At 72.0% G+C, this 113,669-nt stretch carries 100 protein-coding genes and 1 pseudogene (1 of these 101 running past the window's edge); 49 read left to right on the plus strand and 52 right to left on the minus strand.

Translation table 11 applies throughout. The features are described 5' to 3' along the window. Positions 1–59: 59 nt before the first annotated feature. Positions 60–1,097 carry an LLM class F420-dependent oxidoreductase gene (locus ACFVW6_RS33095; protein ID WP_378830328.1) on the minus strand — a complete coding sequence of 346 codons (1,038 nt, stop codon included), beginning with the start codon at positions 1,095–1,097 and terminating at the stop codon, positions 60–62. Between the two features lie 150 nt (positions 1,098–1,247). Here ACFVW6_RS33095 and ACFVW6_RS33100 point away from each other — a divergent pair, with 150 nt between their 5' ends. Then, positions 1,248–1,907, plus strand: coding sequence for a cyclodeaminase/cyclohydrolase family protein (locus tag ACFVW6_RS33100; RefSeq protein WP_355275687.1), 660 nt, complete (start codon positions 1,248–1,250; stop codon positions 1,905–1,907). A gap of 1 nt (position 1,908) precedes the next feature. Here the strand turns inward: ACFVW6_RS33100 and ACFVW6_RS33105 are convergent, their stop codons facing one another. Beyond that, positions 1,909–2,799 carry an NADP-dependent oxidoreductase gene (locus tag ACFVW6_RS33105; protein WP_378830326.1) on the minus strand — a complete coding sequence of 297 codons (891 nt, stop codon included), beginning with the start codon at positions 2,797–2,799 and terminating at the stop codon, positions 1,909–1,911. A gap of 66 nt (positions 2,800–2,865) precedes the next feature. Here ACFVW6_RS33105 and ACFVW6_RS33110 point away from each other — a divergent pair, with 66 nt between their 5' ends. The 3 genes from ACFVW6_RS33110 (at position 2,866) to ACFVW6_RS33120 (ending at position 5,410) form a co-directional block, all read left to right on the plus strand. Next, complete coding sequence (locus ACFVW6_RS33110) at positions 2,866–3,303, plus strand: winged helix-turn-helix transcriptional regulator (RefSeq protein ID WP_378830325.1); 438 nt, start codon at positions 2,866–2,868, stop codon at positions 3,301–3,303. Positions 3,304–3,463: 160 nt separating this feature from the next. Continuing rightward, complete coding sequence (locus ACFVW6_RS33115) at positions 3,464–4,216, plus strand: L,D-transpeptidase family protein (protein WP_378830323.1); 753 nt, start codon at positions 3,464–3,466, stop codon at positions 4,214–4,216. 459 nt (positions 4,217–4,675) lie between these two features. Next, on the plus strand, positions 4,676–5,410 hold the full coding sequence (locus tag ACFVW6_RS33120) for a hypothetical protein (protein ID WP_378830322.1): 735 nt from the start codon (positions 4,676–4,678) through the stop codon (positions 5,408–5,410). 25 nt (positions 5,411–5,435) lie between these two features. On the opposite strand, the gene ACFVW6_RS33125 is transcribed toward ACFVW6_RS33120, so the two are convergent. Continuing rightward, positions 5,436–6,287: a bifunctional 5,10-methylenetetrahydrofolate dehydrogenase/5,10-methenyltetrahydrofolate cyclohydrolase gene (locus ACFVW6_RS33125; protein ID WP_355275697.1), complete on the minus strand. Its 852-nt coding sequence runs from the start codon at positions 6,285–6,287 to the stop codon at positions 5,436–5,438. A 169-nt stretch (positions 6,288–6,456) separates the two neighbouring features. Here ACFVW6_RS33125 and ACFVW6_RS33130 point away from each other — a divergent pair, with 169 nt between their 5' ends. Continuing rightward, positions 6,457–7,329, plus strand: coding sequence for a YdcF family protein (locus ACFVW6_RS33130; protein ID WP_378830320.1), 873 nt, complete (start codon positions 6,457–6,459; stop codon positions 7,327–7,329). Between the two features lie 46 nt (positions 7,330–7,375). Next, positions 7,376–8,179 carry a putative protein N(5)-glutamine methyltransferase gene (locus ACFVW6_RS33135; RefSeq protein WP_378830319.1) on the plus strand — a complete coding sequence of 268 codons (804 nt, stop codon included), beginning with the start codon at positions 7,376–7,378 and terminating at the stop codon, positions 8,177–8,179. Positions 8,180–8,296: 117 nt separating this feature from the next. On the opposite strand, the gene ACFVW6_RS33140 is transcribed toward ACFVW6_RS33135, so the two are convergent. Continuing rightward, positions 8,297–9,124 (minus strand): SDR family oxidoreductase, encoded by an 828-nt coding sequence (locus ACFVW6_RS33140; protein WP_355275702.1) that lies wholly within the window; start codon positions 9,122–9,124, stop codon positions 8,297–8,299. A 34-nt stretch (positions 9,125–9,158) separates the two neighbouring features. Next, positions 9,159–10,733 carry a succinic semialdehyde dehydrogenase gene (locus tag ACFVW6_RS33145; RefSeq protein ID WP_378830317.1) on the minus strand — a complete coding sequence of 525 codons (1,575 nt, stop codon included), beginning with the start codon at positions 10,731–10,733 and terminating at the stop codon, positions 9,159–9,161. Positions 10,734–10,877: 144 nt separating this feature from the next. Between ACFVW6_RS33145 and ACFVW6_RS33150 the strand changes: the two genes are divergently transcribed. Further along, complete coding sequence (locus tag ACFVW6_RS33150; protein ID WP_355275705.1) at positions 10,878–11,558, plus strand: TetR/AcrR family transcriptional regulator; 681 nt, start codon at positions 10,878–10,880, stop codon at positions 11,556–11,558. Positions 11,559–11,608: 50 nt separating this feature from the next. On the opposite strand, the gene ACFVW6_RS33155 is transcribed toward ACFVW6_RS33150, so the two are convergent. Further along, entirely contained in the window at positions 11,609–12,526 is a 918-nt protein-coding gene (locus tag ACFVW6_RS33155; RefSeq protein WP_378830316.1) for a DMT family transporter, read from the minus strand. A 271-nt stretch (positions 12,527–12,797) separates the two neighbouring features. Here ACFVW6_RS33155 and ACFVW6_RS33160 point away from each other — a divergent pair, with 271 nt between their 5' ends. From ACFVW6_RS33160 to ACFVW6_RS33170, 3 genes are all read left to right on the plus strand, one after another. Continuing rightward, complete coding sequence (locus tag ACFVW6_RS33160; RefSeq protein WP_378830315.1) at positions 12,798–13,499, plus strand: response regulator; 702 nt, start codon at positions 12,798–12,800, stop codon at positions 13,497–13,499. Then, the gene (locus ACFVW6_RS33165; RefSeq protein ID WP_378830313.1) at positions 13,496–14,539 is read left to right on the plus strand and encodes an ATP-binding protein; all 1,044 of its coding nucleotides are present in this window, start codon (positions 13,496–13,498) and stop codon (positions 14,537–14,539) included. The genes ACFVW6_RS33160 and ACFVW6_RS33165 overlap by 4 nt, the downstream gene beginning before the upstream one ends. 72 nt (positions 14,540–14,611) lie before the next feature. Continuing rightward, positions 14,612–16,846 carry a DUF4153 domain-containing protein gene (locus ACFVW6_RS33170; RefSeq protein WP_378830312.1) on the plus strand — a complete coding sequence of 745 codons (2,235 nt, stop codon included), beginning with the start codon at positions 14,612–14,614 and terminating at the stop codon, positions 16,844–16,846. A gap of 2 nt (positions 16,847–16,848) precedes the next feature. Here the strand turns inward: ACFVW6_RS33170 and recD are convergent, their stop codons facing one another. From recD to recC, 3 genes are all read right to left on the minus strand, one after another. Further along, on the minus strand, positions 16,849–18,780 hold the full coding sequence (gene recD, locus ACFVW6_RS33175; RefSeq protein WP_378830310.1) for an exodeoxyribonuclease V subunit alpha: 1,932 nt from the start codon (positions 18,778–18,780) through the stop codon (positions 16,849–16,851). A gap of 100 nt (positions 18,781–18,880) precedes the next feature. Continuing rightward, complete coding sequence (locus tag ACFVW6_RS33180; protein WP_378830524.1) at positions 18,881–22,234, minus strand: UvrD-helicase domain-containing protein; 3,354 nt, start codon at positions 22,232–22,234, stop codon at positions 18,881–18,883. 8 nt (positions 22,235–22,242) lie between these two features. After that, positions 22,243–25,572 (minus strand): exodeoxyribonuclease V subunit gamma, encoded by a 3,330-nt coding sequence (gene recC, locus ACFVW6_RS33185; protein ID WP_378830309.1) that lies wholly within the window; start codon positions 25,570–25,572, stop codon positions 22,243–22,245. Between the two features lie 129 nt (positions 25,573–25,701). Between recC and ACFVW6_RS33190 the strand changes: the two genes are divergently transcribed. The 4 genes from ACFVW6_RS33190 to ACFVW6_RS33205 all read left to right on the plus strand — a co-directional run bounded on the left by ACFVW6_RS33190 (position 25,702) and on the right by ACFVW6_RS33205 (position 29,545). After that, on the plus strand, positions 25,702–25,968 hold the full coding sequence (locus ACFVW6_RS33190; RefSeq protein WP_355275717.1) for a hypothetical protein: 267 nt from the start codon (positions 25,702–25,704) through the stop codon (positions 25,966–25,968). A gap of 263 nt (positions 25,969–26,231) precedes the next feature. Further along, positions 26,232–26,948 (plus strand): tat pathway signal sequence, encoded by a 717-nt coding sequence (locus tag ACFVW6_RS33195; protein ID WP_378830522.1) that lies wholly within the window; start codon positions 26,232–26,234, stop codon positions 26,946–26,948. Between the two features lie 205 nt (positions 26,949–27,153). After that, positions 27,154–28,584, plus strand: coding sequence for an NAD(P)/FAD-dependent oxidoreductase (locus ACFVW6_RS33200; protein ID WP_378830307.1), 1,431 nt, complete (start codon positions 27,154–27,156; stop codon positions 28,582–28,584). A 151-nt stretch (positions 28,585–28,735) separates the two neighbouring features. Next, a complete protein-coding gene (locus ACFVW6_RS33205) occupies positions 28,736–29,545 on the plus strand; it encodes a hypothetical protein (RefSeq protein WP_355275721.1) in 810 nt (269 codons plus the stop codon). A gap of 53 nt (positions 29,546–29,598) precedes the next feature. Here ACFVW6_RS33205 and ACFVW6_RS33210 read toward each other — a convergent pair whose 3' ends face one another. The 4 genes from ACFVW6_RS33210 to ACFVW6_RS33225 all read right to left on the minus strand — a co-directional run bounded on the left by ACFVW6_RS33210 (position 29,599) and on the right by ACFVW6_RS33225 (position 33,222). Beyond that, entirely contained in the window at positions 29,599–30,285 is a 687-nt protein-coding gene (locus ACFVW6_RS33210) for an urease accessory protein UreD (protein WP_378830305.1), read from the minus strand. Further along, the gene (gene ureG / locus ACFVW6_RS33215) at positions 30,275–30,982 is read right to left on the minus strand and encodes an urease accessory protein UreG (protein ID WP_355275724.1); all 708 of its coding nucleotides are present in this window, start codon (positions 30,980–30,982) and stop codon (positions 30,275–30,277) included. Before ureG ends, ACFVW6_RS33210 begins: the two co-directional genes overlap by 11 nt. Positions 30,983–31,018: 36 nt before the next feature. After that, positions 31,019–31,669 carry an urease accessory protein UreF gene (locus ACFVW6_RS33220; RefSeq protein WP_378830304.1) on the minus strand — a complete coding sequence of 217 codons (651 nt, stop codon included), beginning with the start codon at positions 31,667–31,669 and terminating at the stop codon, positions 31,019–31,021. An 83-nt stretch (positions 31,670–31,752) separates the two neighbouring features. After that, a complete protein-coding gene (locus ACFVW6_RS33225) occupies positions 31,753–33,222 on the minus strand; it encodes an MFS transporter (RefSeq protein WP_357345388.1) in 1,470 nt (489 codons plus the stop codon). A 91-nt stretch (positions 33,223–33,313) separates the two neighbouring features. Here ACFVW6_RS33225 and ACFVW6_RS33230 point away from each other — a divergent pair, with 91 nt between their 5' ends. Beyond that, positions 33,314–33,997, plus strand: a complete 684-nt coding sequence (locus tag ACFVW6_RS33230; RefSeq protein ID WP_355275730.1) for a TetR family transcriptional regulator — start codon at positions 33,314–33,316, stop codon at positions 33,995–33,997. On the opposite strand, the gene ACFVW6_RS33235 is transcribed toward ACFVW6_RS33230, so the two are convergent. Then, positions 33,998–34,570 carry a dihydrofolate reductase family protein gene (locus ACFVW6_RS33235; RefSeq protein ID WP_378830302.1) on the minus strand — a complete coding sequence of 191 codons (573 nt, stop codon included), beginning with the start codon at positions 34,568–34,570 and terminating at the stop codon, positions 33,998–34,000. A 97-nt stretch (positions 34,571–34,667) separates the two neighbouring features. On the opposite strand from ACFVW6_RS33235, the gene ACFVW6_RS33240 reads away from it, so the two are divergent. From ACFVW6_RS33240 to ACFVW6_RS33250, 3 genes are all read left to right on the plus strand, one after another. After that, a complete protein-coding gene (locus ACFVW6_RS33240; RefSeq protein WP_378830301.1) occupies positions 34,668–35,675 on the plus strand; it encodes a sigma-70 family RNA polymerase sigma factor in 1,008 nt (335 codons plus the stop codon). Positions 35,676–35,713: 38 nt separating this feature from the next. Beyond that, a complete protein-coding gene (locus tag ACFVW6_RS33245; RefSeq protein ID WP_378830299.1) occupies positions 35,714–36,694 on the plus strand; it encodes a zinc-binding dehydrogenase in 981 nt (326 codons plus the stop codon). A gap of 73 nt (positions 36,695–36,767) precedes the next feature. Then, positions 36,768–37,439, plus strand: coding sequence for a class I SAM-dependent methyltransferase (locus ACFVW6_RS33250; RefSeq protein WP_378830298.1), 672 nt, complete (start codon positions 36,768–36,770; stop codon positions 37,437–37,439). Here the strand turns inward: ACFVW6_RS33250 and ACFVW6_RS33255 are convergent, their stop codons facing one another. Then, a complete protein-coding gene (locus tag ACFVW6_RS33255; protein WP_378830296.1) occupies positions 37,440–38,660 on the minus strand; it encodes a DUF418 domain-containing protein in 1,221 nt (406 codons plus the stop codon). It abuts the gene before it with no gap. Positions 38,661–38,804: 144 nt separating this feature from the next. Between ACFVW6_RS33255 and ACFVW6_RS33260 the strand changes: the two genes are divergently transcribed. From ACFVW6_RS33260 to ACFVW6_RS33300, 9 genes are all read left to right on the plus strand, one after another. Next, entirely contained in the window at positions 38,805–39,212 is a 408-nt protein-coding gene (locus ACFVW6_RS33260; RefSeq protein ID WP_378830295.1) for a hypothetical protein, read from the plus strand. Positions 39,213–39,291: 79 nt separating this feature from the next. Next, positions 39,292–40,278, plus strand: a complete 987-nt coding sequence (locus ACFVW6_RS33265) for an alcohol dehydrogenase catalytic domain-containing protein (protein ID WP_378830294.1) — start codon at positions 39,292–39,294, stop codon at positions 40,276–40,278. Positions 40,279–40,362: 84 nt separating this feature from the next. Further along, on the plus strand, positions 40,363–41,289 hold the full coding sequence (locus ACFVW6_RS33270) for an acyl-CoA desaturase (RefSeq protein WP_378830293.1): 927 nt from the start codon (positions 40,363–40,365) through the stop codon (positions 41,287–41,289). Positions 41,290–41,298: 9 nt separating this feature from the next. Further along, positions 41,299–41,562 (plus strand): acyl carrier protein, encoded by a 264-nt coding sequence (locus tag ACFVW6_RS33275; protein WP_355275747.1) that lies wholly within the window; start codon positions 41,299–41,301, stop codon positions 41,560–41,562. Next, the gene (locus tag ACFVW6_RS33280; RefSeq protein WP_378830292.1) at positions 41,559–42,455 is read left to right on the plus strand and encodes a class I SAM-dependent methyltransferase; all 897 of its coding nucleotides are present in this window, start codon (positions 41,559–41,561) and stop codon (positions 42,453–42,455) included. The genes ACFVW6_RS33275 and ACFVW6_RS33280 overlap by 4 nt, the downstream gene beginning before the upstream one ends. Continuing rightward, positions 42,452–43,693 (plus strand): cytochrome P450, encoded by a 1,242-nt coding sequence (locus ACFVW6_RS33285; RefSeq protein WP_378830291.1) that lies wholly within the window; start codon positions 42,452–42,454, stop codon positions 43,691–43,693. The genes ACFVW6_RS33280 and ACFVW6_RS33285 overlap by 4 nt, the downstream gene beginning before the upstream one ends. Continuing rightward, positions 43,690–45,402: a fatty acyl-AMP ligase gene (locus ACFVW6_RS33290; protein ID WP_378830290.1), complete on the plus strand. Its 1,713-nt coding sequence runs from the start codon at positions 43,690–43,692 to the stop codon at positions 45,400–45,402. The genes ACFVW6_RS33285 and ACFVW6_RS33290 overlap by 4 nt, the downstream gene beginning before the upstream one ends. Further along, positions 45,399–45,842 (plus strand): PaaI family thioesterase, encoded by a 444-nt coding sequence (locus ACFVW6_RS33295; RefSeq protein ID WP_355275754.1) that lies wholly within the window; start codon positions 45,399–45,401, stop codon positions 45,840–45,842. Before ACFVW6_RS33290 ends, ACFVW6_RS33295 begins: the two co-directional genes overlap by 4 nt. Before the next feature lie 19 nt (positions 45,843–45,861). Then, complete coding sequence (locus ACFVW6_RS33300) at positions 45,862–46,695, plus strand: alpha/beta fold hydrolase (protein ID WP_378830520.1); 834 nt, start codon at positions 45,862–45,864, stop codon at positions 46,693–46,695. Between the two features lie 79 nt (positions 46,696–46,774). Here ACFVW6_RS33300 and ACFVW6_RS33305 read toward each other — a convergent pair whose 3' ends face one another. Further along, entirely contained in the window at positions 46,775–47,740 is a 966-nt protein-coding gene (locus ACFVW6_RS33305) for an EamA family transporter (RefSeq protein WP_378830288.1), read from the minus strand. Positions 47,741–47,819: 79 nt separating this feature from the next. Here ACFVW6_RS33305 and ACFVW6_RS33310 point away from each other — a divergent pair, with 79 nt between their 5' ends. After that, on the plus strand, positions 47,820–48,701 hold the full coding sequence (locus ACFVW6_RS33310) for a LysR family transcriptional regulator (protein WP_378830287.1): 882 nt from the start codon (positions 47,820–47,822) through the stop codon (positions 48,699–48,701). A 51-nt stretch (positions 48,702–48,752) separates the two neighbouring features. On the opposite strand, the gene ACFVW6_RS33315 is transcribed toward ACFVW6_RS33310, so the two are convergent. Genes ACFVW6_RS33315 through ACFVW6_RS33330 form a run of 4 tightly spaced genes read right to left on the minus strand, consistent with a single transcriptional unit; the run spans position 48,753 to position 53,793 of the window. Further along, positions 48,753–50,009, minus strand: coding sequence for a cytochrome P450 (locus tag ACFVW6_RS33315; RefSeq protein ID WP_378830286.1), 1,257 nt, complete (start codon positions 50,007–50,009; stop codon positions 48,753–48,755). A gap of 30 nt (positions 50,010–50,039) precedes the next feature. Further along, positions 50,040–51,338: an FAD-dependent oxidoreductase gene (locus ACFVW6_RS33320; RefSeq protein WP_378830284.1), complete on the minus strand. Its 1,299-nt coding sequence runs from the start codon at positions 51,336–51,338 to the stop codon at positions 50,040–50,042. Then, on the minus strand, positions 51,335–52,558 hold the full coding sequence (locus ACFVW6_RS33325) for a cytochrome P450 (protein ID WP_378830283.1): 1,224 nt from the start codon (positions 52,556–52,558) through the stop codon (positions 51,335–51,337). The genes ACFVW6_RS33320 and ACFVW6_RS33325 overlap by 4 nt, the downstream gene beginning before the upstream one ends. Beyond that, positions 52,555–53,793, minus strand: coding sequence for a cytochrome P450 (locus ACFVW6_RS33330; RefSeq protein WP_378830281.1), 1,239 nt, complete (start codon positions 53,791–53,793; stop codon positions 52,555–52,557). The genes ACFVW6_RS33325 and ACFVW6_RS33330 overlap by 4 nt, the downstream gene beginning before the upstream one ends. A gap of 213 nt (positions 53,794–54,006) precedes the next feature. Between ACFVW6_RS33330 and ACFVW6_RS33335 the strand changes: the two genes are divergently transcribed. The 6 genes from ACFVW6_RS33335 (at position 54,007) to ACFVW6_RS33360 (ending at position 59,046) form a co-directional block, all read left to right on the plus strand. After that, positions 54,007–55,659: an AMP-binding protein gene (locus ACFVW6_RS33335; RefSeq protein WP_378830280.1), complete on the plus strand. Its 1,653-nt coding sequence runs from the start codon at positions 54,007–54,009 to the stop codon at positions 55,657–55,659. Positions 55,660–55,699: 40 nt separating this feature from the next. Next, on the plus strand, positions 55,700–56,488 hold the full coding sequence (locus ACFVW6_RS33340) for a ferritin-like domain-containing protein (RefSeq protein WP_355275769.1): 789 nt from the start codon (positions 55,700–55,702) through the stop codon (positions 56,486–56,488). After that, positions 56,488–57,033, plus strand: a complete 546-nt coding sequence (locus tag ACFVW6_RS33345) for a PaaI family thioesterase (protein ID WP_355275770.1) — start codon at positions 56,488–56,490, stop codon at positions 57,031–57,033. Before ACFVW6_RS33340 ends, ACFVW6_RS33345 begins: the two co-directional genes overlap by 1 nt. Continuing rightward, positions 57,030–57,293, plus strand: coding sequence for an acyl carrier protein (locus ACFVW6_RS33350; protein WP_378830279.1), 264 nt, complete (start codon positions 57,030–57,032; stop codon positions 57,291–57,293). Before ACFVW6_RS33345 ends, ACFVW6_RS33350 begins: the two co-directional genes overlap by 4 nt. 73 nt (positions 57,294–57,366) lie before the next feature. Next, entirely contained in the window at positions 57,367–58,200 is an 834-nt protein-coding gene (locus ACFVW6_RS33355) for an SAM-dependent methyltransferase (RefSeq protein ID WP_378830277.1), read from the plus strand. A 3-nt stretch (positions 58,201–58,203) separates the two neighbouring features. Further along, the gene (locus ACFVW6_RS33360; RefSeq protein ID WP_378830276.1) at positions 58,204–59,046 is read left to right on the plus strand and encodes an acyl-ACP desaturase; all 843 of its coding nucleotides are present in this window, start codon (positions 58,204–58,206) and stop codon (positions 59,044–59,046) included. 60 nt (positions 59,047–59,106) lie between these two features. Here the strand turns inward: ACFVW6_RS33360 and ACFVW6_RS33365 are convergent, their stop codons facing one another. Continuing rightward, positions 59,107–59,568 (minus strand): PaaI family thioesterase, encoded by a 462-nt coding sequence (locus tag ACFVW6_RS33365; protein ID WP_355275778.1) that lies wholly within the window; start codon positions 59,566–59,568, stop codon positions 59,107–59,109. 153 nt (positions 59,569–59,721) lie between these two features. Between ACFVW6_RS33365 and ACFVW6_RS33370 the strand changes: the two genes are divergently transcribed. Then, positions 59,722–60,948 (plus strand): cytochrome P450, encoded by a 1,227-nt coding sequence (locus tag ACFVW6_RS33370; RefSeq protein WP_378830275.1) that lies wholly within the window; start codon positions 59,722–59,724, stop codon positions 60,946–60,948. A gap of 13 nt (positions 60,949–60,961) precedes the next feature. On the opposite strand, the gene ACFVW6_RS33375 is transcribed toward ACFVW6_RS33370, so the two are convergent. After that, positions 60,962–61,879 carry a hypothetical protein gene (locus ACFVW6_RS33375; protein ID WP_378830273.1) on the minus strand — a complete coding sequence of 306 codons (918 nt, stop codon included), beginning with the start codon at positions 61,877–61,879 and terminating at the stop codon, positions 60,962–60,964. Positions 61,880–61,953: 74 nt separating this feature from the next. Further along, positions 61,954–62,895, minus strand: a complete 942-nt coding sequence (locus ACFVW6_RS33380; RefSeq protein ID WP_378830518.1) for a PDR/VanB family oxidoreductase — start codon at positions 62,893–62,895, stop codon at positions 61,954–61,956. A 140-nt stretch (positions 62,896–63,035) separates the two neighbouring features. Here ACFVW6_RS33380 and ACFVW6_RS33385 point away from each other — a divergent pair, with 140 nt between their 5' ends. The 8 genes from ACFVW6_RS33385 to ACFVW6_RS33420 all read left to right on the plus strand — a co-directional run bounded on the left by ACFVW6_RS33385 (position 63,036) and on the right by ACFVW6_RS33420 (position 70,826). After that, positions 63,036–64,196 (plus strand): acyl-CoA dehydrogenase family protein, encoded by a 1,161-nt coding sequence (locus ACFVW6_RS33385; RefSeq protein ID WP_378830272.1) that lies wholly within the window; start codon positions 63,036–63,038, stop codon positions 64,194–64,196. 12 nt (positions 64,197–64,208) lie between these two features. After that, positions 64,209–64,736: a YiiD C-terminal domain-containing protein gene (locus ACFVW6_RS33390; protein ID WP_355275787.1), complete on the plus strand. Its 528-nt coding sequence runs from the start codon at positions 64,209–64,211 to the stop codon at positions 64,734–64,736. After that, a complete protein-coding gene (locus tag ACFVW6_RS33395) occupies positions 64,733–65,599 on the plus strand; it encodes an alpha/beta fold hydrolase (protein ID WP_378830271.1) in 867 nt (288 codons plus the stop codon). The genes ACFVW6_RS33390 and ACFVW6_RS33395 overlap by 4 nt, the downstream gene beginning before the upstream one ends. A gap of 9 nt (positions 65,600–65,608) precedes the next feature. Next, a complete protein-coding gene (locus tag ACFVW6_RS33400; RefSeq protein WP_378830270.1) occupies positions 65,609–66,739 on the plus strand; it encodes an ABC transporter ATP-binding protein in 1,131 nt (376 codons plus the stop codon). Positions 66,740–66,773: 34 nt separating this feature from the next. Further along, the gene (locus ACFVW6_RS33405) at positions 66,774–68,141 is read left to right on the plus strand and encodes an ABC transporter substrate-binding protein (RefSeq protein WP_378830268.1); all 1,368 of its coding nucleotides are present in this window, start codon (positions 66,774–66,776) and stop codon (positions 68,139–68,141) included. Between the two features lie 70 nt (positions 68,142–68,211). Next, a complete protein-coding gene (locus ACFVW6_RS33410) occupies positions 68,212–69,069 on the plus strand; it encodes a metallophosphoesterase (protein WP_378830266.1) in 858 nt (285 codons plus the stop codon). Between the two features lies 1 nt (position 69,070). Beyond that, complete coding sequence (locus tag ACFVW6_RS33415) at positions 69,071–70,024, plus strand: sugar ABC transporter permease (protein ID WP_355275796.1); 954 nt, start codon at positions 69,071–69,073, stop codon at positions 70,022–70,024. Then, on the plus strand, positions 70,014–70,826 hold the full coding sequence (locus ACFVW6_RS33420; RefSeq protein WP_355275798.1) for a carbohydrate ABC transporter permease: 813 nt from the start codon (positions 70,014–70,016) through the stop codon (positions 70,824–70,826). The genes ACFVW6_RS33415 and ACFVW6_RS33420 overlap by 11 nt, the downstream gene beginning before the upstream one ends. On the opposite strand, the gene ACFVW6_RS33425 is transcribed toward ACFVW6_RS33420, so the two are convergent. From ACFVW6_RS33425 to ACFVW6_RS33435, 3 genes are read right to left on the minus strand one after another with little or no spacing between them, the layout of a single operon-like run. Continuing rightward, complete coding sequence (locus ACFVW6_RS33425; protein WP_378830265.1) at positions 70,819–71,676, minus strand: sterol desaturase family protein; 858 nt, start codon at positions 71,674–71,676, stop codon at positions 70,819–70,821. The two genes, ACFVW6_RS33420 and ACFVW6_RS33425, sit on opposite strands and share 8 nt — an antisense overlap. A gap of 4 nt (positions 71,677–71,680) precedes the next feature. Beyond that, positions 71,681–72,460, minus strand: coding sequence for a helix-turn-helix transcriptional regulator (locus tag ACFVW6_RS33430; RefSeq protein WP_378830263.1), 780 nt, complete (start codon positions 72,458–72,460; stop codon positions 71,681–71,683). Positions 72,461–72,489: 29 nt separating this feature from the next. Continuing rightward, positions 72,490–73,701 carry a pyridoxal phosphate-dependent aminotransferase gene (locus tag ACFVW6_RS33435; protein ID WP_355275804.1) on the minus strand — a complete coding sequence of 404 codons (1,212 nt, stop codon included), beginning with the start codon at positions 73,699–73,701 and terminating at the stop codon, positions 72,490–72,492. A gap of 93 nt (positions 73,702–73,794) precedes the next feature. Here ACFVW6_RS33435 and ACFVW6_RS33440 point away from each other — a divergent pair, with 93 nt between their 5' ends. Continuing rightward, positions 73,795–74,346: a winged helix-turn-helix transcriptional regulator gene (locus ACFVW6_RS33440; RefSeq protein WP_378830262.1), complete on the plus strand. Its 552-nt coding sequence runs from the start codon at positions 73,795–73,797 to the stop codon at positions 74,344–74,346. A gap of 12 nt (positions 74,347–74,358) precedes the next feature. On the opposite strand, the gene ACFVW6_RS33445 is transcribed toward ACFVW6_RS33440, so the two are convergent. The 19 genes from ACFVW6_RS33445 to ACFVW6_RS33535 form a co-directional block, all read right to left on the minus strand. Beyond that, a complete protein-coding gene (locus tag ACFVW6_RS33445; protein WP_355275808.1) occupies positions 74,359–75,102 on the minus strand; it encodes a hypothetical protein in 744 nt (247 codons plus the stop codon). Positions 75,103–75,122: 20 nt separating this feature from the next. Further along, on the minus strand, positions 75,123–76,844 hold the full coding sequence (locus tag ACFVW6_RS33450; protein WP_378830260.1) for an asparagine synthetase B family protein: 1,722 nt from the start codon (positions 76,842–76,844) through the stop codon (positions 75,123–75,125). Between the two features lie 10 nt (positions 76,845–76,854). Beyond that, entirely contained in the window at positions 76,855–77,343 is a 489-nt protein-coding gene (locus ACFVW6_RS33455) for a hypothetical protein (protein WP_365013461.1), read from the minus strand. Between the two features lie 12 nt (positions 77,344–77,355). Next, positions 77,356–78,174 carry a hypothetical protein gene (locus ACFVW6_RS33460; RefSeq protein ID WP_378830258.1) on the minus strand — a complete coding sequence of 273 codons (819 nt, stop codon included), beginning with the start codon at positions 78,172–78,174 and terminating at the stop codon, positions 77,356–77,358. Next, positions 78,159–79,175, minus strand: coding sequence for a hypothetical protein (locus tag ACFVW6_RS33465; protein ID WP_378830257.1), 1,017 nt, complete (start codon positions 79,173–79,175; stop codon positions 78,159–78,161). The genes ACFVW6_RS33460 and ACFVW6_RS33465 overlap by 16 nt, the downstream gene beginning before the upstream one ends. Positions 79,176–79,361: 186 nt before the next feature. Then, positions 79,362–80,639 carry an MFS transporter gene (locus tag ACFVW6_RS33470; RefSeq protein WP_378830256.1) on the minus strand — a complete coding sequence of 426 codons (1,278 nt, stop codon included), beginning with the start codon at positions 80,637–80,639 and terminating at the stop codon, positions 79,362–79,364. Further along, positions 80,636–81,775: a cytochrome P450 gene (locus tag ACFVW6_RS33475; protein ID WP_378830254.1), complete on the minus strand. Its 1,140-nt coding sequence runs from the start codon at positions 81,773–81,775 to the stop codon at positions 80,636–80,638. Before ACFVW6_RS33475 ends, ACFVW6_RS33470 begins: the two co-directional genes overlap by 4 nt. Positions 81,776–81,845: 70 nt before the next feature. Next, positions 81,846–81,971 carry a hypothetical protein gene (locus ACFVW6_RS33480; protein ID WP_355275822.1) on the minus strand — a complete coding sequence of 42 codons (126 nt, stop codon included), beginning with the start codon at positions 81,969–81,971 and terminating at the stop codon, positions 81,846–81,848. A 496-nt stretch (positions 81,972–82,467) separates the two neighbouring features. Then, on the minus strand, positions 82,468–83,841 hold the full coding sequence (locus tag ACFVW6_RS33485; RefSeq protein ID WP_378830253.1) for an acetyl/propionyl/methylcrotonyl-CoA carboxylase subunit alpha: 1,374 nt from the start codon (positions 83,839–83,841) through the stop codon (positions 82,468–82,470). Then, entirely contained in the window at positions 83,838–84,506 is a 669-nt protein-coding gene (locus ACFVW6_RS33490; protein WP_378830252.1) for an acetyl-CoA carboxylase biotin carboxyl carrier protein, read from the minus strand. Before ACFVW6_RS33490 ends, ACFVW6_RS33485 begins: the two co-directional genes overlap by 4 nt. Continuing rightward, the gene (accD, locus tag ACFVW6_RS33495; RefSeq protein WP_378830251.1) at positions 84,491–86,191 is read right to left on the minus strand and encodes an acetyl-CoA carboxylase, carboxyltransferase subunit beta; all 1,701 of its coding nucleotides are present in this window, start codon (positions 86,189–86,191) and stop codon (positions 84,491–84,493) included. Before accD ends, ACFVW6_RS33490 begins: the two co-directional genes overlap by 16 nt. Next, positions 86,188–87,756, minus strand: coding sequence for a PfaD family polyunsaturated fatty acid/polyketide biosynthesis protein (locus tag ACFVW6_RS33500; protein ID WP_378830249.1), 1,569 nt, complete (start codon positions 87,754–87,756; stop codon positions 86,188–86,190). Before ACFVW6_RS33500 ends, accD begins: the two co-directional genes overlap by 4 nt. Further along, on the minus strand, positions 87,756–89,885 hold the full coding sequence (locus ACFVW6_RS33505; RefSeq protein ID WP_378830248.1) for a beta-hydroxydecanoyl-ACP dehydratase: 2,130 nt from the start codon (positions 89,883–89,885) through the stop codon (positions 87,756–87,758). Before ACFVW6_RS33505 ends, ACFVW6_RS33500 begins: the two co-directional genes overlap by 1 nt. Beyond that, positions 89,882–96,190 (minus strand): beta-ketoacyl synthase N-terminal-like domain-containing protein, encoded by a 6,309-nt coding sequence (locus ACFVW6_RS33510; protein ID WP_378830246.1) that lies wholly within the window; start codon positions 96,188–96,190, stop codon positions 89,882–89,884. Before ACFVW6_RS33510 ends, ACFVW6_RS33505 begins: the two co-directional genes overlap by 4 nt. A 34-nt stretch (positions 96,191–96,224) precedes the next feature. Then, complete coding sequence (locus ACFVW6_RS33515) at positions 96,225–96,830, minus strand: SGNH/GDSL hydrolase family protein (RefSeq protein WP_355275837.1); 606 nt, start codon at positions 96,828–96,830, stop codon at positions 96,225–96,227. Then, positions 96,827–98,077, minus strand: a complete 1,251-nt coding sequence (locus ACFVW6_RS33520; protein ID WP_378830245.1) for an NAD(P)/FAD-dependent oxidoreductase — start codon at positions 98,075–98,077, stop codon at positions 96,827–96,829. Before ACFVW6_RS33520 ends, ACFVW6_RS33515 begins: the two co-directional genes overlap by 4 nt. Before the next feature lie 142 nt (positions 98,078–98,219). Then, positions 98,220–99,887 (minus strand): AMP-dependent synthetase/ligase, encoded by a 1,668-nt coding sequence (locus ACFVW6_RS33525; protein WP_378830244.1) that lies wholly within the window; start codon positions 99,885–99,887, stop codon positions 98,220–98,222. An 87-nt stretch (positions 99,888–99,974) separates the two neighbouring features. Beyond that, positions 99,975–100,898, minus strand: coding sequence for a LysR substrate-binding domain-containing protein (locus ACFVW6_RS33530; RefSeq protein WP_355275843.1), 924 nt, complete (start codon positions 100,896–100,898; stop codon positions 99,975–99,977). A 242-nt stretch (positions 100,899–101,140) separates the two neighbouring features. Beyond that, positions 101,141–101,812 carry an O-methyltransferase gene (locus ACFVW6_RS33535; protein WP_378830242.1) on the minus strand — a complete coding sequence of 224 codons (672 nt, stop codon included), beginning with the start codon at positions 101,810–101,812 and terminating at the stop codon, positions 101,141–101,143. Positions 101,813–102,087: 275 nt separating this feature from the next. On the opposite strand from ACFVW6_RS33535, the gene ACFVW6_RS33540 reads away from it, so the two are divergent. Continuing rightward, on the plus strand, positions 102,088–103,395 hold the full coding sequence (locus tag ACFVW6_RS33540) for a lipase family protein (RefSeq protein WP_355275846.1): 1,308 nt from the start codon (positions 102,088–102,090) through the stop codon (positions 103,393–103,395). A gap of 57 nt (positions 103,396–103,452) precedes the next feature. Here ACFVW6_RS33540 and ACFVW6_RS33545 read toward each other — a convergent pair whose 3' ends face one another. The 5 genes from ACFVW6_RS33545 to ACFVW6_RS33565 all read right to left on the minus strand — a co-directional run bounded on the left by ACFVW6_RS33545 (position 103,453) and on the right by ACFVW6_RS33565 (position 107,339). Next, a complete protein-coding gene (locus ACFVW6_RS33545) occupies positions 103,453–105,174 on the minus strand; it encodes an urease subunit alpha (protein ID WP_355275848.1) in 1,722 nt (573 codons plus the stop codon). Between the two features lie 27 nt (positions 105,175–105,201). Continuing rightward, the gene (locus tag ACFVW6_RS33550; RefSeq protein ID WP_355275850.1) at positions 105,202–105,513 is read right to left on the minus strand and encodes an urease subunit beta; all 312 of its coding nucleotides are present in this window, start codon (positions 105,511–105,513) and stop codon (positions 105,202–105,204) included. A 9-nt stretch (positions 105,514–105,522) separates the two neighbouring features. Continuing rightward, positions 105,523–105,825 carry an urease subunit gamma gene (locus ACFVW6_RS33555; RefSeq protein ID WP_110035401.1) on the minus strand — a complete coding sequence of 101 codons (303 nt, stop codon included), beginning with the start codon at positions 105,823–105,825 and terminating at the stop codon, positions 105,523–105,525. A 156-nt stretch (positions 105,826–105,981) separates the two neighbouring features. Then, positions 105,982–106,410 (minus strand): PaaI family thioesterase, encoded by a 429-nt coding sequence (locus ACFVW6_RS33560; RefSeq protein ID WP_378830240.1) that lies wholly within the window; start codon positions 106,408–106,410, stop codon positions 105,982–105,984. Positions 106,411–106,637: 227 nt separating this feature from the next. Further along, positions 106,638–107,339, minus strand: a complete 702-nt coding sequence (locus ACFVW6_RS33565; protein ID WP_378830238.1) for a TetR family transcriptional regulator — start codon at positions 107,337–107,339, stop codon at positions 106,638–106,640. A gap of 87 nt (positions 107,340–107,426) precedes the next feature. Here ACFVW6_RS33565 and ACFVW6_RS33570 point away from each other — a divergent pair, with 87 nt between their 5' ends. Together ACFVW6_RS33570 and ACFVW6_RS33575 are read left to right on the plus strand one after the other, a co-directional pair. Then, positions 107,427–108,587: an FAD-dependent monooxygenase gene (locus ACFVW6_RS33570; RefSeq protein WP_378830237.1), complete on the plus strand. Its 1,161-nt coding sequence runs from the start codon at positions 107,427–107,429 to the stop codon at positions 108,585–108,587. A gap of 158 nt (positions 108,588–108,745) precedes the next feature. Continuing rightward, positions 108,746–109,258 (plus strand): L,D-transpeptidase, encoded by a 513-nt coding sequence (locus ACFVW6_RS33575; RefSeq protein WP_355275859.1) that lies wholly within the window; start codon positions 108,746–108,748, stop codon positions 109,256–109,258. Positions 109,259–109,304: 46 nt separating this feature from the next. Here ACFVW6_RS33575 and ACFVW6_RS33580 read toward each other — a convergent pair whose 3' ends face one another. Next, positions 109,305–110,195 carry a MerR family transcriptional regulator gene (locus ACFVW6_RS33580; RefSeq protein ID WP_378830236.1) on the minus strand — a complete coding sequence of 297 codons (891 nt, stop codon included), beginning with the start codon at positions 110,193–110,195 and terminating at the stop codon, positions 109,305–109,307. Positions 110,196–110,262: 67 nt separating this feature from the next. Between ACFVW6_RS33580 and ACFVW6_RS33585 the strand changes: the two genes are divergently transcribed. After that, positions 110,263–110,871, plus strand: coding sequence for a maleylpyruvate isomerase family mycothiol-dependent enzyme (locus ACFVW6_RS33585; RefSeq protein WP_378830235.1), 609 nt, complete (start codon positions 110,263–110,265; stop codon positions 110,869–110,871). Positions 110,872–111,037: 166 nt separating this feature from the next. Here ACFVW6_RS33585 and ACFVW6_RS33590 read toward each other — a convergent pair. Next, positions 111,038–112,537: pseudogene (locus ACFVW6_RS33590) on the minus strand (MFS transporter); the annotation flags it as partial. 129 nt (positions 112,538–112,666) lie between these two features. Here ACFVW6_RS33590 and ACFVW6_RS33595 point away from each other — a divergent pair. Then, positions 112,667–113,669, plus strand: the 5' portion of a protein-coding gene (locus tag ACFVW6_RS33595; RefSeq protein WP_378830234.1) for a BTAD domain-containing putative transcriptional regulator. It continues 2,231 nt past the right edge of the window; the window shows 1,003 of its 3,234 coding nt (coding positions 1–1,003); the start codon lies at positions 112,667–112,669; the stop codon falls past the right edge of the window.

Here is a 113,669-nt window from a genome sequence, read left to right on the forward strand (position 1 = left end):
CTCGGAGATGTGTATAAGAGACAGCCTCCGGGCGGCGGCGCGTTTCGTCGTCTCCGCGGTCAGCAGAGGCCGCGCAGCTGCTCGATCAGCTTGATCCGGCCCGCCGCGTCCTCGGCCAGCGGCGTGACATTGAGCGTGGTGACACCCGCCGCCGCCATGGCCGCGATGCGCTCCTTGACGAAGCTCTCCGGGCCGATCAGCGACACGTCGCGGACGAGGTCGTCCGGCACGGCCTGCGCGGCGGCCTGCTTGTCGCCGGCCAGGTACAGCTCCTGGATGCGGTCGGCGGCGGCGCCGTAGCCGTACTTGGTGGCCAGCGTGTGATAGAAGTTCTTGCCCTTGGCGCCCATGCCGCCGATGTAGAGCGCCAGGTGCGGCTTGATGAATTCCAGCAGCGGGGTGACGTTCTCCCCGATCGCCAGCGGCGGACCCGCGAAGATCTCCAGGTCGCCCAGCGCCGGGTCGCGCTTGGCCTTGCCCGCGGCCAGCGCGTCGCCCCAGACGTCCTGCGCCTTCTCCGGCAGGAAGAAGATCGGCTGCCAGCCCTCGGCGACCTCGGCGGCCAGCTCCACGTTCTTCGGGCCCAGCGCGGCCAGCAGCACCGGAATGCGCTCGCGCACCGGACGATTGATCAGCTTGAGCTCTTTGCCCAGGCCGGTGCCGCGGTCGGCGGACAGCGGGATCTGGTAGTACTTGCCCTGGTAGTTGAGCTTCTCGCGGCGCCAGACCTGACGGCAGATCTCGACGAGTTCGCGGGTGCGGCCGATGGGGGCGTCGTAGGGCACACCGTGGAAGCCCTCGATGACCTGCGGGCCGGACGCGCCGATGCCCAGGATGAAGCGGCCGTCGGAGACGAAGTCCAGGCCGGCCGCGGTCATCGCGGTGAGGCTGGGGGTCCGGGTGTAGAGCTGCAGGATGCCCGAGGCCAGCTGCACGCGCTCGGTGCGGGCCGCCAGGAAACCCAGGGCGCTGACCGCGTCGAACGAGTACGCCTCCGGCACGAAGACGATGTCGAGTCCGGCGCGCTCCAGGTCGGCGACCTCGGCCGCGACCTCCTTGAACCCGCCCGAGTAGTTGATGCTCAATCCGATCCGCATGCCACCCAACATAGCCCCGCCGTCCCCGGCCACCCCGACCGGTCGGTCTGTCGTCGCAGGTGCTGGTCGGGCGGGGTAGGCGGGCGGGCACCCGGTAGCGTTGACAACGATTCCCACGCAGTTCTCGCCGCATCGAAAGGCCACCTCGTCGTGTCGCAGCCCACCGCCTCGCCGCAGCAGCTCGCCCCCTCCTTCGGTGCGGTGACCCTGGAGCACTATCTGTCGGAGCTGGGCGCGAAGGTCCCCGCGCCGGGTGGCGGCGCCGTCGCCGCGCTGCACGCCGCCCAGGCCGCGGCGCTGGTCGCGATGGTCGCGCGCTACACCACCCGGGCCAAGGACGCCGTGCACCAGCCGATCGTCGAGCGGATCATCGAGGCCGCCGACGCCGCGCGCGCCAGGTCGCTGGCGCTGGCCGACGCCGACGCCGCCGCCTTCACCGCGGTCGGCGCCGCCTACAAGCTGCCCAAGGACACCGACGCCGAGGTCGCCGCCCGCACCGAGGCGATCAATGCCGCGTTGGTGGAGGCGGCCCGGGTGCCCGCCGCCGTGGTCGACGAGGCCGACGAGATCCTCTCGCTGGCCGCCGAACTGCTGCCGATCGGCAACCCCAATGTGGTCACCGACATCGGCGCCGCCGCCGACGCGGCCCGCGCCGCGGCGATGAGCTCGCAGCTCAACATCGAGATCAATGTCGGCTCGCTGCCCGCCGCCCTTGGCGACGGCTTCGCCGCGGCGCTGCTGCGCGTCGACACGATCGCCGCGCGCGCCGACGCCCTGCACGCCGACGTGCTGCACGCCGTGCGCGGCTGACTCAGGCCGCGGTGAGCACGATCTTGCCGCGGACTCCACCGGCCTCGCCGAGCCGATGCGCGGCGGCGAGTTCGGTGAGCGGCAGGATCGTCGCGATGCGCACGTCGAGCTCGGCCCGGTCGACGGCGGCGGCCAGCTCGGTCAGCGCGGCCGTCGTCGGGTCGACATGGAACCGGCTGACCCGCGAATCCCGGTGCGTCCGCGGACCTTCCGCCGCGATCACCCGGCCGCCGGCGCCGAGCACGCGCAGTGACCGGTCGGTGGTGTCGCCCCCGACCAGATCGAGCACCAGATCGATGGCCCGGGTCGCGGTGGTGAAATCCGTCGTGCGGTAATCGATCGGCTCGTCGACGCCGAGTTCGCGCAGGTACTCGTGATTGGCGGCCCGCGCGGTGCCAACGACCCGCGCACCGCGGCGCGCGGCGAGCTGCACGGCCAGATGCCCGACGCCACCGGCGGCCGCGTGCACCAGAACCCGCTCCCCCGGCCGCACCGAGGCCAGCGCCTGCCAGGCGGTGAGCCCGGCGACCGGCAGGGCCGCCGCGCGCACCGGATCGAGCGAGGACGGCACCGCCGCCAGCCGATCCTGGTGCGCCACCACGTATTCGGCGTTCGCCCCGCCGAACACCATGCCGAACACGGTGTCTCCCGGCGCGAATCGCGTCGCGTCGTCGCCACGCTCGACGACGACACCGGCGACGTCGAGGCCGAGCACCAGCGGCGGCTCCCCGAGTGCGCGGATCAGGCCGCCGCGCAGCTTCCAGTCCGCGGCGTTCACGCTCGTGGCCACCAGCCGGACCAGGACCTCCCCCGGCCCCGGCGCGGGGCGCGGCACCTCCACCCGTTCGAATACGTCCGGTCCACCGAAGCTGCGCTGCGTCATCTGCCACATGCGGGCAAGTCTGCGCCGAGTGGTATCTCCACGGTAGTAGGCACCTTTCAGATACCGTGGTACCTCATGGATACCACCCGGGCGGCCGACGACCACGCGAGCTCGGTCGAGGCGTTCCTGCGCGACTGCCCGGCACGGCAATTGCTGGCCGTCCTGGCCGACAAATGGGTGCTGCTGGTGCTGGGCACCCTGCGCGCGGCGGACGGCCCGGTGCGGTTCAACGAGCTGCGCCGACGTCTCGACGGCATCACCCAGAAGATGCTCACCAAAACCCTGCGCGACCTGGAACGCGACGGTCTCGTGCGGCGCGCGGTCTACCCGACGGTGCCGCCCCGGGTCGAGTACACGATCACCGCGCTCGGGGCCGACCTGGGCCGGATCAGTCACGCCATGGGCACCTGGGTGGTCGAGCACCAGCACGAGATCACCGCCGCCAGAGCCGAATTCGACGCCGCCCAGACGATCGAGCCCGCGCCGCTGCCGCGCCTCGGCACTGTCCACTGAACCGGTATCGATGTGGGATCGATTCCAAGGGGTGCTCACCTGCGCGAACACAAGCCGACACTCCGGCAGGCCCGTCGGCCGTTACCACTTCGATAGGTCTAGTTGATCATGGCGGCCTAGACTTGGAATCCGCCTACGAGTGACCGAAGGGGTGGCGTTTATGAAGAGCGCACTTCGTTTCCTGTTCGTCGCGACCATGGCGGCACTGCTCGCCGCGTTCTGGTCCGGAGCCGCGTCCGCGGCCCTGATCGGAGGATCTCCGACCGCGACGGTCACCGCGATCTCCCCGGCGAACGGACAGGTAGTCGGCGTCGCCGCGCCGGTCACGTTCACCTTCGCGGCCCCGGTCACCGACCGGGCCGGCGCCGAACGCGCCGCCGCGATCCGCGCCACCGACGCGCTGCCCGGCACGTTCAGCTGGGTGGACAGCACCCACCTGCAATGGACACCGAGTACGCATCTGCCGACGAACTCACCGATCTCGGTCCGGTTCGGCGACCAGCGCACCGAGTTCCAGACCAACGGCGGCGTCTACGCCGAGGCGAATCTCTCGGCGCACACGTTCACCGTCAGCATCGGCGGGCAGGTCGTCCGGAACATGCCCGCGTCCATGGGCAAGCCCGGCTTCGAAACGCCCACCGGCAACTTCACGGTGCTGGAGAAGTTCCGCTCGGTGGTGTTCGACTCGCGCACCATCGGCATCCCGCTCGACGACCCCGAGGGCTACATCATCGACGGCGAATGGGCCGAACGCCTCACCTGGGGTGGCGTGTTCGTGCACTCGGCGCCGTGGTCGGTGGACTCGCAGGGGTACGCCAATGTCAGCCACGGCTGCATCAACCTCTCCCCCGACGACGCGGCCTGGTACTACGAAAACGTCGGCATCGGTGACCCGGTCTACATTCACTGGTGAGTAATTCCCTCGTGGCATTCGGCGTTCCCACCGTCAGCGCAGTATCGTGCCCGTAACGAAATCGTTGCGAGACGAACCTGACGGCGACAGCCTGATGAAGGTGGGGCGATGGATCGACCGGATGCACACAGACCGACCGGGGCTCGGCAGCACGACCCGGGGTCGGCTGGTGATCCGTTCACCCCGCCCCCGCGGTGGCGGCCCCATCGCGATCCGAGTGCGCCGCGCCCCCGCCGGCTGACCGAGGACGCGGATCCACAGCCCCGCAGCGGAGCCCGGCATCGCGTCGAGGGCGGGCCGACGACACCGGCCGGTATCCCAGTCATCTCGCTGTCGGCCGCGCACGCCGCACCCGACCGGTCGTCCGGGCGCGTCGTACCGACCGACAGCTACGCCACCGACCGGCTACCCATCGTCGGCGGACCGTTCGATCCTGGTGCGCGCCATGCCCTTCCGGACGTGCCGTTCACCCCGCCGGAGCCCGACAACGGCCCGGCGACCGACCGGCTGCCGATCATCACCCCCGACATCCCGGCTCCCGACGGCATCGACGCCCAGCCCGAATGGGTCACCGTCGCACCGGTTTCGCTCCCACCGCGCCCGACGCCCGACTACGGCGGCGACGACGAGGTGTTCGCGCGGATGATCGATCGATCCCGGCGCAAGCGCGTGCCGCGCTGGGTCGGACCGCTCGCGGCCTCGGTGGCCGGTGCGGTGCTGATCGGCGGCGGCTATCTCCAGTTGCGCGGTCCCGTCCCGGAATCCGCGGCGGCCAGCAGTCCCATCGAGCCCGCGCCCGCCGGTGCGGTCCCGGTCGCCGGGACCTGCCCCGCCGAGCTCGTCGGCAGCAAGATCCAGGGCAACGGTCCGGGCGGCACCGACAGCGGCGTCGCGGCGATCCTGGCGTTCCAGCACGCGTACTACGTCGCGCGGTCCGGTGATCAGGCGCGGACCCTGGTGTCCGGCGACGCCGCACTCCCCTCCGGCGCCGACATCCAGGCGGGTATCGACACGATCCCGGTGGGCACCACGCACTGCCTGAGCATCACGCCGGCGGCATTCGCGGGCCAGTACTTCGTGGTGATCACCGAATTCCGGCCGGACGCGGTGCCGATCATCTACAACCCGCAGCTGGTCGGCACCGCCAAGATCGGCACCAAGTACCTGATCACCTCGATCGGGCCGGTCCGCTAGACCCGATCGAGGACGCGAAAGCCGGTCAGGCGCGGGCCTTCTCGGCCGCCACGACCACGTGGCGCATCAGCAGCGCGGTGGTCACCGGGCCGACGCCACCGGGGACCGGGCTCAGCCCCGCCGCCTTGCCGTCGACCGTGGCCGCGTCGACGTCGCCGACGATGCCGCCGTCGGCGGATTCGTTGGTGCCCACGTCGATCACCACGGCGCCGTCGCCGATGTGCTTGCCGGTGACCAGCCCGATCCGGCCCGCGGCGGCGACCACGATGTCGGCGGGGGTGGTGACCGCGGCCAGGTCGGCGGTGCGCGAGTGCGCGACGGTGACGGTGGCGTTCTCGGCCAGCAGCAGCTGCGCCAGCGGCTTGCCGACGATGTTGGACCGGCCGACGACGGTCACCACGCGGCCCTGCAGCGCGATGCCGTGATGCTTCAGCAGCTCGACCACGGCCTCGGAGGTCGCGGGGACGAAACCGTCCAGGCCGGAGGCGAGCAGGCCCAGCGACAGCGGGCTGACGCCGTCGACGTCCTTGCTCGCGGCGATCGAGGAGCTCACGTCGTCGAGGCTGACTCCGGCCGGCAGCGGGGTCTGCAGCATGATCGCGTCGGTGGCCGGGTCGGCGCTGCGCGCGGCCAGCTCGGCGCGGATCGTCTCCGCGCTCGCGTCGGCACCGAGATCGATGCGCTCGCAGGCGATCCCGAGGCGCTCGGCGGCCTTGCGCAGGGAGTTCACGTACCAGGCGCTGGCCGGGTCGTCGTTGGCCACGATCAGCGCCAACGTCGGCGCGGTGCCCGCGGCGGTGAGCGCGGCGGCGCGCTCCTTCGTGTCGGCGTTGATGGCGGCGGCGAGTTCCTTGCCGGTCAGCGAAGCGGTATCCACGGTGCATCAGCTTATCCGCCGCTACCCGCGACCCCGACCACCGGGCGGCGACGCGCGGAACATCGTCGGGATCCGTGGCGGGCGCCGCACCCGGCCGTAGGGTGTCCGCAGCTCTGCCACAGCTCTGCCAGCACGTGCCGAACCGTTCGCGGGAAGGGTGTCGACTGTCGTGAAGATCTCGAGGCATTGGAAACAGCTGGCTGCCGCCGTCGCCGCGGCCGCCGCGATCACGAGCGCCGCCGTTCCCCCGGCCGGCGCCGAGGCCGACGTGACCGCGCTCTACAACTCCGCGCAGCGGCATTTCACCGACGGTGACGACAACGCGGGCCGCGCCGACCTGCGCGCGCTCATCGCCGCCGACCCGAACGACGTCGAGGCGCTGGCCCTGCAGGCGATCTGGTCGCACTACGCCGGTGACCACGCCGCGGTCGGCGAGGCGATGGCCCGCCTCGGCGCGATCGACGGTGGCATGGCGGCGGGCACCGGCAACGTGCTGCGCGCGGTGGGCGCGGCGGCCGCGACGCTGCCGAATCCGCTGCCCGCGCTGGTCGGCCCGCAGACCGGCATCGTCGTGCTCGGCTACGGCCTGCTGCCCGACGGCGCGCTGCGGCCCGAGCTGGAGAACCGGCTCACCGCGGCCTGGCTGCAGGCCGTCGCCGCGCCGTTCTCACCGGTGGTCGTCACCGGCGGCAATCCGCAGAACGGGATCTCCGAGGCGGAGGCGATGCGCCGCTGGCTGGTGGGCCGCGGCCTGCCGAACGAGCGGATCCACGTCGAGGACCGGGCCGGGTCCACGGTGCAGAACGCGCTGTTCAGCACCCGCCTGCTGCGCGACCTCGGCGCGACCAGCGCCGTGGTGGTGACCTCGCCGAACCACATCCGCCGGGCGGTCGCCGACTTCCTGGTAGCGGGCACCAATGTCGTCGGCGCGATGACCTCGCTCGAACAGCTCGTCTCGCAGCTGCCGCCGCCGGCGCGGGCCGCACAGCGCGGGATCTACCTGGACGCGACCCGCACGTTCGAGCTCGACAGCGCGCGCTGATCCGGGGGCGCGAGAAACCGGTTGTCGGGCACGCGACAATCGCTGCATGACTGTTTCCCCCCTCGACGACATCGTCGTCGTGCTGCGCTCGGCGGGCTGCGTGTTCGCCGAGGACGAGGCCGCGCTGCTGCTCGAGGCCGCCGACGGTGACACCCGCCGCCTCGACGATCTCGTGGCGCGGCGGGTCGCGGGGACACCGCTCGAATACCTGCTGGGCTGGGTGGCATTCCGCGGCCTGCGGGTCGGCGTGCGGCCGGGGGTCTTCGTGCCACGCCAGCGCACCGCGTTCCTGGTCGAGCGGGCGGTGGCAGGCGTGGCGCCGGGGGCGACGCGGGCGTGCGTGGTCGATCTGTGCTGCGGCTGTGGGGCGCTCGGGCTCTCGGCTGCCACCGAGCTCACCGCGCGCGGCTGCGAGGTCGAGCTCGTCGCCGCCGACATCGACCCGGTGGCGGTGGCGTGCGCCAGGGAGAATCTCGCGCCGCTGAGCGCGCCGGTGTTCGGCGGGGATCTGTTCGACGCGCTACCCGCCGATCTGCGGGGACGCGTCGACGTACTGCTGGCGAACACGCCGTACGTGCCGACCGAACGGGTCGCGGACATGCCGCCGGAGGCCCGCGAGCACGAACCGCTCGTCGCCCTGGACGGCGGGGCGGACGGGCTCGACGTCTTCCGCCGGGTCGCCGAGGGCGCGGCGAGCTGGCTCGCGCCGGGCGGCACCGTGCTGGTGGAAACCTCGACGGGACAGGTCGATACCGCGTGCGCGATGCTGGCCGCGCACGGTCTCACCCCGCGCGTCGAGCACTCCGAGGAGTACTACGCCACAGTCGTTCTCGGCACCCGCGCGGCCTGACGGCGCACCCCGGCACCGCGCGGTATCTGCAGTCGATGCAATGACGCGCACCGCGCACCGGAACGGCGATGCCCCCGGCCGACACTCGCGTCGGACGGGGGCATCGCGGTCCAGCGGCTACTTGCGGCCGGTGAACTGATCCATCGAGTGGTACACGCCGACGGCGTTGAGGTAGAAGTCGCGCACCTTGATCGGCAGCAGGCCGGTGAGCGCGCGGTTCATCCGCGAGGTCCACGGCAGCACCACCAGCGCGCCACCGTTCTTCATCTCCCGCCACGAGGTCTCGACGACGTCGTTCTGCTCGAGCATCGGCGTGAACAGGATGCCCTTGGCGCCGTCGAACATGCCGGTGTTGATGTAGGTCGGGCAGACCGTGGTGACCTTCACGTGGTCGTGGCCCGCCTGCTCGAGTTCCAGGCGCACCGAGTCCGACCAGCCCAGCGCCGCCCACTTCGACGCCGCGTAGACGGCCATGCGCGGGTTGGCCACCAGACCGGCCGAGGACGCGATGTTGAGGATGCGCGCCTGACCGGCACCGGCGACCATGCCCGGCAGGAACTCGAGGGTGACATACATCGGGGCCAGCGAGTTGATCGCCATGGTCTTGTCGATGTCGGCGCGGTTCTCGGTTTCCCAGAAGTAGGTGTTGCCCCGCACGATCCCGGCGTTGTTGACCAGGATGTCGATCCCGCCGATCTCCTTGCGCACCGCCTCGGCGGCCTCGCGGATCGAATCCTGCGAGGACACGTCGACGACGTGCTGGTGCACCTTGCCGCCCAGGGCGGTCAGCTGCGCCGCGGTCTCGCGCAGCGTCAGCTCGTTGACGTCCCACAGCACGACCGCGTCGGCGCCCTCGCGGACCGCCGTCTCGGCGAACAGCCTGCCCAGGCCCATGGCGGCGCCGGTGACCAGCACCCGCTTGCCCGCGACCGAATCGAGTTTCATGAAATGCCTACCCCTGCTTCGTTTTCCGTACGCGTCACTTCTGGCGAAGTGTCTTCATGACGCCGAAGACCAGCGTCATGGTCTTGGCCCACATCTGCTCGGACATGCCCGGCAGCGGCGCGATCGGCAGCACCCGCTGGACCGCGATGGTCTGGGTGTCGACGTACTTCAGCAGTCCCTCGGGACCGTGGCGACGGCCCTGACCGGAGATGCCGAGACCACCGGACGGCGCGTCGACGCTGCCCCAGGCCGCGATGAAACCTTCGTTGACGTTCACCGAGCCGGCGTTGATCCGGGCCGCGACGGCCTTGCCGCGCTCGGCGTCCTTGCTCCACACGCTGGCGTTGAGGCCGTAGGCGGTGTCGTTGGCGGCCTCGATCGCGTCCTCGTCGGAGTCGACCTTGTACACCGACACGACCGGACCGAAGGTCTCCTCGCGGTAGACCGTCATGCCGGGCGCCACATCGGCGAGCACGGTGGGCTCGTAGAAGTACGGACCCAGGTCGGGACGGGCGCGGCCACCGGCGAGCACCTTGGCGCCCTTGGCGACGGCGTCGTCGACGTGCGCGGTGACGGTGTCGAGCTGACGCTGGAAGGTCAGCGAGCCCATGTCGCGGCTGTAGTCGAGCTCGCCGCCGAGGGACATGTTCTTGACGTTGCCGACGAACTCGGCGACGAACTGGTCGTAGACCGCGGCGTCGACGTAGATGCGCTCCATCGACTCGCACAGCTGGCCCGCCGAGGAGAAGCAGGCGCGCACGGCCAGCTTGGCCGCCTTGGAGACGTCGGCGTCGGCGAGCACGAGCAGCGGGTTCTTGCCGCCGAGCTCGAGCGAGTAGCCGATCAGGCGCTCACCGGCCTGCTGGGCGATGGTGCGGCCGGTGGCGCTGGAACCGGTGTAGTCGACGTAGTCGGCGCGGGCGATCACGTCGCCACCGATCTCGCGGCCACGGCCGAGGACCGCCTGCCACAGCCCGCGCGGCAGGCCCGCGCGCTCGGCGGCGTCGATGGCCCACAGCGCCGACAGCGCGGTCTGGTTGTCCGGCCGGGCGATCACGGCGTTGCCCGCGACCAGGGCGGGCAGGGCGTCGGAGGCCGACAGCGCGAGCGGGTAGTTCCACGGCGAGATCACCGCGACGACGCCCTTGGGCCGGTTGCGCACCTCGACCGAGGTGAGCACCGGCAGCACGCCGCGCGGCTTGCGGTCGGCGAGCAGCTTGGGCGCGACGGCGGCGTAGTAGCGCGAGTTCAGCGCGACATCGCCGACCTCGTCGAAGGCGTGCGGGCGGGACTTGCCGGTCTCGGTCTGCACGATGTCGAGAATGGTGTCCTGCTCGGCCAGGACGATGTCGTGGAAGCGGCGCAGGATCTCCACCCGCTGCTTGACCGGCACCTTGGCCCAGTCGCGCTGCGCGTGGCGGGCCACGGCGAAGGCGCGGTCGATGTCCTCGATCGAGGACTGCGGCAGGTCACCGATCTTGTGTCCGGTGGCGGGAGCGAAGATCGGCACCGACGGCGCGCCACCCGCGACACCACGGTCGAACAGGGGCTTGACCAGCGCGGTCGGCAGCGCGGTTGGTTCGGCGGTCAGCTCGGGGGCTGTCGTCATTGTCGGCCCTTCTCCTCAACAGATGGGTCGCGCGGAGCGATCGCGCAGGTTCGGCTATTTGCTGAACACTAGTGTTAGATTAATGGTTCGAGCCGGTGCCGTGTCAAGCTTTCCGTGGACGTCTCGCGGTTGTGAGGAGGTGCGATGTCCGGTGATTCCGCCACGGTGCGCCGTGGGCGTCCACCGCAGACCCGGGAGCAGGCCGACGAGGTTCGCGCCCGGATCGTCGAGGCGACGGCCGCCGTGTTCGCCCGCAACGGGTCGCGCGGGCTCAGCGTCGCCCAGATCATCGAGCAGGCCGGGCTGGCCAGGCCGACCTTCTACCGCTACTTCGGCAATGCCGCCGAGCCGCTGCACGTGGTCCTCACCGCCTCCAACGACGGCCTGGTCGGCGCGATCCGCGACGCGCTGTCGGGCACCGACGAGCCGGTCCAGCTGGGCATCCGGCTGATCGACGCCTTCATCGACTGGGCGCGCGGTCACGGCCCGATGCTGCGTCCGCTCTTCGCCGAGCTGCACGACCCCGCCTCCCTGGTGTCGGCCTACCGCGAACGCGCCCTCGACGACATCCGCGCCCTGGTCCGCAAGACCTTCGTCGAGCTGGGCCGCCCGGTGCCCACGCCCCTGGACATGGACACGGCGCTGCACGTGTGCGAATACGTCGTCTATCGCCTCACGATGGGCACCGAGCCCGGCAGCGACCCCGATCCGGTGCTGGATTCCGAAGCGCGGATCACGATGATCCGCGTCCTGCTGGTCACCCTCGGCACCCGCGACGACCTCGCCTACGCCATGGAACTGCCCGGCCTGTTCCCCGAGCCCTGAGGCTCGTCTCGGGGGCCTCGCGCCCCGACCGACCTGCCCTCGGCCCTGGCCTATCCGGCGGAAGCCGATTGCTCGCGCTCGGCGGTGGTAGCCGTCAGAACCAGCGCGAACGCGAGCAGGGCCGCGCCGGTCCAGGCGACAGGTGTGAGTCGTTCGCCGAGGAGGACGACGGCGAGCAAGGTGGCGGTCAGGGGCTCGAGCAGGGTGAGGACCGCGGCGGTGGCGGCTCCCGCGGCGGGCAGGCCGTGGAAGAACAGGGCGTAGGCGACGGCGGTGGGTGCCAGACCGAGGACGGTGACGGCCAGCAGGTTCGCCGGGGTCGGGGTGACGGCGAGGCCGGTCGTCGCGGCCGGGACGGCGAGAAGCGCCGCGCCGCCGAGGAATCCGTAGCCGGTCGCGGTCACCGCGTCGAGACCGGGGACGGGGTGGGCGGTGACGAGGGTGACCGCGGCGAAGGCGGTGGCGGCGACCAAAGCCAGCGCGACGCCAGCGACCAGGCCCGACGCGCCCTCGGCCGGAACGCCGGCCAGGATCGTCAGGCCGGCGATCGCCAGCGCGAGAATCGCGCCGCGCCCGCGGTCGAGCCGACGACGGCCGGTCACGTGGTCGGCCAGCGCGACGACGACGGGGGCCGCGCCGATGGTGACCAGGGTCGCCAGGACGACCGAGGACGCGGCGATCGCGGCGAAATAGCAGGCCTGGAATGTCGCGGCCAGCGCGCCGACGGCGCCGATCCGCCGCAAGGCCGCCCGCCCCCGCGGGATGCCGCGGCACCCGAGCAGCGAGACGACCACCAGGATCGCGCCGCCGACACCGAGCCGATAGGTGGCGACCGCGATCGGGGCGAGGCCGGTGCGCTGCTGGACGAGGGATCCGAGCAGGCCGCCGGTACCCCACAGCACACCGGCGGCGACGAGCGGGACCAATCCACGCCGGGCGGGCGCGGACACGGAAGAGGAAACAGACATCAGGGAATTCGCTCCTGCGACAGAGGGATGAGGTCGCGGAAACGAGGTGCGAACAGCGGCCGTGCGGGCACACGCCATCGACGCCCGAGCGGTGAACGGCGCCGCGCCTACCCGGCGGGTGGCACGCGCCCTCGGGGCACCTCGCTCAGGAGGCGGGCGGCGGCGTGGAGCGGAAACGCTGGTGCACGTGGTCATCGTACCCGGCGCGCTGCACACAGAATCTCCACATTTGACGACGGAACCCTCCACACCCGCTCGCTAGGGTCTGTCCATGGACATCAGTGGGGGCGGGACCGGAGCGCCCGCGCGGCGCATCCTCGTCGTGGACGACGAGGTGACGATCGCCGAGTCGGTCGCGGCGCGATTACGCGCGGAGGGCTTCACCGTGGAGGTGGCCCACGACGGTCCGGGCGCGGTGGCCGCGGCCGCCGCGGGGGAACCGGACCTGGTGGTGCTCGATGTGATGCTGCCCGGTTTCGACGGGCTCGAGGTGTGCCGGCGCATCCAGGCCGACCGGCACGTCCCGGTGCTCATGCTCACCGCCCGCACCGACGAGACCGACCAGCTCGTCGGCCTCGGGGTCGGCGCCGACGACTACCTGACCAAGCCGTTCTCGATGCGGGTGCTGGCCGCCCGCGTGCACGCCCTGCTGCGGCGGGTCGACCGGGCCGCCGAGCGCGGCGAGAGCGCCATCGTCGTCGGCGATCTGCGGATCGACCTCGCCGAGCGGCGGGTCTGGCGGGGCGCGACCGAGGCCAAGCTGACCCCGCTGGAATTCGACCTGCTGGCCCGCCTCGCCCAGCGCCCCCGCGCGGTCCTGGCCAGGGAGCGACTGCTCGAGGACATCTGGGACTGGTCGGACGCCTCGGGCACCCGCGCGGTCGACAGCCACATCAAGGCCCTGCGCCGCAAGCTCGGCGCCGATCTGATCCGCACCGTGCACGGTGTCGGCTACGCCCTGGACGCGCGATGAGCGAGCTGTCCGCGGACGCCCCGCGCACCTTCCTCGACCGGGTGGCCGACCGGATGCCCCGGCCGCTGGATCCGCTGCGCTCGATCAAGATGAAGCTGGCCGTGCTCATGGTGTGTTCGGGCGCGGTCGCGTTCGCCTACTTCTGGTTGCGGATCGGCTGGCTGCCGACGTTCACCACGCTCACCGCCATGATCATCGCGCTGGTCACCTCGCAGTTCCTCGCGCACGGCATCACCCGTCCGCTGCGCGAGATGACCGCGGCCGCGCGGCGGATGGCGCACGGCGACTACAGCTTCCGGGTCAGGGCCAGTTCCCGCGACGAGGTGGGTCAGCTCGCGACCGCGTTCAATCAGATGGCGGCCGACCTGGCCGCGGCCGATCGCCAGCGGCGCGACCTCATCGCCAATGTCTCGCACGAACTGCGCACGCCGGTGACGGCCTTGCACGCGGTGCTGGAGAACATCGTCGACGGGGTCAGCGAACCCGATCCGGCGACGCTGCGGACCGCGCTGGCCCAGACCGAACGCCTCGGCCTGCTCGTCTCCGAGCTGCTCGACCTGTCCAGCATCGAGGCGGGCGCGTTCACCCTCGATCGCGAGAACCTGCCGCTGGCACCGCTGCTGGCGGAGGTGATCGCCGAGGCCGAGGTGATGACGGCCGCGCTCGGCCGCGGTGTCCGCTTCACCACCTCGATCGCGCCCGCCGAGGCGACCGTGCGCGCCGACCGGGCCCGCCTGCACCAGGTGCTGTTCAACCTGCTCGACAACGCGGCAAGGCACGGGCCCGCGGGCGGCGAGGTCCGCGTGTCCGCGCTGGCCGTGCCCGGCGCGACCGTGCTCGAGATCCAGGACGACGGTCCCGGCATCCCGGAAGCCGACCGCGCCACCGTCTTCGACCGTTTCACCCGCGGCGGGCGCACCGACGGCGGCGGCACCGGCCTCGGCCTGGCCATCGCCCGCTGGGTGATCGACCTGCACGGCGGCACCATCGCCGTCGCCGACCCCGGCTCCCGTATCCGCGTCGTCCTGCCCACGGACTGACCCGACCACATCCCGACCCACCATCCCGGACGCCACGTCCCGGGACGATCCCGCACACCCATCGGAGGGGACATGACCGACGAATCCGCCACCCCGCGAACACCGGACCAGCCCGCGACCGGCGCCACGGCGACAAAGACCGGACCCGCGCCCGGCGCCACGGCGACGAAGACCGAACCCGCGCCCGGCGCCTCGGCGCCACCGAAGGGCGACCCGCCGCCGTGGACCGCGGGCTGGCAGTCGGCGGCCGTCCTGCCGCCGATGCCGAAGGCTCCCGCGCTGCCACCGCCCCCGCCACCGGTCCACCGGCGCCGGTTCCACGTCGCCCGCCCGGCCGGCGTCCTGCCCGCCGCCGCCGTCGCCGGAATCGTCGGCGCGACAGTCATTCCCCTCGACCGCCCCGGCCTCGGCTGGCTCCTCGCCGGTGGCGTCATCGCCGGCGCGCTGGGCATCGTCGACCACCGAGCCCGCACCCACACCTCGACCGCGCCGAGCCCGATCCCCGGTGCCGCGACACCGAACGATGCGGCCGCCGCACCGGCCCGCACTGCCGCACCGGACACTGCACCGAATTCGCCTGCCTCCATGGCGGATTCCCCGAGCGATCCGGTCACTGCGAACGCGGAGACCGCACCCACGGTCTCGAAGTCGGCCCCGGCCGATCCCACTCCGTCACAGGACACCCCCGCACCGGGTGACACTTCCGCCGCCCCGGCAGCGATCGGTCGGTCGGCCATCGAGACCACACCGGGAGCGCCGACCTCGGGCCGCACCGGCACGCCGCCGACCCCGGCCGGCTCTGAGCCGGCTGGCACGAAGCCGATCCCGACAGGTCACCCGGAGCTATCCGGTGCGACCTCGACCGCGACAGACCACCCGGACCCATCCGATGCGACCCCGACCGCGAGCGTCGATTCCGCGGTAGCGGCCGGGCGGGTGGCGGGTGAGCCGTCGTCGAGTACGCCGACACCGCCGAGCGCGAGCTCCTCGGAGCCGGTCGGCGCGACCAAGCCCCCGGCGGGTCCCCCGGAAGCGTCCCGTGCGGCCCCGATCGCCGCGACGGTGGCGCCGGCCGGGACCGCTTCGGCGTTCGAACCCGTGGTCGCCCGGCATCGGCTGTGGTGGACCGCCGCGGCGCTCGTGCTGCTCGGGGTCGGGACGTTCCGGGCGGCGGGGTGGCTGTTCGTGCTGTGTGTGCTGGCGGCGGGTGTCGCGGGCTCGCTGGCGGTGCTGGGGCGCAGGACCGGTCGTGGAATCGCGCACGACATGGTGGCGGTGCCGCTGGCCTCGTTCGAGGCGGTGCCGTGGGCGTTCTCGGGGTTGCGGGACACGCGGCCGGCGGAGCTGTCGAGTCTGCGGCGCTACGGTGCGTCGGTCGCGGTGACGGCCGCGCTGCTGGTGGTGTTCGTGCCGCTGCTCGGCGGCGCGGACGCGACCTTCGCCGAATTGCTCAGCGGGCTGGTGCCGTCGATCGACGCGGCCACCGCGTGGCAGTGGATCCTGCTGTTCGCGGTGATCGGGATGGGCGCGCTCGGCGGGCTGTACCTGCTCGCCGGACCGCTCGCGGCGGGCACCGAGACGCGCCCGATCCGGTTGTGGTCGCGCAGTGAATGGGTGCTGCCGGTCGGCGCGCTGACCGTGCTGTTCGCCGCGTTCCTCGGTGCCCAGTTCGTCGCCCTGTTCGGTGGTGACGACTACGTGCAGCGCACCGCCGGTCTCACCTACGCCGAGTACGCGCGCAGCGGCTTCTGGCAGCTCTCGGCGGTGAGCATCCTGACCCTGGCGGTGATCCTGGCGGTCCTGCACTGGGCGTCGCAGGAGACGGCCGCCGACCGGCGCTGGCTGCGGATCCTGCTGAGCGCGGTGAGCGTGCTGGCGCTGGTGATCGTCGGCTCGGCGCTCGCCCGGATGTGGACCTATCAGCAGGCCTACGGCTTCACGGTGCTGCGCCTGCTGGTGGAGGTGTGTGAGCTGTGGGTCGGCCTGGTCTACGTGCTCGTGCTGGTCGCGATCGCCCGGTTGCGCTGGCGCTGGGTGCCGCGCGCGGCGGTCGGCACCGCATTGGCCACCCTCATCGCGCTCGCCGTGCTCGACCCGGAACAGTTCGTCGCCGAACGCAATATCGCCCGCTGGGAAGACGGAAAGCGGCTCGACTCCGAGTACCTGAGCACCCTGTCCCCGGACATCCTGCCCGCGCTGACCCAGCTGCCCGCCGGGCTGCGTGCCGACATCGAGGACCCGATCCGCGCCGATCTCGACGACGACCACTGGTGGTCGTGGAACCTGTCCCGCAGCTCGGCGCGCTGACGCTACGGCTGGGTGCTCCGGGACAGTCCGCTGGCCCGGAGCACCCGTCGTCCGATGGCTGCGCGAATGGATTCCTCGGTGCCGATGATGCGCACATGGGTGCGGGCGCGGGTGATCGCGGTGTAGAGCAGTTCCCTGGTGAGCAGCGTGGATTCCGGTTCGGGCAGGACGACCGAGACGGTGTCGTACTGGCTGCCCTGACTGCGGTGGATCGTCATCGCGAACACCGTGACCACGGCCGGGAACTGGGTCGGATGGACGAGATAGGGCTCGCTGCCGCGTTGCAGCGCGGCGCGCAGCGATCCGTCGGGCCGCCGGACGATGACGCCGGTGTCACCGTTGTAGATGCGGGCCTCGTGGTCGTTCGCGGTGACCAGCAGCGGCTGCCCGGGATACCAGACCGCCTGCGGCCCTTCGGGTCCCGCACCCCCGGCCGCGGCCCACTCGGCGGCCATCCGGTCCCACCGCTCCACCCCGAACGGCCCCTGCCGATGCGCGCAGAGCAGCCGATGCGATTCCAGTGCGGTCAGCGCGCCCACCGCGTCGCCGGTGTTCGCGGCCGCGGTGACGGCCAGTGCCGCGCTGGTCACGTCGGCCCGCACCGCCGCGGTCTCGTCGGGCGCGCACAGCGACACGTCCGCGCCGCCCGCCCGCAGGATGGCCAGCGCGGCATCCGCGTCCCCCGCGCGCACCGCGACGGCCAGGTCGGCGATCCGGCCGCCGAAGCGCCGACCGCGCGTCAACCGCACGATGCCGCCCCGCAGACGGCGCTGTTCCAGCGCGCTCAGCGACTCCGGATCCGGTTGCGCCCCAGCATGATCGGCGACCTCCGCCGCATCCTCTCCCCCGGGAGCCGAATCGGATCGCAGCAGCTCCGACAGGGCGGGGTTCGGCGCACCGCTGATCGGCCCCGCGACCAAATCCGCCAGCACCGCACCGGCATCGACGGAGGCGAGCTGATCCGGGTCGCCGACCAGGACGAGGCGGGTGTCGGTGCGCAGGGCCGAGAACAGGTGGCTCATCATCGTCAGGGAGACCATCGACGTCTCGTCGACGACGACCACGTCGTAGGGCAGCCGATTGTGTTCGTGGTGGCGGAATCGCGTGGTGCGGCCGCGCTGCCAGCCGAGGAGGCGGTGCAGGGTGGCGGCGGTCAGTTCGGGAAGTCCCAGTTCGGCGGCTTGTTCGCGCACCGCTTCCTGTAGGCGCGCGGCGGCCTTGCCGGTCGGCGCGGCGAGCGCGATCCGCAGGGCGGGGAGTTTCGGGGTGGCGCGGCGGTGGGCGGTGAGCAGCGCGAGGATGCGGGCGATGGTGTGGGTCTTGCCGGTGCCGGGGCCGCCAGCGACGACCGTGGTCCAGTGGGTGGCGGCGAGCGCGGCGGCCAGTCGCTGCCGGTCGGGCCCGGCGCCGAGGGGGTCGGCGAACAGGCGGTCCAGTTCGGCGCGTACGAGGACGGAGTCGATCTCCGGGTGGTCGGCGCTGCGTTCGGTGAGTACCCGCCGCAGCGTCTGTTCCTGCTGGTAGTACCGGTCGAGGTAGAGCAGCGCACCGCCCTCGGCGTCGGCTTCGACCAGGCGCAACGGGCGCAGCGGTCCGGCCTGCCCACCGCGGATGAGCGGACTGCGGCGCAGCGCGGCGAGCACCCGATCGGTGTCGGGCCAGGGCAGCGTCGCCGGATCGATTCCCGCTGCGGTGTCCCGGCTTTCGTCGGCGTCGATACCGATCTCGCGCATGCGGGCCAGTTCCAGGCACACCGAGCCCGACCGCACCGCGCGCACGGCCAGCGCCGCCGCGAACAGCACGTCCTCGCTGTCCTCCCGGCCCATCCGCCCCAGCCGCACCGCGACATGCACATCCGCGGCGGACAGCACCCCGGCTTCATTGAACACCCGCAGCAACCCGGTGCCCCGCTGCGCCACCTGAATCGACGTCATCGACCGACCTCCCCCGAGCACACCCGGTCCACGGGTGGCGTCGCCCGTCGCCGAGCAGGCGACACAGCGACCGGACGACGCGGGCACCGCCCGCGAGCCCTCATCGTGGTTCTCCCGCGAGCAGATCCGACAGCGCGACAACCAGTTCCGCGGGCGGCTGCCAGTCGAACACACCGTGGCCCGCCGGAGTGGCGGCACCGATCATGCCGCGCACGAACAGATACCGCGCGCCACCGAGATGCCGGGCCGGGTCGTAGCCGGGCAGCCGCCAGCGCAGGTAGCGGTGCAGCGCCACCGCGTACAGCAGGGCCTGGAGCGGGTAGTGCGAGCGGATCATCTCCGTGACCATGTGCTCGCGCCGGTAGTGCTCGACGGTGAGATCACCGGTGCCGAGCCGGTTCGTCTTGTAGTCGACGATCAGATAGCGGTGCCCGCCCGTGCCGTCGGGTACGCGCAGCACGGCGTCGATGCTGCCGGTGAGGTAGCCGCGCAGCACCGTGTCGGGCAGCGCGGACAGATGGTCGGCGTACCCGGCCAGCACATCGTCTCCGGGCAGGTGGAGCCGCAGCAGGTCAGCGATGCCGTGCATCCCCGCCGATCGCGCGCCCGGGGTGTCGCCCCCACCGAGTGGCAGTTCGAATTCCAGTTCGCACAGGCGATCCCGGGTCGAGACGGCGGCGAGGGAACCGAAATCGGCGGGGGTGCGCAGGACTTCGAGCAGGGCGGTGGCCAGCAGCTCGACATCCAGTTCCGCCATGGTGTGCTCGACCGCCTCCACGCAGCGGGCGGCGACCTCGGCGGCGAGATCCGGCGCCGAGGTGTCGACGGCTTCCAGGATGCCGTGCACCAGGGTGCCGAACTCGGCGCCGTAGGGCAGCGCGTTCATCAGCGACGGCGCACCGGTGCCGCCGGCGGGGGCGTCGAGTGGCGCCTCAGCCGGTTCGTCGTCGGGTCCCGGCCCGTCCTCGGGTTCCTCCTCGCCGACCCCCGCGAGATCGTGCGCGCCCGCGGTGAGCGCGGAATACGAGGTCCGCCGCCACTGCTGATCGAGGACCCGGGTGAATCCCGCGACGGCCAGCTCACCGCTCGGCAGCTCGGTCCTGACCCGGCGCGGCTCGACATCGTCGGGCCGGTTCACCGCGGTCACCGAGATCACCTCGGCCGCGGGCGCCGCCCACTCAGTGAGGCGTTGCACCGCCGCGGTATCCGCCGGGATGTCGGCGCGGCGCGGCACCTGGGCCGAACCCGGGCGCCGCCCCAGGATCATCCGGTGCAGCGGCGCGGCCGCGGTGGTGACGGCGGGCGCCCACCAGGCGACCACCTGGCACATGGCCCGGGTCAGCGCGACGTAGAGCAGCCGCAGCTCCTCCCCCGATTCCTCGGCCTCGCAGCGCAATTGGCGCTCGCCGTAGCCGGGCGCCTCCTTGCCGCCGATGTCGAGCACCCTGGTGCCGTTGTCGTCGTGGAACAGCAGCGTCGCCGGATACGGGTTCTTGGCGCTGTCCCACGCGAAAGGCAGGTACACGAGCGGGAATTCGAGCCCCTTGCTGGCGTGCACGGTGGCGATCTGCACGGCGGCGGCGTCCCGGTCGAGCCGTCTGCTGCGGCCGCTGACGCTGCCCGCCTCCGGATCCCGGACCCGATCGGCCAGCCAGCGGGTCAGCGCGGTCAGCCCGAGCCCTTCGGCGAGGGCCACCTCGTCGAGCAGTTGCGCGAGGTGGCGCAGATCGGTGAGTTCGCGTTCGCCGTTCTCCACCGCGAGCAGCCGCGGCGCGAGATCGGTCTCGGTGGCGAGCTTGTCGAAGACGGCCGCGAATCCCGCGCGGGCGAACAGCCGCGCGGCCTCCCGCAGCTGGGTGGACACCCGGCCGACGAGATCGGCTCCGCCCGCGTCGATCTCGGCCACGGTGACGCCCAGGATCGGCGTGCAGGCGGCCAGCCGGACCCGGTCGCCGCGATGCGGTTGCTCCAGCGCGCGCAGCACCCACAGCCAGTCGGTGGCGGCCACGGTGGCGAAAACGCTGGTGCCACCGGCCAGCACAGACGCGACCCCGACCCGGTCCAGCGCGGCCCGCACCACATCGATCTGGGTCCGGGTACGCACCAGCACCGCGATGTCACCGGGCCCGATCGGCCTGCGCACCCGGCCGTCGCCGACCTCGGTGAGCGAATGATCCACGCCCCGTTCCGGTTTGGCCTCGATGGTGGCACCGGACTCGAGCAGGGTGACGATGTCGGCGGCCAGGTCGTCTGCCACCTTCGCCCGCTGCCTGCCGACCGAGGGGAACCCCGACCGGTTGCGTGGGCCGGCGCCGGTGCGCGGCAGCACCCGCAGCCGCAGCGGGGTGATCACCGCCGGGTCACCGTGCAGGCGGGTCGCCGGGCGGGTCGGTGTCACGGGGTAGACGCTGATCTCCGGGTGCCCGAGTTCCGCACCGCCGCACAGGTGGTCGAGCGCGCGCAGCAGTCCGGCGTCGCTGCGCCAGTTGCGGGTCAGTTCGCTGCGCCGTTCGGCCAGCGCGACCGCGTCCAGGTAGCTGAGCACCTCCGCGCCGCGGAAGGCGTAGATGGCCTGCTTCGGGTCGCCGACCAGGACCAGGGTGGCGTGTTCGTGGAAGGCCAGGCGCAGGATGTCCCATTGCAGCGGGTCGGTGTCCTGGAACTCGTCGACCAGCGCCACCCGGTACCGCTGCCGGATCCGCGCGCAGGCCCGTGGCCCGTGCTCCGGATCGGCGAGCACCTCGTGCAGCAGCACCAGCAGATCGTCGAAATCACGCAGTCCCGCACGGCGTTTGCGGCGCTCGGTCTCCGCGCGCACCGCCGTCGCGAAGGCCACCCGCTCGCCCGCGGCACCGTCGGTGCGCGGCGCGAGCTCGGCGTGGCGGTCGTGCACGGCGGCCAGCGCGAGGGTGTGCGCCTCGCGCAGCGTGAACGGCGCGCGGTCGCGGGCGTAGCGGGCCAGGTAGAGGTCGTCGGCGACGGTGGCGACCAGGTCGTCGACCGATTCCACCAGCCGCGCGCCCGGATCGTGTTCGCCCGCCAGCCCCAGCTCGTCGAGCATCCGCTGGCAGAACGAGTGGGTGGTGGCGATGGTGCCCGCGTCGAAATCGGCCAGGGCGGTGAGCAATCGGTGCCTGCGCAGCCGCAGCGTCGCGGGATCGGTGTCGGCCAGCCCGCGCACCAGCTCGTCGGGGTGGGCGCGCGCGACGCCCGGATCGGCGAGCGCGGCCGCGACCGTCACGAAACGGTCCCTGGTGCGTTCCCGCAGTTCCTGGGTGGCGGCGCGGCTGAAGGTCACCAGCAGCAGCTCGGTGATACCGACGCCCGCCTCGGCGACGTAGCGCACCGCGAGACCGACGATGGCGTGTGTCTTCCCGGTCCCCGCGCTCGCTTCGAGCACCGTGGTGCCCACCGGCAACGGCCCGGCCGCGTCGAAGGCGGCGGGCGCCGACATCGTTCCCGTCACGGTTGCCCCTGACTCTCGGCCGCCAGCAGCGGCGCCCACCAGCGACGCGCGATCGCGCCGAACCGCGTGCTCTCGGGCTCGCCCGCCCGGGCGGGGGCGGCGGCGAAGCGGTCGAAGCGCGGCGCGCGGCCCCACACATAGCGCAGGTAGCGGTCGGTGTGGTCGCCGAACTTGTCGGGTCCGTTGGGGCCGCCGTCGAAGGCGTGCTCGGCGGCGAGCAGGGCGTCGGCCACACCGTCGCCCCGGAAACGGCGTTCGGCGTAGGCGGCGGTGGCGGCGGGCGCGACCGGGAGCGGTTCACACAGCCCCTCGTCGCGCAGCCGGACCAGGTCGCGCAGGACCGCCAGCGCGGCGGGGGCCTCGGGCGCCACGATCACCGACCGGGCGACCGGCCTGCTGCGGAACTGACCGCGGCCGGTGCTGATCGCGCGCCACGACCGGTCCTCGGTCGCGGCCAGCGCGAGCAGCGAAACCCACGCGGCCAGGCGATGTTTCGGCGCCAGCCGGGAGTAGGTGGTGCGCACCAGGGTCTCGCCGCGGACCTCGGGCACGGTGCCTGCCAGGGTACGGCCGTTGCCGAGGTCGATGGCGATGTCGACCGCGCGCGGGCTCGCCTCGTAGTCGGGCTGGGCGGTGCGCACGAGGGTGTCGACGGTGCCCTCCACCTCGTCGAGGACCGCGCCGCCGAACGCGAAGGGCGGCAGCGTGCCACGCCGCCACTCGGCCGCGCGCAGGCCGGCGGGGTCGGCGCCGGTGAGCCGGGCCGACAGCATCCGCTCGCCCAGATCCCATTTCGCCAGGCCGTCGAGTTCGATGGGCAGCTGCTCGGCGATGTCCTCGGCTTCCTCGGGCACCCGCAGCCCGAGCCGCTGCCACAGGAACGCGCGCACCGGATGCTCGGCGAACGCGATCAGCTCCGCCAGCGCCACATCGGCCTGCGGGACCGGCGGCAGCGGCTCGGTCAGCAGCGGCGGACGCGGCCGCGCGGGCCGGGCGGCGGCGCGGGCACCCGCCAGCGCGACGGTGTCGAAACTGCGCGGCCGCTCGGGGGCGAAATTGCGGCGATCGAAGGCTTGCAGGGGATGGCGGATGTGCACCGCGTCCAGCGCGTCCGGACCGACGTGCGCGGCGAGGACGTCGAGCAGCTCGGCCACCGGCACCGCGGGCGGGCGCGCGGCGCCGGTCACCGGATCGGCGCCGGTGTGCAGGATGAGCAGCCGCTCGCCCGCCGCCATGATCGCGTCGAGCAGTAGCTGACGGTCCTCGCTGCGGGCATCGCGTTCGCCGACGAGTGGGTCGCGGGCCAGCAGGTCGTCACCGTCGACGGTGCCGGGGCGCGGGAAGACGTCGTCGTCGAGGCCGAGCAGGATCACCACCCGGTGCGGCACCGACCGCATCGGGACCAGCGTGCACACCGTGAGCTCACCGGTGCGGAAGTTCGCCCGGCCGGGCCCACCCGCCAGGCGACCGGTCAGCAGCACCGCGACATCGGCCAGGCGCAGCGGCGTCTCGCCCGCGTGCTCGGTGGCGGCGACGATCTCGCGGCGCGCCTCGGTGCGGATCCAGGAGTGCGCGTCGGGCACGTCGGTGAGCAGGTCGACCGCGCGCAGCAGCACCGTCGTCCACTCGGCGGCAGGCCGGGGGCCGCGCAGATCGCGCAGGCAGACGGCGAGCCGGTCGACGAACTCGGCGAAGCGACCCGCCAGGTCGACGTCGTTGGAGTCGACGTCGTCGAGTGGCAGGGCCAGGTCCAGCCAGTCGTCGCCGGACTCGTCGGCGGTGACGCCGAGCAGGATCCGGTCGACCGCGGCGTTGAGGGTGTTCTGCGCGAAGTCGGCCAGGCCGAACGCCTCGCGCTGGCGCTGCCCGATCCCCCACCGGGCGCCGGACTCGGCGGCCCACTCGCGCAGCCGCTCGATGTCGTCGTCGTCGAAACCACAGCGCCTGCGGACGGTCTCGCTCGCCGCCAGGTCCAGCACCTGCGTCACCGTGACGCGACCGTCGGCGAGGTCGAGCAGCTCGATGACCACCGCGAGCATCGGATTGGTGACCGCCCGGCCGCGGTCGGCGAGGCGCACCCGCAGCTGGTGAGCCGGGTGCTCGCCCTCGACGGGCAGGTCGACGGCGCCGGTGCCGCGATGACCGAAAGCGGCCCGGACCAGCGGCGCGTAGGCCTCCACGTCCGGGCACATGATCAGCACGTCGCGCGGTTGCAGCTCCGGGTCGGCGGCGAAGGCGGTGAGCAGCAGATCGCGCAGCACCTCGACCTGGCGGGCGGGGCCGTGGCAGGCGTGGATCTCGACGGTGCCGTCCGCCGTCGCGCCCCCAGCGGGGACTCGGTCGGCGCGGATCGCGGCTTGCACGGTGCCGAGCAGGGTGGCGTCGGCGGATTCGCCGGGGAGGTGGATCGTGCTGTGCAGCACCGGGTTCAGCCGCTGTTGGAGTTCCCGGACGTCCCTGGCCAGGCCCGACAGGAGCGGGTGCTGGACGAGATCGGCCGTGTCGTCGGCCGCGCGCGGTAGCACCGGCGCGCCCGCGCCACCCGCCGACAGCGCCGTCCACATCGCGGGACTCGGATGGGCCAGCCAGAGGTGGACGTCGCGGTGCTCGGCCAGGGCGACGAGGACCGCGAGCTGGTCGGCGGGCAGCCGGGTGAGGCCGAACACGGAGATCCGCGCGGGCAGGTCGACCGTGTCGGGGTCGGCGCGCAGCCTTGCGCACGCCGCGGCGAGCCGTTCGGCCGGACTCGGCGAGCCGACGGCCGCGCGCAGTGCCCGCCACAGCCGCGGCTGCCAGGTGAGGTCGTCGGGGACCGGGCCACCGGCGCCGTCGGTGTCGATGCCCGCGGCCCAGTCGAGGATCAGCTGCGGACGTTGCGCGGCGTAGGAGTCGAACAGGGCGGCCAGGTGCGCGGCCGTGGCGTAGCGCCTGCCCACCCGATGCCCCGCGCCGGGCAGGCCGAGGTGCCGGGCGAGCACCGCCGCCCACGGCTCGCCTGCGACCTCGTCGATCACGCCGAGCAGGGTCCACACCAGTCGCTGCCCCACCCACGGATCGTCGGCGGGCGCGACCCCGCTCGCCGCGGACAGCACCTCCGCCACCAGCGCCGTCGGCGCGGGGAAGGCGATATTGGCGGCCACGCCGTCCCCGGCGCCCGCCACGCCGAGCACGCCGGAGAGCCGCTGCGCCAGCCAGCGCTCCACCCCCTTCGCCGGGACCGCGACCACCTCGGTGGTGAACGGGTCGGCCGGCGCGTCACCGAGCACCCGCCCCAGTCCGTCGGCCAGCGCGTCGGCGCGTTCGGCGCGATGGAGGTGCAACGGCATCCGTCGTTTATACGCCCAGCGACCGACCCGCAATCGTGCGGCCCCGCCGTCACCACCGCGCAGGGCAAGTGAAATAGGCCACACCGCAACGCGTTCCCGGCCGCGCCTGCGCCATCCTGGTTACCCGCCGTGGGATCGTCGACCTTCGGGTGGGACAGTTCGGCCGCAGGCGAAAGGCTGGTCCGGTTCATGATCGCGCAGGTGATTCCCCTGGTTCCCGGTGGTGGTTTCATCGTCCGTCGTGCGGGCGACCGCTGGGAGCTGATCAATTCCCGGCGCTACGGGCCGGACCAGGTGCTGCACACCTGGCCGCTGAATCAGCACGGCGAAGCGTTCGAGCACTGCCATCGGCTCAACGGCTGCACCATCGCGACCCCGCACGCCGCGCATCACTGAGCGGAAAACCGAAGCGGCGCAACGGCGCTGTAACACACTCGGGTGCGCACCTCAAGTAGTGCACAACGGCGTCAGGTGTGCGAATGTGATCCCTCGTGCGTGACCGTTCCCCCGCCACCCGCGTCGTTCCCCGGGTCGCAGCAACCGCCTGTCTCCTCGCCGCCGCGGCCGTCCTCACTCCGGGCGTCCCCGTGCTGGCCCCGTCGGCCCATGCCGCGCCGCCTGCGCTCACGCAGGTGTCGCAGCCCGGCTTCGACAGCGATATGAGTTCGCGGATCGCGCGGGTGAACGCCTATCTAGCCGGGCGTCCCGGCGTCACCGGGTACGTGCTGCGCGACCGCCAGACCGGCGGCATCTACGCCAACGAGCACGCCGAGAACCAGGTGTGGACCGCCTCGACGATCAAGCTGGCCATCGCCGCCGACCTGCTCAACCGGGCCAGGGTCGGTGCCATCGGTCTGTCCCCCGAGGACCGGACCAACATGGAGTCCATGCTGGCCACCTCCAACGATCACGCCGCCGACGTGCTGTGGAACAAGTACATCGGCTTCGACCGGATGGCCTACAACAACGCGTTCCGCGCCTACGGCATGGTCAGCCTGATCCCGCAGCCGACCGCGTCGGCGATGTTCCCCGACTGGTCGTTCCAGAAGTGCACCGCCGCCGACCTGGACCGGCTGATGAACACCATCCTCGACACCATGCACCCCGACGACCTCGCCTACCTGCTGGACCGGATGCGCTCGGTCGACTCCAACCAGCACTGGGGCGTGTGGGGCGCGGGCGCGCGGATGCGGCCCGGCCTGAAGAACGGCTGGTCGGCCGAGGCCGACGGCTGGGTGGTCAACTCGGTCGGCGTCGCGGGCAACGGTGAGCGCTACACCCTGGCCATCATGAACGCCCTCGGCAGCGACGGCGGATACACCGAGGGCTCGGAGACCGACACCAAGGTCGCCGAACTCCTGCTTGCCGGTCGCTGACCTTCCCGGTCCCGTATTCTCGATCTTGTCCGACCGGTCCGCGTGCCACGGTGTCGCTCACCGCGGCACGCGGCTCCCGGTGAGCGAACGCACCACAGCAAGATCGGAACCGGGATCTCGTGGCGACGCTGCCTCCGGAGCCGACTACGGTTAACCCTGTCACCACCATTGCGGGGCCCACCCCAGTCTGTCGAGGAGCAGGACGATGAGCACTCAGTCTGTCGGGAACCAGCGGCACCGTGTGGTGGTGATCGGTTCCGGATTCGGCGGCTTGTTCGGCACCAGGCACCTGCGCAAGGCCGATGTCGACATCACCCTGATCTCCAAGACCTCCACCCACCTGTTCCAGCCGCTGCTGTACCAGGTGGCCACCGGCATCCTCTCGACCGGCGAGATCGCGCCCGCCACCCGGCTGGTGCTGCGCAAGCAGAAGAACGCGCAGGTGCTGCTCGGCGACGTCCACGACATCGACCTGGTCAACAACACGGTCACCTCGCGACTACTCAACCGCGACACCGTCACCCCCTTCGACAGCCTCATCGTCGCCACCGGCGCGCAGCAGTCGTACTTCGGCAACGACCACTTCGCCACCTTCGCACCCGGCATGAAGACCATCGACGACGCCCTCGAGCTGCGCGCCCGCATCCTGGGCGCCTTCGAGCAGGCCGAGCTCGCGACCACGCAGGAGGAGCGCGACCGGCTGCTCACCTTCATCGTCGTCGGCGCGGGCCCGACCGGCGTGGAGCTGGCGGGCCAGATCGCCGAGCTCGCCGACCGCACCCTCGACGGCACCTTCCGCACCATCGACCCGCGCGACGCGCGCGTCATCCTACTCGAGGGCGCGGGCGCGGTGCTCGGCCCGATGGGTCCCAAGCTGGGCGCCAAGGCGGCCAAGCGGCTCGAGAAGATGGGCGTGGAGATCCAGCTCAACGCCATGGTGACCGATGTCGACGCGCACGGCGTCGTCGTCAAGGACGCCGACGGCAGCACCCGCCGGATCGAATCCGCCTGCAAGGTGTGGTCGGCCGGTGTGCAGGCCAGCCCGCTGGGCAAGATGATCGCCGAGCGCTCCGAGGGCACCGAGGTCGACCGGGCCGGACGCGTCATCGTGGAGCCGGACCTCACGGTCAAGGGCCACCCGAACATCTTCGTGGTCGGCGACCTCATGTCGGTGCCCGGCGTGCCCGGTCAGGCCCAGGGCGCGATCCAGGGCTCCACCTACGCCGCCAAGGCGATCAAGGCCGGGCTCAAGGGGCAGGCCGCCGAGGAGCGCGCGCCGTTCAAGTACTTCAACAAGGGCTCGATGGCGACGATCTCGCGTTTCGACGCCGTCTGCCAGATCGGCAAGATCGAGTTCAGCGGCTTCCTCGCTTGGCTGGCCTGGCTGGCGCTGCACCTGTACTACCTGGTCGGCTACCGCAGCCGGATCGTCACGGTGATCGGCTGGTTCGTCTCCTTCCTCGGCCGCAACCGCGGCCAGATGGCCGCGACCGAGCAGTGGGTCTTCGCCCGGTTGGCGATCGAGGAGGTCAAGTCCGACCGGGCCGACGCCAACGAGCTCGCGGCCGCGCTGGGCGCGCCGCCGGTCGGCAACAGCAAGCCCGCACAGGTGCGCGAGCAGCGCGAAGTCGGCTAGGTCCGTACGTTTCCGAAGGCCGGGTGGTGTCCGCACCGCCCGGCCTTCGGCGTATTCCGGGTTGCCATCGTTTCGGACCCATCCGTCGCCGAGCCGGGTCCGAATGCCGGACGTCATATGTGTGACCAATCCCCCGGACGAAAGGTGATCTATGGCGACGGGGAAACACAGGGCGCCGAGCCCGCAGCGACAGAAGGTGGGTTCGGTCGTCGCGGCTGGAGCGGTCCCCCTGGTCATGGCCCTGATCGGCACGGGCACCGCGAACGCCGATCCCGCGCAGACGGCGGTGACCCAGACCGAACATCCGGCCGGGCCGGAGTTCGACGCGGTGGCGCCCAACGCCACCCCGTACGTGGGCCAGCAGATGCCGGAGAACACGCGCAGTTCGCTGGCGTGGTCGCGGTCGGGCCCGGAGACCGACTATCTGTCCCCGGTGGGCACGCTGCACGCGCCCACCGCGGTCGCGCCGGTGCCGCCGATCCTGCCGCCGCCGGGACAGTTCCGCTTCGGTGACCAGCTGGTCCCGGTGCCGGACTTCGTCCCGGTCGACACGTCGATCCAGATCAACGACGCGGCGGCCAACACCGAGGCCAACCTCGCGACCTTCCTCGACTCGGTCGGCCTCGAGCGCAGCCGCTCGGACCGGATCGCCTCGGAGACCCTGGGCTCCGCCGCCCGTGGCGCGGCGGTCGGGTCGATGGTGGCCACCCCGTTCGCCATGATGGCGAGCACGGGCGGTGCGGTGGCCGGGCTCGTCGCCGGTATCCCGTTCGTCCCGATCGGTCTGGTCGCCGGTCCGATCCTCGGCGGGATGGCCGCCTACATGGCGGTGTCGGTGCCGTTCACGGTCGTCGGCGCCGGTGTCGGCGCGGCGGTGGGCGCGGCGGGCGGTTTCCTCGCGCCGCCGCGCGCGGCCGCGCCGGAAGCGATCGCCGACGACGCGGTGCTGGTCAGCGCCTGATCGTCGCTTGTGTGCGAGGGGAGCCTGGGTTCGCCCCGGCTCCCCTCGTCGTTCTAGACCGAGACCGGGTCCGCCGCGCCGACCGGACTGCCCGCGCGCAGGCGGGCACCGGTCCGGGTCGCCAGCGATCCCCCCGCGGCCAGCGGCAACCGGACGGCGTCGAGACCGCCGGACCAGGCGGGCCGGTCGTCCGGGTAGCGCAGTTCGCTGTCGAGCGCGCGCGCCGCGCTCAACCGGTCGTCGGTGGCCGTGCCCGCGCCGAGCGCGAGGCGATGCCGGATCAGCGGGAGGTCGTCGAGATCGGCGATCAGATCACCGCGCCACTCGCCGTCGTCCTCGCCGCTGCGTCCCAGCTGCACCCGCTCGCGCAGCCGCAGCCGCGCGTCGGCGGCCACCCGCACGGTCGTCGTCGTGTGATGGCGGGCGCCACCGGCGACGATCGTCGGTTCCGGATCGAAGTCCAGTTCCGCGCCGGCGCCGACCTCGAAGCTCCAGTGCCCCACCGACATCGGCGTACGCGCGCTCGGCAGCGCGATCGTCGCCGCCACCGACCGGACGATCAACCGCGCGCCCGGCAGCACGACGATGCGGATATCGAGCTCGTCGCCACCGAGCGGGGTCGCGGCGGTGCCGATCAGGTGCACGGTGTCCGCGCCGGTGTACCGCCCGGCCAGCCCGCCGACCGCGTCGATGCGGGGCAGCCTGCCCGGGGCGGCGACGATGCTCAGCTCAGTGCGCAACGCCGGTGGCCGTGTCCTGTTCGGCGGCCGCGCGCAGCTGCTCGCGCACCCACGCCAGCACCGGCGTGGCGGCCGGATCGTCGGTCAGCGACACCAGGGCGGTGGGGCGACCCTCGCGCACCTTGGCGGCGTCGCGTTCCATCACGCCCAGATCGGCGCCGACCAGCGGAGCCAGGTCGGTCTTGTTCACCACCAGCAGGTCGGAGAAGGTGACGCCGGGGCCGCCCTTGCGCGGCACCTTGTCGCCTCCCGCCACGTCGACGACGAAGATCTGCGCGTCGATCAGGCCGGAGGAGAACGTCGCGGTGAGGTTGTCGCCGCCGGATTCCACCAGGATCAGGTCCAGCGGCGGATTGGCCGCGACCAGGTCGTCGATGGCGTCGAGGTTGGCGGTGATGTCGTCGCGGATGGCGGTGTGCGGGCAGCCGCCGGTCTGCACGGCGGTGATCCGCTCGTCGGGCAGCACCGCGTGGCGGCGCAGGAAGTCGGCGTCCTCGGTGGTGTAGATGTCGTTGGTCAGCACCGCGAGGGACAGTTCGTCCCGCAGCTGCCTGCACAGCGCCGCGACCAGCGCGGTCTTGCCGGAGCCGACGGGGCCGCCGATGCCGATCCGCACCGCCTCGCCCGGCGCGCGGTGCCGCTTGGGGCGGTCGTGGCTGTGATCGTGCGGTTCGCCGTCGATCAGATGGGGCGGCATGGGAACTCCTTCTCGGTGGACGGGGATGTCGGGCGGCTACGAAGCGAACAGCGGCATATCGCGATCCAGGTGACGTTCGGCCAGCGCGTCCTGGAGCGGGTCGGACAGCGCGGCCGGGCCGGTGGCCGCCTCGGCGGCGATCCGGTCGCAGAGCGGGGCCAACCGCATGGTGCCCGCGGCGATGGCGGCGGGATCGAGGGCGAGCAGGCGCTGCGCGGCGGTGGCCGCGCCGGTGAGCGTGGTGTAGACGACGACGCCGGCGAGCTGTTCGGGGCTCGCGCCGCAGGCGGCGCCGACCATCCCGAACACCGTCGACAGATGCGGCCGCACCCCGGCCCTGGCCCAGTCCTGTTCCGGCCACAGCTGTTTGGCCAGCCGCAACAGGCCACGCCCCTGCGCCCGCGAGGCCGCCCGCGCGGCGGGCGACGGCGTCCTGGCGTCGGCCTCCAGCTCGGCACGTTCGGGAGTCAGCGTCGCCCCGCAGACGGCGGCCGCGAGCGAGGCGGCGACGAGCCCGGAGGTGGCGATCCGCCTGCGCAGGTACAGCTCGACACTCGCGTTGTCGCGCAACAGCCCTGACGACACCGCCTCCTCGACGCCGCCGGAGTGCACGTGCCCGCCGATCGGCAGGCACGAGTCGGCCAGGGCGAGCAATGTCGCCAGGCCCGCCGCACCCTCGTTTCGCATCCGCCGATCCTATGCAACAGACCTGGACATCCGCCCGGTGAGGGCGACCAGTGTCGCCGGTCACCCCGGCGACCGGTCGTCGGTCAGCGGGCGGCGCGCGCCGAACGCCAGGCCAGCGCCGCCATCGCGATCAGCAGCAGCGCACCACCCGCGGTCGCTACATGCATGCCGCTGACGAAGGATTCGCGCGCCGCGTCGATCAGGCCCGCGTCACCGTGCGCCTGGGCGATGGTCTCGCCGAGGGTGTCACCGAAGTCGCCCCCCGACCGGAAGACCAGGGCCGCGACCGAACCGAGCAGGGCCAGGCCGAGCGCGTTGCCGAGCTCGAAGCTGGTCTCGGAGATGCCGACCGCCGACCCCGCCCGCTCGGCGGGCACGGCCGAGACCGCCACATCCGAGACCAGCGTGAACGAGATGCCGTAGCCGATACCGGCGATCACCGAACCGAGCACGTACCAGGGCAGTCCACCGTCGACACCCACGCCGAGCAGCATCAGGTTGCCGACCGCCGACATCGCCAGCGCCAGGGTGAAGGTCGCCCGGACACCGAGCGCGCGCCCGACCCGGGCACCGCTCATCGAGAACACGAAGACCGCGATCGCCATCGGAATACCGAGCAGCGCCGCCTGCAGCGGGTCCCGCCCGGTGACCGATTGCAGGTAGATGCTGGTCAGGTAGCTCATCGCGGCCAGCGACATCATGCCGACCAGGCTCGCGCCGATCGCGACCCGGAACAGCGGCCGGGTGAACAGGCTCAGGTCGAGCAGCGGCTCGCTCAGCCTGCGCTGCCTGCGGACGAAGGCCACCAGGACCAGCACGCCGATCGCCGCGATCCCCAGCGACGCGAGATCGAAGCCCTCGGCGGCGAGGTGCTTGATCCCGTAGACGACCGGCAGGATGCCACCGATCGAGAGCACCACGCTGGGCAGATCGAGCGGACCGAGCGCGGTCGAGCGGTGTTCGGGCAGCAGCATCGGCCCGAACACCAGCAGGATCGCCAGCACCGGGATGTTGATCAGGAAGACCGAGCCCCACCAGAAGTGGTGCAGCAGCAGCCCGCCGATGATCGGACCGACGGCCGAGCCGCCGGCGAAGAACGCGGTCCAGATGCCGATCGCGGTCGCGCGCTGCCTGGCGTCGGGGAACAGGCTGGAGATCAGCGCGAGGCTCGACGGCAGCAGGGTCGCGCCGCCGATGCCCATCAGCACGCGCGCGGCGATGAGGACGGGGGCGCTGGGCGCGAACGCGGCGAGCACCGAGGCGAGACCGAAGATGGTGGCGCCGACGAGCAGGATGTTGCGGCGGCCGATCCGGTCGCCGAGGTTGCCCATCGTGATGAGCAGACCGGCCAGCATGAACCCGTAGATGTCGAGGATCCAGAGTTGCTGGGAGGCACTGGGATCCAGGTCGGCGGTGAGTGTCGGCATGGCGAGGAACAGCACCGAGATGTCCATCGACACCAGCAGCACCGGCAGCAGCAGCACGCCCAAGCCGAGCCATGCGCGGCGTCCACCGGCGACCGCGGTGGGCACCGCCGGGTCCAGCTTCGTCATTCCGACATCCTTCCAGGGGTTTGCGTACACCGTACGCGGGGAACGGGTACAGTGTACGCACCGAAAAGGAAAACGGAAAGCGAGTCATGGGATGACTGACGCGAAGCTCACACGCACCGCGATCGTCGACGCCGCGATCACCCTCGCCGACGCCGACGGACTCGACGCGGTGTCGATGCGCCGCATCGCCGATCGGCTCGATGTCGGCACCATGTCGCTGTATCGCCACGTGGCGAACAAGGACGAACTGATCGCGGCCATGACCGACGAGATCGCGGCCCGCCACCCCTACCCGGACCCGACCGGCCGGGGCTGGACCTGGCGCGACCGGGTGCGCATCGCCGCCGAGATCGATTGGCAGCTCTACCAGCAGCATCCCTGGGTCCTGCTGACCTTCGCGGTCCCCCGCTACAGCTTCGGCCCGCAGGGCCTGACCAGCCTCGCCTGGCTGGTCGAGGGCCTGCGCGCGCTCGACGTCTCGGCCCGCGAGGCCACCACCATGGCGTTCACCGTCTGGAACTACATCTCCGGCGCGAGCCTGCCGGTGGTCGGCGGCGCGCTGCTGGCGGAGAAGCGCACCGCCACCGACGACGCGAACGGCCTACGCGACCTCCTCGACGGCACCCCGTCGTTCCCCGTGCCCCCCGCGCTCGCCGAACTGAACGGCGCCGGCGTGAGCGACCTGACCTCCGAGGACCTGCTGTTCCTCGGCCTCGACGCCCTCTGCGACGGTTTCGCCGCCCGCGTCGACCGCCGCGCCGCCGCGGACAGCTGACTACCGCGCGAACCGATACGTCCCGATCGTCAGCTCCGCGCCGACGGTCCGGACGTCGGCCAAGCGCAGGGTTTTCGGCGCGCCGGTCGCGCCGAACAGTCGCTCACCCGCGCCGAGTACGCACGGAAAGGTCGTGAGGCGCAGCTCGTCGACGAGGTCGTGGTCGATCAGCGTGTGCACGAGCAGGCGGCTCGCGTACACCACGATGTCCCCGTCGACGGTCTCCCGCAGCCGCGCCACCGCGCGGACCGGATCGCCGTGCAATCGGGTCACGACACCCCAGCCGAGGTCGTCGACGGTCGACCCGACGACGTATTTCGGCAACGCGCGCAGCCGGTCCGCCCAGTCGCCGGGCCTGCTCGCCCAGCGCCGCGCGAACCACTCGTAGCTGCGCCGCCCGAGCAGCAGCGCGGACGCGCTCCGCGCCTCCGCGTCTTCGATCTCCACCCATGCTCTTCTGGTCGCGTCGTCCATCCGCTCGAACCAGCCGCCGCGCGCGAAGCCCTCCTCGCCGGTGGGGTCCCGCACGACGCCGTCGAGGGAGAGATTCTCGCTGACCACGATGTGTCCCATGACGTTCTCCTGTGTTGTCGGCTACCACTGAGGCAGACGCCACGAGAGCGCGGAAAGGGGCGCGCCCCTTTCCGGCGGGCGCCGACGTCGGTACAGGATGACCACCACACGAGAGGCGGGACCGGTGCAGGCAGATCTGCTCTCGCAGGCGCGAGCGGGCGACGGCGCGGCGTTCCGCGCGCTGACCGAACCGCACCGCCGCGAACTGCTCGTGCACTGCTATCGCATGCTCGGCTCGTACCAGGACGCCGAGGACGCCCTCCAGGACATCCTGCTCGCGGCCTGGCGCGGACTCGGCGGCTTCGACGGTCGCGCCTCGCTGCGCACCTGGCTCTACCGGATCGCCACCAACCGCTGCCTGAGCGTGCTCCGTACGGCCGCCCGGCGCGGGGCGAAGGAGTGGGACATTCCCGGTGTCCGGCCGCCTGCACCGACCCGGCGCGGCGAGGTCGTCTGGCTCGAGCCGTTCCCGGACGCTCTCTGCGACGCCGCGCCGCCGCCCGGCCCCGAGGTCCGCGTCGAGCAGGCCGAGTCGATGTCGCTGGCGTTCGTGACCGCGCTGCAGGTCCTGCCGCCGCGTCAGCTGGCCGTGCTGGTGCTGCGCGATGTGCTCGGTTTCCCGGCGCGGGAGGTCGCCGATCTGCTCGGCACCACGGTCGAGTCGGTCAAGAGCGCGCTCAAACGGGCGCGTGCGGGCGTGCCGCGCCGACCGGGCACCCCGGTCACGGGCTCGCCGGCCGAGAACGCGGTTGTCGCGCGGTTCGTCCGCGCCTACGAGGCCGCCGATATCGACGCAGTGGTCGCGCTGCTCACCGACGACGTGTTCCTGTCGATGCCGCCGCTGCCGCTCGAGTACGAGGGTGCCGAGGCGGCCGGGGAGTTCCTCGGCGCGCTGTTCGGCGCGGGCCGCCGCTACGACCTGGTCCCGACCCGGGCGAACGGCCAGCCCGCCTTCGGCGCCTATCTGCGGTCGCCGTCGGGCCGCAGTCAGGCCACCGGCCTGTACGTCCTCGGCATCGCCGGTGACCGGATCAGCGCCCTGACCCGCTTCGAGAACACCGTCCTGCCCTGGTTCGGCCTGCCGCGCACCGTGCCGGAACACTGACTTGACCTCGAGCGCTGTTCAGGTTGAACAGTGGTGGCATGCACGCAATCCGATTGCACGAATTCGGTCCGGCCACCAACCTCCGCTACGAGTCCGTCCCCGATCCGGAGCCGGCGCCCGGTCAGGTGCGCATCGCGGTGGCGGCGAGCGGGGTCCACCTGGTCGACACCGCACTGCGCCGCGGTGAACCCGGTCCGTTCCCGGTCCCGGCGCTGCCGACGGTGCCGGGTCGCGAGGTCGCGGGCACCGTCGACCGGGTCGGTGCCGGTGTCGACCCGGGTCTGCTCGGCACGTCCGTGGTCGCCCATCTGGGCGCCGCGCCCGGCGGTTACGCGGAGTTCGCGACGGCCGACGCCGACCGCCTGCTGACCATTCCCGACGGCGTCGATCCCAGCACGGCGGTCGCGATGCTCGGGACCGGCCGCACGACGCTGGGCATCCTGTTGTTCACCGAGCTGGACGCCGAGAGCGTGGCGGTGATCCCCGCCGCGGCGGGTGGCATCGGCACCCTGCTCGTGCAGTACGCCGCGGCGGCGGGCGCGACCGTGATCGGCCTGGCGGGCGGCCCGGACAAGGTGCGTGACGTCGCGGCGAACGGCGCCGATATCGCGGTCGACTACACGGCCGCGGACTGGCAGGCGAAGGTCAGATCCCAGCTGGGCGGCCGGACCGCCACCGACGTGTTCGACGGCGTCGGTGGTGACATCGGTACCGCCGCCGTCGAACTGCTCGGCCCCGGCGGCAGGCACCTGATCTTCGGCTGGTCCAGCGGCGCGCCGACCGCAGTGGATCCGGACGCACTGGCCGCCCGGGGGATCACCTCCCGATCGGTGCTCGGTCCGGCGATGCTGGAACGCGCGGGCGGTGACCTGCTGCCGCTGTCGCAGCGGGCGCTGACCGCCGCGGCCGACGGGCTGTTCCGGCCCGCGATCACCGAGTTCCCCCTCGCGGCGGCCGCCAGAGCGCACGAATCCCTCGAAAACCGGTCGACGACAGGAAAAGTCGTGCTGATTCCCTGATTCACCGAATCCTTTCCCGGGGCTCGCCGAATGTCGTGCGGCGGTCTCGCGCGCGGTGGTGGAGACTGGAACCATGACCGACGCGCAGCCGTCCGCCGACCGTCGTCTCGCCGCCCAGGCGCTGGCGGCCGACGATCCGACCGGCTGGTTCGAACCGCTCTACGCCGAGGCCGCGGCGGGGACCTCGGTCGTTCCGTGGGACCGCGACGAACCCAATCCACTGCTGGTCGACTGGGTCACCACCACCTCGACGCCGCTGGGCGGCCGGGCCCTCGTCATCGGCTGCGGCTACGGCGTCGACGCCGAATTCGTTGCCGCCCAGGGTATCCGGACCACCGCGTTCGACATCTCCCCCACCGCCATCCGCGGCGCCCGCACCCGCTTCCCGCAGTCCCCGGTCACCTACAAGGTCGCCGACCTGCTGCACCCGCCCGCCGCCTGGCTCGCCGCCTTCGACCTGGTGATCGAGTCGATCACCATCCAATCCCTGCCCCCCGCCGTCCGGGAAGCCTCGATCGCCGCCATCCGCGGCTTCCTCGCCCCCGGCGCCACCCTGCTGGTCATCGCCGACATCGCCACCGCCCCGGCCCCCGGCCCACCCTGGCCCCTGACCCCCGCCGACATGAACGCGATAGCGACCTCCGACCTCACCCCGATCCGCGTCGAACGCCTCCCCCGCCCCGACACCCCCGGCCGCCACCGCTGGCGCGCCGAATTCCATCGCCCGGCCGCCGACACCCCGTGATCACCCGACCTGCGCCGCAGGCGTTTCGGCGGGCCGGCGCCACGCCGGGATCGTCAGGTAGGTCGCCGCGCGCAGCACCCATTCGACCGGTCCGTAGGGGTGCCCCCGCAGCCACCACGCGCTCAGTACCAGCTGGGCGGCGAAGGTGAGCAGGCCGAGGCCGACGACGCCCAGCGGCGGGATGTCGTCGGCGAGGGCGAAGCCGTAGCCGGTGTAGACGACCATGAGCACGATCGACTGGCCGATGTAGTTCGACGCCGCCATCCGGCCCGCCGGAGCCAGGAAACCGGCGAAGCGACCGGTGCGGGCCGACTGGGCGAGCCGCACCACGACGGCGACGTAGGCGAACGTCATGGCGGGGCCGACGAGGTATTGCAGGCCGTGGATCAGGGCGGGGGCGTTCCACCAGCCCATGACGTCGGCGAAGGTCAGCGCCGAGATCGGCAGGCCGAGGCCGAACCCGATCACCAGCGCGCGGCCCGACCAGCGGCGCAGCGTGTCCGGGTCCTCGAACAGGTTCCGCTTGCCCGCCGCCATCCCGAGCAGGAACATGGCCAGGCTCGGGACGCCCTGGGCGAACCAGATCAGCAGCAGGAACACCGGCGCGAGCGCGGTCTGCGCCGCGAAGGTGTCCGCGAAGCTGCCGGTGTAGTCGGCGGCGAGTTTCGGCAGGTCGAAGAACTCGCCGAGGGCGAGAATGCTCGTCTCGCCGGGCAGGAAGCTCCACACCGACCACACCGTGTAGAGCACCACCCCGGTGATGACGGCGGTCCGCGGCCGCAGTTTCCGCAGCAGGATCAGATGCAGGCACAGGAACGCGTACAGGGTGAGGATGTCGCCGATCCACAGCAGGTACACGTGCACGAGCCCGATCGCCATGAGCGCGGCGCACCGGCGCAGCAATCGCCGGGCCGGCGCGGCGCCCGCGCGTTCGGCGGCCGCGATCTGCAGGGTGAACGAGTACCCGAACAGGAACGCGAACAGCAGATAGAACCGGCCGGTGAACAGCGCGTCGACGGTGGCGCGCACCAGCTGGTCGGCGGTGCCGTCGAACAGCGACACGGGCTTGTCGCGGGGTCCGGTCGCCGACCACAGCGTGGTCGCCACGATCAGGTTGGTGATCAGGATGCCGAACAGGGCGAACCCGCGCAGGATGTCGACCTCGGCGATCCGTCGACCGGAAGATACTGCGGGCGAACGCGTTCCGAGTGCCTCAGCCATGGGGTGAGCGTAGGCGTCCGGGCGGGTCGGCTTCGTCCACCGAGCGGGCTATTTCCGCACGCGACCGGCGCCGCACCCGATCCGCCCTGCGGCGTATTGACTTCCCGCACCGGACCTGTCACACGGCCCACCTAGACTGCGGGCGTGTCGCACCCCACCCCGGCCGGCCCCGAACTGGCGGCCGCCGTCGAAGCCCTGCACGCCGACCTCGCCCGCTGGCTGGGCAGCGCCGCCCCGGTCGAGGTCTTCGACCGTTTCGCGGCCGCCCAGCACCCGGATTTCACGATGGTCACCACCACGGGCGCGGTGCTCGCCAGGGACGACCTGCTCACCGGCCTGCGCGGGGCCCGCGACGCGCAGCCCGGCCTGCGGATCGCGATCACCGAGCTCGAATGCCTGCTCGACGACGGCCACACGGTGGTGATCCGCTTCCTCGAACGCCATCTGCTCGGCGACACCGCGACCGCCCGCCGGGTCACGGCGGTCCTGACCACCGGCGACCCGACCGGGCAGCCGCGCTGGCTGACCGTCCACGAGACGCCCCTGGCCTGAGCGGCTCGCCGCGACCGCGGTGCCACAATGGGACACGACCAGGCTCGTGCAGGGACTCGCAACCACCACGGAGGCGGACATGCAGGCAGTTGTGATCGACCGGTTCGGCGACCCGAAGGACGTGCTCACCGCGCAGGAGGTACCGCCACCGGAGCCGGGACCGGGCGAGGCGCGGATCGCGATGACGCTGTCCCCGATCCACAACCACGACCTGGCCATCATCCGCGGTGTCTACGGCTACCGGCCGCCGCTGCCCGCGATCCCCGGCACCGAGGCGGTCGGCGTCGTCGACGCGGTGGGTCCCGGCGCGGGTGGGGTGGCGGTGGGCGCGCGGGTCGCCGTCGCGGGCGCTCGCGCCGCCTGGGCCGATTTCGTCGTCGTCCGGGCCGACCAGGTCGTCCCGATCCCGCCCGAGGTCCCCGACGAGACCGCCTGCCAGCTGCTGGCCATGCCGCTGAGCGCGCTGATGCTGCTCGACGATCTGCGCGTGCAACCCGGCCAGTGGATCACCGTCAACGCCGCCAACGGCGCGGTCGGCCGCCTGCTCAACCTGTTCGCCCAGCAGCGCGGCGTGCGGGTGCTCAGCCTGGTGCGCGGACCGGACTCGGTGCGGGCGCTGGAGCAGTTCGGCTACGGCCCGGTGATCGACACCGAGACCGAGGGCTGGGCGGCCCGCGCGGCCGAGGTCACCAACGGCGAACCGATCGTGCGGGCGGTGGACCAGGTCAGCGGACCGGCCGCGGGCGCGCTGATGTCGCTGCTGGCGCCGCGGGGTGAGCTGATCTCCTTCGGCGCGCTGTCGGGTCAGCCGCTGATCATCGACACCGGCGCGGTCATCTTCAAACAGGCCGTGGTGAAAGGCTTCTGGGGCCAGCAGCGCGGTAGCGAGATCGATCGCGCCGACTACGTGCGCCTGATCACCGAACTCGTCGGCTTGGCCGCCGCGGGCACCCTGCGGCTGGACGTCCAGGCCGAGTTCCCGCTCGACCGGGCGGGCGAGGCGGCGGTCGAGTCCGAGACCCCCGGCCGCAACGGCAAGGTGGTGCTGCGCGCGGGCGCCCGCTGACCCCGCTATCCGCAAGTCCGATCCCACGATCGAAGCCCACGGCGCCACCGGCCCGTGGGCTTCGCCCGTTGTTACGGTCCGACTATGACGCGAGAAGACACCTCGCCGCGGAAGAAGACGATCAGCAACCCCTACATCCACCGCTTGCAGCGCAGGCACTTCCTGCTCTTCGATGTCGCGCCGATCGTGGGCACCGTTGCCGCGCTGGGCTTCCTGGTCGTGCGCCCGTTCGGCGGCATGGAGCTCGCGCTGCTGTTCGGGATGTGGCTGCTGACCGGACTCGGCATCACCGTCGGCTATCACCGCCTGTTCACCCACCGCACCTTCCGCACCACGCCCGCGGTCGCGGCCGTGCTGGCGGTGTTCGGATCGATGGCCGGTCAGGGTCCGGTGGTGTCGTGGGTCGCGCTGCACCGGCGCCACCACGAGTACAGCGACCGCGAGGGAGATCCGCACTCCCCCAACCTCTCCGGTGACGGCCTGCGTGGCGCGCTGCGCGGGCTGGCGCACTCGCACTTCCTGTGGATGCGCCGCCACGAGTACCCGAACATCGTCCACTACGCGCCCGACCTGATCAAGGACCGGTCGCTGGTGCGGGTGGCCCGGCTCTACTACTGGTGGGTGGGGCTGGGCTTGCTGCTCCCGACCGTGCTGGGTGGCCTGCTCACGCTGAGCTGGACCGGTGCCGTCAGCGGTCTGCTGTGGGGTGGTTTCGTGCGGATCTTCCTGCTCGAGCACATCGTCTGGGCGATCAACTCGTTCCTGCACATGGTCGGCACCCGGCCGTACCGGTCCAGGGAGAACAGCCGCAACGGCGGGGTGTTCGCGCTGATCACCCTCGGCGAGTCCTGGCACAACAATCATCACGCCTTCCCCGAGTCACCCTCGTTCGGATTGCACTGGTACCGGCTCGATCCCGGCTACTGGCTGATCTGGACGCTCGAAACCTTCGGTCTGGCCTGGGATCTGAAGATCCCGACGGCCGACCGCCTGGCCGCCAAACGCGCATGAGGAGCCGTCGTGGACACCAGTAGAGAAGCCATCGTCACGTGGTGCCAGGAGTATCTCGCGCAGCTGCTCGAGGTCCCGGCCGCCACCATCGACCCGCTCGCCGACTTCGACCGGCTCGGTGTCGATTCCGCGCTGGCGGTCGCCCTGCTCATCGAGGTGGAGGAGAAGTTCGGCGTCGACCTGTCGCCCGACGACCTCTACGAGAACCCGACCCTGGACGCGGTCGCCGGCCACCTGCACGAGCAGCTGACCGCGAACGCGGGCCGCCCGTGACCGAGGTGGCCGACGCCGCGCGCGCCGACGCGGCGGCCGCGGCCATCCGGCACCACTACGACATCGGCAACGCCTTCTACCGCCTGTGGCTCGACGAGTCGCTCAGCTACTCCTGCGCGATGCCCGAATCCCCCGGCGACACCCTCGAATCCGCGCAGGACCGCAAACTCCGCCACCACCTGAGCGCGGTCGGCGCCGACCAGGCGGAGTCGGTGCTCGACATCGGCTGCGGCTGGGGCGCGGTCCTCGCGCGCGGCAGCCGCGCCCACGGTGTTCCGCGGCTGGTCGGCCTGACGCTCAGCGACGAACAGGCCGAGCACGTCCGGTCGCTGGCCCTGCCCGGTGTCGAGGTGCGCACCGAGAGCTGGGTGCACTACCGGCCGGAGTCGACCTTCGACGGCATCATCTCGATCGGCGCGTTCGAGCACTTCGCGCGCCCCGACGACACCCCCGCCGCGAAGATCGCGGTGTACCGGGAGTTCTTCACCCGCTGCCGGGACTGGCTCACCGCCGACGGCACCCTGTCGCTGCAGACGATCGCCTACGGCAACATGCGCCGCGAGCAGGCCAGCACGTTCATGCAGCAGGAGATCTTCCCCGACGCCGACCTGCCGACCCTCGCCGAGATCACCGCGGCTGCCGACGGGATCTTCGAGATCGCCGCCCTCACCGACGATCGGCTCGACTACGCCTGGACCTGTGAGCAGTGGGCACGGCGCCTGCGCGAGCACCGGGCCGAGGCCGTCGCGCTGGTCGGCGCGGAGACCGCCGCCCGGTACGAGCGGTATCTGAAGCTGTCGGCGCTGGGCTTCCGGATGGGCAAGCTGGGCCTGCTGCGCATCGTCGCCCGCCCGTACCCCGACACCTTCTTCCAGCGCCGGAGCCGAGGATGACGCTGTCCGCGGCCCGTCCGGCGATCCGGTTCAACCCGTTCAGCGCCGAGTTCCGGCGCGATCCGTACCCGGTGTACCGGGCGCTGCGGGAAGCGCGGCCGGTACACAAGACGCTCGGCATGTGGGTGCTGACCCGTCACGCAGACGCGCGCACCGTCCTGCACGACAAGTCCTTCAGCGCGGGCCTGATCCCCCGGCTGGTGACCGAGCAGGCCCGCAGGCTCGGTCAGCCGGAGGTCGAGCGGATCGAACGGCTCGGCCGGACCTCGCTGGTGTTCACCGACAATCCCGAGCACGCGCGCCTGCGCGGCCTGGTGAACAAGGTGTTCACCGCGCGCACCATCGCGACCCTGGAACCCCTGGTGGCCGGGATCGCCGACCGGCTGCTGCGCCCCGCGGTCGCCGCGGGCGAGGCCGACGTGATCGCCGGGCTGGCCGGACCGCTCCCGGTCGCGGTGCTGTGCGAGTGGATGGCGCTGCCGCCCGCCCTGCACGCCTGGGTCGGTGGCTGGACGCACGACATCCGCTTCCTGCTCGAGCCCGGCCTGATGAAAGCCGAGGACCTGACCCGGGTGCGCACGGTCGTCGAGTTGTTCGCCGACGCGCTGGCCGAGGTGCTCGCCGAACGTCGCGCGGCGCCCGGTGACGACCTGATCAGCCGCTTGCTCGCGGCGCGCACCGCCAACGGTGACCATCTGACCGACGAGGAGCTGATCTTCGTCTGCATCATGTGTTTCGTCGCGGGCACCGAGACCACCAAGTCGCTCATCGGCACCGCCACCCTGGCCCTGCTGCGCCACCCCGACCAGGCCGCGATGGTGCGCCGGTCGCCCGACCGGTTGGGCGCAGCGGTCGCGGAGGCGCTGCGCTACGACGCGCCGTTGCAGCTGACCAAGCGGCTGGCGACCCGGGACGTGGCGATCGGCGGGGAGACGATCCGCGCCGGCGACCACGTCCTGGTGTGCCTGGGCGCGGCGAACAGGGACCCCGAGATCTTCCCGCGCCCCGACGAATTCGACATCACCCGCGCACCCGGCGATCACCTGGCCTTCGGGCACGGCATGCACGGCTGCCTCGGTGGCGCACTCGCCGAGCTCCAGACCAGGATCGCCCTGGACGCGCTGCTGCGCAGGCACCCGCGCCTGTCCGCACCGGAGGGCGACTTCGCCTGGCAGGAACACAGTTTCCTGCTCCGCGGACTCGACAGCCTGCCCGTGTCGTTCGGAGCGCGCGGATGAGCACGCCCCTGCTGCCCGAGGTCCTGCGCGAGCGCGCGCACGCCACCCCGGACCGCGTCGCCTACCGCTTCCTCGACGACACCGGTGCCGAGGCCGACCACCTCACCTATGCCGAGTTGCACGCCAGGGCCATGACGGTCGCCGCGCGGCTGCGCGCGGTGTGCGCGCCGGGCGAGCGGGCGCTGCTGGTCTTCCCACCCGGACTCGACTTCCTCGCCGCCTATTTCGGCTGCCTGTACGCGCGGGTGATCGCGGTCCCGGTGCATCCGCCGCGCCGCGCGCACGTCCAGCACGCGACCGGCTCCATCGTGCGGGACTGCGCGCCCGCCGCCGTCCTCACCGTCACCGGAGCGCTCGAGCCGCTGCGCACCGCGCTGACCCCGCTGCTGCCGCAGGCGTCCTGGCTGACCGTCGACACCATGGCGCGCGCCGAGTTCCCCGCCGAGCCGATCGAGCCCGGCGCGGTGGCGTTCCTGCAGTACACCTCCGGTTCCACCTCGGCGCCCAAGGGCGTCATGGTCTCGCACCGCAATCTGGCCGCCAACCAGGAGATGATCAAGCACGCCTTCGGGCACGACAGCGGATCGACGGTGGTCGGCTGGGCGCCGCTGTTCCACGACCAGGGGCTGATCGGCAATGTGCTGCAACCGCTCTGGGTCGGCGCGACCAGCGTGCTGATGTCGCCTGCCGCCTTCGTCCGCAGGCCACTGCTGTGGCTGACGGCGATCAGCGAGTACCGCGCGCATTCCAGCGGCGGCCCGAACTTCGCCTTCGACGCCTGCGTCGCCCGGGCGGCGGCCGAGCCGCTGCCCGAGCTCGATCTCACCAGCTGGCAGGTCGCGTTCAACGGCGCCGAACCGATCCGGCCGACCACGCTGGCCCGCTTCGCCGAGACCTTCGCCCCGCACGGCTTCCGGGCCACCTCGCTCTACCCGTGCTACGGCCTGGCCGAGGCGACCCTGCTGGTCAGCGGCAGCGACAAGGGCCGTGGCCCGCGCACGCTGACCGTGGACACCGAGGCGCTCGGCGCGGGCCGCTACCAGCCCGCCCGGCCGGGCAAGGCCCGCACGCTGGTCAGTTCCGGCCGGGTCCTGCCCGGGGAACGCGTCCGCATCGTCGACACCACCACGCTGCGGCCGTGCCCGGCCGGCCGGACCGGGGAGATCTGGGTGGCCGGTGACCATGTGGCGCAGGGCTATTGGCAGCGGCCCGAGGCGACCGAGGAGCTGTTGCGGGCGCGCGCCGCCGACGATCCGCGCACCGGCTGGCTGCGCACCGGCGATGTCGGGCTGATGGTGGACGGCGAACTGTACGTCGTCGGCCGGACCAAGGACATGGTGATCATCCGGGGCCGCAACCACTATCCGCACGACATCGAGGACACCGTGCAGTCCGCGCATCCCGCGCTGCGGCACGGCGGATCGGCGGCCTTCGCCTACCCCGGTGCCGCGGGCGAGCGGCTGGTGGTCGTGCAGGAGCTGCGCCGCGACCGGCTCGACGCCGATCCCGCCGAGGTCATCGGGGCGATCCGCGCTGCGGTGATCCGGGAGCACGAACTCGCCGTCGGCGATCTGGTGCTGACGCTGCCGGACCAGCTGGCCAAGACGAGCAGTGGCAAGATCATGCGCACGGCGGCCCGTGCGCGGTACGCGGCAGCGGGATTCGAGGCGTGGCCGCACACCCCCGAGCAGAGGAGCCCGACCCGATGACGACCCAGGCCCCGAACCCCGATTTCGCCCAGCTGGTCCCCGCCGCGGTGCTGTCCATGCCCGCCGCCGCCCACCTGGGTTTCCATTTCGGGCGGATCGAACCCGGCGAAGTGGAGATCGTGCAGCCGCACCGTCGCGAACTCACCCAGCACGACGGCTACTTCCAGGGTGGCGTGCTCGGCTCGCTCGCCGATTTCGCGGCGGGGTCGGCGGCGGGCACGCTGCTGCCGGTCGGCTGGATCAATATGACCGTCGACTACACGGTGAAGATCCTCGCCCCGGCCAAGGGCGCGACGGTGATCGCGCGCGGCCGGGTGATCAAGCCCGGGGCGCTGCTCACGATCGCCGCGGCCGAGGTGTTCTCCGTCGAGGACACCGGCGAAACCCTGTGCGCGACAGCGCTGGTCACGATGCGCAACGTGCGCGTCGCCACACCATGACCGAGAGGCCGTGATCCCGATGCCCCTGGTCGACGTCGACGGTGTGTCCCTCGCCTACACCGACACCGGTACCCCGGCAGGCAGGCCCGGCGCGCCCACGGTCGTCTTCGGCCACGGATTGCTGTTCGGCGGCTGGATGTTCCGCGCCCAGCTGGAAGCCCTGCAACGCGACTACCGCTGCGTCACCCTCGACTGGCGCGGCCAGGGCAGCACGCCGCCCACCGCCGGCGGCTACGACATGGACACCCTCACCGCCGACGCCGTCGGCCTGCTCGGCGCCCTCGACACCGGCCCGGTGCACTGGGTCGGCCTGTCCATGGGCGGGTTCGTCGGCCTCCGCCTCGCCGCCCGCCACCCCGATCTCCTGCGCTCGCTCACCCTGCTCGACACCAGCGCCGACGCCGAAGATCCCGCGAGGATCGCCGAATACCACCGCCTGGCCTGGGCCCTGCGCCGGTTCGGTCACCGCCCCGTCCTCGGCCGCGTCGCCCCGCATCTGTTCGGCCCCACCTTCCTCGCCTCCCTCACCGGCCAGGCCACCGTCCGCGAGTGGTCGCGCCGCCTGGCCGCCACCCAGCGCGTCGCCCTCCGCGCGGCCGTCCACGGCGTCACCGCCCGCCCCGCGATCGCCCCCGAACTCCCGTCGATCACCACCCCTACCTTGGTGCTCGTCGGTGCCGACGACACCGCCACCCCACCCGCCCGCTCCGACCGCATCGCCGCCCTGATCCCGCACGCCCACCACCACGTGCTCCCCGCCTGCGGCCACTCCAGCTCCCTCGAACAACCGGATCTGGTGACCGATCACCTCCGCCGGTTCCTCGCCGACGTCGACGCCCCGGCCGTGCCCTGACAACAATCACGAGCCGCCACACCACGATGCGACCCCGGCGAGGACCACGCCGGTGCTGCGGCCGAGGCAGCGGTTCGGCTCATCCGCCCGTCACCGACCCGCACACCGGCGACGAACTATTCACGGGCGAAGGAGGTTTCCCGGCCGGGATCGGCTTGTCGGGAAGCTGGCCCGCCACGATGGCGGCCAGCGCGAGACCGAAGCCGACGAGCTGGATCGGGCCCAGCCACTGGCCGAGCAGGACGGCCCCGAGGACGGCCGCGACCAATGGCGAGAGCAGCAGCAGGACCGCGACCGAGGTGACCGGCAGGGTGCCCAGGCCACGGAACCACACGACGTAGGCGAGCAGTCCGCCGCACAGGCCGAGCCACAGGTAGCCGAGGGCCGCGGGCCCGTCGATCGCGGGTGGGGCGCCCTCGACGAGGGCGGTCACCGGGAGCAGGATCAGTCCGCCCGCCGTGAGCTGCCACCCGGCGAAGGCGGTGGGGCCGACGCCGGGTGGCCTGCCCCAGCGCGTGGCCAGCGTGAGCCCCAGCGCCATCGCGGCCGCGCTCGCCAATCCGGCCGCGACCCCGGCGACGTCCAGCGCCGCCTGCGGTCCGAGCACTACCAAACCCACCCCGGCGACCCCGAGCACCCCCCACCCGAGCCGCCGCACCGACGGTCGCTCCCCCAGTACCGGCAGCGCCAGCACCGCGACGAGCAGCGGTTGCGCCGCCGCCAGGGTCGCCGCGACGCCGCCGGGCAGGTGCTCGGCGGCCACGAACAGCAGCGGGAACGGCACCCCGATGAGGAGCACCCCGAGCACCGCGACCTTCGCCCACCACGCTCCGTGGGGCAGCGTCCGGGTGAGCGCGAGCGCGATCAGCCCGGCGGGCAGGGCCCGCAGCACCCCGGCGAACAGCGGGTGACCGGGCGGCAGGAGTTCGGTGGTCACCACATAGGTCGTGCCCCAGGCCGCGGGCGCGAGCGCGGTGATCGCGGTGCGCGACACCCGTCCCGTCCCGAGGCCGCCGGAATTCCGCTGAGCCACCGAATCTTTCACGGACTCCATCGAACCGCGCGACGATCAATGAATCCAATACATGTTTGTCACCGCACCGATCGTGATTCACGATAGCTGCATGGAGCTCCAGCAACTGCGCTACGTCCTCGCCGTGGCCGAGACCAACAGCTTCACCCGGGCCGCCGAGCGGTGCCTGGTCGTGCAATCGGCGCTGAGCCACCAGATCGCCCGGCTGGAGCGCGAAGTGGGCGCCAAGCTGTTCGAACGGACCAGCCGCCGGGTCCGGCTGACCCAGGCGGGCGCGGCCTTCCTGCCCGCGGCCCGCCAGTGTCTCGACGCCGCCGAGCGGGCGGCGGCCGAGGTGGCGGCGGCGGTCGGCGAGGTGCGGGGCAGGCTCGCGGTGGGGCTGATCCCGACCGTCGCCGCGGTCGACCTGCCCGCCGCGCTGGGCGAGTTCCGGGCCGCGTACCCGCACGTGCGGATCAGCCTGCGGGTCGGCGCCAGCGAGGATCTGGCCGCGCAGGTCGAGCAGGGTGTCCTCGACATCGCCTTCCTCGGCCTGCCGACCACGAGCAGGCCGCGCGGGGTCGCGGTCCACGCACTCGCGCGCGGCAAGCTGGTCGCGGTGGTCGCGCCGGGGCACCCGCTCGCCGGCGGACCGGCCGTCGACCTGCGCAGGCTCGCGACCGAGGTGTTCGTCGACCTGCCCGCGGGCACGGCGGGCCGCAGCCAATCGGATCTGGCCTTCGCGGCGGCGGGCCTGACCCGCGACGTCGCCTTCGAGGTGACCACCGCGGACTACATCGCGCGCCTGGTCGGCGCGGATCTGTGCGTGGCGATGATGCCCGCCGCGCACGCCCCGCAGCTCACCGGCGTGTGCGTCGTCGAGGTCACCGACGCGCCGTCCCGTGTCGAGTACGTCGTGTGGAACCGGACCGGTCGCAGCCCGGCGGCGACGGCCTTCCTCGCCGCACTGGACATCCCGACGGCACAGCCCTGACGGCACACCGCCCCGCCGGACGGACCGGCGGGGCGGTGACCGGGCGGTGGATCAGGCCGGGGTGACCGCGACCGTCAGCGATTCCAGACCGCGGATGACGACGTTCGGCTTGAACGGCGGGTTCTCCGACCGCAATTCGAACGTCCGGACCTTGCGCAGCAGCACGTCGAGCAGGATCTCCATCTCGAGCAGCGCCAGCGGGGCACCGAGGCAGTAGTGGATGCCCAGGCTGAACCCGAGGTGCTTCTTGGCCGGGTTCATCGGGTCGGAGAAACGGGTCATGTCGACCCGGTCGGGGTCGGCGTAGGCGGCCGGATCGTGGTTGGCCGAATTGATCAGCACCACCACGCCTTCGCCCTGCTCGAACTCGTGGCCCGCGACGGTGATCGGGCGGGTCGCGGCGCGCGTGGTGATCTGCACCGACGGGTCGAGGCGCAGCAGTTCGTCGGGGGCGACGGGCAGCAGTTCGGGCCGGTCGCGCAGCAGCTGGATCTGATCGGGGTTGCGCAGCAGGCGCAGCATGCCGGTGCCGATCAGATTGGCGGTGGTCTCGTGCCCGGCGACGAAGGTGGTGATGCAGGTGGCCAGCAGCTCCTGCTCGGTGAGCACGTCACCGCGGTCCTCGACCTGCGACAGCACGCTGAGCAGATCGGCGCGCGGGTCGGCGCGGCGCTCGTTGAGCAGCTCGCGGAAGTAGCCCATGAAGCCACGCGAGGCGGCGCTGCGGGCGGTCAGGCATTCCTCGGGCAGCGTGTAGTCGTGGTCGAAGCCGCGCGCCAGATCCTGCGACCACCGGTGCACCTGGTCGTAGGCCTCCTCGGGCACCCCGATCAGCTCGCAGGCGATGACCAGCGGCAGCGGGTAGGCGATCTTCTCGACGAGGTCGAATTCGCCCGCGGCCAGGGCGTCGTCGACGAGCTGCTCGCACAGCTGCTCGATCCGCGGCCGCAGCCGGGTCACCATGCGCGGGGTGAAGCCCTTGGTGACCAGGTTGCGCAGGCGGGTGTGGTCCGGCGGCTCCATCCACAGGAACGAGGTGGGCAGTTCCTCGGCGGCGTTCTCCGGCGACACCGTCGGGTGCATCATCGCCGCTTCCTCGGCGTGGCTCCACGCGGTGGTGGACAGCACGGCCGCGCAGTCCTCGTAGCGGGTCAGCACATGGTGGCCGAGCGGGGTCTGGTGGAGGGGGCCCGCCTCGCGGAGGACACGGGCGGGGGCGTACGGATCGGCGCGGCCGTCCGGCCCGAACAGCTGGACCAGCGCGGTCTGGACCGCCTGGGCGTCGATCGGGGAAGTCGTGGAGGTCATGGGTGGGTCTCCTGGTTCTCCGGTGGGTGGTCAGGGAAGGAGGATGCGGCGCAGCGTGCCCGGCGCGGTGAGCGCGGCGGGCGGGTCGACCAGGTGGGCGACCCGCAGGAAGGTCCTGGCCACGCGCGGATCGTGGTGCGCGACGTGCTGCACCCGGCTGACGAAGACATTGGTGAGCCGGGTCCGGACCGTGCGCCTGCCCTCGACGCCGGGATGCCGCAGATCCGAGCCGGCGGCCAGCTGCCAGGCCACCTCGACCGAACCCGCGGCGGCCGCGTAGTACCGCGCGGGCAGGTCGGCCTCCCCGGCGGCGAGGCACTCGCGCAGCGCCGCGGCCTGCAGCGCGGCGACGGTCATGCCCTGGGCGTAGAGGGGATTGAAGGCACACAGCGCGTCGCCGAGCACGAGCAACCCGTCGGGCGGGGTGCTCTGGCGGTCGAAGCGGCGTCGCACCGCGGTCCGGAACCGGTAGGGCACCGCCTCGCCGAGCGGCTCGGAGCCGAGGACGATGGTGTGGATGTCGGGGGCCGACAGCGAGGCCGCGTACTCCCGGAACCCCGCGTCGTCGACGGGCGGGTGGTCACCGAGCATCCCGGCCAGGGTGACGTGCCACCGATCGCCCTCCACCCGGACCGCGCCGCCGCCGCGTCCGTTGGCGCCGGTCGAGACGATGACCGAGGCCTGTCCGCCGAGCTGACCCGGCCGGTGCCGGAAGAAGCGCGACGCGTAGCCGAGGTCGACGTCGAGCCGTTCCTCCTCGGGCGTCTCGGCACCGATCGCGGTGAGCCACTGCGTGATCCGCGATCCGCGACCGCCCGCGTCGACGACCAGGTCCGCGGCCAGGGTCTGCTCCCCCGCCGGTCCGAGGACGCTCACCGCGCGCACCCGCCGGGCATCGCCGACCAGGCCCTGCACCGTGGTGCGGGTCAGCAGTTCGATGCCGCGCAGCCGCAGTGTCCGCCTGCGCAGCACGGTCTCGAGCAGGGAGCGGGTCGCGATCACCGAGGTGAGTCCGGTCGAGCCCGCCGCGAGCCGGGCACCGCCGACATACCACCGGGTGCCGACCAGCACCTCGGCGACGGTCGCGCCGTCCGAGACCGCCTGTTCGGTGAAGCCGGGGTAGAGCTCCTCCATGACGCGCCGGCCGCGGTCGAGCAGCCCGTGCAGGTGCCAGGCCTGCGGAACACCGCGGCGCACGGTCGCTTTCGCGTCCAGTTCGTCGCGTTCGACCAGGGTGACCCGCTCGTAGGTGTCGGCCAGCACGCGCGCCGCCAGCAGCCCGGCGACCCCGGCGCCGATGACGATCGCGTGCCCGCGGCGCGCGGTCACAGCGTCACCGGGAGGTGCAGGATGCCGCGGTGGATCAGGCTGGGGCGGTACACGATCGGCGCGTCGGCCAGGGCCAGCTCGGGCGCGCGGTCCAGCAGGGTGAGGATCGCGGCTTCGGCCTCGAGCCGGGCCAGCGGCGCGCCGACACAGTAGTGGATGCCCAGGCTGAAGCCGAGATGCTTACGCGGCGGCCGGTTTCCGGTGAACCGGGTGATGTCGAAGGTGTCGGCGTCGCGGTAGACCCGCTCGTCGCGGTTGGCCGAGCCGGTGAGCACGACGACACCGTCGCCACGGCGGAAGGTGTGCCCGCCCACCTCGGTGTCGTCGAGCGCGACCCGGATCGTGAACTGGGTCGGCGCGTCGTAGCGCAGCATCTCGTCGATCGCGGGACCGATCAGCTCGGGGTGCGCGCGCAGCAGCGCCAGCTGGCCGGGGTGGCGCAGCAGGGCGAGCAGGCCGTTGCCGATCAGGTTGATCGAGGTCTCCATGCCCGCGACGAGCAGCAGCAGCGACATCCCGATCACCTCGGGCTCGGTGGGGAAACCGCCGTCCTGGCTCGCCGTGACCAGTTCACTGAGCAGGTCGGGGCCCGGCTGCTGCTTCTTCTCGGCGATGAGCCGCGCGAAGTGCCCCATGCAGGCGATCGCGGCGTCGGTGCGGGCGCTGATGTCGTCGGGGCCGAGCAGCGCGTCGGGGTCGCTGCCCCGCGCGATCGCCAGCTGCCAAGCCCGGAAGCTGGGTCCGTCGGCGGCGTCGGCGCCGAGCAGGCGCACCGCGACCATGGCCACGGCCAGCGGCACCGCCAGATCGTCGAGCACGTCGAGCTCCCCGCGGTCGAGCGCGGCGTCGACGAGCCCGTCGACCACGCGGCCCGCCAGCGGTGCCAGCTCGCCGATCGTCGCGGGGGTGAACGCCTTCGCCACGAGCTTGCGGTAGCGGCCGTGCTCGGGCGGGTCCATCCGGACGAACGAGCCGGGGATGGCGGCGGCGGTGTCGCGGAACGGGCTGATCCCCGCCGCGTAGCCGTGACCCCAGTCGGTGCCGGTGAGCACCTCGGCGCATTCCTCGTAGCGGGTCACCAGCGTCAGCGGGACATCGCCGAGGGCGATGGGGAACAGTGGCGTCGCCTCCCGCACGCGGTGGTAGGCGGAGTACGGATCGGCGCGGTGCTCAGGGGCGAACGCGTCGAAGGTGAGGTCGGCGGGGACAGCGGTACTCATCGGCCCTCCAGGCTGATTCGCAGTTCGGACATGCCGCGCACGACCACGTTCGGGCGGTACGGCGGTTCGGCCAGCAGACGCATCCGCTCGACCCGGGTGGACACGGCGCGCAGCACGGCCTGCATCTCCAGGCGGGCCAGCGGCGCGCCGAGGCAGTAGTGCAGGCCGAGACCGAACGAGAGGTGGCGCTCGGGCCGCTGACCGGGCCGGTAGCGGCCGACATCGAACCGGTCGGCGTCCGGGAAGGCCTCGGGATCGCGCGCCGCCGACCCGATCAGCACGATCACCGCGTCACCGGGCGCGAAAGTCCGTCCGGCGAGCTCGATCTCGTGCCGCGCGGTCCGGGTGGTCAGGTGCACGGGCGGGTCGTAGCGCAGGACCTCGTCGACCGCGGGCCCGCACAGCGCCGGGTCCGCGCGCAGCCGCTGGAACTGGTCGGGGTGGCGGATCAGGGCGAGCAGGCCGTTGCCGATCAGGTTCACGGTGGTCTCGTGCCCGGCCACCACGAGGATCAGCAGGGTGCCGATCAGTTCGGTGCGGGTCAGCCGCACCCCGGCGTCCTCGGCCTGCACCAGGGCGGTGATCAGGTCGTCGCGCGGGTCGCGGCGGCGCTGGGCGATCAGGTCGCCGAAGAAGTCGGTGAACGCGTGCACGGCGGAGGTGCGGGCGGCCAGTTCGGCCGGGCTGAGCAGGGTGTCCGGGTCGAGGCCGCGGGCGATGTGCGCGGAGATCTCGCGGATGTGGGCGTGCGATTCGGCTGGGACGCCGAGCAATTCGCAGATCAGCGTCAGCGGCACCGGATAGGCCAGCGCTTCCAGGGCGTCGGTCTCGCCGTCGGCCAGCATCGCGGTCAGCAGTCCGTCGACCAGGCGCTCGGCCCGCTCGTGCAGCCCCGCCACGGTGCGCGCGGTGAACGCCTTGCCGACCAGGCCGCGCAGCCGGGTGTGGTCCGGCGGCTCCATCCACAGGAAGGAGCCGGGCAGTTCCACCTCGCTGTCACCGTGCAGCAGCTGCGGCTCCTCCGCGTGACTCCAGCGCGGGTCGCTCAGGATGGCCTGGGCCTCCGCATGCCGGGGCACGAAGTGGACCTCGTGCGGGCCGGGGACGAACGGACCCGCGGCCCGCAGCGTCGTATAGCTGCGATACGGGTTGTCACGGCAGTGCGGGGCGACGCTCTCCAGCACCGCGATCTGCACCGGGGTCGGGTCGTCGACCGCGACATGATCGGAAGTCACCGGCAGCTCCTACGGCGTCTGTGATGCGGGGATTTCGCCGCTCATCGTCACCGCCGGGGCGCCGCGAATTCGTGCGCTATTGCCTGCTCCGATCGGGCGATAGCCGAATATCTTTATCGGGCAGCGCAATTGGCCGATCGACGGTGATTATCGGCGCGCGTATTTCGGTATTCGTTCAACGCGATTTCATATGGCACTGTTGTCGTTTCCGGCATGAATTCCTCGCGTTCGGGCGAAACGCTCACCACGCTGCTGGCCGGCGTCGCCGCCGCGCATCCGCGGGTCCCCGCGACATTCTGGTCGGTGTCGGAACGGGTCGACTACGCCGAGCTGTCGCTGCGCGCGCAGACCGCGGCGACGGCACTGGTCCGGCGCGGGGTCGGGCACGGCGAGCCGGTCGGCGTGCTGTGCCCCAACGCCCCGGAATTCCTGGTCTCGCTCTTCGGCATCGCCGTGGCGGGTGGGGCGGCCACGCCGCTGCCGCTGCCCGCCGGCGCCCGTGCCACGGCCGCCTACCCGGCCAAGCTCGCCGCGATCACCGCGGCCGCCGGGATGCGCACCGTGCTGGTGTCGCCGCGGTTCGCCTCGATGATCCCGCTGATCGGCGACATCGGCGTCGAGTTCGTCGACACCACCGACCTGGTCACCGATGTCGTCGCCGACCCGGACGCGCTGCCCGACCACGGCCCCGACGACCTGGCGATCGTGCAGTTCACCTCCGGCAGTACCGCGCTGCCCAAGGGCGTGCGGCTCACCCACGCCAATGTGGTGAGCGGGCTGGCCGCGATCCGCACCGGCATCGACCTCGGCCTCGCCGACCAGGGTGGCTTCTGGCTGCCGCTGTTCCACGACATGGGCCTGTTCGGCACCTTGTCGGCGGTGCTGCGCGGCATTCCCGCCCACGTCTGGTCGCCGCTGGCGTTCGTGAAGGACCCGGCGCGCTGGCTGAGCGAGTTCGCGGCGACCGGAACCACGATCACCGCCATGCCGAACTTCGGCTACGAGGCACTGCTCGGCGCCATCGCCCCCGAGCAGGTCGCCGACTACGACCTGAGCCACTGGCGGATCGCGTTCAACGGCGCCGAACCGATCGCGGAATCGGTGGTCACCGCGTTCTGCGAGCGGTTCGCGCCCGCCGGCTTCGCGCCGTCGACGATGTTCGGGGTGTACGGCATGGCCGAGGCCACCCTCGCCGTCGCCTTCCCGCCGCTGCTGCGCGCCCCGCGCTTCGAGTGGGTCGACCGCGCCCGGCTCGCCGATGCCGCTGTCGCCGAACCGGTCTCGCGCACCGGGGACGGCGCGCGGGCGGTCGCCTCGGTCGGCTCCGCGGTCGCGGGGATCGCGATCCGGATCGTCGATCTCGGCACCGGCGCCGACCTGCCCGACGGCCGGGTCGGCGAGATCCTGATCCAGGGCGCGCCGGTCACCGGCGGCTACCTCACCGTCGATCCCGACGCGGTCGCCGACCGCTTCACCGACGGCTGGTTGCGCACCGGCGATCTCGGCTACCGCCGCGACGGCGAACTGTTCGTCACCGGACGCTGCAAGGACATGATCACCGTGCGGGGCGTGAACTACTACGCCCAGGACGTCGAGGCCGCGGTGCGCGATCTCGACGGCATCCACAAGGGCCGCTGCACCGCGGCCGTCGACCCCGACGGTGCCGACGTGATCGCCCTGATCGCCGAGACCGAGCGCACCGGCGCCGAGGCCGACGCGCTCGCCACGGCCATCGCCGCCGCCGTCACCGCCCAGCTCGGGCTCTCCGCCGTGCAGGTGCATCTCGTCGCGCCGCGCAGCATCCCCCGGACCAGTAGCGGCAAGCTCCAGCGGCTGGCCGCCCGCGACCTGATCGGCCGCCGATGACGCCGCGCCGCTCACCCCTGCGATCGAATGGGAGTGCCTAGTGCACAGCTTCGACATCTTCCGCCACTACGAACGTCTGCACTGGAAACTGAGCGACCTCGACCTGGCCGCCGTCGACCCGACCCTGGTCCGCCCGGAGTACATCACCCTCGCCAAGAGCGCGGCGATGGGCGAGTCCAATGTCATCGCGGCCGTGCACGGTTTCCTGAACGAGTTCGTCGACGACTACGACTTCTCCACCTTCGCGGTGGTGTGGGGCTACCAGGAAGTGCAGCACCACTACGCCTTCCGCTCCTGGCTGGGCGCCATCGGCGAGGACGTCGAGGACCGCGCCGTGGACGCGATGCGGGAGCCGTACGCGCCGGGCAGCACGCCCTCGGCGACGCTGGCCACCAACATCATCTCCGAACTCACCGTCAACCATGTGTACCGCGCGGTGTCGAGCTGGGTGGCCGAGCCGGTGCTGAAGACGTTGCTGCTCAACGCCAGTCGCGACGAGGCCGGGCACGCGCGCGAGTTCATCCACTACACCACCGAGCGGCTGAAGAAGCGGCCCGAGGAGCTGCCCTCGGTGCTCGAGACGCTCTACGTCTACAGCTCCGAGGCCAAGATCAAGCACCCGGTGAGCACCTTCAAGGCGGGGATCGCCGAGCTCGGCGACCACGAGACCATCGACACCGGTTTCGAGCTGTTCCTCGAACAGGTCGCCGCCGAGGGCGAGCTGGAGGTGCTGCACGACAAGGTGCGCCGCACCTTCGCCGGCATCACCGGCCTCGACCTGTCCAGCAACGCGAAGGTGCGCCGCGCCCTCGCCGACGCCATCGCCTGATGACCGGCGGCGAGCGGCCCGGCGCGGTCGAGGTGCCGTGGTCGGTGATCCCCGACTACCACTGCTTCGGCTGTTCCCCGCACAACGCGACCGGGTTGCGCCTGACCTTCGTCCCGCGCGCGGACGGCGCGCTGGTGGCCACGTTCCGGCTCGGGCGCGCGTTCGAGTCCTATCCCGGGGTGGTGCACGGCGGCCTGATCGGCGTCGTGTGCGACGAGGTGATGGGCAATCTGATCGTGCTGGCCCGCCACGTCCCCGCCTTCACCGTCTCCCAGCGCACCCGTTTCCTCACGCCCCTGCTGATCGACCGCGAATACCGCTGTGTGGCGACGCTGCCGCCCGAGCGGGCCGCCGGGCCGATCCCCGCGCACGCCGAGATCCTCGACGCGAACGACGCGGTGTGCGCGACGTCGACGGCCACCTACCAGCCGTTCGACCTGCACGCCGTCCGCGACCAGCTCACCCTCGACGACGACGAAGTCACCCTGCTCGACCACGCCCTGTCCACGTCGAACACCCTCTCCCCGAACGGAGCCCGGCCATGACCACCACCTCTGCCGACACCATCCTGCGCACGGTCACCGAGATCGCGATCACCGAAACCGGCCTGAGCGCCGCCGACCTCACCCCCGACGCCGACCTGCGCGCCATGGCGGGCGTGGACTCGGTGCGGGTGCTGCGGATGATCGCCCGCATCGAGCGCACCTTCGACATCGAGCTCGAGGACGCCGACGTCTTCGGGATGTCGACCCTGGCCGAGGTGACCGCGGTCGTCGAGCGGTCCGTGGCCGAGGCGTCCGCATGACCGCGTCAGGGCACGGAGGCGGCAGCATGCGTAACCACGTAGTGCCCCGCGGTCATGCGCAGGAGGATGCAGCATGACCGTCGTCGCCGATACCAATCAGCACTACGATCTCGACCCCGATATCTTCGGGCAGTTCCTCGACCCGCTGCGCAAGTACAGCTCGGCGCTCTACGCGTCCGACAGCGACACACTGGAACTGGCGCAGCGCAACAAGTTGCGTTTCGTCGCCGAGCGGCTCGGGCTGCGCGGCGGTGAGCAGCTGCTCGATGTCGGCTGCGGCTGGGGTTCGCTGATCCTGTACATGGCGAGCGAGCTGGGCTGCCGGACGCTCGGGATCAGCCCGGCGCCGCGTCAGCACGACTACATCGCCGAGCAGGCGGCGGCGCGCGGCGTCGCCGATCTGGTGAGCACCCGGGTCGGGCACTTCGAACAGCTCGACCTGCCCGCCCGTGGCTTCGACGCGGTGACGCTGCTGGGATCCATCGTGCACATGCCCGACCCCGACGAGGTGTTCTGCCGCGCGCGGGGCGTGCTGCGCCGCGGCGGCACGCTGTACGTGTCGGAGAGCTGCTTCCGTAACACCGCCACCCGCAGCGCCTTCGACGATCGCGACGGCACCGGCTTCGTCCGCGAGGACATCTTCGGCTTCGGCGAGCTGCGGCCGCTGTCGGAACTGATCGCCGCCGCCGAGAACGCCGGCTTCTCGGTGATCTCGGTCGACGATCTGACCGACCACTACCGGCGCACCATCGAGGACTGGATCGGCAATGTCGACGCCGCCGCCGAGCGCATCGACGCGCACGGCCCCGGCCTGGCCGCCAAGCTGCGCCACTATCTCGAGATCGCCAACGCGGGCTGGGGTTACACCACCAAGCACTACGCGCTGGTCTGCCGGAATGCCAGGTAGGACATGAGCACCACACCGGGGCTGTTGCCCGTGCGGGACCTGGTCGCCGCGGTGGACGGCTTTCTGGCCGCCTCCCCGGCGACCAGGGCCTGGGATGTGGAGACCGCCTTCGACTGGGCCGTCGCCGACGCGGGCAGGCTCACCGAGGGACAGCGCTCCGCGGTCCAGTTCGTCACCCTGATCGAGGACCACCTGCCCGGCTACTTCGACGTCTACCACCGGCACTTCCCGGTCGACGACACCGTGGATCTGCCGACCTTCGAACACAATCGGGAGCTGTACCACTTCACCGTGCGCTGGGCGCTCGAGGAGGACACCCACGCCAGGGCGCTGGCCCGCTACCAGCAGGCGGCGGGCATCGCCGACCGCGACACCCTGCGGTCGGACCTGGCGATCGAGGGCCACAAGCCGTTCGATCTGCCCTACGACCATCCGGTCCAGTTCTTCGCCTACGCCCTGGTACAGGAGAAGGCGACGCAGATGTACTACCAGCAGCTGCGCGACGTGGTCGCCGACCCGGTGCTGGCCGCGGTGCTCACCCGGTTGGCGCGCGACGAGGCGCGGCATTTCAGCTTCATGGCCGACGTGGTGACCCGGTATCTGCGCCACGACGGCGACGCGGTGGTGGCGCCGATCCGCGATGTCGTCGCGAATTTCCGGATGCCGCTGTCGGATACGCTGCGCGGCTACTGGCGGTGGGCGCTGCGGATCGCCGATGTCGCCGACTACGACCACACCGCCGCCTACGAACACCTGGTGAAGGTGATCGACCGCGCGGTCGACGCCCGCACCGAACCGGTCGACGAGCTCATCGCGTTCGTCGAGGGCTGCCGCACCCTGGCCTGACCCGCGACGTCACCGGCCCCCGCTCCCGATTACCACGGAGCGGGGGCCGGTGTCGTCGGCTCAGTTGCCCTGGGCCAGCACCAGAATCGTGGTGGTGCCGTGGGCGATCAGCTTGCCCGCCGCATCGGTGATGCGGCCTTCGGCGGTCGCGGTCCGCCTGCCGACGTGCACGGCGGTGGCGTCGCAGGTGAGCCTGCTGCCGTCGAGGGTCACCGCGCGGATGAAGTTCACCTTCAGCTCGAGCGTGGTGTAGGCGACGCCGTCACCGAGTTCGGTGAACACCGCGCTGCCCATGGCGGTGTCCATCAGCGTGGCCAGCACGCCGCCGTGCACCGTGAACATCGCGTTGATGGTCGCCGGATTCGGGTCCAGGTAGTACCGGGTACGGCCCTTCGACGCGCTCTCCAGCCGAATTCCCAGCGAATCGCCGACGCCCAGTTTCTCCTGCAGCCCGCGCTCGAATACCGCGGTCAATTCGGCGACCCGCCGTTCGGCGGTCGCGTCGATTTCGGTGGTGGTCATGGTTTTCCTCCCTGCGGACGATTCGTCCGCCATTCGATCAGCGCCCGGTGAATTCCGTCTTGCCACACGACATTCCATTTCGAGCTCCGATCGGCTGATCGGGATCACGCGCGGCCGATGCGCCGTCGCCCGGCCGCGCGTACCGTCGGGCAGATGGCCGACACCACCGCTGCCGCCCGCGTCGAGTCCATCGAGGCCGACTTCTTCGCCGACCCGCACGCGTACTACCGGCGCTGGCGCGCCGACGGCCCGGTCCATCGGGTCCGCTTCCCCGACGACGTCGTGCGCTGGGTGGTGATCGGCTACGCCGAGGCCCGGGTGGCCCTGGCCGATCCGCGGTTGCGCAAGGACATCGCCCACATCGACGGGATCGTGCACGCCAAGCGGGGGTCGACCCCGAGCGATCCGAATGTGGTGGCGCTGCTGAGCCACATGCTGAGCACCGATCCGCCCGCGCACACGCGGCTGCGCAAACTGGTCAACAAGGCGTTCACCGCCAAGCGGGTCGCCGCGCTGCGGCCGCGGATCGAGCAGATCACCGCGTCGCTGCTGGACGCGATGGCCGAGCGCGACCAGGTCGATCTGATGGACGAGTTCGCCAATCCGCTGCCGGTCACGGTGATCTGCGAGCTGCTCGGTGTCCCCTACGCCGACCGCGACGACTTCCAGACCTGGACCAGGGCGCTGGTCACCGTCGCCGGTGAAGGCGAGGACGACGAACGCCCGGCGGCCTCGGCGGCGATGGTCGCCTACCTGGCGAACCTGGTGCGCGCCAAGCAGACCGAGCCCGCCGACGACCTGCTCTCGCAGCTGGTTCTGGCCGACGACGACGGCGACCGCCTCACCGATCGCGAACTGGTGTCGATGGCGTTCCTGCTGCTGGTCGCCGGACACGAGACCACCGTCAATCTCATCGGCAACGGCGTCAACGCCCTGCTGCGCCGCCCCGAGCAGTGGCGGGCCCTGTGCGCCGACCCGGCGGGGGTGCCCGCCGCGATCGAGGAGTTCCTGCGCTTCGACGGCCCGGTCGACATGGCCACCGTCCGCTACACCGCCGAACCGATCACCCTGGGCGGCACCGAGATTCCGGCCGGCGAACTCGTCTATGTGGCGCTGGCCGCCGCCAACCGCGACCCCGCCCGCTTCGCCGACGCCGACACCCTCGCCGTCGACGGCCAACCCACCGGCCACCTGGCCTTCGGCCACGGCATCCACTTCTGCGTCGGCGCGCCCCTGGCCCGCCTCGAGGCCGAGATCGCCTACACCGCCCTGCTCCGCCGCTTCCCCGACCTGCGCCTGGCCGATGCCACCGCCACCGGCCACTGGCAGACCAGCACCCTCATCCGCGGCCTCCTCGCACTCCCCGTCCGCGTGCGCTGAACCACCGCCCCGGTCAGAACAGGCTGGTCTGGGCCGGTGCGGTCACGGCGGTGATGGTGGGGTCGAGTTCGATGCGGCGGCCGATGAGCCGGGAGTCGTTGACCAGGACCAGCTCGCCGTCCCCCGCGTCGTCGGCGCAGGCGATGGTGTGGCCGTGGGCGGTGACGGCGTCGAGGACGTATTCGCCGGAGTCCTCGGTGAACTCCACGGCGTCCGCGTAGCGCCCGCGCGCGAGGATCGTGGCGTAGAAGTCCCGGCCGCCGGACCACGCGGTGTCGGTGCGGGTGATGTCGTCGGGCAGGGTGCTCGCCGCGTGCGCGGCCGCGTCGGCGACGGCGGCTTCCAGCGCCGACCACGGGCGCAGCGGCTTGGTGAGGATGCGGGTCTTGGTGACGCCGGCGACCGCCTGCCGCAGCCCCGCCCGCTCCGAGACGACCCGCTCCAGCTCGCGCACGTGCAGGCCGTCCGGGGAGTCGGTGATGAAGCGGGCCACCAGCGCGCCCTGCTCGAACAGCCGCCGCTGGCGCCGCACCGCCGACGCGGTCCCGACCTTGGTCATCCCGTCACCGAAGTAGGCGATGTAGAGGTGATGGGGTTGCGCGACATATCCGCGCACCTGCTCGGGCAGCGCCGTGAGCGGCCCCCGATGACTGTGCACCACCGACCAGCCCTCGGTGATCCGGCACTGCGCACACTGCTTGCCGCTGTCCACCCGAGCCCGGCCAGGACACGCCTGCCGCCCCCGGCGCCCGGCGCCGAACCCGTGGTATCCGAGACAGAACCGACCGCCGCCGGTGAGCCGGAAGGCCAACCGGGTCCCGATCCCGGGCAGCAGTTCGGTGCCGCCGTCCTCGCGGATCAGCTCGTAGAACCACCGGCCCTGTTCGTCCCAGTGCGTCCCGCAGTACAGGGCGGTCGAGGTCGCGGTCACCGGTCGAATCTACTGAACGCGCGGAGCGTTCCGACGACCGGACGACAAACGCGGGATCGGCCGAGGACGTGAACTCAGAGGTCGAGGACCAGCACGTCGGAGGCGGCGCGGGAGACGCACAGCATCATCGTCTTGCCGCTCTCGCGTTCTTCGGCCGTGAGCAGGGAGTCGCGGTGCTCCACCGCGCCGTCGAGGACGGGGGTCTCGCAGCTGCCGCAGGTTCCTTCGCGGCACGAGGTGATGACCGCGACGCCCGCCGATTCCAAGACGTCGACGATGGAGCGGTCGGCGGCGACCCGCAGCGTCCGCCCGGATTGCGCCAGCTGGATCTCGAAGGCCCGATCGGCACCGGTCGACTCGAGCTGCCGGGCGACGAAGCGTTCCGTCCGTACCGTGACGCTCTGTCGTTGTCCCTCGGCCTCGACCGCCGCGAGCAGCGGCTCCGGACCGCAGCAGTACACGGTCGCGCCGGGCCGCTCGGCCACGATGTCGGCCACCGGCAGCAGGCCGGACTCGTCCTGGGGCAGCAGCCGCACCGCCGGATACCGCGCGGTGAGCGCCTCGGCGAAGGCCATGTGGGTGCGCGAGCGCGCGCCGTAGTGCAGCGTCCAGCGCGCACCGGCACGCTCGGCGGCGGCGATCATCGGCAGGATCGGGGTGATCCCGATACCACCGGCCACGAAGGTGTACTCGGCGGACTCCGCCAGCTCGAAGTTGTTGCGGGGCAGCGAGACCGACAGGGTGGTGCCGGGCAGCGCCGTCCGGAACAGATGCGCCGAACCGCCGCGGCCGTTCGGTTCGTGCAGGATCGCGATCCGCCACCGGTCCCGCTCGGCCGGGTCGCCGCACAGCGAGTACTGGCGGACACCGGCCGCCCCCGCCGCCACGTCGATGTGCGCGCCCGGCGCCCACGCGGGCAGTTCCCCGCCGTCGACCGCGGCCAGCACCAGGGCGAATACCGCGTCGGCTTCGTCGGTGCGCTCGATCACCCGCACGCTCACGTCGGTCATGGCCATCCCCTCGCCCGCATGGTTGTCGAGTCTCACCGTGCGCGAGATCCGGCACGGTCGCCCGAGCGGCGCGGCGAGTCGATTGGACCGATCGACATTCACTATCGCCCCGCCGCCGCACCGGGGGGCCGCCCGACACTGACGGCATGACTCCAGTGGCGGAACTGGTCGCCAAGACCAGGCAGTTCGTGCAAGACCACGTCATCCCGGTGGAACGCGAGGTCGTGGTCGGTGGCCGGGTCACCGACGACGCCCTGCGCCTCGACCTGCAGAAGAAGGCCAAGGAGGCCGGTGTCTTCGGCCCGCTCTCCGATCCCGCCTACGGCGGCCTCGGCCTGGACACCAGGGCCCAGGCCGAGGTGCTCGAGGCGGCGGGCGCCAGCCTGCTCGGCCCGCTCGCGGTCAACGCCTGGGCGCCCGACGACGGCAATATCCACCTGCTCGCCGAGGTCGCGAATCCCGAGCAGCGCGAACGGTATCTGGCCCCGCTGGCCTCCGGCGAGGTCCGCTCCGCGATCGCCATGACCGAACCCGCGCCCGGCGCCGGCTCGGACCCGCGCATGCTGGCCACCGTCGCCGAGGAGACCGATTCCGGCTGGGTCATCAACGGCCGCAAGCACTTCACCACCGGCGCGCAGGGCGCGGCGTTCACCATCTGTGTCGCTTCCACCACCGACGGCCCGACCATGTTCCTGGTCGACCAGGACAATCCCGGCCTGAAGGTCGGCCGCCGGATGCCCACGCTGGACCACACCAGCGCGCCGGGCGGGCACTGCGAGATCGAGTTCGCCGACTGCGAGGTCCCCGAGTCCGCGATCCTGGGCGCGGTGGGCCGCGGCCTCGACCTGGCCGCGGTCCGGCTGGCGCCCTCGCGGCTGGTGTTCTGCATGAACTGGCTCGGCCTTGCCGTGCGCGCCCAGCAGCTCACCGCCGAGCACATCAGCGGCCGGTACTCGTTCGGGGTGCCGATCGCCGACCACGGTCTGGCCCAGGGCCTCATCGCCGACAACGAGATCGACATCGCCGCCTCCCGCAGCCTGATCCGGTCCACCGCCGCCACCATCGACGAGCACGGCGCCGCCTCCGGCCAGGCCCGGCACGAGGCCTCGATCACCAAGACCTTCGTCTCCGAGGCGGTCTGGCGGGTGCTCGACCGCGCGGTGCAGCTGCACGGCGGTCTCGGTGTCTGCGAGGACCACCTGGTGGCCCGATTCCTGGTGGAAGCCAGGGCCTTCCGCATCTACGAGGGTCCGTCGGAGGTGCTGCGCGGGTCGATCGCGCGGCGCGTCCTGCGCGGACCGCGCTGAGAGGACATCCCCATGACCACCCGCAGCATCGCCGGATTCGGCGCCGCCTACCCCGCCCTCGACTTCGACGCCGTCGACTACGACTACCTGCGCGACGCCTCGCAGGCCCTGGTGCCGTTCGGCGCGCACGTCGGCACCAGGATCACCGAGATCTCCCCCGCCCGGTCGGTCGTCGAGATCCCGGCCGAACCGGTGATGTGCAACCACATGGGCACCGTGCACGCAGGCGCGCTGTTCACCGCCGCCGACATCGCGGGCGCCGCGGCCTTCGTCGGCGCGGCGGCGCACCGGCTGTTCACCGTCGACCGGCTGGTCCTGCGCGGCGGCACCGCCGCCTACCGCAAGCCCGCCCGTGGCCGCATCCGCGCCGTCGCCACCGTCGACGCCGACGGCCTGGCCGCGGTCCTGGCCGCGACCGAGTCCACCCGGTTCGAGCTGTCCGGCCGCGCCGAGCTGCTCGACGACAACGACGTGCTCACCGCCGAATTCACCTTCGACTACGTGTGCGATGTGCGCATCGCCGGAACGGACGCGTCATGACGACGACCACGCCCGACGCCACCACGATCGAGACCGCCGACGGTGTCCGCTTCACCGTGCGCTGGCTGGCCGCCGACGACCCCACCGCCCCGGTGGTGCTGATCCTGCCCGCCATGGCGATGAAGGCGCGCAACTACCAGTCGCTGGCCAAGGCACTGCACGCCACCGGCCTCTCGGTGGCGACCTGCGATCTGCGCGCGCACGGCGAGGCCGAGCCCGCGCTCGGTGAGCACACCGACTTCGGCTACCGCGAGATGCTCGAAATCGACCTGCCCGCCATCGTTTCCGCGGTCAACGGACGGTTCCCGCAGGCGCCGCTGCATCTGTTCGGGCACAGCCTGGGCGGTCAGCTCGCGCTGCTGTTCGCCGCCGCCGAACCCGAGCGCGTCGCCGGGGTCACCGTGATCGGCACCGGCACCGTGTTCTGGTGGGCGTTCGGCCCGCGCCGCTGGTTCGAGGCGCTGAGCCAGATCCAGTGGATCGGCCTGGTCTCGCGGGTCAAGGGGCACTGGCCCGGTGGCGTGCTGATCCCGGCGCCGATGCCGGGCGGGGTGATGGTCGACTGGTCGATCCACTCGCTCACCAGCTACTACCGCCCCAGCGGCAGCAAGCGCCGCTACAACACGCTGCTGGCGAACATGACCCTGCCGGTGCTGGCGATCTCGCTGTCGCAGGACGTGCTCGGCCCCAAGTCCAATGTCGACTTCCTGGTCTCACGGATGCCGTCCGCCGCGGTCACCCAGTGGCACCTCGACGAGAACTCCGCGGTCGCGCACCTGGACCACTTCACCTGGCTCAAGGACGCGCCCGCGATCGCGGCCGGCGTGTCGCAGTGGATCACCGCCGGCACCGCGCCGGCCTGAAGGAGAGACGTGGCACGACTGCAGATCGAAGCGGTGTCGAAGAAGTTCGATACCGACTACGCGGTGCGCGAGGTGAGCCTCGACATCGCCGACGGTGAATTCATGGTCCTGCTCGGCCCCAGCGGCTGCGGCAAGTCCACCCTGCTGCGGATGATCGCCGGGCTGGAGGAGCCGAGCGAGGGCCGGATCCTGGTCGGCGGCAACGATGTCACCGACGCGGTACCGCAGCGTCGCGACCTGGCGATGGTGTTCCAGAGCTACGCGCTCTACCCGCACCTGTCGGTGGCCAAGAACATCGGGTTCCCGCTGCGGGCCCGGCGCACGCCGCGCGCCGAGATCGCCCAGCGGGTCGCCGAGGTGTCGGCCACCCTGGAACTGTCCGCGCTGCTCGACCGCAAGCCGGTCGCACTCTCCGGCGGCCAGCGCCAGCGCGTCGCGCTGGCCCGCGCCATGGTCCGCGACCCCGGTGCGTTCCTGATGGACGAACCGCTGTCGAACCTGGACGCCAAGCTGCGCAGCGCGACCCGCGCCGAACTCATCGCCCTGCACCAGCGACTGGGCGCGACGTTCCTCTACGTCACCCACGACCAGGTCGAGGCGATGACGATGGCCTCGCGCATCGCGCTGCTCAACGAGGGCCGGGTCGAACAGTGCGGCACCCCCGCCGAGCTCTACGACCAGCCCCGCTCCACCTTCGTCGCCGGGTTCCTCGGCTCACCACCGATGAACCTGTTCCCCGCGGTCGTCTCATCGCGCGGCGGTGCCCTGCGGGTGACGGCCGACGGTGTCGACGCCGCGCTCGGCATCACCGACGAACTCGACACCGCCACCGCCGTGATCGCCGGCATCCGCCCCGAGCGCCTGCGCATCGACGCCACGGCGGGCGCCGTGCGCGGCCGGGTGCGGATGGTCGAGAACCTCGGCAGCGAGGAGCTGGTGCACCTCGACGCGGGCACGACAAGCCTGTGCGTGCGCGCGCCGCGCCCGGCCGGGGTGCACGTCGGCGAGGACATCGCCGTGCGGGTCGACCCCGCCGACATCCACCTGTTCGATCCCGACACCGGCCTGCGCCTGACCTGGCGAGCGCCGCAATCGGAGTCGATCCCCAGCCAGGACGCGGCTGCCGTGCCCGTCCCCTGATTCACCGCACGAACCGTTGATGAGGAGAACCACCATGAAACGCACCCTGCCCATCCTGGGCGTGGTGTTCACCACCGCCGTCGCCCTGAGCGGCTGCGGTCTGGGCGGCACCGTGTCCTCGGACACCACGACGACCGCGCAGATTCCGGAGCTGACGCCCGACCAGCAGGTCTCGATCGTGTTCGAGTCCTACAACTACGGGCTCGCCGGCGCCTGGACCGACACGTTCAACGCGCTGATCGCCGATTTCGGCAAGAAGTACCCCAACATCAAGGTCACCGCGCAGAAGCCGCAGGGCAACAGCCCGAACCCGGCCACCGACACCATCTCCAGCATCCAGAACCAGATGGTCGCGGGCACCCCGCCCGACGTGGCCCAGCTCGGCTTCTCCGACCTGGACTTCACCGTGCACCAGCTGCAGGCCAAGCCGCTCGACACCCTGGTCGGCAAGCAGGAGGTGGCCCGCAACTTCGACGGCAAGCACGCCTACGCCCCGCGCGCCCGCGTCCTCGACGACTGGGACGGCCACACCTACGGCGTGCCCTTCGTCTTCTCCACCCCCGTGCTGTACCTGAACGCGTCGCTGTTCACCGAGGCCGGGCTGGATCCGGCCAAGCCGCCCGCCACCTGGGCCGACGTCGCGACCGCGTCGAAGCAGATCGTCGACCGCACCGGCAAGGGCGGCGTGTACATCGACTGCCTCACCAAGACCGCCAAGGACTGGTGCTTCCAGTCGCTGGTGCGGTCCAACGGCGGCCGGGTCATCTCCGAGGATCGCCGCACCCTCACCTACGCGGCCGCCCCGGTCGTCGAGGTGACCAAGATGGCGCAGGACCTGGTGACCACGGGCAGCATGCCCAAGCTGAACCAGAAGCAGGGCTACGAGGCCTTCGCGCGCGGCGAGATCGGCATGATCCTCGAGACCAGCGCCATCCAGGGCACCTTCGTCACCGGCGCCAAGGACAAGTGGGACCTGCAGTCGGCGCCGATGCCGTCCTTCGCGGGCAAGCCCACCGTGCCCACGAATTCCGGTGCGGGCCTGCACATCCTGTCCAACGATCCGGCCAAGCAGCGCGCCTCCTGGGAGCTGATCAAGTTCCTCACCAGCGAGGAGTCCTACATCAAGATCTCGCAGAACATCGGCTACCTGCCGCTGCGCACCGGGCTGCTCGACCAGCCCGACGGCCTGAAGGACTGGGCCGCCAAGAACCCGCTGCTGAAGCCGAATGTCGCCCAGCTGGGCACCATGGAGCCCTGGGTCTCCATGCCCGGCAACAACTACCTGCAGATGCGCGACGGCATGATGGATGCCGTCGAGGCCGTCGTGTTCCAGGGCAAGGACCCCCAGTCCACGCTGACCGCTGCGCAGGCAGAGGGCACCAAACTCCTGCCGGTCGCATGAGAGGTCAACGGCCGAAGGCGGCAGCGCAGCGTAACCACGCAGGCCGTCCGAGCATGCGAATGGATGCAGCATGAGCGATCTGACCATCGTCCAGCTCACCGATACCCACCTGCGCCCGGCCGGTGAGCTCGTCCACGGTGTCGTCGACACCGACGCGAACCTCTCCCGGGTGCTCACCCACCTGCGCGAGGCCGGGCAGCACGTCGACGCCCTGGTGCTCTCGGGTGACCTGTCCGACAACGGGTCACCCGAGGCGTACCGGCGGCTGCGGGCGGCCGTCGAGCCGGTCGCGGCCGAGATCGGCGCCGAGATCGTGTATGTCATGGGCAATCACGACGAACGCGCCGCCTTCGGCGAGGAGCTGCTGGATCTGGCTCCCGGCTCGGTGGACACCTCGCTGCCGCACGATCGCACCGTCGAGGTCGCCGGCCTGCGCATCATCGCGCTGGACAGCACCACGCCGATGCGGCACGAGGGCAGGCTCGAACTCGAGCAGCTGGCCTGGCTGAGTGTGCAGCTGCGCACGCCCGCCCCGCGGGGCACCGTGCTGGTGCTGCACCATCCGCCGCTGCCCTCCCCCGTCGCCACCGCCGACTTCCTCAAGCTCGAGGACGCCGACCGGCTGGCGGAGGTGCTCGCGGGGTCCGATGTCCGGATGATCCTGTGCGGGCACAACCATCTGACGGCCGCCGCGTCGGTCGCGGGGATTCCGGTGTGGATCGGGCCCGCGCTGTCGTACCGGATCGATCCGATGCCCCCGGCGGGCAGGCACCGCGGGTTCACCGGATTCGGCTACAGCCGGATCGATGTGGTCGGCTCGACGGTGCTGGCCACCGCGATCGAGGCGACCCCGGCCACCGCGGTCTACGACCGGCCGGAGGCCGAGGTGCTCGAGCAGCTCGCGGCGATCGCCGCGCGGACGCGGTGACATGTTCGTCATCGACGACAGGCAGGACCCGGCGCAGGCGGCGATCATCGCCCCTGCGGCGGGTCCGCGCCGGTTCACCCGGCGCAAGGCGCTGCGCCTGATCGCGCCGTACCTGTATCTGGCGCCCGCGGTGGTGCTGCTGGTGGTGTTCACCTACCAGCCGCTGGTGCAGGCGGTGCAGCTGTCCACGGTGTCGTGGAACCTGCTGCCGACCGCCCCGATGAAGGCGGTCGGCACCGCCAATTACTCCCGGCTGCTGGATCTTCCGGCGTTCTGGGGCTCGCTGGGCCGGACCGCGACGCTGATCCTGGGCCTGCTGCCGTTCACGGTGGTGCTGCCGGTACTGATCGCGCTGGCCAGCCGGAAGGTGCAGGGCCGGGCCCGCACCGTCTATCAAGCGCTGGTCTTCGCGCCGTTCCTGGTCGCGCCGGTCGCGGCGGCGGCGGTGTGGCGCTGGCTGCTGCATCCCGGGTCCGGATTCGTCGACCAGCTGGTCGATTCCGGCCGCAACTGGGTCTACGACGCGTCCACCGCGCAGGCGGTGATCGTGCTGATCACCGGCTGGCAGCTGCTCGGTTTCGCGGTGCTGGTGGTGTGGGCCGGTCTGGCAGGCATCAGCGGCGACTACAGCGAGGCCGCGCAGGTCGACGGCGCGACGCCGGGACAGATCCGGCGCTGGATCACCCTGCCGCTGCTGTCGCCGACGCTGCTGTTCCTGGTGCTCACGACCGTGCTGCTCAGCCCGACGCTGTCGTTCCCGCTCATCGACTCGATGACCCAGGGCGGGCCGTCGCAGGCCACGACCAACATCTACTACCTGCTCTGGGACTACGCGTTCCACAGCTTCGACGCCGGCCTGAGCGCGGCGGCGGGTGTGCTGTTGTTCGTCGGGTTCGGCGCACTGGCGGCCGTGCTGGTCTGGATCTCGGAAAAGGTTGCCGTTCATGATGATTGATCGTCTCCGCCAGGCGGGCAGCCACCTGCTGCTCGCCGGGACGGCGCTGGTGTGCGTGTTCCCCATCTACTGGTTGTTCGCCACCGCGCTGCGCAGGCCGCAGGACGTCACCTCGCTGTCGCCGCTGCCGTGGCCGCTGTCGATCGACAACTATCTCGACGCGGCGCACAAGGTCGATGTCACCGGACTGATCGTCAACACGTTCGTGGTGGCGATCCTGTCCGCGGCGGGCCAGCTGCTGATCGCGCTGCTGGCGTCCTACGCGTTCGCGATGTACACCTTCCCGCTGCAGCGGCTGATGTACCTGGCGTTCGTGGGCGTCTGGCTGGTGCCGTTCCAGGTCACCATGCTGCCCAACTACATCCTGCTCAACCGGTTGGGGCTGATCAACACGTTGATCGGCTGTGTGCTGCCGACGCTGTGCTCGGCGCTGGCGGTCCTGCTGTTGCGCCAGCACATGAACGCGTTCCCGAAGGAGCTCGTCGCCGCCGCCAAGATCGACGGCCGGTCCTCCTGGGCGATCCTGTGGACGGTGGTGGTGCCGAATCTGCGTCCTGCCCTCGCCGCGCTGGGCATCCTGCTGTTCATCAACGCCTGGAACGAGTACTTCTGGCCCGCGGTCGTGCTGCGTCAGTCCAACGATGTGCTCCAGCTCGGTCTGCGCAGTTTCATGGGCACCGAGGGCGACCAGTGGGGGCCGATGATGGCGCTGGCGAGCCTGGCGTGCCTGCCGGTTCTGCTGCTGTACCTGGTGTTGCAGCGCCACATCGTCAACGCCTTCGTCCGGTCGGGTCTCAAGTGAGTCGGCGGAAGGGCGCGATCAGCTGGTCGAGGTAGCCGACCGGATAGTCGGGATGCGCCGCCATGCCGAGCTGTTCGGAGGTGAACCGGCGCTGCGGATCGTAGCTGTAGGTGCGCAGCAGGTGGTCCCAGAGCAGGGTGAACAGGCCGAAGTTGACGTCGCCGACCCCGGCCCATTTGAGGTGATGGAAGCGGTGTCCCTCGTTGAGGGCGAGCACGTATTTCAGCGGCCCGACGCGGTAGTCGGCGTTGGAGTGCTGCAGCAGCAGCTGGACGGCCACGGCCAGGGCCAGTGCGGCGGCGACGTCGACCGGCAGGCCGAGCAGGATCAGCGGGGCCACGCCGGCGGCCATCTCGGCGGTCTGGTGCAGCGGGTGCTTCATCAGGCCGTTGAGCCCGTAGAATCGGGTGACGCTGTGGTGCACGGCGTGGAAGCGCCACAGCACCCCGATCTTGTGACTGGCCAGGTGCACCAGGGTGATTCCCGCGTCCGCGATCAGGACGGCGAGGACCACCTGGAGCACGAACGGCCAACTACCCGGCCATACCCCCGGCGCGGGCACGATCGCGGCGAGCAGCGGGATCACCGCGACGCTCACCAGGATCAGCGTCTCGTTCACCACCGCGTGCACCCGGTCGCGGACGCTATCGGCCTTGGTCCCGTTCCAGTCCGGTTCGTACGGGATCACCCGTTCGACCACGAACGAGGTCGCGATCGCCACCGCGAGCACGAGCAGCAGCCAGGGCTTCGGGGCGTGGGCGGCGGCGAGGGCGATGCCGATGCCGTTGAGCCCCACCAGCATCCACGGGACGTATCCGTAGCGGGCGAGGCGGCGCACAGTGAGCTTCATGCCCTCAGCCTGGGCGCCGGTCCCCCGTCGGCGCTTGAACGATTCGGCTGCCGCCGAGCTCCCGGACCAGCGCGCCGGTCAGGGCCGACGGCGGCAGGCCGAAGATCTCCCGGCAGGTGCGGGTGAGGTGCGCGCTGTCGGCGAAACCGGTCGCGTGCGCGATCGTGGTCAGATCCTGCCCGGCCCGCGCGAGCTCGGCGGCGTCCATCAGCCGCAGCCACAGGATGTAGCGGCGCAGCGGCAGCCCGACCTGGGCGGTGAACAGGTGGGTGAGCCGGCTCGCCGACAGGCCGACGACGGCGGCGACCTCCCCGGTGCGCACCGGTCCGCGCGCCACCATCGCGGGCAGCGCGGCCACCGCGGCCACGACCGCCGGATGCCGCGGGCGGGCGGCGCCACCGCCCGCCGCCGCGAAGGTGGTCAGCAGGTCGTCGACGAAGGCCGCCGTCGAGGCGATCCGCCGGGCGGGGTCGCGCAGGGCGGGGCCGCCGCACCAGCCCGAGGTCGCGACCCGCAGCACCGCCCCGCGACCGGCCGGGGAATCGGGGTCGAGGAACACGACGATCCCGGTCGCACCGCCGGTGTCGATGCGGTGCTCGGTGTCGGGCGGGATCACGATCTCGGCCCCGGTGTGGGCCCGGCCGTCGCCGTCGACCACGGTCACCGGCGCGTCGGCGACGACGATCTGCACGGCGTGATGGGCGTGGCTCCGCGTCCCGCCGATCGTGCCGGTGAAGGCGAGCACGCCGGGACGGAGCACCGCCCCGGCACCGTGCCAGGCCACCTCGCTCCCGGCACCGGGCACCCGTGGTGTCACTGCCGGTAGGTCGCCAGGAAGCGGCCGATGCGCTCGATGATGGCCTCGAGCTCGTCGGCGTGCGGCAGGGTGACGATGCGGAAGTGGTCGGGACGCGGCCAGTTGAAGCCGGTGCCCTGGACGATGTGCAGCTTCTCCTGCAGCAGCAGATCGAGGACGAACTTCTCGTCGTCGTGGATGCGGTACATGTCCAGGTCGATACGCGGGAAGGCGTAGAGCGCGCCCTTCGGCTTCACGCACGAGACACCGGGGATGGCGTTGAGGGCTTCCCAGGCGCGGTCGCGCTGCTCGCGCAGGCGCCCGCCGGGCAGGGTGAGGTCGTAGATGCTCTGATGCCCGCCGAGCGCGGCCTGGATCGCCTGCTGCGCGGGCACATTCGCACACAGCCGCAGTCCGGCGAGCATGGTCAGGCCCTCGAGATAGCTCGCGGCGTGCTGGGTGGGCCCGGAGACCACCAGCCAGCCCGAACGCAGGCCGGCGGCGCGGTAGTTCTTCGACAGGCCCGAGAAGGTCAGGCACAACAGGTCGGGGGCGAGCGAGGCGACAGCGGTGTGCTCGAGATCGTCGTAGTAGATCTTGTCGTAGATCTCGTCGGCGAACACGACCAGGTTGTGCCTGCGGGCGATCTCGAGGATCTCGCGCAGTACCTCCGGCGGATATACCGCGCCGGTGGGGTTGTTCGGGTTGATCAGCACGATGGCGCGGGTGCGGTCGGTGATCTTGGCGGTGATGTCGGCCAGGTCGGGGTACCAGTCGGCGCCCTCGTCGCACAGGTAGTGCACCGGGGTGCCGCCGTTGAGGGCGGTCGCGGCGGTCCACAGCGGGAAGTCCGGGGCGGGGACCAGGACCTCGTCGCCGTTCTCGAGCAGCGCGGTCATCGCCATCATGATCAGCTCGGAGACACCGTTGCCGAGGAAGACCTCCTCGACGCTCACGTCGTCGACGCCCAGGGTCTGGTAGTACTGCACCACCGCGCGCCGGGCCGAGAGCAGGCCCTTCGACGAGCTGTAGCCGGTGGAGGTGGGCAGCGTCCGGACCATGTCCTGCAACAGGTCCGGGGGCGCGTCGAAGCCGAAGAGCAGCGGGTTGCCGGTGTTGAGCTTGACGACGTGATGCCCCTCGGCCTCGAGCCGAGCCGCCTCCTCGGCGACCGGGCCGCGGATCTCGTACGACACTCCCGACAGCTTGCTGGACTGTTTGACCTGCATGAACATCCCTCCGAGGCGTGGTTGCCGCACACACTACTTGGTATTTCCAAGATTTCACTTGGTTTTTCCAAGCCCATGGTTAAGGTAGTACATGTGCCACGCCGAAGCTACGCCCACTACTGTTCGGTCAGCCGCGCCCTGGATCTCGTCGGCGACCGCTGGACCCTGCTCGTGGTCCGCGAACTGACCGCGGGCCCGCGCCGCTACAGCGATCTGCTCGCCGATCTCCCCGGGATCAGCACCGACATGCTGGCCACCCGGCTCAAGGACCTGGAGCGCGACGGCATCCTCGTCCATCATCGCAACGGGATGCGGTCCAGCTACGAGCTGACCGACTCGGGCCGCGCCCTGCGCCCGGTCCTCGACGCCCTGTCCGCCTGGGGCGCTCCCCTGCTCGGCGATCGCGCCCCGACCGATGCCGTACGCGCGCACTGGCTGGCGCTGCCGCTGGGCCACGCCGTCGCCGAGCTCGTCCCCGCGGGCACAGTCACCGTGCACATCGGCGAGACCGTGCTGCACTACGTGATCACCGCCGAGGGCGTCACCCACCACGACGGTCCCGCGTCGGCCCCGGACCACGAACTGCGGCTGGAGCTGGCCGAGGCCACCGAGATCGCCACCGGCGCCCGCTCACTGACCGGCTGACGGCGGTTCCGGTCAGTCCCCGGCGACCGAGAGTTCGGCGCAGGTCGCCGCATCCGGTGCGGTCTCGGCCAGGAAGACGGTCTGCGCGGTCATCCGGAACCCGGACATCCGCTCTCGGAAGACCTCGATGGACTCCTCCGGGTGCACCGAGTCGATCACCGCGTGCGGCCCGAAGGCGTTGAACTGGTGGCTCACTCCGCGCGGGATCTGCATGTCCACGAACGAGCACGGCGGCACGACGAGGTTGTAGCGGGTCCGGTGCTGCCCCGGCGGCAGGTCGGGCAGGTCGTCGGTGAACTGGTCGGGCCGGAACGGGGTCACGCCCTCGACGTGGGTGACCTCGAACGGGGACAAGCTGCTGACCCGGATGTGGGTGCCGGGTCCGGTCATCATCCGCACGAAGCGCAGGCCGGTGTGCAGGTGCATCCGCGAGCAGATCCCCCGCTCGGTGACGTCGTAGAAGTCCATCAGGTACCGGTCGGCGAAGAAGCCGTCGAAGGGCTTCTCGATCATGTAGACGTCGCCCTCCTCGAAGGTCTGCGCGCGGACGATGCCGTCGGCGTCCGGCGTGGTCGCGGCGTGGACGGTCTTGGCCGTGCGGACGATCTCGGCGAAGGTCCGCACCACCACCAGCGCGACCTCGGCGGGCAGACTCGCCACCGGGGTCACCGTGTTGCGGCCCGCGTCGGCGAAGTTCGCCACGTCGTGGATCTCGTTCTCGTCGTCCGCGGCGTGCTTGATCCTCGGTGCGGCCATACGGTGGTGACTCCTCGCGCTCAGGTGACCTCGAAGGCACGCAACCACAGTTCCAGCGAGAGCACCAACCACAATTTGCCGCCCTGGCGGGGCAGCAGCGCGCCGTCGCCGCGCAACCAGGCGCGGATGGTGTCCTCGCGGAAGAGCCCGCGCGCCCGAGCGGACCGGCCGAGCAGCAGCTCGTGCCCGAGATCGCGCAGCGGACCGGCCAGCCACTGCTGCACCGGTACCCGCATGCCGCTCTTGGGCCGGTCGACGATGGTGGCGGGCAGCAGGTCCCGGACGGCTTCCTTGAGAATCCATTTCTCGGTGGCGCCGGCGAGTTTGAGCCGCGGCGGCACCCGGAAGGCGTGGTCGACGACGGCGCGGTCGAACAGCGGCGCCCTGCCCTCCACGCCCGCCGCGGCGGTGAGCCGTTCGACCTTGGTGAGGATGTGGTGAGCGCCCTTGGTGCGCAGGTTCGTGTGCAGCAGCTGATTGAGCAGGCTCGTCATCGGCCCCGGGGTGAGCAGGGGCGTGAGCAGGTCGGTGAGCGGCGGGGCGCCGTCGAGTGCGGCGAGCGCGTCACGGCTGAGCAGGACCGGCAGGTCACCGAGACATTTGCGGTAGCTGTCGAGGTAGGCGGCGGCGCGGGCCACCGGGTCCGGATCGTCGCGGGTGAGTTCGAAGATCAGCATCGGCAGGTTCTTGGGACCGCCGAAGACCGGGTCGCCACCCTCGCCGTTGAGGACCACGCGCGCGCCGTCGGCCGCGGCGGCCTCGGCCAGCAGCAGATTGGGGACGGTCAGCGGATCGCCGACGGGACAGTCGAGCAGGGCCACGGTGTCGGCGAGGCGGGCCGCGACGGTCTCCCCCGGCACGGTCAGCACCCGGTGCTCGGTGTGACAGTGCGCGGCGACCAGGCCGGAGTAGGCGAGTTCGTTGGGCGTGGTCCCGGTGAAGGCGATGGAGTAGGTCCGGACCGGGTGGTCGTGGCGCTTGGCGGCCAGCGCGGTGACCAGGCTGCTGTCGATTCCGCCGGAGAGCAGCACGCCGACCGGCTCACCCGCGGGCAGCCGCCGCGCGGTCGCGTCGTCGAGCAGGGCGCGCAGGGCCAGCGCATGCTCGGCGGCGGGCAGGTCGTCGACGGATTCGGCTGGCTCCCAGTAGGTTTCCTCGACCGAAGTGCCATCGGGGCGTAACCGGAGGCAGCGGCCGGGCAGCGCCTCGTGCACGTCGCGGAAGAAGGTGTCGCGGCCGGGCAGGTAGGCGAAGGTGAGGAAGGAACGCACGGCGGGCAGGTGCAGTCCGGTGCGCAACGCGGGCCAGTTCGCCACCGCGCGAATAGATCCCGAGGCCGCCCACGCGTCGCCGGCGCGGGCGTAGAACAGGGTGCGGGTGCCCACGTGGTCGCGGACCAGGACCAGGTCGGGGCCGTCGGTGATCGCCAGCGCGAACATGCCGTCCGCCCTGGCGATGCCCGCGGTGCCGAACTTCGCGTAGAGGCATAGCAGCAGGTCGCCGTCGGCGCAGTCCGGTCGCGGCGCGTCGGCACCGAGCGCGGTGCGCAGCGCCCGCGCGTTGAACAGGGTGACCGCGCCGACAGCCTGGTACTCCTCCGCGGTGAAATGCTCTGCCGCCGCAGAGGATCCGGTGAGCAGGCCGAGGGCGCTCCCGGTGCCCACCGCGACCGGGTCGCCGCCGACGGCGCGGACGGCACCGGCCGGGTCGGCGGGGGTCAGGAAGGCGCACCAGCGCGACATCAGTACTCCCTCATCCGAAGTCGCCGCCGTCGTCGCCGGAGTCGTCGCTCCAGGTGCCGTAGTCGTCGGAACCGCCGCCGCCGGAATCGCTCGACGAGGACGCCGCCGCCTGCCTGCGCAGTTCCTCTTCCTCGGCCGCGGAGAGGAACTCGGGCGGCATCACCAGCGCGCCAAGCAGCGCGCCACCGGCGACCGCGGCGAGGATGGTGCCGACCCGGCCGCCGAAGGAGGAGCGGTTCACGGTGAGGACGCCGTCGCCCCACAGGGTGCGGCCGTAGCCGGATTCCCGGCCGTAGAGCACCCGGCCGTCGGCGTAGGTCCGCTTCACCAGGGTGCGCCCCAGCGGTTCGTCGCGGCCGGAGCCACCGCGGTCGTCCCGCCACGATACGAAACCCGCTCCGCGCGTGCGCCATTCGCGGTGACCGTCGGAGTAGTGCCGGTGCACGGTGCCGTCGGCGAGGAGTTCATCGGTGTAGGTGACGTGCTGTCGCACCGACATGGTCCGGTCCTTTCATGCGGTGGGCCAGGTGAGGAAACCGGTGGTGCGCAGGCGACGCCACTGCGTCGCGGTGTCGGGAATCCGCACCTCACGGACCAGACGGTGCACGGTGCGCAGCAGGGCGGCGGGTCGCACCGCCGCGAGCTCGACGCCGCGGCCGTGGCGCAGCCAGTCCTGTTCCCACGGATCGACCACGGCGTCGATGGTGCGGGGCGCGGGTGCCGACCGGTGGGTGGCGTGCAGGGTGCCCGCCTGCCGGGGACGCAATCCCAGGGGAACCACCCGGACGCCGTCCGGGATCGGTGTCAGCGCGCGCACGCGATCGGGAAAGGTCAGTCCGTGCGGGGTCGCGTCGTGGAGCAGGAACACCGCCGACCGCTCGACCAACGTCAGCATGCCCGCCACACGCGGGTCCAGCGGCAGTTCGTCGGCGCCGACCACCGGGCAGGCGGATTCCATCGGAATGCCGTTGACGCGCAACATCTGGGCGATCTCGGTCGATTCGCACACCAGGAGCCGGGGCAGGCCGTAGTCGAACAGGTCCGGTTCCGTCGTGTGCCGACCGGCGGGCCGGGTCCGGGGCGGTTCGGGTGCGAGCAGGCCGGGTACCGGACCGTGCGCGGCCAGCGCGGCGCGAAAGTCCGGATAGCGCACGGGAGCCGGGACGGTGAAGGCGGGGCGGCGGAGCCCGCGCGGCAGCGGCAGCAGGACGCGGCAGACCTCGTAGTAGAGCTGACGCTCGGTGAATCGCAGGTCGCCGGGCGCACCGGCCCGTCGCACCGCGATCCGCACCGCCCGGCGCAGGACCGCCGAGGTCACCGGGTCGGCCACGTCAGGAACCCCACCGCCGCGGCGCGCCGCCGATCCGGATCCAGCGCCCGCTCGACCCGATCCACCGCCCTGCCCAGCGCCGCGAGGAGGGCGGCGGGTGGCACCGACGCCAGCGGCGTCTGCCAGCCGTCGGCCAGCCAGGCGCGTTCCTCCGCCGTCAGTCGCTCGCCGCCGATCCGGGCCAGGTCGTCGGCGGTGGGCCTGCCCTCGCGCAACCGGATCGCCTTCGCCTTGCCGAGCACCGCGCGCGGCGCGAGCCCGACCGGGACCACCCGGGCGCCGAGCGCGGCGCGCGCGGCGGCGACGTAGGTGATGCCGGGGACGCTGGCGTCGTGCAGGACCAGCACGGGGACACCCGGCGGCAGTTGATCGATCCGGCCGACCGGCGCCATACCCCAGAGTCCGGTGACATTGTTGGCCGAAAGACAGGTCAGCACAGTGCTGTCCGGGCACAGCACCGCGAACCGCGGGCGGGCGGGCAAGGGCGGCAGCGGGGTCCGGCCATCGACCGAACCCGCGGGCGGCGCACCGTAGACCTGGATCCACCGGGCGACCACGAACTGCTCGAATCGGGCGTAGGTGACCGGCATCGGCACCAGGGTGGTCGCCAGATACCGGGGCCGCAGCGCGGTCAGCAGGACGTTCACCCCCACCAGCGCGGCCACGCCCGCGCCGAGCGCGAGGGCCCAGTAGACGAGCCCGGTGACTGCCAGCGCGAAGATCACGATGCCGAGCGCGATCGAGACTCCCATCCGAATGCCGAAGAACGTCTCCCCCGGGTCGCGGAGGCGTCCCCGCGCCGCGGCGTACCAGAGTTGCGGCAGCGTGTAGCGCAGATTCCGGCCGTCCCCGAGCCGGTCGATCAGCCTGCGCATCCGGAGGTCGTGCAGCCGGAACGGGCTCTCCTTCGGTTCGAGCGCGAACAGCCGCCCGCATTTCGCGCAGGTACGCTTTCCGCGTTCGCGGTGCAGCACGTTCTTGCCGCAGTGCGGGCAGATCATCGCGCGTCGACCTGTCCGCCGCATGGCCGCGCGGCCCGCTCGATCCTCACAGGTACGGCATACCGGATCCACCGGAATTCCGCGACCGCACCACACGAACCGCCGGTGACGTCCGGGCCAATTCGGGCGATGCCGCCGAAGGCCTACGTTCCCCGGCCGGATCGGTCCGGCCGTGCTCGCAGGGTTTCAGGCGGGCTCGAGCACCGGCCCGGCCTCGGTGGCGGTGGCCGCCGGTTCGTGGCCGGGGAGCCCGGTGGCGACGAGGGCGCCGAGCCCGAGCACCGCGACCACCAGGACCCACACGGCGGTGGCCGAGGCGTGCGCCGCGAGCACGCCCGCCGCCAGCGCGCCGACACTCCCGCAGATCCGCAGGGCGAGCGACTGGACCGACAGGACGGTGGCGCGTTCCCCGGCCGTCGCGGCGCGGTGGGTCAGCGTGTCCAGCAACGGTTCCGGTGCTCCGAGCGCGAGGTAGACGCCCACATAACCGGCGGCGACCACCAGCAGCATGGGGGTGCCCAGCGCGGCGACGGCGACCGCGGTCAGCACCAGCGCGAGGACGACCGTGCGCCGGACGGAGCCGAGCAGCCGCGTCAGTGTGGGCGAGGCCGCCGATCCGGCCGCCATCGCGAAGCCGCCGAGCGCGGTGAAGACGGCGAAGGCGCCGACGGCCCGGCTGTCCCCACCGAGGCTCGCCGCGATCTGCAACGGCGCGAGCAATTCGACCGCCGCCAGCACGACGCCGATGACCCCGCACAGCACGGTGATGCGGCGCAGCACACCGACGCGGGCGCAGGTGTCGATGCCGACCCGCACCGTGCACGGGATATCGGCGAGCACCGCGCGGAGATCGGCGCGCGGACGGCGGACGGTCTCCCCGACCCAGGCCAGCTGGACCACGATCCGGACCACGATGACGCCCGCGGCCGCGAGATAGGGCAGCGAGAGCGCGAGCACCGGCCCAGCCGACGGCAGCGGGACCAACGCCGCCAGCGCGCCACCGGCCAGCGCACCCACGGCGAGGGCGATCGACCCGGCGGTGCGGCCGTGCGCGAACGCGGACGTGAGATCCGTGTCCTCGTCCACGGCGTGCACGGCGTCGACGTACCAGGCCTGCAGCGGCCCGGAGTCCAGCGCCCGGCCCGCGGCCTCGAGCAGGATCCCGGCGGCGAGGACGAGCACACCGGTGCCGATCCCGAGCGAGATCGTCGACACCAGGAACAGCAGGGAGGCGGCGATCAGCACCGGGCGCCTGCCGACGACGTCGGCGAGCCCGCCGGTCGGCAGTTCGAGGGCGGCGGCGGTCAGACCGTAGGCCGCGAGCAGGGCGCCCATCGTCGCCATGTCGATCCCACGCGCGGCCAGCAGCAGGATGAGCACCGGGGCGCAGAGCCCGGTCGGCAGCCAGCCGAGGACGTTCAGCACCACGTAGCGTCGGGTGAGGGTCGGGATGGTCGCGGTCACGCGATGGCCTCCGGGCGGGAGTCGAGGACGGTGGTCGGGAGCGCGCCGGGGCGCTTGCTGAAGCGATTGCGGTGCCAGCGCACGTCGGTGACGGGAACGGCGAGCCGCAGCTCGGACAGGCGCGGGAGCAGCACCCCGAGCAGGACCTGCGCCTGCTTGCGGGCCAGGGTGGCGCCGGGGCAGTAGTGCGGGCCGTGTCCGAAGGCCAGATGCTTGGCGTCGGCGCGGGTCGGATCGAGGCGATCGGGATGGTCGAAGCGGTCCGGGTCGCGATTGGCGGCGACCAGATCCACCACGACGGCGCTGCCCGCCGGGATGACGATGTCACCGATCGGCACGTCGTCCAGGGCGAACCTGGTCCAGGTGCCCTGGGTGGGGGTGAGGTAGCGGAACAGCTCCTCGACGGCCGCCGGCAGCGATTCCGGCCGCCGGGCCAGCGCGCACTGGAGCCGGGGCGCCATCAGGAGGGTGAAGACGGACATGCTGACGAAGCTGACCGTCGTCTCGTAGCCGGCGACGATCATCAGCGCGGCCGTGCCGACGGCTTCGGCGTCCGAGAGCCGGCCCGCGGCTCTGGCCGCGGCGAGCTCACTGCTCAGATCATCGGTGGGCTGCTCGGCCCTGGTGGCCAGCAGCGCGGCCAGGTAGGTGTCCAGGGCGGCGGTGCCCGGCTCGCTGACCTCGGGATCGGGCATGGTCGACGCCTCGGCCCACGCGAGCACTCGGTCACGGTCGGCGTCGGGGACCCCGAGCAGGTCGCAGGTCACGGAGAACACCAGCGGAAGCACGAACTCGGCGACCAGGTCGCCGCCGCCGCGCGCGAGGAGCGCGTCGAGCAGGCCGGTGGCCCGCCCCCGCATGCGCTCGACGGGGTCGTCGTAGCGGCGCGGCGTGAGCGTCGGCGCCACCGCGCGCCGGAGCCGGGTGTGCCGCGCCCCGTCGCACATCTGCATGCTCGTGCTGTGGCGCTGCGTCGCCGCGGGCTGCGCGGCGATATCCGCGTGCCGGTCCGCACCGTTGGCCGGATCATTCGACATCCGCCGGTCCGCGAGCAGCTGGAGCGCGGCGTCGTATCCCGTGACGAGATATCGGTTGTCCGCCAGCGCGCGGACAGATTCGATAGGTCTGACGCTCAAAGGAATTCCTGCCTTCACGGTCTGGGGGCGAAGCCGAGTACCTCGCCCCCGGCGACGGCCGAACGGACGATCAGTACCGGTAGGCGTAGATGTGCGAGGACCGATCGGCATCGTCAGCGGGGAGCGCGAAGAGTGCCTCGAGCGCGTCCAGCTCGCGAGCGATTTCGGTGTCGAGGAGTTCGATGGTGGTGTGCATTTCTTTGTTCCCTTTCTTCGTTTCCGTCGCCGTGTGCGTCGGTACATAAAGTCTCGGGAATTACCGCGCCTCCGAATAGAAACCCTGGGGTGCGGAATTAATCACCCCCGCTCCTGACCTCGGAATTGCGGAATGCGTTAACCCGGCGGCGACCGGCCACGATCGCGCCGGTGGCCGCGCTGGTCCCGACGCCCTACGCGCGCGCCCACCCACGAGGAGGTCGGCAAGCCCCGGGGGTCAGGGCTACGACACGCTGGATTGCCGTGTCTACTAAGGGCATTCGATCGGCGCCGGGTCGCCCACGAACACCGCGGACCTCTGGATCCGGGTCGAGACGACCGACGGCACCCAGCATCGACGACGAATACCTCTTCGACGTACTCGATGGAAATCTCTCGGTGCTGGTCGTGCTCATCTCAGGCGGAAATAGCGGCGAAATGCTCCGCCCCCGACGCTCCCGTGCGGTACGCCGGGGGCGGCACCGACCGCCCGTTCGTCAGCGGGCGCCTGCGGTGGCCGGGGCCGTGAAGGTGCCGATGAGGGCGGTGTCGTGGGTGGCGGCGCGGAAGCGGGGGTGGTCGAGGATGTCGTGCAGGAAGTCGGTGGTGGTGGCGACACCGGTACCGGTGATGGTGGTCTCGGCCAGCGCACGGCGCATCCGGGCGATGGCGGCGGGGCGGTCGGGGGCCCAGACGACGACCTTGGCGAGCAGCGAATCGTAGTGCGGGGGAATCGCATAGCCCGGCCGGACATGGGTGTCGACCCGCACGAACTGACCGCCGGGCAGCGCGCACTCGACGAGAGTGCCCGCCGCCGGGGCGAATTCGCGTTCCGGGTCCTCGGCGTTGATCCGGCACTCGATCGAGACCCCGCGCGGGCGCAGGTCGGCCGGCAGGGCCAGCGGTTCGCCCGCCGCGATGCGCAGCTGCTCGGCGACCAGGTCGACGCCGGTGACCATCTCGGTGACCGGATGCTCCACCTGCAACCGGCAGTTGACCTCCATGAAGTAGAACTGCTCGTCGGGGCCGAGCAGGAACTCCACGGTGCCGGCGCCGACATAGCCCGCCGCCGCGCAGCCGCGCACGGCCGCGGCGCCGATCCGCTCGGCGAGCTCGGCGGACAGGCCGGGGGCCGGGGATTCCTCCACCAGTTTCTGGTGCCTGCGCTGCAGCGAGCAGTCGCGCAGGCCCAGGTGCGCGACGGTGCCGTGGGTGTCGGCGAGGATCTGCACCTCGACGTGCCTGGCCGATTCCAGATAGCGCTCCAGGTAGAGCCTGCCGTCGCCGAAGACCGCGGCGGCCGAGGCCCTGGTGTGCTGCCAGGCGGCGCCGAAATCGTCACCGTCGCGCACCACCCGCATGCCGCGGCCACCGCCACCGGCGACGGCCTTGATGATCACCGGGTAGCCGATCTCCTCGGCCAGCGCCCTGGCCGCGTCGGCATCGTCGATCGGATCGCGGCTGCCGGGCAGCAGCGGCAGACCCGCGCCGGCCATCAGTGCCCTGGCCGTGGACTTGTCGCCCAGCCGCGCCATGACGGCGGGCGGCGCGCCGATGAAGACGAAGCCCTCCGCCTCGCACACCTCGGCGAAATCCGGGTCCTCGGAGAGGAATCCGTAGCCGGGGTGGATGGCGTCGGCGCCGGTGGCGCGGGCCGCCTCGATGATCGCGGGGATCGACAGATAGCTGCGTTTGGCCGGGGCCGGGCCGATCTGCACACGCTCGTCGGCCAGGCGCACCGCCGCCGAGTCCCGGTCGGCGGCCGAGTGCACCGCCACGGTCGCGATGCCGAGTTCCCGGCAGGTGCGGATCACCCGGACCGCGATCTCGCCGCGATTGGCGATCAGCACCTTGCGCAGCGCGCGGGTCACCGCAGCGCCTCGAACACGATCAGCGGCTGGCCGTGCTCCACGGCGTCACCGTTGTCGACGAGCAGTTCGACGACCACGCCCTCCTTGGTCGCGGTGACCGGGATCATCAGCTTCATCGCCTCGATGATGCCGACCTGCTGACCGGCCCGGACCGGGTCACCGGCCGAAACAAACGGCGCCGCACCGGGTTCCGGCGACCGGTAGAACACGCCGACGGTCTCGGCGGTCAGCGTGAAGGTGTTCGCGGCCGCGGCGGCATCGGCCCGCGCGGCCGGAGCGGGGGCGGGTGCCGCGGCGACCGGGGTGACGAGCGCGAGGCGGCCCGCCGTGTCGGTCCCGCCGTCGTGGCCTGCGGCGGGCGCCGAGGCCGGGCGGTCGTCCCAGGTGATGCGCAACAGCACGGGGCCGTTGGCGACGGTCACCGAGGTCGGGGCCGACGCGGTGGCGCGCACGGACATCGCGTACCGGGTGAGCACCGCGAGGCTGTGATCGGCGTCGGTGGCGCTCACCGCGCGCTGGGTGGATTCGCTGGTCGCGGACTCGGACATCGGGTCTCCTGGCTCTCGGTGCGGGCGAGTCGAAGGGTCGGGCCGGTCGGTGCCGACCGGGAGCTGCAGGCCGTGCCGCAGCACCGACAGCGGGTTGCGGATCAGGAAGTCGGCCATCGGTTCTCCGAGCTCTCGGGCCGGGCCAGGCCGTAGGCCCGGAACCGGCGGTGGCGCTGGGCCAGCAGGTCGGCGGTCGGCCAGGCGCGCAATTCGTGCACGGCCTGGCGCACCGCGCGCCGCAGCAGCGCGGCGGCGCCGACGGGGTCGCGGTCGGCCCCGCCCTGCGGCTCGGGAACGACCGCGTCGGCGATGCCCAGTTCCAGCAGCGCGGCCGCCTCCACGCGCAGGGCCGCGGCCGCGCGGGGTGCGGCGGCCGGGTCCTTCCACAGGATGGCGGCGCAGCCTTCGGGGCTGATCACCGAGTAGACCGCGTTCTCGCACACCAGCACCCGGTCGGCCAGCGCGAGCGCGAGCGCTCCCCCGCTGCCGCCCTCGCCGGTGATCACGGTGACCACCGGAACGGGCAGGCCCGCCAGCAGTTTCAGCGATTCCGCGATGGCGACGGCCTGGCCCTGCTCCTCCGCCTCGATGCCGGGATAGGCGCCCGCGGTGTCGACCAGCGCGACGACCGGACGGCCGAGCTTGGCGGCCAGCCGCAGCACCCGGGCGGCCTTGCGGTACCCCGCCGGCGTCGGCATGCCGTAGTTGCGTTCGGTCAATTCGGCGCCGGTGTGGCCCTTCTGGGTCCCGAGCACCACGACCGGCAGGCCGTCGAGCCGGGCCAGGCCCGCGATCATGGCCGGGCAGTCGGCCGACATCCGGTCGCCGTGCAGTTCAACGAAATCGTCGAAGGCCGACGCCAGGTAGTCCAGGGTGGTCGGCCTGCCGAGCTGGCGGGCCGCGCGCACGCAGTCCCAGGAGCCGCGCGCGGCGAGCACGGCCGGGTCGGTGATGACGGCGTCGTCGTCCCCGGGTTCGGTGCGGCGCAGCGGGCGGGTGGTCATCGCGACCAGGCGCGACAGCCGGGCACGCAATGCCGAACGGTGGCAGATCATGTCCACGATGCCGTGCTCGAGCAGGAACTCGGCGGTCTGGAAGCCCTCGGGCAGGGTCTGGCCGATGGTCTGCGCGATCACCCGCGGGCCCGCGAAGCCGAGGCGCGCACCGGGTTCGGCGATGATGATGTCGGTGGAGGTGGCGAAGGAGGCGGCCACGCCACCGTAGGTCGGGTCGGTGATGATCGAGACGGTCAGCACGCCCGCGTCGTCGAGGCGGCGCAGCGCGCGGCTGGTCTTGGCCATCTGCATGAGCGCGAGAATGCCCTCCTGCATCCGCGCGCCACCGGAGGCGGTGACGATCACCAGCGGCGCGCGATCGGCCAGCGCCGCCTCGGCGGCGGCGGTGACCGCCTCGCCGACCGCGCTGCCGAGACTGCCGCCGAGGAAGCGGAAGTCCATGACCGCCAGCACGATCGGCGTTCCGTCGACGGTGCCGCGCACGCAGCGGATCGCCTCGGGCAGACCGGTCGCCCGGCGCGCCTGCTCGGCCCGCTCCGGGTAGGGCTTGGTGTCGACGAAGCCGAGCGGATCGGTGACGGTCGCCGCGGTGGCGATCGGCCGGGCCGAATCCTCGTCCAGGAGCAGATCGATGCGCTGATCGGCGGTGAGCATGCCGTGGTCGTCGCATTCGGGGCAGACCCGTTCGGCGCGGTCGTAGCGTTTGACGTAGATCACCGCCTGGCACGCCGGGCACAGCATCCAGGCGGTGCCGGTGGTGGCGGTTCCGGTCTCGACGATGGTCATCGGTCCTCCAGCGGGCGTGGGACGTAGCGGGCACTGGCCGCGGGCAGCCGGACCCCCGCGGTCCGCAGCTGGGCGACGCGGGTCAGGTAGGCGGCGCCGACCATGAGCTGGCCCGCGATATCGGCGACGGCGCGGTTCTCCGGCGCGGCCAGGTAGGTGCCCGCCGCCCAGGTGTTGAAGGCGCCCATCGCGGGTCCGCACCAGATCTGGTAGTCGGCGACCCGGTCGGCCTCGCCGCGGATGCTCCAGCCCGAGGACAGGCCGAGGTACCAGCGGAACACCAGCGCCATCTTCGCCTTCGGGTCCTGTTCGGCGCCGGCGAGCTGGGCCGGGTCGCGTTCGGTGAAGTACCGCACGCACTCCTGCCACACCTCGTCGAGCGGCCTGCGGAACAGCGTGGACTCGAGCTCGGCGCGCAGCGTCGCGGGCAGGGCGTCGAGACCGTCGTAGGCGCGGTAGGTGTCGTAGAGCCGCTGGGCTCTGGCGGCGAACATGGTGCCGCGCCGCAGCACCTGGACCTGCACGCCGAGCTCGAACATGTCCGAGGACGGCGACATGGCGCAGTCGGCGAATTCGGCCCGGGCCAGCAGGGTCTTGGTGGCGCCGCACTGCGCCGCCTCGACGGCCGACTGGTTGACCGAGCCGGTCACCACGTAGTCGGCGCCGAGCCCGAAGGCCGCCGCGACGGCGTCGGGGGTGCCGATGCCGCCCGCGGCGCCGATGCGCACCCGGTCGGCCCCGGCGACGCCGGCGGCCAGGCGATCCCGGGCCGCGATCAGTTCGGGCAGCAGGACCGTGAGCGGCCTGCGGTCGGTGTGGCCGCCGGAATCGGCCTCGGCGGTGATGTCGTCGGCCATCGGCACCCGTTCGGCCAGGCGGGCCTGCTCGGCGGTGATCCGGCCCGCCGCGACGAGCTCGCTCAGCAGCCGGGCGGGCGCGGGCCGCAGGAACAGCTCGGCCACCTCGACCCGGGACACCTTGGCGATCACCCGGTGCCCGATCACGATGCCGCCCTGCCGGTCGACCGCGAGCCCGGCGGCGCGGTAGCGCACCACCTCCGCGGTGAGATCCATGAAGGCCGAGGCCTCCACGCAGCGCACGCCGTGGCGCAGGCAGGCGTCGATGATGGCGCGTTCCAGCGCGGGTTCGCTGGGACTGTGGATGAGGTTGCAGGCGAACGGTGCTCCGCCCAGGTCCCCGGCCAGCTCGCCCAGCGCCGCGTCGACCGCGGCGGGCGGGACACCCGCCGCGCCGTAGGCGGCCAGATAGCCGTTGCGCGCCATGGCCTTCACCAGGGCGGGCGAGGCGATGCCGTTGGCCATCGCGCCCGCGGCGTAGGCCGCGCGGACACCGTGGGCCGCGCGGAACGCGCTGTCGCCGAGGCGTTCCGGCGGCAGCGGGGCGACGGCGGCGAGCACCTGGGCCCCGGCCGCCACGGCCTGGTCGGCGGTGGCGCCGACCCGGCCGTCGGCGCGGACGATCCAGACAGGGGCGTCCAGATCGAGCAGCAGCGCGGTGATCTCCTCGGCGGTGCTCGCCACCGCGGCGGTGCGCATCGTGGTCATCACGCTCCCCGATCGACGAGTTCGACGGCCAGATCGGTGACTTCGTAGATCCGCAGGCCCGGCTTCCACAGCGAGCCCTCGACCACCGCGGTCACGCCGCGCGGACCGCGGCGCAGCTCCTTGATGTGCGCTTCGAGTTCGACGGTGCCGTCGGTGGGCAGGAACTGGCCGCGGTAGCGCCAGCTGAACGCGATGTCGGCCGGGATGCGGAACACCGGGTCGGTCATGCCCGCGGTGTGGCCCGCGTCGACGAGCCATTCCTGGACGGCGTGGATCACCGACTCCACCCCGAGCGAGCCGGGGATGACCGGGTCGAGGTGGAAGTGGCGGGCGAAGAACCAGTCGTCGGGGTCGATGGCGCGCAGCGAATGCAGGTATCCCGCACCGTGTTTCCCGCCGCCGTCGACCACCTCGACGCGGTCGATCAGGGTCAGGGCGCGGCGCGAGCACAGCGGCGCGGACGGGTCGGCGCGGCGGGCGGCCACGTCGATCGTGCGGACCTGGGCCCCCGGGTTCTCGGCCAGCCAGGACGGGGCGGGACGGCCCGCGTCCAGGCCGGTCTGGTTGGCCAGGGCCTCGTCGCTGAAGTAGCCGAACATGGTCTCGCCGGCGTAGAACGGCTCGCCGTCGACGCTGAGCGTGTAATCGAAGGTCTGCAGCGAGGATCCGGGCAGGATCGTCGTCGACAGCATCCGCGAGGACTGCTCGATCGTGCGGTCGCGCAGGTCGACCTGTCGCAGCACGGTGGCCGTGCCGCCGAGATTGCGCAGGCTCAGGGTCACGCCCGGCTGGGTCAGGGTGGGCCCGGCGTAGTAGCCCATCAGGAGCGCGGCCTGGAGCGAGGTCTCCATGTAGACGAAGTGCGGCATGGAGTCGTTGGCCGTGTCGGCGTAGTACCAGGAGTCGGCGGGCGAGTCGTACTCGGTGGTGTAGGACGCGGTATCGAGAGTGCCACGGGCACCGTCGAAATCGCGGACCCGGTCGACCAGCAGCAGGCCGCCGGTGGGCAGGCGGGTCGCGCGCACGCCGGTGTATTCCGCGAACTCCGGGCCCATCGCGATCGCCTGGTCACCGCGGGCCAGGTGCGTCATGTGGAACTCGTTGAGCAGCAGGCTCGGGACAGCCTGCCCGGGGCCGACGCCCGCACCCGCGGGCTCGGCCACGGTGACCCGCACGGCCACGCTCGGCTCGCCGCCGGCGAAGCTCGCGGTGGCGGCGACATGCGGGCGGGGTACGAGATCCAGGCCGGTGACGACGAGCTCCACCGTGCCCCGGTTCGCACCGGACACGGCCGGGGTCGCCCCGGTCAGCGTGCTGCCCGACAGGCCCAAGTGCATGCCGGTGAACAGGGCGAACACCTCGGCCGCCTGGCGCGCGGCCGCGCCGGGCGCCCCGTCGTAGCGGGCGACGACACGTCCGTCGCCGGTCCCGCCGTAGAGCTCGATCGACTCGATCTCGGTGAGTACCAAGGGTTCTCCGGCGGCCAGTCGTGCGGCCTGCACGACGCCGTCACGCTGGTGGCCGGGCCCGAAGACCTCGGCGACCGCACCCTGCGCCAGCAATTCCAGTGCCGCGCGGTCGAGCTGGGTCCGCCCGGTGCGTGCCAACGGCTTGAACGCGCCCTCCCTGGCGACAATCCCCGCGACAGCCGAGGTCATCGGCAGGTGGTCGCCGGTTACGGCCTGCCCGTTGCCCGGGAACCGAGCCGACTCGGCTGCCGAGCCGCGGCTGCCGGTCAGTGCCGCCCCATCGCCGGCCGGGTGCGCCGCGTCCGGTGCGCCGAACGTGGCACGGCTGGTGTGGGAGGTCGCGGTGCCGCTGGTGAGGGCGAGCTGTCGGCCACCGGCCGCGGTGTCGGCGGCCGTCCCCGTGGCGCACTCCCACAGCGCCCGCTGGAGCGCGACCTGCGCGCCGAGCGCGGCGCGGTGGGCGGCGACGAGGCCGGTGCGCAGCTCGCCGATCGGGCCGAGGCCCGAATCGGTGACCGGCGCAGCGGAGTACCGCACGATCTCGGAGGTGGGCGCGGGCGGCGCTGCCTGCGCGGTGGGCGTCGGGGCCTGCGGGACCGGGCGGGCGTCTACCGTGCCGACCGGGTCGAAGGCGATGCCGTCGAAATCGAGGACTGTCATCGGGTCCACTCCCTCACCGAGGTCTGGAACTTCTCCGTCAGATCGGGCGTCGTGAGGACGGTGACGTCCGAGAACCGCTGCAGCACTGTGCCGTCGGTGGCCAGCGCGGTCGCGTCGATGCGGGCTTCGAGCCGCCCGGCGCGCGGGTTGTCGACCACCAGGACGAACGGTTCGGTGGTCGGCAGCGGGTGGTGATAGTCGATCCGGCCGACGCCCAGCGGCAGGCAGGCCGCACCGAGCAGGCGGTGGCCGAGCACCGGCGGGCCCTGAAGGATCAGGTCGGCGGCGACCGGATCGTGCAGGCGGCCCGCGTAGGCGCCGTCGGCGACCGGGCCGGTGGGCAGGAAGCACTCCAGCACGATCGCGGTGTCGCTCTCGGACCGGAGGGCGCGCAGGCCCTGCAACGCCGGTGCGTGGAACTGCACGGCGTCGGTGTAGATCCGCTGGGCATCGGTGCCGGGACCGGCCACGATCGCCTGGTTGCCGGCCGCCTCCGGTCCCGCCGCGAGCAGCAGGGTCGCCCGGAAGTGGGCGGCCTTGTCGCCGAAGACGGTGGCGCGCACCGTGGTACGGCCGTCGACATCGGCGACCGGTTCGAGCTCGAGCTCCAGCGCGGTGACCGGATGATCGAACACCAGCCCCTTGAGCACCTGGTAGTCGCGGACCCCGATCACGGTGCGGCCCGGCCTGGTCCGCTCCGCGAGATTGATCATCGCGCCGAGCCCGAAGGTCGCGGGCAGCACGATGTGCTCCCCGATCCGGTGCGCGGCGATCACTGGTTCGTCGACCAGCCCGGTGACGTCGCGACGGGCCCGCACCGGCGCCGCCGGGCGTTCGCCCGTCGACAGCGCGGTGGCCGCGCCGACCAGCAGGACCGGTTCGGGCCTGCGCGCGGTGGTGAACTGCGTGGTGAACGCGGCGGCGCCGGCGGCGGGGGCCAGCAGCGGGATCCCACGCGCGCGGAAGTACTCGCGCAGGTCGTCGGTCACCATGCCGCCGTCCCAGGCGCCCCAGTCCAGCGCGGTGACGCGATGGCCGGGATGCCTGCGCCGCCAGCTCACCGCGAAGCGGCACAGCGCCTCGTTCGCGGCGGCGTAGTCGGCCTGCCCGGTGTTGCCGAACAGCCCGGCCACCGAGGTGAACAGCACCAGGTCCCTCGGCTCGCCCACCGCGGCCAGCACGGCGGCGAGGCCACCGAGCTTGGGGCGCAGCACGCGGCCGATCGAGTCGGCCGTCTTGTCCGGGATCAGGGAGTCGGCCAGCACACCGGCCCCGTGCACGACGCCGGTGACGGTGTCGCGCCACGGCGCGAGCGCTGCGGCGAGTGCGTCCGCGTCGGTGGCATCGACGGCCAGGTATTCGGCGCGATCACCGAGCGTGTCCAGGGTGGACCGGATTTCGCGGATCGCGCGGATCTCCCCACACGCCCGATCGATGTCCTTCGGCTTCACCCCGGTGCCCGCCAGCGCCCGAACCGCGGCGGGCTTGAGATCACCGTCGGCGATCCCGGTGGCCCAGGCCGGCTCGTCGGTGAGCTGGGTGCGGCCGAGCAGGACGAACCGCGCGGCGCTGTGCTCGGCGAGGGCGAGCACGCAGGTGGCGGTGACACCCCTGGCCCCGCCGGTGACCAGCAGGACGTCGTCGGCGGTCAGCACCGACGGCGCGAACTCCGCCGCGGCGCTGACGATCTCGGTGGTGGTGGCGGCCCGGTGTCCGCTCGGCACCGGGGTGCGGCGGCGGCCGGAGCCGTCGACGCCCACCTCGACGGTGTCGATCGCCGCGTCGCACAGTTCCTCGAGCACGATCTGCGCCACCCGTCCCGGCGTCGCCGCGGGGGCGATGTCGAGCGCCCGGCAGAACACGCCGGGTTCCTCGGCGGCCAGGGTCTTCACCAGACCGCCGAGGCCGCCGAGCAGCGCGGGCACCGGCTCGGCGTCACCGAGCAGGCCCAGGTGCCCGTCGAGCCGGGTGACGGTGACATAGCCCGCCCTGGCCGTCGCCCCGCGCAGCGCGGGCAGCACCCGGCCGGTGACCAGGATCGCCTCGGTCAGGATGCGTTCGGCCTGCGCCCATTCCGACGCCACGCCCGCCACGACCACGCACACGTCCGCCGGTCCGGTCACGGCGTCGGCCGCGCCGACCCGCTGGACGGTCCAGCTGCGTTCGCGCAGTGCCTCTTCGATCGCCTCGCCGTCGGTTTCGGCGGAGTCGTCCAGGCAGACCACCAGTGCGCGACCCGCCGGGCGATACGGGTCGACCGCGAGATCGACCGGCGCCAGCTCGACGAGTTCGACGACGTGCCGCGGCGTTTCGGCCGCGGCCTCAGCTTTTGGGTGGACATCACCCCCGGCCAGCTCGGCCACGATCTGATCCAGTGAACGGAGGGTGCCGAGTTGCTCGGGTCCGAGGCTGGGCAGGTTCGGAAACCGTTCCTGCAGTGCGCCGATCACCTGGACCCGCTTGATCGAGTCCACGCCCAGATCCGCTTCCAGGTCCATGGTCGGATCGACCATCTCGACCGGGTAACCGGTTTTGTCGGCGACGACTTCCCGCAGCGCCTGCCGCAGGGTGTCGGCGGTGGCGGCACCGTCGGCCGGGGCCGCCTCGGCGGTGGCGGGCGCCGCGGTGGCGGGCGCCGCGGTGGCGGGCGCGGCGGTGGGGGCGCTGTCCGCGGTGGCGAGCAGGTCCGCGATCTGATCCAGCGTGCGCAGGGTGCCCAGCTGCTCGGGGCCGAGGCTGGGTAGCGACGGGAAGCGTTCCTGCAGCGCGCCGATGACCTGCACGCGCTTGATCGAGTCGACGCCGAGGTCGGCCTCCAGATCCATGGTGGGGTCGACCATCTCGACCGGGTAGCCGGTCTTGTCGGCCACGACCTCGCGCAGCGCGGCGCGCACGGCGTCACCGGTGATCGCACCGGCGGGCGCGGCGGCCTGCGGCGCGACAGCGGCGGGCTGGGCGACCACCGCGGCGGCCTGCGGCGCGGCGGCGGCCGGAACCGGCTGGGCGGCACCACCATTCGTCGCCGGAGCGGCCGGGGCGGCGTGCCCGTTGGTCGGCGCGGGAGCCGGAGCCGCGATCGCGGGAACGGCGGGCGCGGCGGTGATCGCCCGCGGGGCAGGGCGGGTGGCGGCCACGGTGCGGGTGCCGGAGACCGGCGCGCCGCCCTCGAGCTCGGCCAGCTGCGCCAGCACGTCGCTGGCCCGCGAGTGGCTTTCGCTGATGGCGATGCCGTGGTCCTTCACCGCCTCGATGGCGCGCAGGGTGTTCTCGTCGAGCGTGCCGTTGCTCAGCGCGCCCGCGAGGCCGCGGGCCAGGTCGAGCTGTCCGTCCAGGTACTGCCGGTGCGTGTCGAGGTGCTGCACCAGGGCGGTGTCGAGCGTGTCGGCCGTCCGGTACTCGGACGGGCCGGGGGCGGGGATGGTCACGAGCTGTTCCTCCACGATCGGTGGCACCACAGGCTGGTGCGGGGACGCGGGCACCTCGAGGTGCACGCGGTAGCCGTCGGACAGGGCCGCGGCGTAGGCCTCGCGACGGCTGTCGGGCACGTATTCGGGGGCCGACAGGGTGACGGTCATGCGATTGCCGGCGGCGGCGGGCCGCTGGTCCTCGGTCGCGGCATAGCGGTTGATACCGGTGATCTCGACGCCGAGGACGGCCAGGCGCACCGCGGCGCGCTTGAGGGCGACGTCGCCGTTGCCGATGGGGCCGGTGTCGGTGGCGAAGGCGATCACGTCGTCGCCGAGGGTGCGGCGCACCAGCGAGGTGAGTACCTGCTTGGGGCCGCATTCGACGAAGACGGTGCAGCCGTCGGCGCGCATGGCGCGCAGCGCGTCGACGAACTCGACCGGCTGGCTGAGCTGGGCGGTGAGCGTCGCCCGGTTGGCGGCCACGTCGGCGCCGTAGGACGCGCCCGCGGTGTCGGCGTAGACCGGAGCGTCGGGCTCGGTGATGTCGACCTCGGCCACGGCGGCACCGAATTCGGTGACCGCGTGCGCGACGTAGGGCGTGTGGAACGCGGCGGCCACCGGCAGATCCCGGGTGGCCCAGCCCTTCTCGGCGCTGCGCGCGGTGAACGCGGCGATCCCCGCAGGCCCACCGCCGACCACGATCTGGTCGGGGGCGTTGTGGTTGCAGATCCACACATCGTCGAGATCGGCCAGCACCGCGGCGACGTCCTCGCGCGGTGCGTTGACGGCCACCATGGTGCCCGCCTCGGCGTCGTCGGCGACGGTCATCGCCTCGCCCCTGGCCCGGGCCAGGGCGAAGAAGTCCTCGGTGCTCAGCGCGCCCGAGGCCCACAGCGCGGTCAGTTCGCCGAAGCTGTGGCCGAGGTAGCCGTGCGCCCGCAGACCGAACTCGGTCAGCACGCGGAACTGGCCCGCGGCGAGCGCACCGATCGCGGGCTGCGCGAATTCGGTACGGCGCAGGGCGGTTTCCTGGTCGGCGCGCGCCTGCTCGGTGAACGCGGGCGGCGGGAAGACCACCGCGCCGACGCGCCGCGCGGCACCGGCGAAGGCGGCGTTGGCGGCGTCGAAGGCCGCGCCGACGGGCGGGTTGTTGAGCGCGGTGTCCAGGCCCATGTCCACGTACTGGCTGCCCTGGCCCGCGAACAGCACGCCGACCTTCGGCGCGGGCAGCGCGGCGGCGCGGAAGTAGACGCCCTCGGGGTGATCCCAGTGCGCCGCTTCGGGATTGCGCACCATCTCGTCGACGGCCAGCGCGCGCAGATCGGCGGCGGTGTCGGCGTCGACGGAGACGAAACCGATCCGCGCGTGGCCGGCGGGGATGTCGCCGCCGTCGGTGCCGGGGGTACTGCGCACCACGTCGATCAGGCCCGCCACGTCCGGCGCGTGCCACAGGTGGGCCCGCGGCACGCGGTGCAGCACCGGGCCGCGCTCGCCGTCGGCCTCCTCGAGCACGAGGTGGAAGTTGGTGCCGCCGAAGCCCATCGCCGAGGCGGCAGCCCGGCGCACCGGACGCTGCGGGTCGCGCACCCACGGCCGGGTCCTGGTGTTGACGTAGAACGGGGTCGCCGTCGCGTCGACCTCGCTGTTGGGCGCGTCGACATTGATCGTCGAGGGCAGGACCTTCTGGTGCAGGGCGAGCGCGAGTTTCATCACGCCCGCGGTGCCCGCGGCGCCCTTGGTGTGCCCGATCTGCGACTTCACGCTGCCCAGCGCGGCGAACCCGGTCTCCGAACTGGCATCGGCGAGCAGGCCTTTGAGCGCGGTCAGCTCGGTCTTGTCGCCGACCGCGGTGCCGGTGGCGTGCGCCTCGATCAGCTCCACGTCGGCGGGTGAGCACTCGGCGTCGGCGTAGGCGCGCTCCAGCGCCACCCGCTGACCGGCGGCGACCGGGGCGTAGATGCTCTTGGCCCGGCCGTCGCTGGAGGACCCGAGACCGCGGATCACCGCGTAGATCCGGTTGCCGTCGCGGCGCGCGTCGGCGAGCCTGCGCAGCGCCAGCATGGTGATGCCCTCACCCAGCAGGGTGCCGTCGGCCTCGGCGGAGAACGGGCTGATCCGGCCGCTCGGCGACAGCGCGCCGACCTTGCTGAAGCACAGGTAGATGAAGATCGAGTTCTCGGTGTCGACGCCACCGGTGATCATCATGTCGGCGCGGCCGTCCTGCAGCTCGGCGATCGCGGTGCGGATGGCGGCCAGCGAGGCCGCGCACGCCGCGTCGACGGTGCAGTTGATGCCGCCGAGGCCGAGCCGGTTGGCCACCCGGCCCGCCACCACATTGGCGAGCAGACCGGGGAAGGAGTTCTCCTCCCACGGCGCGAAGGCGGCCACGAACCGGCGCGAGATCTCCGCGACGTCGCTGTCGGACAGGCCGACCGAGCGGGCCGCCTCCTCGAGCACGGGGGTGGACAGGCGCGCGGCCAGCGGATGCATCAGCGGCACCGGGCCGGTGGTGCCCAGCACCACGCCGGTGCGCGCCGGGTCGTACCACTGCGAGCCGGTCGCGCCCGCGTCGACGAGCAGATCCCGCGCGACTCCCAGGCTCAGGGTCTGCATGGTGCTGGTGACCTCGAGCTGGTTCGGCGGCATGCCGAACTCCAGCGGGTCGAACTCCACGTCGGGCAGGAACGCGCCACGGCGCGAATAGGTCTTGTCCGCCACCGTGCGGTCGGCGTCGTAGTAGTCGTCCAGGCTCCAGCGCGACGCGGGCACCTCGGAGGTGCAGTCGACGCCGTCGATGATGTTCTGCCAGTACTCGCGGTGGGTATGTGCCTTGGGCAGCAGACCCGACATCCCGACGATGGCGATCGGGTCGCGGGCCAGACGTCGTTCGTCCGTCACGTAATTTCCTCTCGAAAACGGGCAGTCGCGAAACTCAAGCGGCGACAGTGGTGGCGGTGGTCGACGAGATCAGTTCGGCCGCGGTGGCGGCGAAAAGGCGGTGACCCGCCGGACTGGGGTGCAGACCGTCGGCGGTCCACACCTCCGGCCGGGCCCAGTCGGGGTGCGCCGCGATATCCAGCAGCAGGGTGCCCGTGTCGGCGGTGACGCGGGCGAGTACCTCGTTGGCGACGGCGAACCGCTCGCGCAGCAGCGCGCGGAAGCCGTCGGGGACGGGCAGCCGGGCGGGGATGTCGGGGTAGGTCGCCGTGAACACGGTGGCCTTGCCCGCCCGCAAGGTGGTGAAGATGGTGTGCAGGTTGTCGGCGAAACGAGCCTCGTCGTACGCGCTGACCAGGTCGTTCACGCCGACAACCACACCGTAGAGGCCGGCCCGCGCGCTCGTCGCCGCCGCCAGCTGACCCGCGACGACATCACCGGTGGTGGCGCCGTGGGTGCCGAAGTTGCGAATCGTGGCGGGGCGCAGGCCGAGCTGGCCGCCCAGCCGCGACACCCAGCCCCGGTAGCCGCCCGCCGCGGCCGGGTCGCCCCGGCCTTCCACGAAGCTGTCGCCGAGCGCCGTCAGGCCGGCCGCGATCATGCCGAGACTCCGGTATTCACCACATGCCGGTCGGCGACGGGGAAGTTCACCTCTTCGTAGAGCGCGGCCAGCTCCTCCTCGCCGAAGAACTTGTCCGGCGGGTACAGCCCGGCGATCAGACCGAAGAACTTCTTCGAGTAGTGCTCGCTGCGGCTCGCCGCGCGGAACACCGAGTCGTAGTACGGCGTGAGGGTGAGGTCGGAGATCGACTGGGTCAGCTCGTAGGTGCTGGCGCTCTGGGCATCGCGCTCGCGCTGGTACTCCGGCATGGTCTCGGAGAACGGACGTGCGCCCGAGAGGCTTTCGTGCACCAGGTCGGCCAGCAGCTGGCTGTACTTGAAGGCGTCGGTGATGCCCCAGCCGGTGAACGGGTCCTTGTGGTAGCCGGCGTCGCCGACCAGGGCCCAGCCGGGACCGAAGGACTGGCGCCGGTAGTTGTCCGGGTACAGCATCGGCCGGAACGGCTCGACCCGCTTGCCGGTGTCGCGCAGGCGCGCGCCGATCTCCGGGTCGACCTGGTCGACGATCTCCTGCAGGCCGGCGTCGGGATCGGTGCGGAAGTCGCGGAAACGGTCGCGCTTGCGCATGACCGCGACCAGCGCCAGGCCGTCGTTGGTCGGCCAGGAGGCGAACTGCTGCTCACCGAAACCGGTGCGGTGGTGCATGCCCCAGTCGACGCCCTCGTAGTACGAGTAGTAGACGAAGCAGGCCGCGGGCGAGCCCTCGTAGGTGGCCGCGCCGACCTCCTTGGCGACGATCGAGTTCGAACCGTCCGCGCCGACAACCAGTTTCGCGCGGAACTCCTGCTCGGGGCCCTCGCCGACCCGGCCGCGGATGCCGGCGACCCGGTCGCCGTCACGCAGCAGCCCGGTGACGGTGAAGCCCTCGATCAGCTCGGCGCCGGACTCCCCCGCCGCGTCGACCAGGATCTTGTCGAGCACGGTGCGGCGCGGGCAGTACACGGCGTCGATGCCGTCGGCCGACGGGTCGGCCATGCCCGGGATCTCGATGTCGGTGTAGGTGAAGTTGAGGTGGCGGATCGGCGGGCAGCCGGTGGCCACGACGGTGTCGAGCAGACCCCAGGACTTCAGAAAGCCGAGGCCGGCCTGGTGGATGTAGTGCGTGGACGGGGTGTCGCTGGGAAAGGTCGCGCGATCCACGGCGAGCACCCGGTAACCCTGACGGGCCAGCAGCATGGCCAGGGGCGAGCCCGCGACCCGGGTTCCGACGACGATGACGTCATACATGATGTGATCACTTTCGGTGGTCGAATTCCGATTTCGAGTCTGTCGCCGGTGTATTGCGGAAACCACTGCTGGCCACCGCAATTCATCGGCCGATCGGTCCCGGCTATCGTCGGCGGGACGGCGGGGGGAATTTCGCGTCGCGTTACCCGCGCGACACGTACAGCTGATTTATGTCCGCGGAATAGGTGTCGGCGATCGCGGCTCTGCGCAATTTCAGCGACGAGGTGAGCAGGCCGGCGTCGACGGTGAAATCGCCGTCGACGACGCGGAATGCGCGAATGGATTCCGCGCGCGACACCAGGGAATTGGCGTCGTCGACGGCGGCCTGGATCTCGGTGGCGGGGTCGGTGTCGGGGTGGTCGATCTGCCACTTGGCGGCGCGGTCGGCGTCGAGGGTGACCAGCGCGGTCACGAACGGACGCCCGTCACCGACGACCATGCAGTTGCTGACCAGCGGGTGCAGCCGGATCCGGTCCTCGAGCAGGGTCGGGGCGACGTTCTTGCCGCCCGAGGTCACCAGGATCTCCTTCTTGCGCCCGGTGATCCGCAGGTGGCCGTCGTCGAGTTCGCCGATGTCGCCGGTGTGCAGCCAGCCCTCCGCGTCGACGGGCCGCTGATCGGCCGCAGCGCCCCAGTACCCCGGCGAGACGTGCGGGCCGCGGACCAGCACCTCACCGTCGTCGCCGATGCCGACCTCGGTGCCGGGAATCGGGCGCCCGACGGTGCCGAGCCGGTTGGTCTCCGGCGCGCTGACGGTGACCGCGGTGGCCGCCTCGGTCAGGCCGTAGCAGTTCAGGATCACCACGCCGACACCGGCGTAGAAGCCCGCCGTGGTGTCGTCGAGGGACGCGCCGCCGGAGATCACATGGCGCAACTGCCCACCGAAGGCGGCCGCCACGGCGTCGTCGGCCGGGGTCGGCGCCGCCCCCTCGGCCAGCACCGCGAGTCCGCGGTCGACCGCCGCCGCCTCCTGCTCCTCGGTGAGCAGGGCGCGGGTGTGCTTGCGGATCTTCTCCAGCGCGTAGGGCACCAGCGCCAGGAAGGTGGGACGCAGCCGGGACAGGGCGGGCACCAGGTCGGGCACGCCGGGCAGCAGGTGGGTGCGGCTGCCGCCGTAGAGGCAGGCGAACAGGATGGTCTGACCGAACACGTGCGAGAGCGGCAGCGCCAGCGCGGTCGTACCATCGAACAGCGTGCCGGTCTGGCGGGCGGTGTTCGCTGCGGTGACGTACATGTTGCGGTGGCTGATCATGCAGCCCTTGGCCAGACCGGTGGTGCCGCTGGTGTAGACGATCATCGCCAGGTCACCGGCGCCGACCGCGGCGAGCCGCGCGTTGAGCTCGGGGTGCTCGGCGCCCCGGGTGGACCACGCGCCGAGTTCGTCGAAGGACCAGACCTCGCCGTCGGCGCCCGCCGAGGTCAGCCGGACCGCGTCGTCGGCGGTCTCGGCCGCGAAGAAGCGGCTGCCGCTGTCGCGCAGGATGTGTTCGATCTGGGCCGGCGAGGAGGTCGGGTACACCGGCACGATCACCGCGCCGATCGCGACGGCGGCGCAGTCGAGCAGCGCCCACTCCAGGCTCGTGCGGCCGAGCACGGCCACGCGGTCGCCCGCGGCCACCGCTCGGTCGAGCAGGGCCGAGGCGAGCGCGCGGACGCGGGTGTCGAGGTCGCCGGTGGTCAGCTGGGTTCCGTCGACGGCACACAGGGAATGGCGCGCGGGGTCACGCCGTGCCGCTTCGGAAACAATCTCATACAGACTGGAACTATCGGATGGAACGAATCCGTTCGCGGTGACAGACACTGTGTTCACGAATTGAATTCTTCACGGCGGCAACCATTCCCGTCGCCGCCGCCATCGCTGTTCCTACCGTGCGAGAGTCATGTCCTATCGACGGGTTCACGCCGACAATGCCCGGACATCATCTATCTGTGCCGATTCGATGCATTCCAGGAACAGCGACACGGCGGGGTTCGGCTCGTCGGCACGCCACACCGCGTGCAAATCCAGCGTCGGCACCGGATCGAACAATTTCACCGCCACCGAGCTGCTGCCCGCCACACCCATTCCCATCGAAATCGCCCGCGGTAGCGAGGCGAACCCGACCAGTGGACGGACCGAGACCATGTGCGCGGTCGCGCCGGGGTCGTCGGCCGAATGCGTGACATTGAGCGAGATCCTGGTCTCGGCGGCCGAGCGCAGGATCGTGTCGTACATCGCGGGACACTGCTCGCGCGCGAACAGCACACAGTCCTGACTCTGTAATTCGGCGAACGGCACTCCCGGCCGGTCCGCCCACCGATGTCGGCGGCCGACGACGGCCACCAGCGGAACCCGGTGTAGCAGACGGCGATACCGGAAGTCCGCGGTACTGGGGTGACCGTAGACCAGGGCCAGATCGAGTGAGCCGTCGGCGAGGCCGGCCAGCTGGGGCCCGGTCCGCTTCTCCCACAGCGACACCACGATGTCGGGGTGTCGTTCGGTCATCCTGGTCAGTGCCTCCGGCAGCACGTGCCTGCTGGCGGGCAGGTTGTAGCCGATATTGAGACTGCCAGCGCGACCTTCGGCGGTCGCCTTGGCCGCCTGGGCGGCGCGGTCGAGCTGGGCGACGATCTGGCGGGCCTGGAGTTCGAACTCCCGTCCCGCCGGGGTCAGCCGCACCTCATGGGAGTTGCGGGCGACCAGTTGGACGCCGAGCGATTTCTCCAGCTTCTGCAGCTGGGCACTGAGACTTGGTTGGGTCAGATGGAGGCGCTGCGCTGCGCGACCGAAATGCAACTCTTCGGCGATGGTGATGAACGAAACGAGGTGTCGGAATTCCATGACGCCGGGCTCCTTCCGAGTACCACCACGCTATCGAGGCCGGATAACCCGTGATGAATACCGATCGCCCAGAAGTCGCCGTGCGCGTTGCCGGTGGGTGAACCCGCCCCGGACACGGCGTGGCCGACCCGGCGCGCCGCGGACCGGCACCGAAACACCAGGCGCGCCAGGGCCTGCCACGGAACCGCTCACTCTACCGCGCCGTGGCGGCCTTGCGGAAGGTGTGCGCGCTTGCCCAGTACTCAGGACTCCGGCCCGTTGACGACCGCGTAGGCGAAGCCGTCCCAGCCCTTCGAGCCGACCGTCTGCAGCACCGTCGCGTCCAGGCTCGGCTCGGCGGCGAGCAGTTCGACCAGTTCGCGGCTGGCGCGCACGTTGGGATCCTCGGACTGCTCGTCGGCCAGCCCGCCGCGGCGCACCACATTGTCGACGATGACCACCGAGCCGGGCCGGGTCAGCCGCAGCGCCCACTGCACGTAGTTGGCGTTGTTGATCTTGTCCGCGTCGATGAACACCAGGTCGAACGGCTCGGTCATGTCCTCGGCGACCTCGGGCAGCGTGTCCAGCGCGGCACCGACCCGGATGTCCACCCTGGCCCCGACCCCGGCCCGGTCCAGATTCTCCCGCGCGACCTTGGCGTGGCGCGGTTCGAACTCGAGGGTGACCACGGTGCCGTCGTCGCCGACCGCCCTGGCCAGCCATTCGGTGCTGTACCCGCCGAGGGTGCCGATCTCGAGGATCCGGCGCGCGCCCGCCGACCGGGCCAGCAGGTGCAGGAACTTGCCCTGCGGGGGCGAGACGTCGATCGCGGGCAGTCCGGCCTCGGCGTTCGCGGCGAGGGCGGGCGCGCCGTCGTCGCCCACCAGCGCGTCCACGATATAGCGATCGACACCGGCCCAGTCGTTGTCCGTCATGGGCGCCAGTGTGCCACCATCGGCGGCCACCGGCGCGGACTCGAGCCCGCGCTGCGCCGGATGTCCCACTCCCGCAGGCCCGCTCGGCGACCGGACCGAATCACCGTCCACCGCTCGGCGCGCCGCCCGCCGTTGGGCCGACCCGGGGTTCCCGGCGTGCGGTAACAGTGTTACCGTTCGGTCGGCCGCTGCGACGTGACGTGCGTCATGATCTACCCCCGCCGCGGCTCAGGACACAGCCGCAGCGGTGCGGCGGTGGCATCGATGGGAGTGGTATGCAGCAAGCACGATCGCTGGCGCGCCGGGCGGCGGTGACCGCACTGGCCTGCCTGGCCGCGGTGGCCGGATCCGGGGTGGTCGGCACGCAGGTGGCGGCGGAGCCGGTCAGCGCGTTCTACGTGCCGCCCGCGGAGATCCCGCAGACCCCGGGCGCGATCGTGAAGACCCAGCCGATGACGATCCTGGCCACCCCGCCGACCGCGGCGGGCTGGCCGACCCAGGCCCAGCACGTGATGTACACCAGCCGGTTGCAGGACGGCTCCCCCGTCGCCGTCTCCGGCACCTACATCGAGCCGAAGAACCCGTGGCAGGGCGCGGGCCCGCGGCCGACCGTGGTCATCGGCCCCGGCACCTCCGGCCAGGGCGACCGGTGCGCGATGTCGGTGGCGTTCTCGACCGGCGTCTCGGTGACCGCCGACCCGCTGGGGCTCTCGGCGAACCAGGAGCTGCCGTCCTCGGCGGTGTGGAGCGCGCTCGGCGCGCGGGTGCTGATCACCGACTACATCGGCCTCGGCACCCCCGGCATCCACACCTACGCCAACCGGTTCGAAAGCGGCCACGCGATCCTCGACGGCGCCCGCGCCGCCAACGCGCTCGCCGGGGTCGGCCCCGAGACGCCGCTGGTGCTGTGGGGCTACTCGCAGGGCGGCGGTGCCACCGCCGCGGCCGCGGAGATGGCGCCCAGCTACGCGCCGGAGCTGAATCTCAAGGGAACCTGGGCCGGTGGACCGGTCGCCGATCTGTCGGCCATCCTGACCCGCATCGACGGCGCCCTGATCGGCGGCGCGATCGGCTTCGCGGTCAACGGCATGCTCGCCCGCTACCCCGAACTCCAGCAGGCCGTCGATCGGGTGACCAGCCCGCAGGGCCGGGCGAAGCTCGCGACCCTGAGCGACTCGTGCGTCGCCGACCTGATCACCTATCACCCGTTCATGAAGACGAATTCACTGACCGTGGACGGGCGTTCGCTCACCGAGCACCTCGCCGAGCTGCCGGAGGCCGCTCCGGTGCTCGCGGAACTGCGCATCGGCAGCACCGCGCCCACCACCCCGGTGCTGATCACCAGCGGCCGCAACGACGACACCGTCCCCTACGGCCAGGCCCGCCGCCTCGCCGAGGACTGGTGCGGCCAGGGCGCCACGGTCACCTTCCGCACCAACGAACTGCCGCCGATCCTGCCCGGCACGACCATCCCGAACCACTTCGGTCCGGAACTGATCGACGGCTTCGGTCCCGACAACGCGGTGACCTACCTGCTCGACCGGCTTGCCGACAAGCCGGTCGGCGGCTGCTCGTTCGACTGAGCGCCGCACGGCACCGGGGGCCCGCAACGGCGCGGGCCCCCGGTGTCGTCTCCGGACTCAGAACAGGAAGTAGCGCTGGGCCATCGGCAGTTCGGTGGCCGGTTCCTCGGTCCACACCTCGCCGTCGACGCGGACGGTGAAGGTGTCGGGGTCGACCTCGATCCGCGGCATCGCGTCGTTGCGCGGCATGTCGGCCTTGGTGACCCGGCGGACGTTTTTGACCGGCGCCAGCTTCCGGCGCACGTCGAGCCGGTTCGCCAGGCCGTCGTCGATGGCCTGCTCGGAGACGAAGTGCAGTGAGGTGGCCGCCGCGGCGGGGGCCGCGGCACCGAACATCGGGCGCGGCAGCACCGGCTGCGGCGTGGGGATGGAGGCGTTGGCGTCGCCCATCGCGGCCCAGGCGATCATGCCGCCCTTGAGGACCGCGTGCGGGCGCACCCCGAAGAACGCGGGCTCCCACAGCACCAGATCGGCCAGTTTGCCGACCTCCACCGAGCCGATCTCGTCGTCGAGCCCGTGCGCGACCGCCGGGCAGATGGTGTATTTCGCGATGTAGCGCTGCACCCGGGCGTTGTCGGCCGCGCCGTCGCCGGACAGGGCACCGCGGCGGCGTTTCATCACGTGCGCGGTCTGCCAGGTACGCATGACCACCTCGCCGATGCGGCCCATGGCCTGGGAGTCCGAGCCGATCATCGAGATGGCGCCCAGGTCGTGCAGCAGGTCCTCGGCGGCGATGGTGGACGGGCGGATCCGCGATTCGGCGAAGGCCAGGTCCTCGGGGATCGACGGGCTCAGGTGGTGACAGACCATGAGCATGTCGAGGTGCTCGTCGAGGGTGTTGACGGTGTGCGGCCGGGTCGGGTTGGTGGAACTGGGCAGCACGTTCAGATACGAAGCGACGGTGATGATGTCGGGCGCGTGCCCGCCGCCCGCGCCCTCGGTGTGGTAGGCGTGGATGCCACGCCCGGCGATGGCGGCCAGGGTGTCCTCGACGAACCCGGCTTCGTTCAGGGTGTCCGAGTGCAGCGCCACCTGCACGCCCGCCGCGTCGGCGACGGTGAGGCAGGCGTCGATGGCGGCGGGCGTGGAACCCCAGTCCTCGTGCAGCTTGAAACCCGAAGCGCCGGCGCGCAACTGCTCCCACATGGATTCCTGGCTGACCGTGTTGCCCTTGCCGAGCAGCACGATGTTCATCGGCCAGTGGTCGAGTGCCTCCAGCATCCGGGCCAGGTGCCAGGAGCCGGGGGTGACGGTGGTGGCCTTGGAGCCCTCGGCCGGGCCGGTGCCGCCGCCGATGAGCGTGGTGATGCCGCCGCCGAGCGCCTCGTCCAGCAGCTGCGGACAGATGAAGTGCACGTGACAGTCGATGGCGCCCGCGGTGAGGATGCGGCCGTTGCCCGCGATGATCTCCGTCGACGGGCCGACGACCAGGTCCGGGTGCACACCCGACATGGTGTCGGGGTTGCCCGCCTTGCCGATACCGCAGACGCGGCCGTCGCGGATGCCGACGTCGGCCTTGATGATGCCCCAGTGATCGATGATCACCACGCCGGTGATGACGGTGTCGGGAGCGCCGTCGGCGCGGGTGGCGCGGGACTGGCCCATCGATTCGCGCAGCACCTTGCCGCCGCCGAAGACGGCTTCCTCACCGGCGAGACCCGGTCCGCCGCTGCGGTCCTCGGTGATCTCGATGATCAGGTCGGTGTCGGCGAGCCGGATGCGGTCGCCGGTGGTCGGCCCGAACAGTTCGGCGTAGCGGGCGCGGCTCAGTTCGGTCATCGGTTCTCTCCCGAAGAGGTCGTGGACTCACGCATCGAGGCGGCCCGGCGGGTTCGCGCTGATCCCGTACACCTCGCGGGTGCCGGCGATCGGCACCAGCGAGACCCGTTGCGGCAGACCGGGTTCGAAGCGGACCGCGGTGCCTGCGGGGATGTCGAGGCGGTGGCCGTGCGCGGCCGCGCGGTCGAAGTCCAGGGCGGCGTTGGCCTGTGGGAAGTGGACGTGGCTGCCGACTTGGACGGGGCGGTCGCCGGTGTTGACGACGTCGAGTTCGACGCGCACGGCGCCCGCGTTGAGTTCGATCGTGCCCTCGGCACAGAGGTATTCACCGGGAATCATGGGCGTCGCCTATCCGATCGGGTGGTGCACGGTGACGAGTTTGGTGCCGTCGGGGAAGGTCGCCTCGACCTGCACGTCGTGGATCATCTCCGGAACGCCGGCCATGACGTCGTCACGAGTGAGCACCGAGCGCCCCGAGGACATCAGCTCGGCCACGGTCCGCCCGTCCCTGGCGCCTTCGAGCACATGATCGGTGATCAGCGCGACCGCCTCGGGGTGGTTGAGCTTGAGTCCCCGCGCCTGCCTGCGGCGGGCCAGTTCGGCCGCGTAGCTCAAGAGCAGCCGTTCCTGCTCGTGCGGCGACAGGCGCATCGGGTCTCCTCACGGATCGTGGTCAGGTGTCCGACATTCTGACACGCCCGACGCGCCCCTGCCCGTCCACCCGACACGGTCCCCGACCACCCGGCCTCCTCCGCACGCGAACCCGCCGAGCCGGGCGGCACCCCCGGCAATTCATGACTACGGGGGTCAGGCGGCGAGGTTCTGCAGGCGGACCTGACCGCGGGCGACGGTGCGGCCCTCGGCGTCGGTGATCACCACGACCCAGAGCTGCTGGCTGCGGCCCCGATGGATCGGGGTGGCCTCGCCGGTGAGCACGCCCTCGCGGACCGCGCGCAGGAAGTCGGTGTTGTTGTTGACGCCGACGACCGAGCCGCGCTCGCCGAACCAGACACCGGCGCCCACGCTGGCCAGGGTCTCGATGACGGTGCAGTAGACGCCACCGTTCTGGATGCCCGCGGGCTGGTGCAGCTGCGGACGCACCTCCCATTCGCCGCGCACCCGGTCGGGGCCCACCTCCGTGTAGCGCAACCCGATCAGATCGGTGAAGGTGCCTTCGCTGGCCTTGGTCATCAGCTCCGGGGTGATCGCGGCCAGGGACAGGGTGTTGTCGGTCATACGCTCCGGTCTACACCATCGGATTCCGCGGCCGACACCCCGGGAGACGAAGCGGCGGACCCCGTCACAGGGACGGAGCCCGCCGCGGCAGGAATGAGGGGGTCGACCGCAGCCCTCGGGACCACCGGCTCATCCATACGCCGAGATGAGCATAGGTCAGGCTTACCTAAGTGGTCAAGCGCCTCGCTGATCCGTCTCATTCGTCTCAAAAACAGTCTCATAATTTCCTATTTGAGATACCGATACACCGTCGCGCGCGAGACGCCGAGCACGGCGGCGATCTCGGTGGCGCTGCGCTGCTCGACCTCGCTCATCCGGCGCGCGGCCGCGATGCGCTCCGCGTCGAGCGCGGCGGGCCGTCCGCGCGGCGCGACCACCGGACGCACGGCCTCGGGATAGAGCAATTCGACCCCGGCCAGGACTTCCGCCCGCAGGTCGGCGGGCGATTCCTCGGCGAACAACACCACCGGGTCGCTGAGCGCGCCCAGCGCCTGCGCCGCCCGCACCCGCTCGGCCAGCGCCGGACTCGGGCCGGCGACGAGCCGGTTCGCCGCCAGCATCGTGGTGCGGAACCGCTCGAAGATCGCGCCGGGCGCGGCGAGTGCCAGGTCGTTCACATTGAGCCGCAACAGATACCGGTACTCGAGGAACACCTCGAGCAGCCCTTCCAGGACCTGCCGCCTGGCCGTGCGCGGATCGGGATGGGCAGCGTCGGCGACCGCCCCGGCCATCGCGACGAGCAGCGGCTCGGCGAGCCCGGCGAGGATGTCGTATTTGCTCGGGAAGTGGTAGAGCACACCGGCTTTGGAGATGTTCAGCTGATCGGCGATCGCGCGGACCGTGGTGCGGTGGTACCCGTGCGCGCCGAACAGCTCCATGGCGACGGCCAGGATGCGCTCACGGGTGCCCGCTGTCTGCTCGTCCGTCATCGGGACATCCTAGCGCCTTGACTGACCGGGGGTCAGAAATCTACCGTGAGGACTGACCACAGGTCAGTTCCCCCGAGGAGAGTCGCCATGCCGACCAGTCCACGCATTCTCGTTTCCGGTGCCGGTATCGCCGGTCCCACCCTCGCCTGGTGGCTCGCCCGGCACGGCGTCGCGCCCACCGTCGTCGAGCTCGCCCCCGCGCCGCGGCCCGGCGGCAACGGTGTCGACCTGCGCGGTGCCGCCGTGCGCGTCGCCGACGCCATGGGCGTGCTGCCCGCGGTGCGCGAGCTCGCCACCGACATCCGGCAGCTCACCTTCGTCGACGCCGACGGCAGGCGGGTCGCGGGCATGCCGACCAGCACGTTCAACGGCCCCGACGACCTCGAGGTGATGCGCGGCGACCTCGCCCGCGTCCTCTACGAGGCCACCGCCGACGACGCCGACTACCGGTTCGGCGACTCCGTCGCCTCGATCACCCAGGACGAGGCGTCGGTCCAGGTCGAGTTCACGAGCGGGACCAGCGCGGAGTTCGACCTGGTCATCGGCGCGGACGGATTGCACTCGCGGGTGCGCGAGCTCGCGGTGCGCCCGGAGTCGGAGGCCGCCTATCCCCTGGGCCTGTGCTTCGCCACCGCCGCCGTCGACCCGGACTTCGGCACCGCGCGGGAGGTGACGCTGCACAACGCACCGGGCCGGGTCGCCGGGGTCTACCGGTCCGGCAGGCACGCGAGCGCCCAGGCGTTCTTCGCCTTCCGCACCCCGCGCGAGCTCGCCGTGCCCCGGGACCAGCAGGCGCAGAAAGAGCTGTTGCGCAGCCACTTCGACACCGATGCCTGGCGGGTCGGCGCCCTGGTCGACGCGGCGACCGCCGATCCGGGCTTCTACCTCGACGCGATCACCCAGATCCGGATGCCCGGCTGGTCGCGCGGGCGGGTCGGCCTCGTCGGCGACGCCGCCTACTGCGCGACGCTGCTGTCCGGCGCCGGCGCGTCGCTGGCCGTCGAGGGCGCGCACCGGCTGGCCACCGAGCTCGCCGTCGGCGACGGGCATCGGGCCGCGTTCGCCCGCTACGAGCGGGGTTTGCGGGCCACCGTGCGCGCTCGTCAGCGGTCGGTCCGGGCGAGCGGCGCGATGCTGATCCCCGGCTCGCACACCGCCATCCGGCTGCGCAATCAGCTCACCCGGCTGATGGTGTTGCCGCCGTTGGCCGCCCGGGTGTTCCGGCCGGAGCGCGTACGGGCCGCGTGACGGCGCGCCGGAGACGGCCGCCTGGGCTTGCTCAACACGATCGCAATACTCCATGATCACACGTACCTCTATGTTTCCGAGGCTTGTGTCGATGTTGAAAGCTCATGTTCTGGGCGCACGACGGCCAGGGGTGGGCGCGGCGAGAGAGGCAAGATTTCGTGAGTAGTAGTCGTATCCCCCGCTGGGCCGCGCAGGCGGCCCTGTGCGCGGCCGTCGCCGGAGCCGCCGTCGCGGCGCCGGTGCAGGCCGAGCCGCTGTGGCCCGGCGGTCCCGATGTTCCCGGCGTTCCGGCGATCATTCCCGCGCCGCCGCCGGAGCCGGTGGTCGCGCCGTGTAGCGAGAAGGCGCGCGCCTGCCTGCAGCTGTCCACCAACAACGCCTGGCTGATGGACAACGGCAAGGTGACCTTCGGGCCGAGCCCGATGTCGCACGGCCGTCCCGGCTACGAGACCCCGCCCGGGGTCTTCAAGGTGGCGTTCAAGAAGCCGTTCCACTGGAGCACCCTGCACAACGCGCCGATGGAGTACGCGGTCTTCTTCAACGGCGACATCGCCTATCACATCGGGCCCACCGAGGAGCAGTCGCACGGCTGCATCCGGCTGACGCCCGAAGGCGCGAAGGCGCACTACGAGTGGCTGGAACCGGGCGACATCGTCGAAGTGGTTCCCTGAGCCGTCGTGACCCGAAGGGGAGGCCGGATCATCGGCCTCCCCTTTGTCATGCCACGGCGACGGTGAGCGCGTCGAAGAGCCAGAGGTGCGCCGCGCCGGAGGTCACCGCGTCGCCGGCGAGGGTGGCGGTGAGCTGCCAGTACCGGCGGACGTCGGCGGTGTCGGCGGTGTCGGCCAGCAGCTGTCGCCGGAAGGCCGGGGTGTCGGCCAGGCCGCGCGCGCCCGCGTGGATGTCGACGTAGTGATCGAGTTCGGCGCCGGGCGCGGGCGCGCGGCCCGCGGCGACCGCCGGTGCCGCGGCCAGACAGGCGTCGGCCACGTCGAGGAGCAGGCGGCGCTCGTCGCGGACGCCCGGGGTGCCGCGGTGGCGGATGGTGTCCGACATCGCCGTCGACAGTGCCGGATTCGTCACGAGCGCGACGAGTTCCGCGTAGGCGAGCAGGTCCTCGGGTGGGGCGTCGGGAGTGGGTTCGGGGACGTTCATGTCGAGGAAGTCCTCGATCAGCGGACGCGGCAGCGGTGCCAGCTGACGACGCCAGAAGGCGCCGAGGGCAGTCCGGGCCGCCGCCGGATCCGCCACGGCGGCAAGCAGATCCAGCGCCGCGGGAGCGGCATGCTCGACGGCGGCGAGAAGCGCGCGACGGTGGCTCAACGCCGCGAACTCGGCGTCGACGGCGGCACGTTCGGTGGCGATCACCTCCGTGATCGACCGGGTGCCCGAGAGAACGTCGGCGATGGCGGTCAGCCCGATGCCGAAGGTGCGCAACCGGCGCAGCAGTCGCAGGCGATCGACCGCGGCCCGGTCGAACACCCGATGCCCGGCCGCGGTGCGGCGCACCTCGAGCAGGCCCTCGTCGCAGTAGAACCGGATCGTGCGGACCGCGACGCCGGTCCGGGTCGCGAGTTCGCCGATCGTCATCGGTGTGCTGTCGGTCACAGTCACTGGCACCTCCACCTCGGTGGAGTTCCTACGGTACCGACGACACCCCAGCGAAGGAGGACCCATGACCACCCGAACTTCCCGTACCGACGACGCGATCTGGGCGGCGGTCGCCGTCGAACGCGCCACCCTCGCCGACCTGCTGGCCGACCTGCCCGAATCCGCATGGGACACCCCTTCGTTGTGCACGGGCTGGCGGGTCCGGGATGTGGTGGCGCACCTCGTGCTGGCCACCCGGGTGACGATCGGCTCGCTTCTGGTGAACCTGATCCGGGCCCGCGGGAATCTCGACCGGCTCATCCACGACACCGCCGTCCGCCTCGCCGACCGGATGTCGACCGCCGAACTGCTCGACGCGCTGCGGGCCACCGTCGACTCACGCATCACCCCGATCGGGACGACACCGACCGACCGGCTGATGGATCTGCTGGTCCACGGACAGGACATCGCGGTCCCCCTCGGCGTCGACCGCGTGATGCCGACCGCGGCGGCACAGTGGTCCCTGGAACGCGTGTGGGCGATGGGCACCCCGTTCCACGCACGCACCCGCCTGGCCGGATACGCCCTCACCGCGACAGATACCGGGTGGCACACGGGCACCGGCACACCGGTCACCGGGACTGCCGCCGAGCTGCTGATGATCGTCACCGGCCGGACATCACCGGATCGCTGACGACGCGACGATCCGCGGCACCGAACTACTCGGCACCGCGGATCGTCGGGTGGTGGCAGGGTGGGCCGACGGTCGGCTCGACCACGAACGGGCCCGGCTACACCGCCACCACGTCCCGGTCGCTCGCGGCAGGATCATCCTCCACCGCACCAGAATCCGGCACGGACGTGGCACCTGCCGGGATCCGGCGCAACAGGGCGACGGCCAGGACCGCACCGGCGGCGGACAGCACGGCCGCGGTCCACGCGGCGGCGTTGAGGCCGTGGGTGAACGCCTCGCGTGCGGCGGCGACGACCGACTCGGCGACATCGGCGGGCAGGGAGTCGGCCGAACTCAGTGCTCCGGGCAGGGTTTCCGCGGCCGCGCCGTCGGCGTCCGACATTCCCGACCGGTACACCGCGGCACCGACGCTGCCGAGGAGCGCGACACCGAGCGCGACTCCCAGGTCGCTGGCCGTGCTGTTCACCGCCGAGGCGGCACCCGCCTTCTCCGCCGGGGCGGCGCCGATGACCAGGCCGGGGATCAGCGCCATGGCCGGGGCGATACCCGGGTACAGGACGTAGAAGCCGACGATGAGCAACGGCAGACCCGCGACGCTCTCGACCTGGGTCAGCACCAGGTAGCCGACCGTCGACACCGCCAGACCCGCGGCGATCAGGAACGCGGGCCGGACGCGACGGGCGAGCGCGGGAGTGACGGTGGAGACGATCACCAGGCCGATCGCGGCGGGCAGGATCCACAGCCCGGCCGCCAGCGGCGACTGGGCGGCGACCAGCTGCAGATACTGCGTGAACAGCAGGTACACCCCGCCCAGGGCGATGGCCGCGAGCATGTACACGCCCAGCGATCCGCTGAAGGTCCGGTCGGCGAACAGCCGCACGTCGAGCAGCGGGTCGGCCAGGCGCAGCTGCCTGCGGACGAAGACCACCGCGAACAGCACCCCGGCGAGCAGGGTCGGCACCGACGTGGCGGTGGGTCCGGCCTCGGCGAGCTTCTTCACGCCGTGGACGAACGGCAGCAGCGCGGCCAGCGACAGCGCGACACTGATCGGATCGAGCCTGCCCGCCGCGGGCGCCCGGTACTCGGGCACCAGCACCGGCACCGCGAGCACGACCAGCAGCATCACCGGCACGCCGATCAGCATGGACGCGCCCCACCACAGCGAGGCCAGCATCAGTCCGCCGAGCAGCGGGCCGAGCGCCACCCCGGCCGACACCGACGCCGCCCACAGGCCGATGGCGGTGGCGCGCTGGCGATCGTCGCGGAACATGGTGGTGATCAGCGACAGGGTGGCGGGCATGACGGCGGCGGCGCCCAGCCCCATCAGCGCCCGCGACGCGATGAGCAGTTCGGGACCGGGGGCGAAGGCCGCGAGCACCGAGGCGACGCCGAACAGCGCGGCGCCGGCCAGCAGCAGCCTGCGGCGGCCGAGCCGGTCACCCAGCGTGCCCATGGTGACGAGGAACCCGGCCATCACGAAGCCGTAGATGTCGTTGATCCACAACAGCTGTCCGCTGCTCGGTGCCAGATCGGCGGCGATATAGGGGGTGGCCAGGAACAGGACGGTCATGGTGAGGAACAGCAGCACCGTCGGCAGGAGCAGGACCGCCAGTCCCAGCCATTGGCGGGTGCCTGCCCGTTCGGGGATTTCGGTGAACGCGGACATCAGGAGGATTCCCTTCGAGGAGGAGGCGAACGAGACCCACCCTGCCGAGCGGGCCTTCGGCAACCCTTCGGATCGACTCCGGATCGCCTCGAGGGCGCCGCGTCCGTCCCGCCGTTTAGGGTGGGTGACATGCGTTTCGGGGTGCTCGGGCCGGTGGCGGTGTGGACCGACGACGGGCAGCCGGTCCGGGTGCCCGAGCTCAAGGTGCGGGTCCTGCTGGCCGCGCTGCTGGTGGAGCCGGGCCGGATCGTGCCCGCCGACCGGCTCGTCGAGGACCTGTGGGGCGGCGCGGCACTGCCCACCCATCCGGCGGGGTCGTTGCAGACCCGCGCGTCCCAGCTGCGGCGGGTGCTCGGCGACGCCGAGGACGGCGGCCGCGACCTGCTGGTCTCGCGCTCCCCCGGCTATCTCCTGGACGTTCCTCCCGGCGCGGTCGACGCACAGGTGTTCCAGGACCGGCTGCGCCGGGCGCGCGCCGCCGACGACGCCACCCGCGCGACCCTGCTGGCCGAGGCGCTGGCGCTGTGGCGCGGCCCCGCCCTGGCCGACCTCGCCGACCACGACTTCGCCCGGATCCCGGTGCTACGCCTCGAGGAACAGCGCCTGACCGCGACCGAGGACTACGCGCGAGCCAGGATCGCGCTCGGTGCGCACGACCAGGTGGCCGACGAACTGGGCGCGCTCACCGAGGAACATCCGCTGCGGGAACGGCTGCGGGCCGCGCACATGCTCGCGCTGTACCGCTCGGGCCGCCACGGCGAGGCCCTGGACTCGTACCGGCGCCTGCGCGAGCACCTCGCCGAGGACCTCGGCCTGGATCCCAGTCCCGAGCTCACCGCGCTGCATCGTGCTGTGCTGGAACAGGATCCGGCGCTCGGCGCGCCGACCCGGCCGCCGCGGGCGACCCCGGTCACGCCCCGGCCCACGCTGCCGGTTCCCGCCACCGCGTTGATCGAGCGTGCGGACGATCGCGCCGGGATCGAGGCCCTGCTCCGGGCCGAACGACTCGTGACGCTCACCGGTCCGGGCGGCGTCGGCAAGACCCGCCTGGCGCTGGCGGTCGGCGCCGATCATCCGGCCCGCGACGGCGTGCTGTTCGTCGAGCTGGCCGGGCTGTGCCTCGGCGCCGAGC

The organism is Nocardia sp. NPDC058244, assembly GCF_042882065.1.
In the GTDB taxonomy this organism is placed as follows: Bacteria; Actinomycetota; Actinomycetes; order Mycobacteriales; family Mycobacteriaceae; genus Nocardia.

Excerpts from the sequence above, each read along its gene's own strand:
- ACFVW6_RS33095 (WP_378830328.1), bottom strand. The coding sequence starts at position 1,097 with ATGCGGATCGGATTGAGCATCAACTACTCGGGCGGGTTCAAGGAGGTC.
- ACFVW6_RS33105 (WP_378830326.1), bottom strand. The coding sequence starts at position 2,799 with ATGTGGCAGATGACGCAGCGCAGCTTCGGTGGACCGGACGTATTCGAA.
- ACFVW6_RS33110 (WP_378830325.1), top strand. The coding sequence starts at position 2,866 with ATGGATACCACCCGGGCGGCCGACGACCACGCGAGCTCGGTCGAGGCG.
- ACFVW6_RS33115 (WP_378830323.1), top strand. The coding sequence starts at position 3,464 with ATGAAGAGCGCACTTCGTTTCCTGTTCGTCGCGACCATGGCGGCACTG.
- ACFVW6_RS33135 (WP_378830319.1), top strand. The coding sequence starts at position 7,376 with ATGACTGTTTCCCCCCTCGACGACATCGTCGTCGTGCTGCGCTCGGCG.
- ACFVW6_RS33140 (WP_355275702.1), bottom strand. The coding sequence starts at position 9,124 with ATGAAACTCGATTCGGTCGCGGGCAAGCGGGTGCTGGTCACCGGCGCC.
- ACFVW6_RS33145 (WP_378830317.1), bottom strand. The coding sequence starts at position 10,733 with ATGACGACAGCCCCCGAGCTGACCGCCGAACCAACCGCGCTGCCGACC.
- ACFVW6_RS33150 (WP_355275705.1), top strand. The coding sequence starts at position 10,878 with ATGTCCGGTGATTCCGCCACGGTGCGCCGTGGGCGTCCACCGCAGACC.
- ACFVW6_RS33155 (WP_378830316.1), bottom strand. The coding sequence starts at position 12,526 with ATGTCTGTTTCCTCTTCCGTGTCCGCGCCCGCCCGGCGTGGATTGGTC.
- ACFVW6_RS33160 (WP_378830315.1), top strand. The coding sequence starts at position 12,798 with ATGGACATCAGTGGGGGCGGGACCGGAGCGCCCGCGCGGCGCATCCTC.
- ACFVW6_RS33165 (WP_378830313.1), top strand. The coding sequence starts at position 13,496 with ATGAGCGAGCTGTCCGCGGACGCCCCGCGCACCTTCCTCGACCGGGTG.
- ACFVW6_RS33170 (WP_378830312.1), top strand. The coding sequence starts at position 14,612 with ATGACCGACGAATCCGCCACCCCGCGAACACCGGACCAGCCCGCGACC.
- recD (WP_378830310.1), bottom strand. The coding sequence starts at position 18,780 with ATGACGTCGATTCAGGTGGCGCAGCGGGGCACCGGGTTGCTGCGGGTG.
- ACFVW6_RS33180 (WP_378830524.1), bottom strand. The coding sequence starts at position 22,234 with ATGTCGGCGCCCGCCGCCTTCGACGCGGCCGGGCCGTTGCCGGTGGGC.
- recC (WP_378830309.1), bottom strand. The coding sequence starts at position 25,572 with ATGCCGTTGCACCTCCATCGCGCCGAACGCGCCGACGCGCTGGCCGAC.
- ACFVW6_RS33195 (WP_378830522.1), top strand. The coding sequence starts at position 26,232 with ATGAGTTCGCGGATCGCGCGGGTGAACGCCTATCTAGCCGGGCGTCCC.
- ACFVW6_RS33200 (WP_378830307.1), top strand. The coding sequence starts at position 27,154 with ATGAGCACTCAGTCTGTCGGGAACCAGCGGCACCGTGTGGTGGTGATC.
- ACFVW6_RS33205 (WP_355275721.1), top strand. The coding sequence starts at position 28,736 with ATGGCGACGGGGAAACACAGGGCGCCGAGCCCGCAGCGACAGAAGGTG.
- ureG (WP_355275724.1), bottom strand. The coding sequence starts at position 30,982 with ATGCCGCCCCATCTGATCGACGGCGAACCGCACGATCACAGCCACGAC.
- ACFVW6_RS33220 (WP_378830304.1), bottom strand. The coding sequence starts at position 31,669 with ATGCGAAACGAGGGTGCGGCGGGCCTGGCGACATTGCTCGCCCTGGCC.
- ACFVW6_RS33225 (WP_357345388.1), bottom strand. The coding sequence starts at position 33,222 with ATGACGAAGCTGGACCCGGCGGTGCCCACCGCGGTCGCCGGTGGACGC.
- ACFVW6_RS33230 (WP_355275730.1), top strand. The coding sequence starts at position 33,314 with ATGACTGACGCGAAGCTCACACGCACCGCGATCGTCGACGCCGCGATC.
- ACFVW6_RS33235 (WP_378830302.1), bottom strand. The coding sequence starts at position 34,570 with ATGGGACACATCGTGGTCAGCGAGAATCTCTCCCTCGACGGCGTCGTG.
- ACFVW6_RS33240 (WP_378830301.1), top strand. The coding sequence starts at position 34,668 with ATGACCACCACACGAGAGGCGGGACCGGTGCAGGCAGATCTGCTCTCG.
- ACFVW6_RS33245 (WP_378830299.1), top strand. The coding sequence starts at position 35,714 with ATGCACGCAATCCGATTGCACGAATTCGGTCCGGCCACCAACCTCCGC.
- ACFVW6_RS33250 (WP_378830298.1), top strand. The coding sequence starts at position 36,768 with ATGACCGACGCGCAGCCGTCCGCCGACCGTCGTCTCGCCGCCCAGGCG.
- ACFVW6_RS33255 (WP_378830296.1), bottom strand. The coding sequence starts at position 38,660 with ATGGCTGAGGCACTCGGAACGCGTTCGCCCGCAGTATCTTCCGGTCGA.
- ACFVW6_RS33265 (WP_378830294.1), top strand. The coding sequence starts at position 39,292 with ATGCAGGCAGTTGTGATCGACCGGTTCGGCGACCCGAAGGACGTGCTC.
- ACFVW6_RS33270 (WP_378830293.1), top strand. The coding sequence starts at position 40,363 with ATGACGCGAGAAGACACCTCGCCGCGGAAGAAGACGATCAGCAACCCC.
- ACFVW6_RS33285 (WP_378830291.1), top strand. The coding sequence starts at position 42,452 with ATGACGCTGTCCGCGGCCCGTCCGGCGATCCGGTTCAACCCGTTCAGC.
- ACFVW6_RS33290 (WP_378830290.1), top strand. The coding sequence starts at position 43,690 with ATGAGCACGCCCCTGCTGCCCGAGGTCCTGCGCGAGCGCGCGCACGCC.
- ACFVW6_RS33295 (WP_355275754.1), top strand. The coding sequence starts at position 45,399 with ATGACGACCCAGGCCCCGAACCCCGATTTCGCCCAGCTGGTCCCCGCC.
- ACFVW6_RS33300 (WP_378830520.1), top strand. The coding sequence starts at position 45,862 with ATGCCCCTGGTCGACGTCGACGGTGTGTCCCTCGCCTACACCGACACC.
- ACFVW6_RS33310 (WP_378830287.1), top strand. The coding sequence starts at position 47,820 with ATGGAGCTCCAGCAACTGCGCTACGTCCTCGCCGTGGCCGAGACCAAC.
- ACFVW6_RS33315 (WP_378830286.1), bottom strand. The coding sequence starts at position 50,009 with ATGACCTCCACGACTTCCCCGATCGACGCCCAGGCGGTCCAGACCGCG.
- ACFVW6_RS33325 (WP_378830283.1), bottom strand. The coding sequence starts at position 52,558 with ATGAGTACCGCTGTCCCCGCCGACCTCACCTTCGACGCGTTCGCCCCT.
- ACFVW6_RS33335 (WP_378830280.1), top strand. The coding sequence starts at position 54,007 with ATGAATTCCTCGCGTTCGGGCGAAACGCTCACCACGCTGCTGGCCGGC.
- ACFVW6_RS33345 (WP_355275770.1), top strand. The coding sequence starts at position 56,488 with ATGACCGGCGGCGAGCGGCCCGGCGCGGTCGAGGTGCCGTGGTCGGTG.
- ACFVW6_RS33350 (WP_378830279.1), top strand. The coding sequence starts at position 57,030 with ATGACCACCACCTCTGCCGACACCATCCTGCGCACGGTCACCGAGATC.
- ACFVW6_RS33355 (WP_378830277.1), top strand. The coding sequence starts at position 57,367 with ATGACCGTCGTCGCCGATACCAATCAGCACTACGATCTCGACCCCGAT.
- ACFVW6_RS33360 (WP_378830276.1), top strand. The coding sequence starts at position 58,204 with ATGAGCACCACACCGGGGCTGTTGCCCGTGCGGGACCTGGTCGCCGCG.
- ACFVW6_RS33365 (WP_355275778.1), bottom strand. The coding sequence starts at position 59,568 with ATGACCACCACCGAAATCGACGCGACCGCCGAACGGCGGGTCGCCGAA.
- ACFVW6_RS33370 (WP_378830275.1), top strand. The coding sequence starts at position 59,722 with ATGGCCGACACCACCGCTGCCGCCCGCGTCGAGTCCATCGAGGCCGAC.
- ACFVW6_RS33380 (WP_378830518.1), bottom strand. The coding sequence starts at position 62,895 with ATGGCCATGACCGACGTGAGCGTGCGGGTGATCGAGCGCACCGACGAA.
- ACFVW6_RS33385 (WP_378830272.1), top strand. The coding sequence starts at position 63,036 with ATGACTCCAGTGGCGGAACTGGTCGCCAAGACCAGGCAGTTCGTGCAA.
- ACFVW6_RS33390 (WP_355275787.1), top strand. The coding sequence starts at position 64,209 with ATGACCACCCGCAGCATCGCCGGATTCGGCGCCGCCTACCCCGCCCTC.
- ACFVW6_RS33395 (WP_378830271.1), top strand. The coding sequence starts at position 64,733 with ATGACGACGACCACGCCCGACGCCACCACGATCGAGACCGCCGACGGT.
- ACFVW6_RS33405 (WP_378830268.1), top strand. The coding sequence starts at position 66,774 with ATGAAACGCACCCTGCCCATCCTGGGCGTGGTGTTCACCACCGCCGTC.
- ACFVW6_RS33410 (WP_378830266.1), top strand. The coding sequence starts at position 68,212 with ATGAGCGATCTGACCATCGTCCAGCTCACCGATACCCACCTGCGCCCG.
- ACFVW6_RS33415 (WP_355275796.1), top strand. The coding sequence starts at position 69,071 with ATGTTCGTCATCGACGACAGGCAGGACCCGGCGCAGGCGGCGATCATC.
- ACFVW6_RS33420 (WP_355275798.1), top strand. The coding sequence starts at position 70,014 with ATGATGATTGATCGTCTCCGCCAGGCGGGCAGCCACCTGCTGCTCGCC.
- ACFVW6_RS33425 (WP_378830265.1), bottom strand. The coding sequence starts at position 71,676 with ATGAAGCTCACTGTGCGCCGCCTCGCCCGCTACGGATACGTCCCGTGG.
- ACFVW6_RS33435 (WP_355275804.1), bottom strand. The coding sequence starts at position 73,701 with ATGCAGGTCAAACAGTCCAGCAAGCTGTCGGGAGTGTCGTACGAGATC.
- ACFVW6_RS33445 (WP_355275808.1), bottom strand. The coding sequence starts at position 75,102 with ATGGCCGCACCGAGGATCAAGCACGCCGCGGACGACGAGAACGAGATC.
- ACFVW6_RS33450 (WP_378830260.1), bottom strand. The coding sequence starts at position 76,844 with ATGTCGCGCTGGTGCGCCTTCCTGACCCCCGCCGACCCGGCCGGTGCC.
- ACFVW6_RS33455 (WP_365013461.1), bottom strand. The coding sequence starts at position 77,343 with ATGTCGGTGCGACAGCACGTCACCTACACCGATGAACTCCTCGCCGAC.
- ACFVW6_RS33465 (WP_378830257.1), bottom strand. The coding sequence starts at position 79,175 with ATGATCTGCCCGCACTGCGGCAAGAACGTGCTGCACCGCGAACGCGGA.
- ACFVW6_RS33480 (WP_355275822.1), bottom strand. The coding sequence starts at position 81,971 with ATGCACACCACCATCGAACTCCTCGACACCGAAATCGCTCGCGAGCTG.
- ACFVW6_RS33490 (WP_378830252.1), bottom strand. The coding sequence starts at position 84,506 with ATGGCCGACTTCCTGATCCGCAACCCGCTGTCGGTGCTGCGGCACGGC.
- accD (WP_378830251.1), bottom strand. The coding sequence starts at position 86,191 with ATGACCATCGTCGAGACCGGAACCGCCACCACCGGCACCGCCTGGATG.
- ACFVW6_RS33500 (WP_378830249.1), bottom strand. The coding sequence starts at position 87,756 with ATGACCACGATGCGCACCGCCGCGGTGGCGAGCACCGCCGAGGAGATC.
- ACFVW6_RS33505 (WP_378830248.1), bottom strand. The coding sequence starts at position 89,885 with ATGACAGTCCTCGATTTCGACGGCATCGCCTTCGACCCGGTCGGCACG.
- ACFVW6_RS33515 (WP_355275837.1), bottom strand. The coding sequence starts at position 96,830 with ATGATCGCGGCCGGCCTGACGGCGCTCGGCGACAGCTTCGTGGAAGGC.
- ACFVW6_RS33520 (WP_378830245.1), bottom strand. The coding sequence starts at position 98,077 with ATGTATGACGTCATCGTCGTCGGAACCCGGGTCGCGGGCTCGCCCCTG.
- ACFVW6_RS33530 (WP_355275843.1), bottom strand. The coding sequence starts at position 100,898 with ATGGAATTCCGACACCTCGTTTCGTTCATCACCATCGCCGAAGAGTTG.
- ACFVW6_RS33535 (WP_378830242.1), bottom strand. The coding sequence starts at position 101,812 with ATGACGGACAACGACTGGGCCGGTGTCGATCGCTATATCGTGGACGCG.
- ACFVW6_RS33540 (WP_355275846.1), top strand. The coding sequence starts at position 102,088 with ATGCAGCAAGCACGATCGCTGGCGCGCCGGGCGGCGGTGACCGCACTG.
- ACFVW6_RS33545 (WP_355275848.1), bottom strand. The coding sequence starts at position 105,174 with ATGACCGAACTGAGCCGCGCCCGCTACGCCGAACTGTTCGGGCCGACC.
- ACFVW6_RS33550 (WP_355275850.1), bottom strand. The coding sequence starts at position 105,513 with ATGATTCCCGGTGAATACCTCTGTGCCGAGGGCACGATCGAACTCAAC.
- ACFVW6_RS33555 (WP_110035401.1), bottom strand. The coding sequence starts at position 105,825 with ATGCGCCTGTCGCCGCACGAGCAGGAACGGCTGCTCTTGAGCTACGCG.
- ACFVW6_RS33560 (WP_378830240.1), bottom strand. The coding sequence starts at position 106,410 with ATGACCGACAACACCCTGTCCCTGGCCGCGATCACCCCGGAGCTGATG.
- ACFVW6_RS33565 (WP_378830238.1), bottom strand. The coding sequence starts at position 107,339 with ATGACGGACGAGCAGACAGCGGGCACCCGTGAGCGCATCCTGGCCGTC.
- ACFVW6_RS33570 (WP_378830237.1), top strand. The coding sequence starts at position 107,427 with ATGCCGACCAGTCCACGCATTCTCGTTTCCGGTGCCGGTATCGCCGGT.
- ACFVW6_RS33585 (WP_378830235.1), top strand. The coding sequence starts at position 110,263 with ATGACCACCCGAACTTCCCGTACCGACGACGCGATCTGGGCGGCGGTC.